At 46.3% G+C, this 115343-nt stretch carries 74 protein-coding genes, 1 tRNA gene and 1 pseudogene (1 of these 76 running past the window's edge); 48 read left to right on the top strand and 28 right to left on the bottom strand.

Going from position 1 to position 115343, the window contains the following annotated elements:
- The 4 genes from corA to QUB30_RS05690 all read right to left on the bottom strand — a co-directional run.
- Positions 1 to 612 carry the 5' portion of a magnesium/cobalt transporter CorA gene (gene corA / locus QUB30_RS05705; protein WP_333330368.1) on the bottom strand. 567 nt of this gene lie to the left of the window's left edge, so 612 of the gene's 1179 nt are visible here — the first part of the coding sequence; the start codon lies at positions 610 to 612; the stop codon falls past the left edge of the window.
- A 90-nt stretch (positions 613 to 702) separates the two neighbouring features.
- Positions 703 to 4935: a PAS domain S-box protein gene (locus QUB30_RS05700; protein ID WP_333330364.1), complete on the bottom strand. Its 4233-nt coding sequence runs from the start codon at positions 4933 to 4935 to the stop codon at positions 703 to 705.
- Between the two features lie 416 nt (positions 4936 to 5351).
- Positions 5352 to 7043 carry a chaperonin GroEL gene (gene groL / locus QUB30_RS05695; RefSeq protein WP_333330361.1) on the bottom strand — a complete coding sequence of 564 codons (1692 nt, stop codon included), beginning with the start codon at positions 7041 to 7043 and terminating at the stop codon, positions 5352 to 5354.
- A 53-nt stretch (positions 7044 to 7096) separates the two neighbouring features.
- Positions 7097 to 7285: a hypothetical protein gene (locus QUB30_RS05690; RefSeq protein WP_333330359.1), complete on the bottom strand. Its 189-nt coding sequence runs from the start codon at positions 7283 to 7285 to the stop codon at positions 7097 to 7099.
- A 336-nt stretch (positions 7286 to 7621) separates the two neighbouring features.
- On the opposite strand from QUB30_RS05690, the gene QUB30_RS05685 reads away from it, so the two are divergent.
- The 5 genes from QUB30_RS05685 (at position 7622) to QUB30_RS05665 (ending at position 10870) form a co-directional block, all read left to right on the top strand.
- Complete coding sequence (locus QUB30_RS05685; protein WP_333330356.1) at positions 7622 to 9370, top strand: ABC transporter ATP-binding protein; 1749 nt, start codon at positions 7622 to 7624, stop codon at positions 9368 to 9370.
- Between the two features lie 272 nt (positions 9371 to 9642).
- Positions 9643 to 10053, top strand: a complete 411-nt coding sequence (locus QUB30_RS05680) for an MAPEG family protein (protein ID WP_333330353.1) — start codon at positions 9643 to 9645, stop codon at positions 10051 to 10053.
- 93 nt (positions 10054 to 10146) lie between these two features.
- Complete coding sequence (locus tag QUB30_RS05675) at positions 10147 to 10329, top strand: hypothetical protein (RefSeq protein ID WP_333330350.1); 183 nt, start codon at positions 10147 to 10149, stop codon at positions 10327 to 10329.
- Positions 10298 to 10660: a hypothetical protein gene (locus QUB30_RS05670; protein WP_333330347.1), complete on the top strand. Its 363-nt coding sequence runs from the start codon at positions 10298 to 10300 to the stop codon at positions 10658 to 10660. Before QUB30_RS05675 ends, QUB30_RS05670 begins: the two co-directional genes overlap by 32 nt.
- A 51-nt stretch (positions 10661 to 10711) precedes the next feature.
- On the top strand, positions 10712 to 10870 hold the full coding sequence (locus QUB30_RS05665; protein WP_333330344.1) for a hypothetical protein: 159 nt from the start codon (positions 10712 to 10714) through the stop codon (positions 10868 to 10870).
- Between the two features lie 138 nt (positions 10871 to 11008).
- On the opposite strand, the gene murD is transcribed toward QUB30_RS05665, so the two are convergent.
- Positions 11009 to 12355 carry a UDP-N-acetylmuramoyl-L-alanine--D-glutamate ligase gene (gene murD, locus QUB30_RS05660; RefSeq protein ID WP_333330341.1) on the bottom strand — a complete coding sequence of 449 codons (1347 nt, stop codon included), beginning with the start codon at positions 12353 to 12355 and terminating at the stop codon, positions 11009 to 11011.
- A gap of 565 nt (positions 12356 to 12920) precedes the next feature.
- Positions 12921 to 15176 carry a glycine--tRNA ligase subunit beta gene (gene glyS, locus QUB30_RS05655; protein WP_333330338.1) on the bottom strand — a complete coding sequence of 752 codons (2256 nt, stop codon included), beginning with the start codon at positions 15174 to 15176 and terminating at the stop codon, positions 12921 to 12923.
- A 136-nt stretch (positions 15177 to 15312) separates the two neighbouring features.
- Between glyS and QUB30_RS05650 the strand changes: the two genes are divergently transcribed.
- Positions 15313 to 16458: a HetZ-related protein 2 gene (locus QUB30_RS05650; protein ID WP_333330334.1), complete on the top strand. Its 1146-nt coding sequence runs from the start codon at positions 15313 to 15315 to the stop codon at positions 16456 to 16458.
- A 421-nt stretch (positions 16459 to 16879) separates the two neighbouring features.
- Entirely contained in the window at positions 16880 to 17968 is a 1089-nt protein-coding gene (locus QUB30_RS05645) for a hypothetical protein (RefSeq protein ID WP_333330331.1), read from the top strand.
- A gap of 389 nt (positions 17969 to 18357) precedes the next feature.
- Here QUB30_RS05645 and QUB30_RS05640 read toward each other — a convergent pair whose 3' ends face one another.
- The 4 genes from QUB30_RS05640 to trpB all read right to left on the bottom strand — a co-directional run bounded on the left by QUB30_RS05640 (position 18358) and on the right by trpB (position 20949).
- The gene (locus QUB30_RS05640; protein ID WP_333330328.1) at positions 18358 to 18990 is read right to left on the bottom strand and encodes a ribonuclease D; all 633 of its coding nucleotides are present in this window, start codon (positions 18988 to 18990) and stop codon (positions 18358 to 18360) included.
- Positions 18991 to 18992: 2 nt separating this feature from the next.
- Entirely contained in the window at positions 18993 to 19133 is a 141-nt protein-coding gene (locus QUB30_RS05635) for a hypothetical protein (RefSeq protein WP_333330325.1), read from the bottom strand.
- A 1-nt stretch (position 19134) separates the two neighbouring features.
- A complete protein-coding gene (locus QUB30_RS05630) occupies positions 19135 to 19641 on the bottom strand; it encodes a CAP domain-containing protein (protein ID WP_333330322.1) in 507 nt (168 codons plus the stop codon).
- A 69-nt stretch (positions 19642 to 19710) separates the two neighbouring features.
- A complete protein-coding gene (gene trpB / locus QUB30_RS05625; protein WP_333134538.1) occupies positions 19711 to 20949 on the bottom strand; it encodes a tryptophan synthase subunit beta in 1239 nt (412 codons plus the stop codon).
- 240 nt (positions 20950 to 21189) lie between these two features.
- Between trpB and QUB30_RS05620 the strand changes: the two genes are divergently transcribed.
- The 3 genes from QUB30_RS05620 (at position 21190) to QUB30_RS05610 (ending at position 24753) form a co-directional block, all read left to right on the top strand.
- Positions 21190 to 21558 carry a translation initiation factor gene (locus QUB30_RS05620; protein ID WP_190737631.1) on the top strand — a complete coding sequence of 123 codons (369 nt, stop codon included), beginning with the start codon at positions 21190 to 21192 and terminating at the stop codon, positions 21556 to 21558.
- A gap of 152 nt (positions 21559 to 21710) precedes the next feature.
- Positions 21711 to 22304 (top strand): recombination mediator RecR, encoded by a 594-nt coding sequence (gene recR / locus QUB30_RS05615; RefSeq protein WP_333036394.1) that lies wholly within the window; start codon positions 21711 to 21713, stop codon positions 22302 to 22304.
- Between the two features lie 346 nt (positions 22305 to 22650).
- Positions 22651 to 24753 (top strand): prolyl oligopeptidase family serine peptidase, encoded by a 2103-nt coding sequence (locus QUB30_RS05610; protein WP_333330319.1) that lies wholly within the window; start codon positions 22651 to 22653, stop codon positions 24751 to 24753.
- Positions 24754 to 25197: 444 nt separating this feature from the next.
- On the opposite strand, the gene QUB30_RS05605 is transcribed toward QUB30_RS05610, so the two are convergent.
- Both QUB30_RS05605 and QUB30_RS05600 read right to left on the bottom strand, forming a co-directional pair.
- Positions 25198 to 25884 carry a PEP-CTERM sorting domain-containing protein gene (locus QUB30_RS05605; RefSeq protein WP_333330316.1) on the bottom strand — a complete coding sequence of 229 codons (687 nt, stop codon included), beginning with the start codon at positions 25882 to 25884 and terminating at the stop codon, positions 25198 to 25200.
- Positions 25885 to 26507: 623 nt separating this feature from the next.
- Positions 26508 to 27107 carry a sulfite oxidase-like oxidoreductase gene (locus tag QUB30_RS05600; RefSeq protein ID WP_333330312.1) on the bottom strand — a complete coding sequence of 200 codons (600 nt, stop codon included), beginning with the start codon at positions 27105 to 27107 and terminating at the stop codon, positions 26508 to 26510.
- A gap of 312 nt (positions 27108 to 27419) precedes the next feature.
- Between QUB30_RS05600 and QUB30_RS05595 the strand changes: the two genes are divergently transcribed.
- Positions 27420 to 27653: a hypothetical protein gene (locus QUB30_RS05595; protein WP_333330309.1), complete on the top strand. Its 234-nt coding sequence runs from the start codon at positions 27420 to 27422 to the stop codon at positions 27651 to 27653.
- Between the two features lie 339 nt (positions 27654 to 27992).
- On the opposite strand, the gene QUB30_RS05590 is transcribed toward QUB30_RS05595, so the two are convergent.
- Both QUB30_RS05590 and QUB30_RS05585 read right to left on the bottom strand, forming a co-directional pair.
- Positions 27993 to 28688, bottom strand: a complete 696-nt coding sequence (locus QUB30_RS05590) for a TrkA family potassium uptake protein (protein ID WP_333330306.1) — start codon at positions 28686 to 28688, stop codon at positions 27993 to 27995.
- Between the two features lie 140 nt (positions 28689 to 28828).
- Positions 28829 to 30163: a TrkH family potassium uptake protein gene (locus QUB30_RS05585; RefSeq protein WP_333330303.1), complete on the bottom strand. Its 1335-nt coding sequence runs from the start codon at positions 30161 to 30163 to the stop codon at positions 28829 to 28831.
- Between the two features lie 260 nt (positions 30164 to 30423).
- Between QUB30_RS05585 and QUB30_RS05580 the strand changes: the two genes are divergently transcribed.
- The 3 genes from QUB30_RS05580 to QUB30_RS05570 all read left to right on the top strand — a co-directional run bounded on the left by QUB30_RS05580 (position 30424) and on the right by QUB30_RS05570 (position 42571).
- Entirely contained in the window at positions 30424 to 31377 is a 954-nt protein-coding gene (locus QUB30_RS05580; protein WP_333330300.1) for a methyltransferase domain-containing protein, read from the top strand.
- A gap of 99 nt (positions 31378 to 31476) precedes the next feature.
- Positions 31477 to 32472, top strand: a complete 996-nt coding sequence (locus QUB30_RS05575; protein WP_445300466.1) for a homogentisate phytyltransferase — start codon at positions 31477 to 31479, stop codon at positions 32470 to 32472.
- Between the two features lie 85 nt (positions 32473 to 32557).
- Complete coding sequence (locus QUB30_RS05570) at positions 32558 to 42571, top strand: tetratricopeptide repeat protein (RefSeq protein ID WP_333330294.1); 10014 nt, start codon at positions 32558 to 32560, stop codon at positions 42569 to 42571.
- A 55-nt stretch (positions 42572 to 42626) separates the two neighbouring features.
- Here QUB30_RS05570 and QUB30_RS05565 read toward each other — a convergent pair whose 3' ends face one another.
- Positions 42627 to 45857 (bottom strand): glycosyltransferase, encoded by a 3231-nt coding sequence (locus tag QUB30_RS05565; RefSeq protein WP_333330291.1) that lies wholly within the window; start codon positions 45855 to 45857, stop codon positions 42627 to 42629.
- 190 nt (positions 45858 to 46047) lie between these two features.
- Here QUB30_RS05565 and cobA point away from each other — a divergent pair, with 190 nt between their 5' ends.
- From cobA to QUB30_RS05535, 6 genes and pseudogenes are all read left to right on the top strand, one after another.
- A complete protein-coding gene (cobA, locus tag QUB30_RS05560) occupies positions 46048 to 47640 on the top strand; it encodes a uroporphyrinogen-III C-methyltransferase (RefSeq protein WP_333330288.1) in 1593 nt (530 codons plus the stop codon).
- Positions 47641 to 47823: 183 nt separating this feature from the next.
- Positions 47824 to 48297: a hypothetical protein gene (locus QUB30_RS05555; protein WP_333330285.1), complete on the top strand. Its 474-nt coding sequence runs from the start codon at positions 47824 to 47826 to the stop codon at positions 48295 to 48297.
- Positions 48298 to 48313: 16 nt separating this feature from the next.
- Positions 48314 to 48670 carry a type II toxin-antitoxin system death-on-curing family toxin gene (locus QUB30_RS05550; RefSeq protein ID WP_333330282.1) on the top strand — a complete coding sequence of 119 codons (357 nt, stop codon included), beginning with the start codon at positions 48314 to 48316 and terminating at the stop codon, positions 48668 to 48670.
- Positions 48671 to 48902: 232 nt separating this feature from the next.
- A complete protein-coding gene (locus QUB30_RS05545; protein ID WP_333330279.1) occupies positions 48903 to 50081 on the top strand; it encodes a tetratricopeptide repeat-containing serine protease family protein in 1179 nt (392 codons plus the stop codon).
- Positions 50082 to 50168: 87 nt separating this feature from the next.
- Positions 50169 to 50743, top strand: a pseudogene (locus QUB30_RS05540) (Uma2 family endonuclease).
- Positions 50744 to 51034: 291 nt separating this feature from the next.
- Complete coding sequence (locus tag QUB30_RS05535; RefSeq protein WP_333330276.1) at positions 51035 to 51367, top strand: hypothetical protein; 333 nt, start codon at positions 51035 to 51037, stop codon at positions 51365 to 51367.
- Positions 51368 to 51684: 317 nt separating this feature from the next.
- On the opposite strand, the gene QUB30_RS05530 is transcribed toward QUB30_RS05535, so the two are convergent.
- A complete protein-coding gene (locus tag QUB30_RS05530) occupies positions 51685 to 54711 on the bottom strand; it encodes a PAS domain S-box protein (RefSeq protein ID WP_333330272.1) in 3027 nt (1008 codons plus the stop codon).
- A 422-nt stretch (positions 54712 to 55133) separates the two neighbouring features.
- Here QUB30_RS05530 and QUB30_RS05525 point away from each other — a divergent pair, with 422 nt between their 5' ends.
- Positions 55134 to 56558, top strand: coding sequence for a diguanylate cyclase domain-containing protein (locus tag QUB30_RS05525; RefSeq protein WP_333330268.1), 1425 nt, complete (start codon positions 55134 to 55136; stop codon positions 56556 to 56558).
- Between the two features lie 379 nt (positions 56559 to 56937).
- On the opposite strand, the gene QUB30_RS05520 is transcribed toward QUB30_RS05525, so the two are convergent.
- Positions 56938 to 57177: a winged helix-turn-helix domain-containing protein gene (locus tag QUB30_RS05520; protein WP_333330265.1), complete on the bottom strand. Its 240-nt coding sequence runs from the start codon at positions 57175 to 57177 to the stop codon at positions 56938 to 56940.
- Positions 57171 to 62315, bottom strand: a complete 5145-nt coding sequence (locus QUB30_RS05515) for a CHAT domain-containing protein (RefSeq protein ID WP_333330261.1) — start codon at positions 62313 to 62315, stop codon at positions 57171 to 57173. The genes QUB30_RS05520 and QUB30_RS05515 overlap by 7 nt, the downstream gene beginning before the upstream one ends.
- Before the next feature lie 205 nt (positions 62316 to 62520).
- On the opposite strand from QUB30_RS05515, the gene coaE reads away from it, so the two are divergent.
- Complete coding sequence (coaE, locus tag QUB30_RS05510; RefSeq protein WP_333330258.1) at positions 62521 to 63258, top strand: dephospho-CoA kinase; 738 nt, start codon at positions 62521 to 62523, stop codon at positions 63256 to 63258.
- Positions 63259 to 63969: 711 nt separating this feature from the next.
- A complete protein-coding gene (gene patX / locus QUB30_RS05505; protein ID WP_333330255.1) occupies positions 63970 to 64173 on the top strand; it encodes a heterocyst-inhibiting protein PatX in 204 nt (67 codons plus the stop codon).
- 312 nt (positions 64174 to 64485) lie between these two features.
- Here the strand turns inward: patX and QUB30_RS05500 are convergent, their stop codons facing one another.
- Positions 64486 to 65892 (bottom strand): TldD/PmbA family protein, encoded by a 1407-nt coding sequence (locus QUB30_RS05500; RefSeq protein ID WP_333330252.1) that lies wholly within the window; start codon positions 65890 to 65892, stop codon positions 64486 to 64488.
- A 268-nt stretch (positions 65893 to 66160) separates the two neighbouring features.
- Between QUB30_RS05500 and QUB30_RS05495 the strand changes: the two genes are divergently transcribed.
- On the top strand, positions 66161 to 67777 hold the full coding sequence (locus QUB30_RS05495) for a HAMP domain-containing sensor histidine kinase (protein WP_333330249.1): 1617 nt from the start codon (positions 66161 to 66163) through the stop codon (positions 67775 to 67777).
- 342 nt (positions 67778 to 68119) lie between these two features.
- Here the strand turns inward: QUB30_RS05495 and QUB30_RS05490 are convergent, their stop codons facing one another.
- Together QUB30_RS05490 and QUB30_RS05485 are read right to left on the bottom strand one after the other, a co-directional pair.
- Positions 68120 to 69649 (bottom strand): UDP-N-acetylmuramoyl-L-alanyl-D-glutamate--2,6-diaminopimelate ligase, encoded by a 1530-nt coding sequence (locus QUB30_RS05490; RefSeq protein ID WP_333330246.1) that lies wholly within the window; start codon positions 69647 to 69649, stop codon positions 68120 to 68122.
- 163 nt (positions 69650 to 69812) lie between these two features.
- Positions 69813 to 70118, bottom strand: coding sequence for a glutaredoxin family protein (locus QUB30_RS05485; protein ID WP_333330531.1), 306 nt, complete (start codon positions 70116 to 70118; stop codon positions 69813 to 69815).
- Positions 70119 to 70469: 351 nt separating this feature from the next.
- Between QUB30_RS05485 and QUB30_RS05480 the strand changes: the two genes are divergently transcribed.
- From QUB30_RS05480 to QUB30_RS05470, 3 genes are all read left to right on the top strand, one after another.
- Entirely contained in the window at positions 70470 to 71747 is a 1278-nt protein-coding gene (locus QUB30_RS05480) for an ATP-dependent DNA ligase (protein ID WP_333330243.1), read from the top strand.
- Between the two features lie 88 nt (positions 71748 to 71835).
- A complete protein-coding gene (locus tag QUB30_RS05475; RefSeq protein ID WP_333330240.1) occupies positions 71836 to 72411 on the top strand; it encodes a Uma2 family endonuclease in 576 nt (191 codons plus the stop codon).
- Between the two features lie 140 nt (positions 72412 to 72551).
- The gene (locus tag QUB30_RS05470) at positions 72552 to 73793 is read left to right on the top strand and encodes an exonuclease SbcCD subunit D (protein ID WP_333330237.1); all 1242 of its coding nucleotides are present in this window, start codon (positions 72552 to 72554) and stop codon (positions 73791 to 73793) included.
- Between the two features lie 222 nt (positions 73794 to 74015).
- On the opposite strand, the gene fmt is transcribed toward QUB30_RS05470, so the two are convergent.
- Complete coding sequence (fmt, locus tag QUB30_RS05465; RefSeq protein ID WP_333330234.1) at positions 74016 to 75014, bottom strand: methionyl-tRNA formyltransferase; 999 nt, start codon at positions 75012 to 75014, stop codon at positions 74016 to 74018.
- 405 nt (positions 75015 to 75419) lie between these two features.
- Between fmt and QUB30_RS05460 the strand changes: the two genes are divergently transcribed.
- From QUB30_RS05460 to QUB30_RS05370, 19 genes are all read left to right on the top strand, one after another.
- Positions 75420 to 76370, top strand: coding sequence for an RsmB/NOP family class I SAM-dependent RNA methyltransferase (locus QUB30_RS05460; RefSeq protein WP_333330231.1), 951 nt, complete (start codon positions 75420 to 75422; stop codon positions 76368 to 76370).
- A gap of 64 nt (positions 76371 to 76434) precedes the next feature.
- Positions 76435 to 77763 (top strand): ABC transporter substrate-binding protein, encoded by a 1329-nt coding sequence (locus tag QUB30_RS05455; protein WP_333330228.1) that lies wholly within the window; start codon positions 76435 to 76437, stop codon positions 77761 to 77763.
- A 558-nt stretch (positions 77764 to 78321) separates the two neighbouring features.
- Positions 78322 to 80838, top strand: a complete 2517-nt coding sequence (locus QUB30_RS05450) for an MASE1 domain-containing protein (protein WP_333330225.1) — start codon at positions 78322 to 78324, stop codon at positions 80836 to 80838.
- Positions 80839 to 81140: 302 nt separating this feature from the next.
- A complete protein-coding gene (locus tag QUB30_RS05445; RefSeq protein WP_333330223.1) occupies positions 81141 to 84854 on the top strand; it encodes a response regulator in 3714 nt (1237 codons plus the stop codon).
- Entirely contained in the window at positions 84847 to 85221 is a 375-nt protein-coding gene (locus QUB30_RS05440) for a response regulator (RefSeq protein ID WP_333330220.1), read from the top strand. Before QUB30_RS05445 ends, QUB30_RS05440 begins: the two co-directional genes overlap by 8 nt.
- Positions 85218 to 86276, top strand: a complete 1059-nt coding sequence (locus QUB30_RS05435; protein WP_333330217.1) for an adenylate/guanylate cyclase domain-containing protein — start codon at positions 85218 to 85220, stop codon at positions 86274 to 86276. The genes QUB30_RS05440 and QUB30_RS05435 overlap by 4 nt, the downstream gene beginning before the upstream one ends.
- 98 nt (positions 86277 to 86374) lie before the next feature.
- On the top strand, positions 86375 to 86893 hold the full coding sequence (locus tag QUB30_RS05430) for a Ycf51 family protein (RefSeq protein WP_333184398.1): 519 nt from the start codon (positions 86375 to 86377) through the stop codon (positions 86891 to 86893).
- Positions 86894 to 87039: 146 nt separating this feature from the next.
- Positions 87040 to 88377, top strand: coding sequence for an ATP-binding protein (locus tag QUB30_RS05425; protein WP_333330214.1), 1338 nt, complete (start codon positions 87040 to 87042; stop codon positions 88375 to 88377).
- Positions 88374 to 89750: a tetratricopeptide repeat protein gene (locus QUB30_RS05420; protein WP_333330212.1), complete on the top strand. Its 1377-nt coding sequence runs from the start codon at positions 88374 to 88376 to the stop codon at positions 89748 to 89750. Before QUB30_RS05425 ends, QUB30_RS05420 begins: the two co-directional genes overlap by 4 nt.
- A 146-nt stretch (positions 89751 to 89896) precedes the next feature.
- On the top strand, positions 89897 to 90298 hold the full coding sequence (locus QUB30_RS05415) for a type II toxin-antitoxin system Phd/YefM family antitoxin (protein ID WP_333330208.1): 402 nt from the start codon (positions 89897 to 89899) through the stop codon (positions 90296 to 90298).
- Positions 90285 to 90626, top strand: coding sequence for a type II toxin-antitoxin system PemK/MazF family toxin (locus QUB30_RS05410; protein WP_333330205.1), 342 nt, complete (start codon positions 90285 to 90287; stop codon positions 90624 to 90626). Before QUB30_RS05415 ends, QUB30_RS05410 begins: the two co-directional genes overlap by 14 nt.
- Before the next feature lie 374 nt (positions 90627 to 91000).
- A complete protein-coding gene (locus QUB30_RS05405; RefSeq protein WP_333330203.1) occupies positions 91001 to 92203 on the top strand; it encodes a tetratricopeptide repeat protein in 1203 nt (400 codons plus the stop codon).
- A 79-nt stretch (positions 92204 to 92282) separates the two neighbouring features.
- The gene (locus tag QUB30_RS05400) at positions 92283 to 93806 is read left to right on the top strand and encodes a carboxypeptidase M32 (RefSeq protein ID WP_333330200.1); all 1524 of its coding nucleotides are present in this window, start codon (positions 92283 to 92285) and stop codon (positions 93804 to 93806) included.
- A gap of 129 nt (positions 93807 to 93935) precedes the next feature.
- Positions 93936 to 96356 (top strand): sucrose synthase, encoded by a 2421-nt coding sequence (locus QUB30_RS05395; RefSeq protein WP_333330197.1) that lies wholly within the window; start codon positions 93936 to 93938, stop codon positions 96354 to 96356.
- A 524-nt stretch (positions 96357 to 96880) separates the two neighbouring features.
- Positions 96881 to 97591, top strand: coding sequence for a peptidoglycan-binding protein (locus QUB30_RS05390; protein WP_333330195.1), 711 nt, complete (start codon positions 96881 to 96883; stop codon positions 97589 to 97591).
- Between the two features lie 365 nt (positions 97592 to 97956).
- Positions 97957 to 98038 (top strand) — tRNA-Leu (locus QUB30_RS05385).
- A gap of 358 nt (positions 98039 to 98396) precedes the next feature.
- Complete coding sequence (locus QUB30_RS05380) at positions 98397 to 100466, top strand: class I SAM-dependent DNA methyltransferase (RefSeq protein WP_333330192.1); 2070 nt, start codon at positions 98397 to 98399, stop codon at positions 100464 to 100466.
- Positions 100463 to 101806: a restriction endonuclease subunit S gene (locus QUB30_RS05375; protein ID WP_333330189.1), complete on the top strand. Its 1344-nt coding sequence runs from the start codon at positions 100463 to 100465 to the stop codon at positions 101804 to 101806. The genes QUB30_RS05380 and QUB30_RS05375 overlap by 4 nt, the downstream gene beginning before the upstream one ends.
- Before the next feature lie 52 nt (positions 101807 to 101858).
- On the top strand, positions 101859 to 104825 hold the full coding sequence (locus QUB30_RS05370) for a type I restriction endonuclease (protein WP_333330186.1): 2967 nt from the start codon (positions 101859 to 101861) through the stop codon (positions 104823 to 104825).
- Here QUB30_RS05370 and QUB30_RS05365 read toward each other — a convergent pair.
- From QUB30_RS05365 to hetZ, 5 genes are all read right to left on the bottom strand, one after another.
- Positions 104822 to 105073, bottom strand: coding sequence for a TniB family NTP-binding protein (locus QUB30_RS05365; RefSeq protein ID WP_333330528.1), 252 nt, complete (start codon positions 105071 to 105073; stop codon positions 104822 to 104824). The genes QUB30_RS05370 and QUB30_RS05365 overlap by 4 nt on opposite strands.
- Before the next feature lie 114 nt (positions 105074 to 105187).
- A complete protein-coding gene (locus tag QUB30_RS05360; RefSeq protein WP_333330183.1) occupies positions 105188 to 105538 on the bottom strand; it encodes a hypothetical protein in 351 nt (116 codons plus the stop codon).
- Between the two features lie 458 nt (positions 105539 to 105996).
- Entirely contained in the window at positions 105997 to 108363 is a 2367-nt protein-coding gene (locus QUB30_RS05355) for a transglutaminaseTgpA domain-containing protein (protein ID WP_333330180.1), read from the bottom strand.
- Between the two features lie 259 nt (positions 108364 to 108622).
- On the bottom strand, positions 108623 to 109693 hold the full coding sequence (locus tag QUB30_RS05350; RefSeq protein ID WP_333330177.1) for a hypothetical protein: 1071 nt from the start codon (positions 109691 to 109693) through the stop codon (positions 108623 to 108625).
- Complete coding sequence (gene hetZ, locus QUB30_RS05345) at positions 109686 to 110867, bottom strand: heterocyst differentiation protein HetZ (RefSeq protein WP_333330173.1); 1182 nt, start codon at positions 110865 to 110867, stop codon at positions 109686 to 109688. Before hetZ ends, QUB30_RS05350 begins: the two co-directional genes overlap by 8 nt.
- 151 nt (positions 110868 to 111018) lie before the next feature.
- Here hetZ and QUB30_RS05340 point away from each other — a divergent pair, with 151 nt between their 5' ends.
- Positions 111019 to 111483 (top strand): hypothetical protein, encoded by a 465-nt coding sequence (locus QUB30_RS05340; protein ID WP_333330170.1) that lies wholly within the window; start codon positions 111019 to 111021, stop codon positions 111481 to 111483.
- Between the two features lie 195 nt (positions 111484 to 111678).
- On the opposite strand, the gene sds is transcribed toward QUB30_RS05340, so the two are convergent.
- Positions 111679 to 112650, bottom strand: a complete 972-nt coding sequence (gene sds, locus QUB30_RS05335; RefSeq protein WP_333330167.1) for a solanesyl diphosphate synthase — start codon at positions 112648 to 112650, stop codon at positions 111679 to 111681.
- Between the two features lie 1807 nt (positions 112651 to 114457).
- Between sds and QUB30_RS05330 the strand changes: the two genes are divergently transcribed.
- Positions 114458 to 115343: transposase (locus QUB30_RS05330; protein ID WP_333330164.1), on the top strand; the 886-nt coding region annotated here is incomplete at its 3' end.

Raw genomic sequence — 115343 nt, 5'->3', positions numbered from 1 at the left:
GAATCCATCTATAATCGCATCTAAGAGAGTATAAGCCAGATAATCTGAGCCGTGTTTGCGAATAATTCCTTGTCCTTTACGAATCCGCTCGCGAACGGGATCGAAACAATCATAGTCCGGTTCTTCCTGAACAGTTAACAGGTAATGTTTACCCAAAAGCAAACTAACTTGTTCTTTGTGAAAAATATCTGAATTCGGCTTAATCATCACCATCCAGGCAATGATTAAAATATGATTTTCGTAATGTACAACTTTAGGGCGCTGGGGTACATTAACCACATCCTCTTGAGCCACAAGATGCAAATCAAACACTTCGCCCATTTGAAGCCAAGTTTCTTGATTTCCCAATCCCAACACATCAACCCAAGAAACAGATGCTGTATCTAAATACGCAGCAGCTTCTTGAGGATTTTCCAAGTTTGTGCGCTTAGCTGCTGTGTCGCAATAGTCAATTAATACAATCTCGGGAGGTGGCGCATCGGCTGGTAAGTCCAGAGTTCCCGGCGGAGACCCCGGAACGTCATAAAAATAGTCAACGTAGGAATCATCATCATCATCATCTTTAATTGCTTTTGCAACGGCGCTAGAAGTATGTATGCTTTTGGATACCATGCTAATATTCCTGACTTTTAGAACCTTTAATTAGATTATCATTTTTCTCGTGCGACTACCAATTACTACTTACCAACTACTAATTACCAATTACCACTGCCGAATTGGAATCTCGATCGCGAATTCACTTCCCTCTCCCGGCGCGGAAATGCACCGCAGCGTGCCCCCGTGTCTTTCTACCACAATCTGATAGGAGATAGACAGTCCCAAACCTGTACCTTTGCCTACTGGTTTAGTAGTAAAAAACGGGTCAAATACCCGAGATTTAACAGACTCTGCCATTCCCGACCCGTTATCGGAAATGGCGATCGCAACCCGATTGTTATCCAAAACCTCCGTGCGAATCCGAATCCCCGGCAATCCGTCGCAACTTAAAGGTAAACCAGGAAAATCTTGCCCCGGGGTATCCGTTGCACTCGCCAATTCCAACTTCCTATACCTGACATCCGCTAAAGCATCAATAGCATTATTTAAAATATTCATAAACACTTGATTTAACTGTCCCGCGTAGCACTGTATCGGTGGCAAATTCCCATATTCTTTAACTATTTCAATATTACGATTTCTGCCATTTTCTTTAAGTCTGTGTTGCAAAATTAACAGAGCGCTATCTATTCCTTCGTGGATATTAACACGCTTAATATCTGATTCTTCGAGGCGGGAAAAGTTGCGCAAAGACAGAACTATTTGGCGAATTCGCTCGGCTCCGGTTTGAATTGAATTCAGTAGGTGCGGGAAATCCTCTTTCATAAATTCGAGTTCTATTTCTTCAGCAAACTCCGCGATAGAAGAAACAGGTTCCGGGTAATATTCTTGATACAAAGTGCACAGTTGCAGCAAATTTTTGGCATACTCGCTAGCGTAAATGATATTACCGTATATAAAACTGACTGGATTATTAATTTCGTGAGCAATTCCCGCTACTAGCTGTCCCAAACCCGACATTTTTTCCGCTTGAATTAGTTGAGCTTGAGTCCTTCCTAGTTGTTTCAATGTTTGCTCTAGCTGGTGATTTTTATGTTTTAACTGAGATTCAGCCTGTTTGCGCTTCGTAATATTGCGGGCGATAGCGATCGCTTGATTCGAGTTAAAAGGCAGCAATCTCGCTTCATAAGTTTCTTCTCCAGTCGGCATAGGTAGCGAATACTCTAGATTAACTGGAGTTCTGTTTTCGGAAACCTCAAGTATTGCCCGCTCGAATTGGCTGGCCGCGGTTGCCGGCAATATATCGATCATTCGTTGGCCCAGAAAATACTCGGGACTCAGGTGCAAATCCGATGAGTTTCCTGACAAGTAATCCAAAATAATGCCGTCAGCATCGATTCGGAAATACAAATCCGGCAATGCCAGAAAAACAGCTTCCAACTCAGAAGTTTTTTGGCGCAATGCTTCTTGGGCGCAGTAGCGATCGCTAATATCAACAATCACCCCATCCAAACAGCAAACGTTCCCATCTGCGTCGAACACAGGAGAACCTTTATCCCACACCCATTTAACCGTCCCGTCTGCTGCTAGCAAGCGGTATTCCAAGTTATAAGACTGTTTGTTTTCTATTGCTTGCCGAATAGTGGCTTCTACTTTTACCAAATCTTCCGGGTAAATAATGCTAGCAAAAGTCCTACCTCCCCTGTTCAAAGGAGAAATAAAATCTCCAGCAGGGTAGCCCGTTAGTAAGTAAACCGCATTGCTAATAAAACTTGTCGAAAAATCGCATTGCCAGCGATAAACCACTCCCGGAATATTCGCTACCAAAGACCTAAATCTGGTTTCGCTCCGGCGCAAAGCTGCTTCAGATTCATGGCGTTCTGTAATATCGCGAGCGAAAGCTAGCACTGCAAATATATTGCCTTCAGCGTCGCGCAAGGGAAGTTTTTGGGTGTCAAAAATATGTACTGAACCGTCTGCAACAGTAGCCAGATCGCAGGGATTGTGGATGATTTCGCCTGCCAGTACAGCACAGTCGTCTGTGCGAAATCCTCGGAAATTTTTGGCTAAATTTCCAAACACTAGCTCTTCTGAAAAGCCTAATTCTAAATCAGATTTGCTAATGATTTCTTCGAGTGTTTTACCAAGTGCTTGAGCGAAACTATTGTTTCCCAAAATATAGCGAAAGTTTTTGTCTTTGGCAAAAATCCAGTCGCTGGTTTTGTCTATAACTGTGCGCAGCAGTTGTTCGGAACGTTCGGTTTTTTCCAAAGCTACCTGCAGTTCTAGTTCCAGGCACTTGCGAGCAGTAATGTTTTCAAAAGCAACACCGACGCAGTTGTTGGGTAATGGAAAAGCTTTAATAGAAAAAGCGCGAGTTATTCTGCCGCCTTCATCGCAGTCAATATCTTCAATTTCTACGGCTTTCTGACTGCGAATTACCGAAACAAATGCCTGCGGAATGTTTTTCGATCGCAGGTGGGGAAAAATCTCGTCGATTGTCATGCCCAAAACGTCGGCCATTTCTAATCCGGTAAACAGGGTAGCAGCGGGATTAGAGGCGATCGCCCTGAGAGTGCTGTCATCGTCTATATTTTCTAAATGGTAGACGTACAAACCAATTTGCATATTCTCGACAATTTGGTCGTAGAGGCGCACGCTTTCGTCCACCTGCCTGCGTTCGGTGATATCTTCCGTAATACCTAAAACGTACTGAGGACGGCCTGCAGCGTCGAGAATTGGCACTTTGCGGGTGTGCAGTATTCTCATACCTTTGTGGCGAGTTTGAATCGGCTCTTCGGCTATGTCTTTAACAGTAGACTGGTTGCGGTCGCCGGTCAGTATTTCCCTGTCTTGAGCGGTGAAAACATCAGCTTGTTCTTTGGGGTAAATATCGTAGTCATTTTTGCCGATCGCCTCTTGAGAGGTAACACCTGCGATCGTTTCTCCCGCTTTATTCCACAGCACAAATTTCAGGGAGGAAGCATCTTTAGCAAAAACACCCACCGGCAGATTTTCTACTACGGAATTGAGGAACCCTCTAGCTGATTTTAATTCGGCTTCTGCACGCTTGCGTTCGATGCCTAAAGCGATGACATCGGCAACCGATGCTAAAGTTTCTTGAAAGGGTGGTGTCAGCGGCTGGCTGCTGATAATTACCATCACTCCCACCAGCCGTTCTTCGACAATTAAAGGGTAGCCGGCGAAGGTGAGAATTTGCTTGGGAATTGGGCAATTTGCCGGCTTTTGACGGCTGTTGATAATTGCTAATTCGGAACTGTGTGCCGCTGTTGCTTGGGATTCTTCCTGTAGGAGTTCAAAATTATTCAGTTCAAATCCGCAGTCGAATTCCGGTTTTTTCTGTTTGGCGATCGAGTTAACTTTACTTTCAATAAAGCTAGCCCGATCTGCTGTGCGGCTGTAGATTCCCGAGACGGCTTGCAATTCCCAAACATTCTGTTGAGAGTTAAAAATCCAAATTTCAGCAGAGGCGACATCGAGATTTTGCACCATTGCCTCGCAGCAGGGAAGCAGGATATCTTGAGGGTGTTTGGTGAGAGCAATACCAACATCGGCTACCATTGCTGTGAGGCGAGAAGCTTGGGCTTTTTCCGCTTCCAACCGTTTGCGATCGGTGATGTCTTCCACCAAAGAAAGCACGGTAAAAGTGTCGCCGCTGCGAATAATCGAGTTGAACCAGCGACACCAAATTACCTGTCCGCTTTTAGTATAGTTGCGGTTAATTGAAGTATTGCCTCTGCCTGTGGCTAGTTCGAGTTCGATCGCGCTTACAGCCTCTCTATCTTCTTCGCAAACCAAATCTAAATCGCCGAACTGCTTGCCCATCATATCATCGGATGTCCAGCCCAAGATTTCTTCAGCGCGTTTCGACCACTGAACGATGCGAAAATCTTCATCCCAGCCCACCATTGCCAGGGGACTGTTAGCTGCATTCAACCACAGTAAATGGTTCGATCTGCGCAACTCTTGAGTTTTCTGCTGCTGCCAGCGGTAGTGCCTGGTGATATCTCTACCAACGCCGAAAACCCGCATCTGGTTGCTAGAGGCATCCACCGCTGGCGTGTAAGCCGTTTCGTAAATTTTTATCCCGCCGTCTGCCGCTGTCACCTCGTGAATTGCCAGCCTTTTTTTCCCTGTGATAAATACTTGTTGCAGGCAGGAATCAATCTGCGAGATTATCTTTTTTAGAGGAGCATTATTGGGATATAATTTTAATAATTCTTGATGAGTTTTGTTGACTATTTCAGCAGGTTCCAATCCCATCCAAGCAGCAGCGACAGGATTGATCGATAGGTACTTTTGCTGTCGATCGCACTCTAGGAAAGCATCAACAGAGTTAGAGAAAAAAGACTGTAACGAGTTGATAACTTCCTGCATGGGTATTTTTCGATCGCTTGCAAGTTAATCTCTAAAATTTTCCTAAAGTTAGTTTAACTCACTCAAATATTTTTGCGCACTTTACTGCGGCGATTCCCGGTGCAATTTTTGGTGGAATTTTCGGTGCAATTCCCTATAATACAAAAATTTTAAGGAAATAGTATTTTTCGGAATATAACTTAATTAGAGCAGATGCTCTTTTTTTAAACAAGACGTAGCGGATAGAAAAGGCAAAAGCGAGATGGGGAGAGGGGAAGAGACGCTCAGAAACCCGGTTTCTGCGAAAAATTTTAGTCGCTCGATAGGGTAAGGTGCGCAGTGCGCACCCTACAGAAGCTACAGACTGCTTTTTTGCCTCAACAGCCAGCAGTCAGCCGGCAGTTTTTAGGTGAAAACTGCTGACTCATGACTGAAGACTACATCATGCCCATGCCGCCCATGCCGCCCATGCCGCCCATGCCGCCCATGCCGCCCATGCCGCCCATGCCGCCCATGCCGCCCATGTCGCCCATGTCGCCGCCGGCTTTTTTCTTCTCGGGTTTTTCGACAATCACAGCTTCAGTAGTCAACACCATACCCGCAATGGAACCGGCATTTTGCAAAGCCGATCGCACCACCTTAGCCGGGTCAATAATCCCGGCGGCAATCATATCTTCGTACACGTCGGTGAGAGCGTTGTAGCCAACGTTGAACTCGCTCGCCCGCACTCGCTCGATCACGATCGAACCTTCAACGCCGGCATTATCAGCGATTTGACGCAAAGGTGCTTCCAAAGCTTTCTTCACCAAGTCAGCGCCTACTTGTTCTTCGGTGTCTAAAGTATTTGCGATCGCATCTATTTTTGTAATCAAGTGAATTAGCGTCGTGCCGCCTCCGGCAACGATACCTTCTTCCACAGCAGCTTTAGTAGCGTTCAGAGCGTCTTCAATACGCAGTTTACGGTCTTTGAGCTCGGTTTCGGTAGCTGCGCCAACTTTAATTACAGCGATGCCACCGGCGAGTTTGGCGATGCGTTCGGTCAATTTTTCCTTGTCGTACTCGGAATCCGTCGCTTCTAGCTGCTTGCGGATTTGCTCGATCCGTTTTTGCACGTCAGCTTTGTGTTCGTCGCCAGCAACAATGATGGTGTTTTCTTTGTCGATCGTAATTTTGCGGGCGGTACCGAGCATTTCTAGAGTTGCGGTATCGATGCTGAGTCCGACTTCTTCGGAAATCAGTTGACCGCCGGTGAGAACGGCGATATCTTGAAGCATAGCTTTGCGCCGCTCGCCAAAACCAGGAGCTTTGGTAGCTGCAATATTCAACACGCCGCGGGCTTTGTTGACTACCAAAGTTGCCAAAGCTTCGCCTTCAATGTCTTCGGCAATAATTACCAGAGGTTGACCGGTGCGGGCGATTTTTTCGAGAACCGGAATTAGTTCTTGAATGACGTTAATTTTTTTGTCGGTAATCAGGATGCGAGCGTTTTCGTACTCAACTTCCATGCGATCGCCGTTAGTGACGAAATACGGAGAAAGATATCCGCGATCGTACTGCATCCCTTCGACAACTTCCAATTCTGTCGTCAGAGATTTCGACTCTTCAACAGTAATTACGCCGTCTTTCGTGACTTTTTCCATCGCTTGGGAAATCATGCTGCCGACTTCTTCGTCGTTACCGGCGGAGACAGTGGCGACTTGAGCAATGGCGCTTCCTTCGACGGGTTTCGCCAATTTCTCGATTTCCAGCACCAAGTGGGCGATCGTTTTTTCAATACCCCGGCGCAGCGCGACGGGATTCGCACCAGCCGCTACATTCTTCAAACCTTCGCGAATCAGGGATTGAGCTATAACTGTTGCGGTTGTTGTGCCGTCGCCTGCGATATCTTTAGTTTTGGAGGCTACTTCTTGAATTAAGCGAGCGCCGGCATTTTCCAGGGGGTCTTCGAGTTCGATCTCCCTAGCAACAGTGATACCGTCGTTAACTATTTGGGGAGCACCGTATTTCTTTTCCAATAGGACGTTCCGACCTTTCGGGCCCAAGGTGATGCGGACAGCATCGGCGAGTTGATTGACGCCGCGTTCTAGTGCCCGCCGAGATTTGTCGCTAAATGCAACTATTTTGGTCATGTTTGTCTCCAATCGCTTACATTAGCAAATTTAGCACTCTCTGAGGCAGAGTGCTAAGCCGATCGATTTTTGATTGTAGCGCGCCCGAACGGTGCGGGGGGTTGCGGGGGCGGATTGGAGATTTGGGCAAGCTCGTTCCGGGTGGCTAAGGACAGGGCAATGCCGTGTCCCTGTCCTGTCCTCAGAGATATCGTGTATCCACAGATATCCTGTGCCCACAGATATAATGTGGTTTGTGACATCTCGATCGAATTTTGGTTCGGCCCCAAACCCAACTTTTATGGCGCGTCATCCCAAAGCAGAATTTTTATTAAAAATTTCTTAACTTGTGTTTTCGGTCATCTACCTTTCGATAGAGATTCTATTCTTTTTTTTCGCCCTTCTACCTTCTATAGCAACCACGCCCGACGACGATGATGACGTTCTTAATTGCTGAAACATGAGCTGAAGATTGCGCCTTCCCTCGGACTTCTTCATTCTTCCTTGTACCTTGTTCCTTTCATCCATTACATCCGTTACAAAATCCGTTTCCGAACCTTCTTCCTTTTCTCAGTCAATCTCAAATTACTCGCTAACACATGGCTCGTTATTCTCGACTGCAAAAACTCGGCTCTTATATGCGCCCGCACTGGAAACCAACCTTCTGGGGCGTTTTTTCGCTATTAGTTGTCAATGCTGTGGGCGTTTACATTCCCCTGCTGATTCGCAATGCAGTTGACACTCTGCAAATTGCGACTAAATTTGACGAAGTTTTCAACTTCGTGCTGCTGATTCTGCTACTCGCCTCAATTATGTGGGTGATTCGGATGGCGTCGCGGATTTTGCTGTTTGGCGTGGGGCGTCAAGTCGAATTTGACCTCAAACAGCAAATATTTAATCATTTATTAACATTAGAACCGTCTTATTTTGCTGCCAATACGGTAGGAGATTTAATTAACCGCGCTACTTCCGATTTGGACAATATTCGGCGCTTGGTGGGGTTTGCAGTGCTGAGTTTGGCGAATACGGCATTTGCCTATGCTTTGACTTTGCCGGTGATGCTGGGGATTAATCCAAAGCTGACGCTGTTGGCGATCGCAGTTTATCCTTTAATGCTAGTTTTGGTGCAGTTATTTAGCGACAAACTTCGCATCCAACAGTTAGCCGTGCAAGAGGAACTGTCAGCGATGAGCGATTTAATTCAGGAAGATATGAGCGGGATTTCCGTAATTAAAATCTACGCTCAAGAAGAAAACGAACGCCGAGCTTTTCGCAATTCCAACGCACAGTTGCTATCAGCAAACTTGCTCTTAGCAAAAACTAGAAACTTTATTTTTCCACTGCTGGGCGGTTTGGCAAGCATCAGTTTGTTGGTGCTGCTTTCAGCAGGTGGCGGGGCAATTGCTAAGGGTGAAATTAGCATTGGCGATTTTGTGGCGTTGCTGATTTATGTCGAGCGTTTGGTGTTTCCGACGGCGCTGTTGGGTTTCACAATTACTGCTTACCAGCGGGGAGAAGTGAGTGTCGATCGCATCGAATCAATTCTGACTGTGGAACCGCAAATTAAGGATGCTGCTGGTGCAGTTGAACTGCCAACTCCAGTCAAAGGCGAAATTGCGGCTCGCCATCTAAATTTTACTTATCCGGGTGCTAAGACACCCGCCCTTAAAAATGTTAATTTTACCATAAAACCGGGCGAAACTGTCGCAATTGTCGGGGCGATCGGCTCAGGAAAATCAACTTTAGCTAATGCGCTGCCACGCTTGCTAGATATCGATCCGGGTCAGTTATTTGTAGACGGACAGGATATTACTGAGGTGAAATTGACCCAATTGCGCGGGGCGATCGCCTACGTTCCCCAAGAAAGCTTTCTTTTCGGCACTAGCATCAAAAATAACATCCGCTACGGCAATCCTTTAGCGGAACAGCCGGAGATTGAAGCGGCGGCAAAACAAGCCCAAATTCACCCAGAAATCCTCAACTTTCCGCAGCAGTACAAAACTGTTGTCGGCGAGCGCGGAATTACTTTATCTGGCGGACAGCGGCAGCGGACGGCACTTGCTCGCGCTTTGTTAGTTGATGCTCCAGTGCTGATTTTAGATGACGCTCTTTCCAGCGTTGACAATCAAACTGCTACCGATATTTTGCAAAACTTGGCAACGGGAACCGATCGCAAAACGGTAATTTTTATCTCGCATCAAATGTCGGCAGCGGCTAGTGCCGATCGCATTTTTGTGATGGATAAGGGAGAAATAGTTCAGAGCGGAACTCATGCAGAATTGGTAGGTCAAACAGGGCTTTATCAGTATTTGTGGAACCAGCAAAAATTAGAGGAATTGCTGCATTAATTGGGCATGGGACATGGGGCATGGGGCATGGGGCATGAGGCATTAATTAATCCGCGTATCCGGGTCAAAAGCTCTTAGAGTACCTTCCTGATGCCTTTTGCCTTATAATTAAGGAATGAGAATTAAATAACTTACACTCTTGAAAGTGGGGTGGGCGTCCCGCCCGCCCTTTTTGGACGGGCGGGACGCCCATCCCACCATAACAATTAAAATTGTAAGTTATTTAATTCGCGATCCTAACATATCTACTCCACTCGAATCATACCCCAATCATGCTCGCAGAAACAAACGCCGCACTTTGGCCAAGCCTAGTTACCGCCTCAGCATTATTGCTTTATTTTATTGTCACGATCAACGTCGGCAGAGCTAGATTTAAATACAAAGTTTCTCCCCCGCAGGTGACAGGAAATCCAGACTTTGAGCGAGTGTTGCGAGTTCAGCAAAATACTGTAGAGCAAATGATTCTATTTTTGCCCTCGCTGTGGCTGTTCTCCCAATTTATCAGCCCAATTTGGGCCTCTGCAATCGGTGCAGTTTGGATAATTGGACGCATTTTGTTTGCTTGGGGATATTATCAAGCAGCCGAAAAAAGAGGCCTGGGTTTTGGCATTAGTACCTTAGCTACTTTAGCTCTGCTTGGCGGTTCCTTCACTGGCATCATCATGTCGCTGCTGAAGGTTTAAACATCGCTTTCACCGACATCATTGTTTTCTAGCACAGTTCTAGCACAGGTATTTTACCTGTGCTTAATGTAATTAATTTTAGGAGTAGTAAATATGTCAGAAACAAACAAACCTGTATTTCAAGTTAGCCAGCAGCTTTTTCAACAACTTGTCGAGTGGCAAGAAAAAATCGAACAAGAAGATGAATTAGCAAGTGACTCAGAAGACGAGAAAGCAACTGAGGTTAAAAATCCCACAGAAAGTCATGAAGAGCATTCTCAACAAGATAATTCTTAGTTTGTCGCTAGCAATATCTTTTGGATTCCCGGCGGCTGCGTCTGCCCAAGTGCTGAGATCCAGCGAAATTCAGCAAGTCAATAGCGGCTTGTTTCGTTCTAATTCTCAAGATTTTTTTCTACAGGGAAATCGCCAACTGGAACAGGAAATTAAAATTTTGTTGCAGCAGCTTTTAACTTCGGAAGGGGAGATTCTGGAGATTGATGAAAAATTGCGCTCTGAGCTTTGTCACCCAGAGTTTCAAATATCGTCTCGCAATTCTGATACAATAAATGCGGCTATGGTTGCCAGTGTCAATCCCAAAGTAAAAGAGATTTGCAAGTATTATTAAAATGAAAGGGAGGTTAATATTCAAACTATAGTATTAATGGATCGAGAAGCAATGGCAAAGTTAAAACTAGCGATGCTGGAAGCGGAAACGGCGGCTCAATTGGCAGCAATCATTATTGATTATACTCATGAGGAAATAATGATTGTTTTTGAGGCGCTCGAAGGGGAACAACAGGAGAGAATTAAGACTGTTTGGAAGACTGTTAGTTAAAGTAGATTGGCCGAAACTAGAGGTTTTAAGTTTTAACCGCAGATGTAAGCCGATAGACGCAGATGAACGCAGATTGAATTTTGTTAGTGTTCGCTGTGTATAACAATCTTACTTTGTACACAGCGAACAATGACATATTTAAACTAGCGATTCGAGGCATAATTGGCGGAAATGATCGCCCCGTTGCTCGAAATTTTGGTATTGATCGAAGCTAGCACAGGCTGGAGAAAGCAGCACTACTTTAGCATGATTTTGTTGGGCTAATTCTGCGGCTCTCGGAATTGCTCTTTCCATTGTTTCGACTATTTCCCAAGCGTTGTAATTTGCTTGTTTGAGCCGATCGCCAAAAAGACTCGCTGCATCTCCAATTAACAGTACCGCAGCAGCTTTCGCCTTGATTGTATCAATCCATGCGCGATCGTCCCCTTCTTTGGCGTCGCCGCCGGCAATTAAAATCGCCGGTGCGCTGACAGAAGCCAACCCGACTTGGGCGGCGTCATAATTAGTAGCTTTGCTGTCATTGATGAAATCTATGCCTTCCCAAGTGCAGATGTGTTCGAGGCGGTGCGAAACTCCGGGGAATTTAGCGATCGCCCGGGCGATCGCACTTTTATCTATCCCCGCTAAATTAGCCGCCGCCACCGCCATTAACAAATTCTGCAAATTGTGTTCTCCCACCATCCGCAAAGACTCAGCAGGTAAAATTTTCTCGCTTTGAGCTATTACCCAACCGTTTTCGATGTAAGCTCCAAAAGTGCGATCGCCCAACAGTTCTTTTTCACCTTTGACACTCGTCCAACACGCATCCGGCCAAACGTCAACTCCTTGCTGGCGCAAACAAGGATCGTCGCCGTTAATTACTTGCAATTCAGACTTTTTCAGCAAATGCGCTTTAATGTTGTAGTAATTTTCCAAAGTTTTGTGGCGGCTGAGGTGATCCGGCGTCAAAGTCGTCAAAACTCCGATTCGCGGCGCTACAAACGGCGAGGATTCTATCTGATAGCTGCTGATTTCTGCGATTACCCAATCCGGCTGTCTTTCAGCTAAAGCTAATTCACACGCAGCATAGCCAATATTGCCGCAAGCGGGAGCGTAAAGTCCGGCCTCTGCAAAAATAGCAGCAATTAAAGCAGTAGTGGTAGTTTTGCCATTAGTGCCGGTAATTCCCACCCAAGGAGATTTGAGGTAACGCCACGCGAGAGCCATTTCTCCGATTGTTTCAATGCCTAAATCTCTGGCGCGCACTAAGGCTGGACTGTCCCAGGGAACGCCCGGACTTACTACTATTAATTCTATAGATTCGACTGGTTCAAAAGATTTACCTAACTCAACTTTTATTCCTTCGCTAGTGAGTTCCTGTTGCTGTTCGAGCAAGTTTGGGGAAGATGAGCGATCGCTCAGCGTTACTTCCCATCCTTCGCGTTTTAGCAGTCTTGCGGCGGCAATTCCTGATTTTCCTAGTCCAATGATATGAGCTATCGGCATAAGTTGTGTGTGTGATGGAGCGAACTTCCCGGGTTTTATAAGTTTATATCTTAACCTTGCATGGGTTTTTGGCTATTGGCCATTTTGCTTATTTTTTAATAGAGCGATCGCACGCGATATTTGTAGGGAAACCGCACTGCCGTGTCCTAATTCGTAACGAAAGGCACTGCCGTGTCCTCTTTTGTGATTTCGAGCGACCTTTTTTTGAGTTTTTCAAGGAGTGTGTCTTTCAAGTTCTTCAATTTTTTCTTCTAACCGGACAATCTCTCTGGATAAACACCGAAGCTGATATGACGATCCGGCCGCAGCAACCGCCAGCATTACAAATAAGTATATCTCCTTGCTCAGAGGGTTTTCTTTAGATAGTAGATAGTATATGGCAACACTGAGTGGCGCTAGCGAGAAACTGGCGTTTGACCTTTGCGCCCATTTACGAATCTGTTGTTTCTCATTCATTGTTCATATCTTCCCTTGGAAAGAGCGAGGCAGAGCCTCTGGATATGGGTTCCCAGGCAGAGCCTGGAAACCAGTTAAATTCTTCAATCTAAAATCTAAAATCCAAAATCTAAAATCGATTGACGATCGCCCCAAAGTCAGCCAACACCCGCGCGTGATTCCGCAGCAAACCCAGTAAATTTAACCGATTTTGCTTAATTTCCGGGTCAGAATCCATCACCAACACGCTTTCTGGCCCGTCGAAAAAGTTGCTGACAGTCGGAGCAATTTCAGTCAAACTATCTACTAACTGCTGGTAATTGCGAGTTTGTTTGGATAGCAGCGTTTGCGGCACTAACTGCACGACTGCATCATAGAAAGCTTGTTCAGACGACTTTTGAAATAGTTCTGGTTTCACCGCCGTTTTCGGTTCCAATTCTACTTTATCCAAATCACCTTGAGCCGCCAAACGAGTTGAACGATTGACTGTTTCGTAAATTAGATCCAAAGTCTGGTTATTGCGGATTTGTTGCAGAAAAAGTGCTCTTTCCAGCGCGTCCAATAAATCTCTCAATGCTCGTTCAGTATATTCTGGGTCGTTTTCTCCCAAAACGGCATTTACCAAATCGTAATCTACATTTTTTTCTTCTTGCAACAAAGTCCGAATTCTTTGCAAGAAAAACTCGTATAACTGAGCCAGCAACTCCGCCGGCGTTTCCGGGCGCGTTGCGGTAAATTCGGCAACAACTTCTGCAAGCAACTGGTGCAAGTTGACTGGCAACTGAGCCGCCCAAATAATGTTAGTTATTGCATTGGCTGCGCGGCGCAAAGCGAAGGGATCGGATGAACCAGTCGGCAACATTCCCAAGCCGAAGATGCTCACTAAAGTATCTAATTTGTCTGCTATTGCGACAACTTGGCCTGTGAGAGTTTGGGGCAAATTGTCGCCCGCACCTTTGGGCAAATAATGTTCAAAAATCGCTGTGGCTACTTCTTCCGGTTCGCCACTTGCTAAGGCGTATTTCTGCCCCATGATTCCTTGCATTTCGGGAAGTTCGTAAACCATTTGGGTTACGAGGTCGGCTTTACAAAGTAAGGCTGCTCTTGCTATATAAGCTTGTTGTTCGTCTGTGATTTGCAGTTGATGTGTGATTAGGCTGGCAATTTTGCACAGACGATCGACTTTTGCGCGTACTGTCCCCAAATCTTCCTGGAAAGTAACGGTTGCCAACTTGGGCAAATAATCCTCTAGAGGCTTTACCAAGTCTGCTTTGTAGAAAAACTGACCGTCTGCCAATCTCGCCCGCACTACTCGCTCGTTACCTGCGGCAATAATCGCCGCTTTAGCCGGGTCGCCGTTGGAAATTGTAATGAAATAGGGCAGCAGTTCGGGAAAATCCGGGCTTTTGAGAATCGGAAAATACCGCTGGTTTGTGACAATAATTGTAGTAATTACTTCCGGCGGCAATATCAAAAATTCGTCGTCAAATTTCCCGACAACTGCGTTCGGCCATTCTACTAAGTCGGTGACTTCTTCTAACAACTCTTCGGTAATGGCGGCGTAACCGCCTTGTTTTGTTGCTGCGGCTTCTACTTGTGCTTTAATTTGATTTTTGCGCTGAGTTCGATCGACCTCCACGCAAGCAGCCCGCAGACACTCGACATAATCCTCGGCTTGGGGAATCGAGACCCCCCCCGTCCCCCCCTTGCCAAGGGGGGGTGTAGGAAGCGATGTCCCCTCCTTGCCAAGGGGGGGTGTAGGAAGCGATGTCCCCTCCTTGCCAAGGGGGGGTGTAGGGGGGGTGTATAACACCCGGTGTCCTTGGGAAATTCGATCGCTCTTGACCGTATCCGAACCGCTCACCAATGTAATTGGCAGTACAGTATCATCTAACAGTGCCACGAGCGATCGAATCGGGCGTGGAAACTTCAAATCTCCGTCGGCCCACCGCATAAATCTTTTGCCTTCTAACTTATTAATCCACTGCGGCACAAGTTCTGTCAAAATATCCGCACTCATCCGCCCCGGAATCTTTTTGAGCACAAAAACAAAATCGCCTTTATCGGTAGCGCGAACTTCCAAAGCCTCAATTTCTACGCCCTGCTTTTTCGCAAAACCTTCGGCTGCTTTCGTCGGTTTGCCATCTTTAAAAGCCGAACTCGCGGGCGGCCCTTTTACCTCTTCTTCTCTATCTAATTGCTGAACTGGCAGTCCTTTCACGAGAACGGCCAAACGCCTCGGAGTAGCGTATACATTAATTGAGTCATTTGTCAAGGATTCTTCTGCCAGCGTTGCAGGTACAAGTCGCTGCCACTGCTGGGCGCTGCTTGCGACAAAAGATGCGGGCAATTCTTCTGTACCGAGTTCTAATAAAAAGTTAGGCATATCGCACCGTAATGGAATTTTGTTTAGGGTAATTTAAGGTAATTTATCCGATCGCGCGATCGTATATCTGAAAAATACTCAAAAATCCAGGATACCACGTAAAATCGGGGGTGAAAGACAATATTCTCGACAGCCCATGACCTTGGCGGAAAGACTAGGACAAGATTGGAAGTCTCGACTCGAACAAGATTGCCCGCAGGAGAGTTCTAGCACTCGCGAGAGTGTTGTCCGCTGGCTGTTGGGAGACAAGCCCGAAAGATTTGACACTCTTAGCCCAACTCAATTGTCTGTTGCCTCTGGGGCGATCGACTTTTTATATCGAATTTTGCTTTCTCGCTATCTGGGAGTACCGCCAGAAAAAGCTTACCGCAACTTAATCGGGCGGCTCGGCGGCTTGGTTGTGCTCCGGCAAAAAATCCAAGCGTGGGTTTCCCTGAGTCGCGACAGACAGCGGAGTGCGGTGGAGGTACTGCAAGAAGTGATTCAGGAAATGCTCAATTCCGATCGCTACCTGCAGCAGCAAGTCGCCTGGATTGCCGAATGCACCTCAGACAGACGCCTGCGAAATGCTTTGCTGCTAGCGAGCACAGAAGAATACTGCTTGCGGCCGATCCGCAACCAGCCGCTGCTGGTGTACCGTTTTGTCAACTACCTGCGACGTGCCCAGCGGGGCGGGTTGACGCAGGTGCCTGCAGGAGACTGGGTGCGGCTGGTGTCGGAACAGGTTCTACCAGAGGATACAGACGAACCGCTCAGCCTGCTAGACGAACAGGCAATGTCCGAGTATCGAGAAAATCAAGCTTGGGAAGAGCAGCAAACTCAGCGGCAGATTGTCCAACAAGAATTTGAGAATTACTTGGCCGCTGAAGTTGATCCGCTGGCCTCCCGGTGGCTGCGGCTTTACCTGCAAGGCCGTTCCCAAGAGGCAATTGCCGAGGAGTTGAAGGTTCCGATCAAGCAAATTTACCGCTTGCGAGAAAAAGTCAGTTACCACGCGATTCGGGTTTTTGCGGTCAAACAAGCACCGGAATTAGTCGCCAACTGGCTGGAAACTTCGCTCAAAGAACACAGTTTGGGCTTGACTCCCGCTCAGTGGCAGCAATATTTACAAGACCTCACACCGGTGCAGCGGCAGTTGCTAGAATCGTTGAAAGCAGGGAAAAGTGTAGAGACGATCGCATCTGAATTAAAACTGAAAACCAATCAAGTCATCGGCGAGTGGAGCAAACTCTATTTAGCAGCTCAATCGCTCCGCAATTCCTTCTCGTCCGTCGAAGGTTAACGGCAAGGGAATTAATGACGATCGCTGCTGCGTAGGATAAGATACTATCAGCGCGATCGACTTTTGAGGATTTTTTAACCAATCCTAAATTAAGCGGTTGCCCGTAAATCATCGGTTGGGGTGCATCTGTAATACTTGCGCATTAAAGACATAATTCTGTCGTTGCCAGCCACGGGAATCAATCTCGCGCGATCGATGATAGTTGGTCAAGAGTGCGCCAGTCATCATCTAGTTGTCAATCTTTTGGTAAAATTTGAGGCTGCAATACAGAACGGAGAAAATACTGGGACTAAGGATTTTTATTTAATAAAAGCTTCCGGTTGTTAGAGCAATTCCTCCGTCAGGGAAGTTGCAGCATTGAACTTTCTCGCATCAGGTTGGTGCGTCGCGCTCGATCGCGCTTCCGACTACAGAGCAGCTAATGATACATACATCTTCAACAGACTCCGCAGCTACAATGGACTCCGATCGAATATTTCAACTAATCGACACAGTTGTCCCCTTTGAAGCTTGCCTTTACTATCAAGTTTTGCCTCTATCTCTAGAAGGTAATCTGTTTAAATTGGGCGTAGTCGATGCCCAAGATGACTCCGCCTTGGACTACGTGCAGCGGATTTTAGCTTACATGAATTGCTCAGTCACAACTGAGCCAATTGCATCGGAAACTCAGCGCTCGATGCTCTCAGCTTACTTGCTTCACGGGAGCCAGCTCAAAGCACCCAGCCAGAGTGAAACCGCAGCAGCCCCAACACCCAAAAATCCCGCACCAGTAACTTCAGGCCCCAAAGCAGAAACGCTGCTGTCTGGGCCCGAACCCTCCATTCCCGCTCGCGAGCGGTTTAAACCAGTCCCCGCAGCAATGACACCTGCCGGCGCTGAGGTTTTCCCGACGCCTGCAGAGCTGTCGGTTTTGGATGTAGATGCCTTGCACTTATCAAGCCCTGTCCAAGTTTTGGCAACTTTGCCAGCGCCCCAACTGCTGCAAGAATTGCTCGGTAGAGTGCTACTAGAGGGTATCGGCCGCCTGTTTTTTGAGCGGCACCAGTCCCGAGGCCGCATTCTTTGGAGTCAAGACGGCGTTTTGAAATCGATGATCGAAGGTATCGAACCCGTCCTGTTCCAAGAGGTCATCGACGAGTTGAAGCGGCTGACAGATATGCCTGTTTGCCCGGTGGAACAGCCCCAACAAGTCGAAGTTGAACGCATATATCAAGAAACTCATTTGCTGTTGCGCTTGCGGGTAATGGCGGTGGGCGGCAAGGAAGAAGCCACGCTGCAAGTGTTGCGCGGGGCAGCTTTGAGGTTTTACCAGCAGCAGCAGTTGTCTAATTTGAGTCGGGACGCGCTGCGGCTGGCCGAAGAATTGCAGCGAAAAGTGAATCTAATGCGCGATCGAACTCGGCTTTCTCCTTTGCCTTTAGACGGATTGCCCGCTTTGGAACAGGTGATTAGAAATCTTGACGGCCAAATTGAAGCTTTGATGCACGAACACCATCCCCAGCAGCGTTAATTAGCCATAGATGACTGTTTTGGCGATCGGACTCGCTGACCTCAAAGCCTGTTTCTTCCTATATTTCTCCTTTATTTATTAGTCTGCGCAGACGAAAGTTTGTGCAGTAGGGATTTCATATCCAATCTGTTAGCATCGGAATTATTCAGATATTTCTTCTCTTCCTCTGCGTGGATCGGGGTCAATCCCTTGTCCGGGGCGGTTAATACATTCTCTTTTTTGAACCGCAGATGAGAGGGCAGATAAACACAGATTAACGCAGATTAATTAGCTCAATTCCGGTTGCACCGTCTGCGGTTGATTGTTGACTGGATTTTACCCCCGACGATGAAGCGCGGAATTGATTTCAATTGTCTAGTTCGAGCGAGAGGTTTCTAACTGCACGAGTCTCAACTGTGATCGAAAACATCCTTGTACTGCAATAAATCCAAACTCACAAAAACTGGCAAACACTGAAAACATTGCTGTGCAATTTCCCAGCGTTCTTCTCGCTGCAACATAGCAGTCAACTTTTGTTTAGCGCTCAGCAAATAGCGGACATCGTTAGCAGCGTAGCTGAGTTGCTCGTCTGAAAGATGCTCAGAATTTCCCCAGTCAGAACTTTGAGAAGTTTTGTTGAGTTCTACTTTTTCCAATTCTTGGATTAAATCTTTAAGTCCGTGTTTGTTGGTGTAAGTTCTCGCAAGTTTGCTCGCTATTTTTGTGCAGAAAACAGGTGCAATGTCAATACTTAAATTGTAACGCATTGTTGCCAGATCGAAGCGCGCAAAGTGAAATACTTTCTCAATATTTTCGGCTTCCATTAACTTCTTTAAATTCGGTGCTGCTGTCTGGCTTTTGGCAATCCGCACCACTGCAACTTTACCTTCGGGATTGCACAACTGCACCAAACACAAGCGATCGCGCCAAGGTAGCAAACCCATTGTTTCCGTATCAACCGCGATCGCCGGCGCAGTCAAATAATAAGATAAGAGAGAATCGGGAATATCACCATCGCACACTTGAAAATCTGCAAATTCCATTATTAGTAATTTTTGACTGTTGACTGTTGACTGTTAACTGTTGACTGCCTTCTTCCCTCTTCCCTCTTCCTGACATCCGTTACATCCGTTACATCCGTTACATCCGTTACAGAATCCGTTGCCGAACTTCCTTCTTCCTTCACCTTACCGACTGCGAACAAAAAGCTGAGTAAAATAATACTCGCCTTTGGCATTTTTGGCAACCCCAATACCTGTCACATTAAACTGACCTTCCATATTTTTGCGGTGGCCGTCACTTTTAATCCAACCCTCAACAGCATTGCGTACCGGGTCGCTGTAACCGAAATTGTAAGCAAGATTTTCAGCTACACTTTTATAAGGAATAGTAATTGCTTTCGCCCGCCCTTCAAATCCATCGTGGCTAAAACTTACTTTACCCTTAGCCATATCTTCGCTGTGAATTCTTGCTAACTGACTAATTCGCGGATCGATAGTCAGCGGTGGCAACTTTTTAGATGCTCGGTATTTATTGATCTGTTGGTTAACCGCTTTTTCTAAGTCAGTAATAGCACTCGAAGCAACATTAGTATTCATGGGAGTTTGTGGCAGCGATCGCGTAGGAATAGAGGTGTCACACTTAGGCAGGATTGTCAACAATCCCAAGCACATCAAAATCAAACCTTTGGACATGAAATCAAACGAGAAATAAAGTTAATTGTTACCAATTCCTACAGAGCGATCGCCCCACATTCCGCTAACCTAGATATTCAGAACCTTCGCCACAGTGTTCACGTCTTTATCGCCGCGTCCCGAACAGTTCAGCACAATGCGCGGATTGCCTGTTAGCTGCGGGCACAGAGTCTCTAAATAGGCGATCGCGTGAGAAGTTTCCAAAGCCGGAATAATCCCCTCCAACTGCGAAAGCCGCTGAAATGCTCCCAGCGCTTCTGCATCAGTTACGCTATAATATTCAGCCCTGCCCGCATCCTTCAAATAACTATGTTCCGGCCCCACACCCGGATAATCCAAACCCGCACTAATCGAATGTGGCTCAATCACTTGACCTTCATTATCTTGCAGCAAATAACTCATTGCCCCGTGTAGAACTCCCACACTTCCCTTAGTCAAAGTAGCAGCGTGTTTATCAGTTTCCACGCCTTCGCCCGCCGCTTCAATACCAATCAATCTGACAGTTTCTTCCCCGACAAACTCATGGAAAAGACCCATTGCATTAGAACCGCCGCCGACGCAAGCTAATAAAATATCCGGCAAACCGCCCCACTTTTCCTGACACTGAGCGCGCGTTTCTTCACCGATTACCGCATGGAAATCGCGTACCATCATCGGGTAAGGATGCGGGCCCGCTACGGAACCGAGAATGTAATGAGTTGTTTCGACATTTGTCACCCAGTCGCGAATCGCTTCGGAAGTCGCATCTTTCAGCGTTCCCGTACCCGCCGCCACCGGCCGCACTTCGGCTCCCATCAAGCGCATTCTAAACACATTTAAAGCCTGTCTTTCCATGTCGTGAACGCCCATGTAGACAACGCATTCTATACCGAAACGAGCGCAAACTGTAGCAGTAGCAACGCCATGTTGACCGGCACCAGTTTCAGCAATTACCCGCTTTTTGCCCATACGTTTTGCCAGCAATGCTTGAGCTAAAGCGTTGTTGATTTTGTGAGCACCGGTGTGGTTTAAATCTTCGCGTTTGAGGTAAATTTGCGGGCCAGTTCCGTCTGCTTTAGCGTAGTGTTCGGTGAGGCGTTCCGCGAAATACAAAGGGCTGGGGCGGCCGACATAATCTTTGAGCAATTGTTGGAGTTGCTGTTGAAATTCCGGTTCGCTGCGGTATTTGTGGAAAGCGGCTTCTAGTTCAAATAAAGCGGGCATCAGGGTTTCGGGGACGTATTTGCCGCCGAATTTGCCGAATCTGCCGAGGGAGTCTGGGCGTTGGGCGCTGGTTTCGGTGGTGAGATGCAGGGGGGTGACTGTCATTTGATTTTAGATTTTAGATTTTAGATTTTTTAGATTCGCGGGTAAGCTAGAGGCTTGGTATCGATCGTACCAAATCGGTTGTGGACTTGAGGCGATCGCACAAATTTCATTATAATTCCTTGAACGCTTGACGGGCTAATACAATAAGTAGAAGATAGAGCGCGTTCCGAGCGATCGCAACCATACCCCAATCCGCTAAAACTAGAAATACCAGTAAAAAAAGTTCAAGCATCTTAACCTATGGCAGCATCCAAACGCAAAGATTCTGACAGCAAAACAACCGAGGGGAAACGAATAGTTTACTCTGAATTTGGCAACGTTGACAACTCGGCAGCCCTCCAACGGGGAGTTGCCGAAGTTCCCCCCAATCAACAAAACCTCAAAATCGAAGCATCCCGAAAAGGACGCGGTGGCAAAACAGTTACAGTCATCAGCGGGTTTCAGGAAAAACCCGAAACATTAGCAACTTTAGCCAAGCAGCTAAAAGCCCAATGCGGTACTGGCGGCACAGTCAAAGATAATGAAATCGAAATTCAAGGCGAACACAAGCAAAAGCTGCTAGAAATTATCACAAAATTAGGCTACAAAGCTAAAATTAGTGGAGGGTAAATTAGTCAATAGCCATCAGTGTATGGGCGGGACGAGTTTATGATATACTTAGTTTAAAACATAGATGGTTGGTAAAAGCCGCCCCTACTTCGCGCCAATTCTACCATCGCGAATCAACCAGAAATGATATTACCAATTACCGCCAATTTTTAATGTACACTCGACCTTTAGCTCGTTTAATCGAACAATTGCAGCGCTTGCCAGGAGTCGGTCCAAAAACAGCCCAGCGGCTCGCTTTACATATTTTGAAGCGACCGGAAGAAGAAGTGCAAGCCCTAGCTAAATCTTTGATTGATGCCAAACAGCAAGTAGGTTTCTGTCAAGTATGCTTTCACTTATCTGCTGACCCTGTTTGCGAAATTTGCCGCAATACCAACCGCGACACTCATACCATTTGTGTAGTGTCAGAATCCCGCGACGTAATCGCTTTAGAAAAAACGCGGGAATACATGGGTAAATATCACGTTGTTGGGGGCGTTATCTCGCCGATGGATGGAATTGGCCCAGAACAATTGAACATTCAACCCTTAGTCCGGCGCGTCAGCCAGCAAAAGGTTAAGGAAGTAATTATTGCTATTAGTCCCAGCGTGGAAGGCGAAACTACTACTCTTTATATCGGTCACTTATTAAAACCTTTTACCTTAGTGACGCGCATAGCTTTTGGTTTGCCGATGGGGGGAGATTTGGAATATGCCGATGAAGTTACATTGGCTCGCGCTTTGGAAGGAAGGAGAGAGTTGGATTAGTTGAAAACGGGTGATGGCTGATTTAAAAATAAGAGAAACGAACCGCGAAGACGCCAAGGGCACGTTCGGCGAAGCCGTTCCCGAAGGGTAGGAAGAGAAGAAAGGATGAAGAGTATACAATTGATGCGATGAGAGCTATATTCTAAGCTTCTGCGATTGCTTCGCTGAGGCTCGCAATGACACAATTGTAAGATATGAAACCCGCATCGGCGGGTTTTGTCGGTGTAGCGACAGGTTTCAACCTGTCGGGTATTTGGTATTTGATTTTTGCTCTTGAGTTTCGTTGTTCCCTGTCGTCACTGCCGCGAAAGGGTAAACTGGACAAAGTTACCGAGAGTAAAAAATCATGGCTAAATTCGATCGACCTTTCACCTACCCCACAACCCGCAAAATCGACCAAACAGACGACTACCACGGCGTCAAAGTATCCGACCCCTACAGGTGGCTGGAAAATCCCGACTCTGAGGAAACGCAAGCTTGGGTGGAAGCCCAAAACGCAGTCACTTTTGCCTACCTCAACGAAATTCCGGCGCGGGAAAAAATCAAACAGCGCCTGACTCAACTTTGGGATTACGAGAAATACGGCATACCTTTCAAAGAAGGCGATCGTTATTTCTACTACAAGAATGACGGCCTGCAAAATCAATCCGTACTCTACACGTTAACATCCCTCGATAGCGAACCAAAAGTATTAATTGACCCCAACACTCTCTCAGAAGATGGAACCGTTGCTCTGGGTGGAATAGCTATCAGCGAAGACGGCAAATACATGGCCTACGGTTTGTCAAGTTCCGGTTCGGACTGGCAGGAATGGAAAGTCCGTGACGTGGCAACCGGCGAAGATTTATCAGATCATTTAAAGTGGATTAAATTCTCAGGAGCATCCTGGACTCACGACGGCAAAGGTTTTTTTTATAGTCGCTACGACGAACCTAACGAAAAAAGCAAGCACGAAGAAGTTAACTATTACCAAAAACTGTTTTACCATCAAATCGGCACGCCCCAATCTGAAGACGTATTAATCTACGAGCGACCAGACCAAAAAGAGTGGGGATTTAGCGGCGGCGTCACCGAAGATGGCAAATACTTGATTATCTCAGTTTGGCAAGGAACTGAAACCAAAAACTTGATTTTCTACAAGGATTTAACTGCACCGGAATCAACCGTTGTAGAACTGATTAACGAATTTGAGGCTGAGTACAGTTTCATCGACAATGACGGTTCTCTTTTCTGGTTTCAAACAGACTTGAATGCACCGCTGGGCCGCGTAATTGCGATCGACACCAACAACCCACCTCCCTCATCCCTCGCCTGTGATGAAACCCCTCCGTCGCCCCGGGAGGGGGGGTTCACAGAAATTATCCCCGAAGCAGCAGAAACTCTCGAAGGCATCGGCCTCCTGAACAATCAATTTGTCGCTTCCTACTTGAAAGACGCCTACAGCCAGATTAAAATTTTCAACTTAGATGGCTCTTTCGTGCGAGAAGTTGCCTTGCCCGGAATCGGTTCAGCGGGAGGATTCGGCGGCAAGCGGCACGACACCGAAACTTTTTATGCTTACACCAGTTTCACTGCACCTAACATCATCTATCACTACAATATGGTGACAGATGAAAGTACGATTTATCGGCAGCCCAAGGTCGATTTTAATCCCGACGATTACGAGACAAAACAAGTATTTTACCCCAGCAAAGACGGTACGCAAGTACCCATGTTTATTACCCACAAGAAAGGCTTGCAGTTGGATGGCAATAACCCCACCTACCTGTACGGATACGGTGGTTTTGGCATCTCGCTAACCCCGAGTTTTTCTGTTAGCAGGATAGTGTGGTTAGAGATGGGCGGAGTTTATGCGATCGCCTGTTTGCGGGGAGGCGGCGAGTACGGCGAATCATGGCACGAAGCAGGCAAAAAGTTGAACAAGCAAAACGTGTTTGATGACTTTATAGCTGGCGCTGAATGGTTGATCGAAAACAAGTATACCAAACCGGCCAAATTGGCGATCGCAGGTGGCAGCAACGGCGGTTTATTAGTGGGAGCTTGCATGACTCAGCGGCCGGAATTGTTCGGTGCAGCACTGCCGGCCGTCGGCGTCATGGATATGTTGCGCTTCCACAAATTTACCATTGGTTGGGCTTGGACTTCTGAATACGGTTCGCCGGAAAATCCCGAAGAATTTTCCACAATTCACGGCTATTCTCCCCTGCACAACCTCAAACCGGGAACGGCTTATCCGGCAACAATGATTACAACTGCCGATCACGACGATCGAGTAGTTCCTGCCCACAGTTTCAAGTTTGCTTCTGCTTTGCAAGAAATGCACGGGGGAGAAAAACCGGTGTTAATTCGGATTGAAACCAAAGCGGGACACGGTGCCGGCAAACCCACTGCGAAAATCATTGAAGAATTGGCAGATGAATGGGCTTTTTTAGTCCGGGAACTCGATTGAGTGATATCTACAGTCGCTGGCTGTTCCCATCGCGCTGTATGTTCGGGGCGTAAGTTCTGATTTTCTAACCCACATTCCGCACCCGCCAAGTGTCACACTAGGAATTTTGGGAGTTTGGGGAAATTGGACTGGCGATCGCCAGTCCAATTTTTCCATTATTTATATAAAAAAATGACTGATGTGGTTTTCAAAATTACCTCAAAACCGATTGTGACAGTGGAGTGTGCCAAAAGTGGGTTAAAATTCCTCAACCCGTACCGGTGAATTTGTACTACTTGCACTCCTCGAACAACTCTTCGGTCAAATTCACCTAGCGACGCCTAATATCAAGGTGTCCTTTGGTTGAAATCAAGCAAAAGGCGAGCCGACTTCTCATCAGCGCGCCTGCAAATCGTATTCTTTTTTCTCAAACGTCATTGAGCCGACTGTTCCGGTTGAAAAAAATTAGGAAGCCGTCTTGCTAGCGCGGCGGCGGCGCGCTGCCACCAAGCCACCCAAACCGAGAGCCAAACCAGTCATCGTCATCGGTTCGGGAACTGCTTCTGCCGTTACGGTGAAGTCTTGGAAGTCCGCGTCGTTGCCGTTACCGCCATCGTCGAAGGAGATGACTGCGCCTCCGTTAAACAGAGAAGCTGTTGCGTCTGTGAATTGTCCGGCAGCTTGGAAGGTGCTTGTAGTTTCTTTGCCGAGTGCGTTCCACAGCGACGAGCCGCCCAACACGGCTAGCTGGGCGCCGGCGTTTAAAGCTGAGGTTGAGTAGACAGTGCCGTTGTCGCCACTGGAGAGTCCCAAAGTGTAAACTTTATTTGCCACGAAGGTGAATGCTGACGATCCAACCGAGACTGTATTGCCTACAGTTCCTTTCCATTCGTTCTCGCCGCCGTTGTCTGAGGATTTAGTTTCCTCAAACAGGATGGCCGCTCTCTCGATCACCGAGTCATTCACAGTGTAGACTCCCAAAGAGGAAGTGTACATACCGTGAGATTCTTTGAAGTTAAAGGTGACACTTGTATCTTGCTGGAATTTGATGCCGGTGGTACCAAAGGAGAATGCCTGAGCTGGAGCTCCGGTGCCAAACAGAGCTGTGGCGGCTGCGGTAGCTGTTAGGGCGGATAAGAGTTTGGTATTCATAAGCTGTTTCCTTTCGTGCGACGATCTTAATAGTTTCATTATCATATATTTTGTTTGTGTTTTTGCCACTTTAGGTAAATTTTGACATATTCTTTATCAAGCCTTTACATATCCTTCACAAATCCTGTCTGGCGAATAAGCCTGCGGGCGATCGCTCCCTCTAAATACACACCAAATAATTATAAAAATTGTGGCTTTAAACCTTGCAGTAGCAAGCATGGGAGCATAAACTCGACCAAAATGAATAGGGTCGAGTTTATGCTAATTTTTTATTTTATTCCAAGTCTAAATCATCAAAACCAAACACTTACGTATAAACACGGTAATGCCCGCGCTAACTGACAGTTAAAGGAGTTTTATATTAACCAGAAACGGGGAATATTTGTTGTTTGGGACTTGTGTAGGGGAGTTAAAGTAGTTTATCTATCTGGTAAATTACGTACAAACTACGATCGTTGGGTTTACGTATTTTGGTGAAATTAGAGGAAACCCCGGCAGTGATAGATCCCAAAGATGCGATCGAGATGCGATTTCCGCAGATTGAAGCGGTCAAACAGCGGATTTCCCCTCCAGAAATACGGTCTATAGAAGCTGTGGGCAAGTCCTAATCCCGATCGACCCCATCAAAACACACCGCTGTAGCGTTCCTCAGCCCAAGGTTCGCCCCGCCGGTGGTAGCCGTTGCGTTCCCAAAAACCGAGTTCTTCGGTTTCTGTAAATTCCAGGCCGTTAATCCATTTAGCGCTTTTCCAAGCGTACAAGTGCGGAACTACCAACCGCATTGGGCCGCCGTGGTCTGGGGATAGGGGTTCGCCGAAGACGGTGTGGGCGAAAAAGTTTTCTTCTCGGAGGAAGTCTGCGATCGCAATGTTAGTGGTGTAGCCCCCGTAGCAGTGTTCCAAGACGTGCATCGCTTTCGGGTCAACTTCTGTGTAGTTCATAAAATCTGTGACTTTGACTCCCGTCCACTGCACGTCGAGTTTTGACCACCGGGTGACGCAGTGAAAATCTGCTGTAAAGTTACTTTGGGGCATGGCCTGGAAGTCCAACCAAGTGAAGGTTTTTGGTTTTGCCAATCCCCAGACTTTAAATTCCCAACTCTCAATGCTGACTGAGGGTGTATCGCCGTAGGTCAGCACGGGAAAGCCGTTGGCAAGGTATTGACCCGGGGGGACGCGATCGCTGTTTTCTGATTCTGGCTTGCGAAAAAATTTACCCAGCATTGATTCACGCTCTACAGTAAGTGACTGCAATGCTCAGTATAGCTTGCATAGATAGGCGCATCGCAATTCATCTCAAGGTAGAAAGCAAAAGCACTTTTGCACAAAGAAGAATCCCCAAATTCTGCCTGGTGCCAACCTACTTCTGCCTTGGGATAGAGGCGAAGCTAAAAATTTAAAAATAATATTGCCCCAAGGTATTAATTACCTAACCTTAAATTTTATCGTAATTTCTGGTGCATTTCCTAATCTTTGATGTATTGTTACAATATGCTCAAATGCCATATGTAAAAAAAATTTGACGGGGTAAAAACCATGATCGCAAGTTGCTTGATTCCGTTGACGCTCTGCTTGATTGCTGCGTGGGTGACTGCGGGGACTGACAACAGAACGCTAGACGGGATTCCGGCTCCCATAGCTGCAATTATTGGAGTGTGTTCGTTAATTTGGTTTCTGGCGGTGTGTCCTTGGCCTGTTGAACTCGCTCTAGTCTTGGCGGTTCTGGTTTTGGGCAAAGCTTACCTGCAAGATATCTTGAAAGTCGGCTGAATTTTCACGGCTAGCGCTCCTATGATTTGCGGGATCGCGATCGTCGGGTGCTGCTACTTTGTTGAAATTTTCCCGATTTGTCTGGCTATGTTCTGAGAGGGACTAGCAAAGGTGCAAGCAACCCCAGCATTGGTGAAATTCAATTTAGATATTTCGGTTAAAAATTAGAACATAAAGATCGACAGAGAAACCCGATTTATCTAAGATAAACCGGGTTTGTGGGGGGATGAAATTTTCACGCATCCGGCAAGACTTGCTTGCGACTTAGGGACTCGGAACTCAAGAAACCGGGTTTCTGAGTCCAGGAGTCGGGCTGTATGTGCGTAAAATGGCGATCTGTTAAATGGGCAAGCGATTGATATCTTGATTAGAACCAACAACTACCATCGCGTCGCCCTTTTTCAAGCGTTCGCTTGGCTGTGGATTAATCTCGAACTTGTCTGCGCGACCGACTGCTAGTAAGTTCAAACCATACTTCCGCCGGAGATCCAATTCGGAGATGGTTTTACCGTCAAACTTTTCAGGAACAAGCACCTCAACGATGCTGTGATCTGGGTCGAGGTCAAACCGTTCTAAAATGCTGGGTTTTGTAAGAAGGCGGGCCACAGAGCAGCCCATTTCTCGTTCGGGAAAAACTACATGATCTGCGCCGACTTTTTTCAACAGTTTTAAGTGAGTTTCCGAAGAAGCTTTGGCTATTACGTGACTTACCCCGCCTTCCTTAAGATTAAGGGTGGTGGTAATGCTTTCTGCTAGGTAATTGCCGATCGCCACAATCACTGTTTCAAATTCAAATATACCGGCTTCCGCAAGAGCGCTAGGCTCTGTAGAATCTAACTGCACAACGTGAGCAGCAATGCGCTCGGTCAAAGCTTGAGTTACTTTTTTTTCATCGGTGTCAACTCCCAAGACTTCGTAACCCAAGCCGTGCAGAGTCGAACACACAGCTTTGCCGAAGCGTCCCAAACCAATAACTGCAAACTGCTTGTTGTCGGCGCGCAAACTGCGAAAAAAATTCAAAGATGACAGGTTCACTCAATATCCAGCGCTGAGCGTCTTGCTGTTTAAATTCTAGCAGAGACAGCGCCGCCTCCTTTTGATTTTTGGGTAAGTAGTAAAAGTTGATTTGGGTTGTCACCCATTGTTTAGATTATCAGCAACGAGGCAGGATTTTTTTATCCCACTAACAAACTTTCCTCAGCATACTTAAAAGACCTGGGTTTTGGGTCGCCGAATGCAGCACTCATCAGCAGCAGTACGCCAACCCTACCTACATACATTGTAGCAATCAAAACCAACTTGCCCATCGCTGAAATCTTGGCTGTAATTCCTGTGGAAAGACCGACCGTCGCAAAAGCTGAAACTGCCTCAAGCAGCGCTGCGATAAATTCTAGTTGGGGATTGGTCATCTCAATTAAAATTGCAGATGTGAACGCGACCAACAGAGAACCGAAGACGACGCTAATGGTTTTCAGAATCATTGCTGGCGGGATTTGACGCTGATAGCACTCCACATCTTCCTGGCCTTCGAGAACTGCTGCGGTACAGCAAAATAATATCCTAAAAGTTGTGATTTTGATGCCACCGCCGGTGCTGCCGGGACCTGCGCCGATAAACATCAGCGCGACGGTCAGAAATAACCCGGCTTCGCTCATTTTGCCAATGTCAATTGTATTGAATCCCGCCGTGCGGGGAGTAACAGATTGAAACCAAGCTGCCATCAATTTTTGAGGGAAATTGAGAGGACCGAAAGTTGCTGGGTTGTTGTATTCCAGCACCAAAAAAGCTAGGGTTCCTAAAATTAAAAGAACAGCAGTTGTACTGGTAACGACTTTGAAATTTAGGGAAAAAACTGTGCAAACAGGGCTTTTGTTGAAGCGAGCGCACAGCCAGAGGTACATTTCCATAATTACTTGATAGCCGATTCCCCCAAATATGATTAAACCGCTGACTGTGAAGTTAATCACAGGCGAATTGATGTACTGGATTAAATTATCTGAATACAGGCTGAAACCAGCATTGTTAAAGGCATTAACGCTGTGAAATACCGCCGACCACACACCGTCTTTAAATCCGTATTGGGGGACGAAAACCGACATCAGCAAAAACACTCCAGTTAATTCAAACAAAAGCGTTGTTGCTAGAATTGACTGCACCAGTTGCACTACGCCGGCTAGCCCGGATTTGTCGAGAGATTGTTGCAGGGCAACTTTGTCTTTCAAGCCAAAGCGGCGACCCAATAACAGCAGCAAGAAAGTCGTGGCTGTCATGTAGCCCAAGCCTCCTATTTGCACCAGTAAAACTAGGCACAGTTGCCCCCAAAAAGAGTAATATTTTCCGACATCCACAACCGACAAGCCCGTGACGCAGACACAGGAAGTAGAGGTAAAGAGTGCTGTTATTGGATCGCTCCAAGTTCCATCAATTGTGGAAAAGGGCATCATCAGTAATAGAGCACCTGTGAGGATGACAGCGAGAAAGCCCAAAGCAATGGTTCGCGAGACAGTCATTCGATTTTAGATTTGAGATTTTAGATTTGAGATTGGAGAGGGAACCCACAAATCGAGTTGAGATTTGAGGTTTGAGAGGGAACCCACAAATCGAGTTGAGATTTGAGGTTTGAGAGGGAACCCACAAATAGATAGTCGGGCTTGAAATAAGGACATCTCCGTCTGGTGAATGCCGGAGACCGATCGAACTCAATCGCCAAATTCTATGACAACAGCGGGAAAATAACGGTAGAATTCCTTTAATAACTTGCGATTCGGCGATGACATCAACACTTTACCAGCAAATTCAGCAACTTTACGACGCTTCTAGCGGTTTGTGGGAGCAGGTGTGGGGCGAACATATGCACCACGGTTACTACGGCCCGGATGGCAATTTGAAAAAAGAGCGCCGACAGGCTCAGATAGATTTGATAGAAGAACTGCTGGCTTGGGCTGGAGTACCGTCAGACAAGACACTGTGTGAATCTTACCGCATTCTCGATGTCGGTTGCGGGATCGGCGGCAGCACGCTGTATTTGACCGAAAAGTTTAGTTCGATCGCTCAAAATAATTTAAAGTTGGATGGCAGGGTCGATCGTGATTTTAGCAGATCGCCCGAACCAAATAAAACGGGCGCTAGCGTTACAGCGACCGGGATTACTCTGAGTCCGGTACAGGCCAACAGAGCGACCGAACGCGCTAGAATTGCTGGGCTAGAAAGCAATGTCAATTTTTTGGTAGCCGATGCTTTGAATATGCCTTTTCCTGACGAGTCATTCGACTTGGTTTGGTCGCTCGAAAGCGGAGAACATATGCCAGACAAAATTAAGTTTTTGCAGGAATGCTGCCGCGTGCTCAAGCCGGGAGGAACTTTGATTTTGGCGACTTGGTGTCACCGCCCGGTGGGAGAAACGGCGGGAGAATTAACTGATGAAGAGAGAAAGCAATTGGCCGAAATTTACCGGGTTTATGCTTTGCCTTACGTGATTTCTTTGCCGGAATATGAGGAAATCGTCCGCAGTTTGCCTTTGACAAGTATTCGCACTGCTGATTGGTCAAAAGCTGTTGCTCCTTTTTGGGATGTGGTGATCGATTCTGCTTTGACTCCGAGCGCGATTTGGGGTTTGCTGACTAGCGGTTGGACGACTGTTCAAGCTGCACTTGCTCTCGGATTGATGAGCCGTGGATATCAGAGCGGGTTGATTCGTTTCGGGCTGATTTGTGCTGTAAAATAACAGGCATATATCAGAGAAGTTTTGAGTCTTGAGTTGATGAGTAAGGTGTGCATTGCACACCTTAGAGAATATTATTTTTTTGGTGCGGGTGTGAGTTTTATGAGCAACGATTCGATTGGCAAGTCTTGGATTGATAAAAATGGCTCGGCTCCGCAAAGCTGGGTGAGGGCATTTTGGGAGTTTTCTCGGCCGCACACAATTGTGGGTACTAGCTTGAGTGTATTGGCTTTGTACGCGATCGCCCAAAGCGCGCGGCTGTTTGTGAATCCTGTATTTTTGCCCCTAGCTTTTGCCTGGTTGGCTTGCATTTGCGGCAATATTTATATTGTGGGATTAAACCAGTTAGAAGATGTTGAAATTGATAAAATAAATAAGCCGTATTTGCCGATCGCCTCGGGAGTGTTTTCTCGGAAAACCGGGGAATTAATTGTAATTGCAACGGGAATTATAGCAATTTTGATTGCTGTTTTGCAAGGCCCGTTTTTGCTGGCTACAGTTGGCGTTAGTTTGGCGATCGGGACTGCTTATTCTCTGCAGCCAATTCGGCTGAAGCGCTTTCCTTTTTGGGCGGCGCTGTGCATTTTTACTGTGCGGGGCGCGATCGTAAATTTAGGGTTATTTCTGCACTTTAATTGGGTGTTGGGTTTGGGTAGGGCGAAAAGCGTTTTTTCGGGCTGGAGTTTGGAGAGTGTGTCTTTTGCGATTCCTGCAGAAGTTTGGGTGCTGACGGTTTTTGTTGTGGTGTTTACATTTGCGATCGCCATTTTTAAAGATATCCCCGACATGGAAGGGGACAAGCAATATAATATTACTACGTTTACGATTGAGCTGGGCAAGCCGGCCGTCTTTAATTTATCTCGCTGGGTGTTGACGGTTTGTTATTTGGGCGCGACTTTGGCGGGAGCGATCGTATTGTCTAATGTTAATTTAGTGTTTCTGGCAGTTTCTCATTTGGCGGCTTTGGGTTTGATGTGGTTTTGGAGTACGAAAGTTGATTTGGACGATAAAATAGAAGTTGCTGCATTTTATCAATTTATTTGGAAGTTGTTTTTCTTAGAATATCTAATTTTTCCCGCAGCTTGTTTGTTGGGGTAGAAGTTCGGCAACGGATTCTGTAACGGATGTAACGGATGTCAGGAAGAAGGAAGTTCGGCAACGGATTCTGTAGCGGATGTAACGGATGTCAGGAAGAAGGAAGTCGGAAGAAGGAAGAAGGAAGAAGGAAGAAGAAAGGGGAAAGAATGAAGGAAGAGTTAACAAGTTAGAACAATTTGGCAATTACCAGTTAGCGAACTCCCAAACAACCAAGACAACTATGGCTTCTCAAAAAAAATTTCGGAAATCTGCCTGCAAACTGGGTGCCGAAGACTCTTTGAAATTAGCTTGGGAACATCACCAAGCGGGCCGTTTGTTAGAAGCTGAGAATTTGTACCGGCAAATAATAGAAGTGCAGCCGGAATCAGCAAACGTGCTGTGTTTGTTGGGAATAGCGGCGAGACAGCAGGGAAAAATTGCAGAGGCGATCGACTTTTACGAACAGGCGATCGCCCAAAACCCCGATTTTGTAGAAGCACATTTAAATAAGGCTAATGTTTTGCTAGATGTAGGCGAGTATCAAAGGGCGATCGCCACTTACGAACAAGTCATCAAAATGCAGCCAAATTCCGCACTAGCTTACAATAATTTGGGCTGGCTCAAACAGCAAGTCGGCGAAATAGACTCGGCAATTTTATATTACCAAACAGCGCTCAAGCTCGATCCCAACCTGCCGGAAACAGCGCACAATTTAGGACATTTATTTAAACAAAAAAATCAGTTAAACGAGGCGACAGCTTATTACGTCCACGCTTTAAAAATTAATCCAAATTTGATATATTCCCTGATGGGATTGGGCACTGTTTTGCACCAGCAGGGGAAATTAGCCGAAGCTTTAAACTGCTACCAGCAAGCTGTAAAACTAGACCCCAAAAATCCCGAATCTCACAACAATGTAGGAGCATTTTACCACGAACAAGGCAATGTAAAAGCCGCAATATCCTACTACAGACAAGCATTAAACTTAAAGCCCGATTTCGTGGAGGCTATTAACAATCTCGGACACGCTTTGGTCGATTTAGGAGAATTTCAAGAAGCTTTTTCTTGTCACAGTCGAGCCTTGGAATTGCAGCCAGACAACGCCACCGCACACCTGGAATTCGCCTTAACTTTGCTCTTGTTCGGAGATTTTCAGCGCGGTTTTGCTGAATATGAGTGGCGGTGGCGCACTCCGCAACTATCGCCCAGGCAATTGAAACAGCCTGTTTGGGATGGTTCAGATTTGCAGGGAAAAACTATTTTACTGCACGTCGAGCAAGGCTTCGGCGATTCGATTCAGTTTATTCGCTACGCCCCAATTCTTCGCAGCCGAGGCGCTAAAGTTATGGTGGCTTGCTATCCAGAACTGCTGCGGTTGTTTGCGACAGTTGCCGGCATTGAATATTTATCAGTTAGTCTTGAGGGTTTGCCAGAATTTGACGTTCACGCACCGCTGATGAGTTTGCCGAGAATTGTGGGGACAACTCTGGAAACAATACCTGCAAATGTTCCTTATTTAGCTTCGCCTGATGAGTGCAAATTTGCGCTTTCTTCTGATGCAAAACTGAAGGTAGGGATTGTTTGGGCGGGGAGCCCGCAGCGCCGGAAAGATCGTCAGCGTTCTTGCAGTTTGAGCGATTTTATTCAATTTTTGGATATTCCGGGAATCGCTTTTTATAGTTTACAAAAAAACTTGTCCCAGAGCGATCGCACTTTGTTGAACCAACACTTAGTGCCGGATTTGAGTCCGCATTTGAGCGACTTTGCTGATACCGCTTCGGCGATATCTCAACTGGATTTAGTCATTAGTGTCGATACGGCTGTGGCGCACTTAGCCGGTGCTTTAGGAAAACCGGTTTGGGTGCTGCTTTCTTTTGCTCCTGACTGGCGCTGGCTGCTGCAGCGCGAAGATAATCCTTGGTATCCAACTGCAAGGCTTTTCCGCCAAAATCAGCCGGAAAGTTGGCAAGAATTGTTTGAAGAAGTAAAGGCGGCTTTGAGTTCTTTTGCGATCGCAAATACTGCTAGTTATTCCGAGGATTCTGCGCACGAGACGCTTGACTTCGTTTCGCTCGCAATGACTGGTAATAATACGGACTCCCTCGATTCTGTGGCTCTCAAAATGACAGAAGCAAGCTTCGGAGACGAGAGCAAACAAAAATTTGTTGCTGCGAGCGAAGCGTTAGCTACAGGCTCCGCAGTCAAGCAATTGCTGGGGGTTGAGACATCTGTGGCGATCGCAACTGGTGGCAAAAATCCGGTTGTTTTAGAGGATTTATTGCGACAAGCAGAACAGTTAATGGAAACAGGCGATAAGGAAGAGGCGATCGCCCTTTACGAACAGATCATATCTCTTGACCCAAATTGCGTTCAAGCGCTGATTAATTTTGGTTTCCTAAAGCAAGAAAATGGCGAGTTAGACGCAGCTATTCCCCATTATCAAGAAGCTTTAGCCCTCGCTCCAAATATTCCTCAAACAGCTTACAACTTGGCAAAAATTTTTGAGGAACAAGGTCAAGTGGAAGAGGCGATCGCGCATTACGAACAAGCTCTTGTCGCTCAACCAGATTTCGTGCCAGCACTGATTAATTTAGCAGTGGCGCTGCAAGAAAAAGGCGAACTTTTAAGGGCGCTCGATCTGTACCGGCGAGCCCTGGAAATTCAGCCGCATAGCTGGGAAGCTTACAACAACCTGGCAACAGTATTGCAAGAACAGGGCAATTTAGAAGATGCGCTGGAGTATTATCACAAAGCTCTAGAATTGCTGCCGGATTTTGTGGAAGCTATCAACAATTTAGGCAGGACGTTTCTGGAAAAAGGCGCGGTAGAAGATGCGATCGCCTGTTACAGACGGGCGATTTATTTAAGTCCCAATCACGCTAGCGCTCACCTGAATTTGTCCTTGGCTTTGCTGTTGGTGGGAGATTTGGAAAATGGTCTCGCAGAATACGAGTGGCGCTGGCAAATTAAAGAATTTCACACTGGTCATTCGTGTTTTTTAACGGGGCCGGAAAATACAGTTTCGGCGAGAGAATACCGGCCGCTGTGGGACGGTTCTGATTTGGTGGGAAAGACTATTTTGCTCCACGCCGAACAAGGTTTAGGCGATTCGCTTCAGTTTATCCGCTACGCTGCGATCGTCAAAAATAAAGGCGGTAGGGTAATTGTTGGCTGTTACCCGCAATTGCACCGTTTGTTTGCAACGGTTGACGGCATTGATTTGCTAATAGTTAAAGGCGAGCCGCTGCCGGAATTTGACGTGCAAGCGCCAATGTTGAGTTTGCCGTATATTATCGGTACAAAGCTGGAAACAATACCGGCAAATACTGCTTATTTATCTCCGCCGGCGGGTGCGGATTTTGGGCTTTTGCCCGATCGCAATTTGAAAGTTGGCATTGTCTGGGCGGGGAATCCAAAACACCGCAAAAACAAGCAGCGTTCGTGCAGTTTAAGCCAGTTTATGCCGCTTTTAGACGTTTCGGGGGTAAGTTTTTACAGCTTGCAGAAAGACGTTCCCGAGGCCGATCGCGCGCTGTTGAATCAAACGCCGATCGTAGATTTGAGCCCGCATTTTGACGATTTGGCCGATACTGCTGCTGCGATCGCCAAACTAGATTTAGTGATTAGTGTCGATACCGCTGTCGCCCATTTGGCGGGCGCTTTGGGCAAACCGGTGTGGATTTTGCTGGCGTTTTCGCCCGATTGGCGGTGGCTGCTGGAGCGCGAAGACAGTCCTTGGTATCCGACGGCGCGGCTGTTCCGGCAGCATCAGCGGGGCGACTGGGAGGATGTTTTCGGTCGGGTGGCTCAAGCTTTGGGCTGCCAGGTTTCCGCAGCATCTGCGCCGTCGGATTTGGCGGATGCAGAGTTTCGGTTGGGTCGAGATTTGCAGCAGCAAAGGCAGTTTCGCGGTGCGATCGAGTGTTACGAGCGGGCGATCGCGATCGATCCAAATTATGCGGCCGCTCACAGCAATTTAGGCGTTGTCAAACAGCACACTGGCAGGCTCCCAGAGGCGATCGCGCACTACCGACAAGCGCTAGCAATTGACCGCAATTTGGCGGAAACTGCGAGCAATTTGGGCAGCGCGCTCGCGGAAGCAGGGGAGACTCAAGAGGCGATCGCAGAATATGAGCGGGCGCTCAATTTGAACCCTAATTGCGCGGAAGCGCTGATTAATTTGGGCCTGTTGCGGGAAGGACAAGGGGATGTGACGGAGGCTGTAAGCTGCTACGAGCAAGCGATTCAAGTTAATCCTAATTGCGCTGCGGCTTATTTGAATTTGGGAATTACTTTGGAGGAACAAGGGGAGGAAGGGGAAGCGATCCCGAATTACGAACGGGCGATCGCGAATTACGAACGGGCGATCGCGATCGATCCAAATTATTTCGATGCCTTGCACAACTTAGCATACGCCTCGATCCGGCAGGGGCGAGTTGCAGATGCGATCGCATACTACGATCGAGCTCTGACGCTGCAACCGGATTTGGCCCAAACCGATCTTGCTTTGGGGAGTTGGCTGTCAAACCAAGATAAGTTAGATGAGGCTCTAGCTTTTTGCCAGCAGGCGATTCAGAAATTGCCAGCCTCAGCAGAGGCTCGCTGCAATCTGGGAATTGTCCTGCACAAACAGGGCAAAATTGAAGAGGCGATCGCCTGCTACCACCAAGCTTTGAGCCTGAAACCAGACTTTCCAGAAGCTTTGAACAATCTCGGCAAAGCTTTTGAGGAAGCGGGAAAAATGGCAGAGGCGATCGATTGTTACCATCGGGCGATCGAACTCAAACCCGGTTATATCAATCCTCTCAACAGTTTGGCAAGTGCTTTTCACGATCGCGGACAATTTGTAGATGCTGTCACCTGCTACAGCCAAGCAGTTAAATTCAATATCGGCAATCCCGAATCTCACCTAAATTTAGCTTTAGCTTTACTGCTGGCGGGAGATTTTCAGCGCGGTTTTTCCGAGTACGAATGGCGGCTACTGGTTAAACAAAAACAGTCCCCGCGCCACAACTTTCACCAACCTATTTGGGATGGCAAAGATTTGCAGGAAAAAACTATTTTGCTTTGCCCGGAACAGGGTTTAGGCGATGCAATTCAGTTTATCCGCTACGCAGATTTAGTCAAGCAAAAAGGCGGTAGGGTAATTGTTTGGTGTTTGCCGCAGTTGCAGCGCTTATTTGCACAAGTTTCGGGAATCGATGCGTTAATAGTTAGTCCAGAGAATGCGCCGGATTTTCAAGTTCGCGCGCAGCTAATGAGTTTGCCTCACATTCTGGGAACAACTTTAGAAAATATACCTGCGAAAGTTCCTTATTTAGCTCCGCCCCCGGGTTTGGAATTTACTCTCAGTCCAACTGCTAATTTGAAAGTAGGGATTGTGTGGTCGGGAAATCCTCAATATTCGCAAAATAAGGTGCGATCGTTACCGCTGAATTTGTTAACTAAACTGTTAGATATTCCCGGAGCAAATTTTTACAGTTTGCAAAAGGAAATAACAGCAGAGGATCGCGCTTTGTTAGAGCAAATGCCCGTAACAGATTTAAGCTCTTATTTGCACGACTTTGCCGATACTGCGGCGGCAATCTCGGCTCTGGATTTAGTGATTTCTGTAGATACTTCTGTGGCGCACTTGGCCGGTGCTTTGGGCAAACCAGTGTGGATTTTGCTGTGTTTTGTGCCGGATTGGCGGTGGATGTTGCAACGCGAAGATAGTCCTTGGTATCCGACGGCGCGGCTGTTTCGCCAGTCTAAAGCGGGGGATTGGGAAGGAGTTTTAGAACAAGCTAGTTTGGCGCTGAGAGAAAGAATTTGCCAGCATGAGGAAGCTCAACTGCCAAGAGAAACTTATCCCAATATTGAATTGTCTCAAAAACATTTCAATCGGGGAAATATTCTCAAAGCGCAAGGTAGATTTGCCGAGGCGATCGCTTGTTTTAAAAAGGCTTTAGTTTTGCAGCCGAATTCGATAGAAGCCGCCACTAATTTGGCAGTGACGCTGCACCAAACAGGCGATTTAGCCGAAGCTGCCACCTATTATCAGCGCGCGGTCGAAATCGACCAGAACTGCGCTCAAGCGCAAAATAACTTGGGTATTTTGCTGCAAGAGCAAGGCAATACAGCCGATGCTGTATCTTGCTTTCAAAAGGCGATCGCCCTAAATCCAATGTACGTCAAAGCTCTCAACAATCTCGGCGCGACACTCCAGCAGCAGGGCGAGTTGCCGAGTGCGATCGCGTGTTTTCATCAAGCACTTTCCATCAATTCCAATTACGTGCCAGCCCTGGTAAATTTGGGCGTGGCGATGCAAGCAAAATGTCAGCTAGCAGAGGCAGAAAGGCTTTACGAGCGCGCAATTGAAGCAGAACCAAACAATCCTGCAGGACACTATCACCTGGGAACTTTATGCTTGGGTGCGGGTAAAATAGAACAGGCAATTTCTAGCTTAGAACGAGCCATATTTTTGAACCAGAATTATCTAGAAGCTATCACTAATTTAGGCAGTGCTGTAGAACAACTAGGAGACATAAATCGAGCAATTTTGTGTTACAATAAAGCAATACAAATCGATGTTAATTGTGTAAAAGCTCACTTCAATTTAGCCTTAGTCCTGCTGTTGACTGGGGACTTGCCGCGCGGTTTAGCAGAATACGAGTGGCGCTGGCAAACAGAACAGGCGAAAAAAATGCAGCGGTTGAATTTCGATCGGCCGGTTTGGGATGGTTCAGAGTTGAACGGGCAAACTATTTTGCTCCGATCCGAACAAGGTTTGGGCGACGCAATTCAATTTGTGCGTTACGCGGCAATCGTGCAGCAAAAAGGCGGCAAAGTAATCATTTCTTGCTATCAAGAACTGAAGCGTTTATTTAAGCAGATTCCTGGCATCCAACAAGTGGCGGTTCGGATGGAGGAATTGCCGGATTTCCAAGTGCAAGCACCGCTGATGAGTTTGCCGCATATTCTGGGAACAAATTTAGAAAGTATACCGGCAAATGTTCCTTATTTAGCTGCGCCGCCGAATTGGCAATTTTCCCTAAATTGCGTGAAGCGCAGCTATCCCGTAGGGAATCGCAATTTCAAAATAGGGATTGTGTGGGCTGGAAGTTCGGAACATTTGAAGGATTTTCAGCGATCGAGCGATTTAAGTTATTTCCTGAAATTGTTAGATATTGCGGGTGTAAGTTTTTACAGTCTTCAGAAAGAAGTGTCTGCGGGCGATCGTACTTTGTTAACTCAAATTCCCGTGATAGATTTGAGCGACAATTTGAACGATTTTGCCGATACTGCGGCGGTGATATCGCAACTAGATTTAGTAATCTGCGTGGATACTGCTGTCGCGCACTTAGCCGGTGCTTTGGGTAAACCCGTATGGATTTTGCTGTGTTTTATGCCGGATTGGCGGTGGATGTTGGAACGCGAAGACAGCCCTTGGTATCCGACGGCGCGGCTGTTTCGGCAGCAAACACCGGGTGATTGGGAGGAAGTATTCGATCGCATAAAAACAGCCTTAAAACACCTAATCTCTACTCGTTACCAGGCTGAGTCGGGGAACGCAGATTCTGATGCTGTGCCTCAACTTTCCTTGTCACCTGCACAGGTAGAATTTTACATAGCAAATACCTTAAAAAAACAAGGTAAAAAAGCAGCCGCAGCCGCTCGCTACGAACAAGTAATCTCAGCCTCACCCACCCATGCAGAAGCCCACAGTTATTTAGGTTATTTTAAACAGGAAAACGGCCAAATAACCGAGGCAATTTCGCACTACAAACAAGCGCTTGAAACCAATCCCAACCTGAGTGAAACAAACTTATATTTAGGTTGCGCCCTGGAAGAACAAGGAAAAGTTATCGAGGCGATCGACTGGTATACTAAAGCAATTCAACTATCTCCAGAATCTCCCAATTGGCGCTTGAGGCTAGCGTTAGCTTTGCTTTTGACTGGCAATTTCCAGCGTGGTTTTGCCGAGTACGAATCGCGCTGGCAAACTCAAGAATTGGAACCCAGATATTTCGCCCAACCGCTTTGGGACGGCTCAGGTTTGCAGGGAAAAACGATTTTATTGCACCCAGAACAAGGTTTGGGCGATACGATACAATTTATCCGCTACGCACCTTTAGTCAAGCAAAAAGGCGGCAAAGTTGTTGTGGCTTGTCATGTCTTGCTGAAGCGTTTATTTGAAGGAATTGCAGGAGTCGATCGAGTAATAGCGCGGTCGAGCGATTTGGTAGATTTTCAAGTGCAAGCGCCGCTGTTAAGTTTGCCGCGAATTTTGGGAACAACTTTGGAAAATATACCGGCAAAGATTCCTTATTTAGCCCCGCCACAGGATTTTAAATTTTCTCTAGAACCAAACAATCAACTAAAAGTAGGTATTGTGTGGGCGGGTGGCGCGCTGCACCGCAAGGATCATCAGCGATCGTGTAAATTGAGCCATTTTGTCAAATTTTTAGATGTTGCTGGAACGACTTTTTACAGCCTTCAGAAAGATTTGTCTGGGGGCGATATCACTTTGTTTAATCGACATAAAATTGAAGATTTGAGCGAACATTGCGTCGATTTTGCCGACACAGCAGCAATTATTTCGCAACTCGATTTAGTAATTTGCGTAGATACTTCTGTGGCGCACTTGGCCGGTGCTTTGGGCAAACCAGTCTGGATTTTGCTGTCTTTCGTGCCCGATTGGCGCTGGATGCTGGAACGCGAAGATAGCCCTTGGTATCCCACTGTGCGGTTGTTTAGGCAGCAAACAGCGGGTGATTGGGATGGAGTTTGCGATCGTATAAAAGCAGCCTTAGAACAGCTAATTTCCCCTCCTCTCCCTCGTTACCAGGCTCTGCCTGGTAACGCATATTCAGAGGCTCCGCCTCGGCTTCAACCCCCAGATACTCCGCCTCAAATCCAACGCCCAGAAACTCCCCCACAGATTACCGGAATCGGCATCAGTTGGCCAGTCAGCATCACCAGCGGCTGGGGAATTTACGGCATGAATTTAACACTGCAACTGCTGCGAAATCCCGCCTGGGAGGTTGCACTTTTAGTACCGCCATCTATCACCTCAGAATCTATCAATCCGCTGCATAAATCCCTGTTATTACCTGTAGTAGAAAAGCAGAAAAATTTTCAGGAATTAGTAACCGCAAATTCAGACAAACAGATTACTTGCAACTTTCCCGTACTTTACGCTTTGGGGAATAATTTAGCATCCTCTGGAGTGGAGAATCAAATTACCAGCGCTTCTCAAGTAGGAGTCATCTTTTTTGAAGACACGCGAATCACAGCAGAAGCACTAGAAAAAGCAAAAAAATATAGCGCGATTGTTGCAGGTTCCAACTGGAATGCGGATGTTTTGAGAAGCTGCGGCTTGACTAATGTGGCGATGGTAAATCAAGGAATTGACCCCGCAATTTTTCATCCTGCACCCAAATCTAATCTATTTGGCGATCGCTTCGTCATTTTCTCTGGCGGCAAACTGGAATATCGCAAAGGTCAAGATATTGTAATTGCCGCTTTCAAACGATTTCGCGCCAAACATCCAGAGGCTTTGTTACTAACAACATGGCACAACTTCTGGCCTCAGTATATGTTGGGAATCGAACAAACCGGAAACGTTGCCGGACTTCCCAATATCAACCGCGACGGAAGTTTAGGAATTTCCCAATGGTTGGTGGCTAACGGTTTGCAGACTGACTCTTTTATCGACATCGGCTTAATTCCCAATCACCTCGCCGGACAAATTTTGCGAGAAGCTGACTGCGCTGTTTTCACCAACCGCTGCGAAGGCGGCACTAATTTAGTCGCAATGGAAAGTATGGCCTGCGGAATTCCGACTATTTTATCAGCAAATACTGGTCATTTAGACTTGATTTACAGCAACATTTGCTATCCTTTATCGAGTCAAGGAAAAGTAAAACCTACGGCTCATTTTCCCGGTGTAGAAGGTTGGGGAGAGTCTGAGGTTGCAGAAGTTATCGATGCTTTGGAACAAGTTTATACTAATCGCGAAGAATCAAAACGTCGCGGTTTAGCTGCGGCTAACTTTATGCTAGATTGGACTTGGGAAAAACAAGTTAAGCGTTTTTTGGATGTGATTGCCGATATGTATATAACACTAAAGTCCTGACTACAAACTTTCGGAAAATTGTTCGTAGTAAAGACTTTAGTCCTTATAAAAAAGATTAATTGGCGATTGATTGCAATAGTTTGTTAGCACTGTTTACACTTTCAATATCGTATAGTTCTGGATTGTAAGAAACAATTTGTGCTACCAATTTATGATGGTAACTTTGAGCAGTTTCATTCCTAGAACCATGAACGCGACGATAATTAAGAACTATTTCTCTCGTTCCCAAAAAAGGAATGCTATGTTTGTGACAATTAACCCAAAATTCCCAATCCTCATAACCTTCTTTCATCTCTGCTTTGTAACCGTTGACCAAATTCCAAACTGATTTGTGATACAATGAAGACGTGCAAATCATATTAGATTGTTTGATATTTTTTGGTGAATATAAATCATAACTGGGTATTGTGTGATTTTCATTGCCGCCAAAAAGTTGATAAGAACCAAATGCTACGCAAGGTACTTTGGATTTTAGACATATTTCTAAAAGACAAATCAAGGCATTTGGAGCTAAGATATCATCGGCATCTAAGGGCATTATGTATTGGCCGTTTGCTGCCGCTATGCCAGTATTTCTAGCCATTGATATCCCTTGATTAGCTTGTTCTATTAGCCTAATTTGATGCTGGGGATTTGCTGCTATCAAATTTTTGGCTGCTGTGCTAGTAGTATCTAAGCTGCCATCATTGACAATGATTATTTCCCAATTTTTGTAAGTTTGATTGATAACGCTAGTTACTGCTTGCGACAAAAAATGAGCTTGATTGTAACAGGGAATAATCACAGATATCAAAGGTTGACTTTCAATCTGTGGCGAAGCCCCAATTTGCGGGACGCTTTCAGGATGGTTTGAATGTGAGTTTTCGCTAGAATTTCGAGCCGCTTGTAAGCCGTAAAAATAAATCTTTGGATGAACAATCGCTAATAGATTTAAATCGGTATTTTGATACTCATTTACTAACCGGGGATATTTCGATAAGTATTCTTGTTTGACAAAAATTAAGATATTCTGAGCGTACCAAGGCTCTACTTTTTCATTGTTCCAGATTTTTTTTCTCAAGCAATCAATGACTGCAAAACCATTTTGCTGAAAGTAATAAGCCCAATATTGTGGCCACTGTTCGTTAACGTGTTCGACACCGCCTTGAAATGGTATTGCTGCTGAAAACAAAATTACTGGTGCTAGTTTAGTTAGAGAATTAACAAAGTTTTCCGCACAGGTACTGGGTAAATGTTCCGCAACTTCCAGAGAAATTGCCAAATCAAACTTTCTTTCTACTTGCAGCGGTTGCTTTAAGTCGTAAGACTTGAACTGATTTAAAGGAATTTCTAAAAGAGTGCGATCGACATAATCGCCATTTATTCCCAAACAATCAGCAATTCCCAACTTGTGAAACGCAGCTAACCAACTGCCCGTACCGCAGCCCACATCCACCACACTTTTAGGTAAAATGGGTTGCAGCAAGTCTAACAGCAGGGGAATAATTTCTATAGCAGAACTGCGAGTTCCTTCTCCGATTAATTGGTAAAAATCTCTTGTATAAGATGACTGTTGCTTTTGATTGATTTGGCTGCCTCTTTGAGAATTAATTGCCTCTAAACTGCTAATTTTGTAACCGTGCAAATGTGCTGGCAACTGCCAGGAAATATTGGGATCGGGTTGATGTTTTACTGGCTCGACATTGCCCCGCCAAGCAGCCCCCATAATTTGCATTGTTTGATATACTACTGTTTGCCATCCCCTTTGCTTCAAGTAATCTAAACCTTTACCAACATCTGGAGCGGTTAAATCGTGAAATAAAATTATTGCATCTTCCTCAGCCAATTTTTCACACGCAATGGCATCATTTAACGGCCCATCACCTCCGTGTTCTCCGTCAATAAAAATTAACGACCATTTGCGGTTGAATTGAGCAGAAAATTCTTCTACTCTTTGAGGGCTGTAGCCCGGTATTAGCTCGACGGTCGTTTGAACTCCCGACGCATTTAAAGCACCTTGAATTGAATCGATTACGCTTTGTCTGATATCTTCTCTTTCTAACAGCGGATCGACGACATCTAACTCAACTCCTGCGAGGGCTAAGTGACAGGCCGACCACCCTAGCCAGCAGCCTATTTCTAAGGCTTTTTTACCTTTGAATTGCAGGGCTGTATTGTAAAGAATATGTGCTTCGTCGCGGCTGAGAAATCCGACTGAATTAGCACGGCGATCGACATACCAATTGTGCTGAATTTCCCGTCGCAGGTAAGGCCACTGACAAGTCTGAGGATCGGCGACAATCATGTTGGGAAAGTGCGCATCCGGAAGGATTATTTTCAATCCGGGCGAGACGTAATCTCCGGCGGGCAATAAAGTATTGTTTGTGATTTCCGATAACGGCGGTAAGGTCATTTTTTCTGGTGTAAAATTAGGATAGTTTGGCTTGTTTTTCGGTTGGTAGCGGAGACTAATTTCTATTTGATTTCCGTCAGTTGTTGCTAATTTTACCAAGTCGTGTTTGTGGCCAGTGATGTGCAGAATGCCGATCGCCTCCTGTGGCAAATACGGCTCCACAAAACAGGCTTGCTGCTTGTCCCAAACGGGCAAACCAAAGTTGCAACTCCAGTTGTACCGAGCGGGCAGCATCTCTGTGTTGTCAAACATTTCAGTGCCGTAAACTAACCGATTTAAAGCTATTTGGTCGCTCATTAAAGAAACGTGTCGCTGCAATCCCTGTTCCAGGTATTCTGCCCAAGTTTCCCAATGGGGGGCGTCTTTTTGCAGCGCGAAAACACCTGCATTTATGGTTGGATAGCTGTGCAAATTTTGGGCGACTTCTTCGCCAAAAGCTGCTTGATAATCCTGGTAAACAAACTGCCAGTACCAAGGCAGTTTGCCGTAAGCTAAATAATAACCCCGGTCGAGTTCTGGAACAACTGCTAAACCGCGTTTAGCCGCGCCTTTAACTAACAGTTCAACGGCTTGCCAATCTTGCACCCAAGCATCGGCATCTATCCAAAGGTAGATGTCAAAATTGGGAAAATATCGACGGAGAAACGGACGCGCTAAAAGTCCTTTGAGATAGTGAGGGGCTTCATTTTTGCCCGGAAAGTCAAAGTTCCAATCGGGCTTTTGAATGATATTAACTTGTGTTTTTAACCACTGCAACTGTTCCGGAGTGCAGCCGAGATCGAAAAAGCCGATCGCCACATTTTCGCCCTCGGGTTTTTCCCGCACCGATAAAATAGTGCCTCGCACCAATTCAAAGTAATTTGCATCGGCGGCCGTGATGATGATAATCTGCATAAATAGTAACGGGTGCATCTCGTTGGGTGGGGACGGGTTTATTTAACCTGTTTGCACCGTTGAGGGGAAGGGGTGAACCCGCCCCTACAGGCTGCTTGAAAAGTCTGATTAAATTATAGGGTAGGGTAGGGTGCGCCGAAGCACCGCAATATTCATAAAACTATACTATTGAGACGATCGAGGAGGAATTGTGAAAAACCACAAAGGGAAAGTTTATCTAGTCGGTGCTGGGCCCGGAGATTGTAACTTGATGACAGTACGATCGCACAAACTGCTATCCCAAGCCGAAGTCCTAATCTACGACGCTCTCATCGACATCCCGCAACTCGAATTAATCCCAGCAACTTGTCGGAAAATCGAAGTCGGGAAACGCGGCGGCCAACCTTCCACCCAGCAGCAAGAAATTAACCGTTTGCTGGTAGAACATTGCAAACTAGGAAAACAAGTAATCCGCTTAAAAAGCGGCGATCCGTTTATTTTTGGTCGTTCGAGTTCCGAAATTCAAGCATTAATCACAGCGGAATGCGAGTTTGAAGTAATACCCGGAATTTCATCCGCCTTAGCCGCTCCTTTACTAGCAGGAATTCCCCTCACCGATCCGGTAATGAGTCGCTGTTTTGCAGTGATGAGCGCCCATGAACCGGATGCTCTGGAATGGGAAGCATTAGTGCAGATAGAAACTTTGGTAATATTGATGGGAGGGCGCAATTTAAACGAGATAATTTGGCAATTGCAAAAGCACGGACGATCGCCCGAAACTCCGATCGCCATTATCCGAGATTGCGGCCGCCCCGAACAGCAAATATGGCTGGGCACTCTCTCAAATATTGTACAGCAAACAGCAGGTCAATCTCTATCGCCTTGCGTGATAATAATTGGGGAAGTAGTCAGATTGCGCGAATATTTAATCCAGCCAAAAAGCACAAATATGATCGATACACCAGTCACCACTAATAACAGCCAATTGCCGCTAGCAGGAAAAACCATTTTAGTTACGCGATCGGCTTCTCAGTCGGCTGAATTTAGCGATCGACTCCAGCAACAAGGAGCCCGCGTTATCGAAATGCCCGCCTTGGTAATTGGGCCCCCTTCGAGTTGGGAACCCTTAGACAGTGCGATCGCACAATTGTCAAGCTTTCACTGGTTAATTCTCACTTCCCACAACGCTGTAGACTGCTTTTTCCAACGATTACAAGCAAAAGGCAAAGACGCCCGCAGCTTGTTTGGTATTAAAATCGCAGTTGTCGGGAAAAAAACAGCAGAAAGTTTGCGATCGCACTCTCTACAACCAGACTTTATTCCACCCAATTTTGTCGCCGATTCCCTCGTCGAGAATTTCCCCTGGCAGGGCGGGCACGGGGGCACCGCCCCTACAAACTGCAAAATCCTATTTCCCAGAGTAGAAAGCGGCGGCAGAGAAGTTTTAGTTAAAGAATTCACCGCCAAAGGAGCGCAAGTAATAGAAGTGCCAGCTTACCAATCTTGCTGTCCCGAAACAATCGATCCGATCGCCCTATCCGCACTCCAAAATCAAGCCGTAAATATTATAACTTTTGCCAGTTCCAAAACTGTGCATAACTTTTGCAATCTCATAGAAAAAAGTCCCGACTTGTCCCTGTCTAACGATTGGTTACAAAGCGTTTGCATCGCATCCATCGGGCCGGAAACTTCCAAAAGCTGTCAGAATTTATTGGGTAAGTTAGATGTGGAAGCCAAAGAATACACGTTAGACGGATTGACTGAGGCGATCGTTGAATGGGTTGCAGAATATCAAAATTTGTAAGTGCGATCGAACAGCCGTTAATTATCTAAACTGTAGGTGGTAAAAGGGTTATAATACCAATTTAAAAAAATCCGGGTAAGGACACGGCAGTGCCGTGTCCCTACAGATGCTCGCGTACAATCTCTCACTTGCAAAACTTTTATGAATTAGGATAAAATAGTTGTAAGATAACTAGGAGGAAATATGACCGCCAAAGACCAACTTCTTCAAGAACTAGACCAAGTACCAGAACCTATGTTGAAAGAAGTGCTGGTGTTTGTACTAGCCCTGAATGCAAAACAGCCTGTAAAAGCAGAAAAAAGTGATGTTTGGAACGCTTACCTAGCATCTAAAAAAGAACTAGAGGACGTTGACCCTGTACCAGAACCTATGTTGAAAGAAGTGCTGGAGTTTGTACTATACCTGAAGACAAAACAGCCTGTAAAAGCAGAAAAAAGTGATGTTTGGAACGCTTACCTAGTCTCTAAAAAAGAACGAGAGGAGGTTTACCGTGTACCAAAACCTAGGTTGAAAGAAGTGCTGGAGTTTATACTAGCCCTGAAGCCAATACAGCCTGTAAAAGCAGAAAAAAGTGATCTAGAAGCCAAAGCATGGCAGGCATATCTAGATTCAGAACGCGAAAGAAAGGAGGTTTACCGTCGCCTTGCCAACTCCTAATTTTGTCAGAAAAAGTATGGTTTTAAGGATCCACGCCAGACAGATAGAGAGATTGGGTGGCACTCCCGGCGTTAGAGATGAAGGCTTGTTGGAGTCCGCTTTGGCTCAACCGCAAGCAACTTTTGGCGGTCAATTTTTGCATCCAACGATTAGCGAACAAGCTGCAGCCTATCTCTATCACATAGCGATGAATCATCCCTTTATTGACGGCAATAAACGAACGGCATTTGCAGTGACAGATACCTTTTTGCGTTTGAATGGTTGCGCTCTGAATTTGACGGACGATCGAGCATATGATTTAGTTATGCGAGTCGCGCGGGGAACGATGACTAAGGAAGAATTAAGCAGGGAGTTCGAGTCATGTATTGTTTAGTTTTAATAAGTAAGTTGGGCAGCCTGCAGGGAGATTAATTAAGCTACGCAGTGCGCACCTTACAGTGAAATAGGGAATCGCGGAACAAAAAAGCGAGTAAAATTATCACTAAAGAACAAAGCCGATCGCCTTTGCGTCAAATCAGTAATAAAACTAAACAGAAAAAAGCACAAACCGCCGATCGCCCTTTCTTCCCCAAATCCCGCTACCCAACTACTAATTAGCAATAGCCATGAATATAAATTTTTCTCGTTACGACACCTTAAGCACCCTGCTAGCAGGAACTACCGCAGCATTAACCATAGTCATCAGCCAACCCGCGATCGCCAAAACCCCCCAAGAAGTCGCCAGCATTGCCGGGCCGCTGACAGTACAAATTAACAGTTCCCTAGGAGACGGTTCTGGCGTAATTATTGCCAAAACAGGCAAAACATACACAGTTTTAACAGTCAATCACGTCGTAGAAAAAGCAGACGTGAAATACACCGTTCGCACGTCTAAAGGCAAAAACTATCAAGCAACCTCCGTCACCCGTTTGCAAACCGCCGAAACTGACCCGGATTTAGCCGTAGTCAAATTTGAAAGTCCCGAAGAATATCCAGTCGCGACGATCGCCGATTCCGATCGAGCCGTCATCGGCACTCAAATCTTCGTTTACGGGTATCCCGCTACGGGCGGACTTTTCGGCGCTGAACGAGAACCTGAACTCTCTCCCGGACTCGTTACCAGCCGCCCCGGCAACCGCCCGGAAGGTTACACTTTGCGGTATCAGGCCGTAACTTGGAGCGGCATGAGTGGCGGCCCAGTTTTTGACTCCGAAGGCCGAGTCATCGGTTTACACGGACAAGGGGAATTCGGTTTCGCGCAAACCAGTTCCGGCGAAGTCGCCCCGATTAAAACCGGATTTAACGCAGCAGTTCCGATCAATACATTTATCGCGAAGCTAGTGGCGGCGGGAATCAACAAATCTGAGTTGAAAGTAGACAATACTCCCGCAACTCAAGGCCCCGTATCCACCGCCAATCCGCAAGACGCCCAAGCTTATTATTTTCGAGGACTTTCGCGGTTAGATCAAGACAATCCTTCGGGGGCGATCGATGATTTCACCCAAGCACTCAAATTAAAGCCCAACTACACTCCTGAATTGCATTTCAACATCGGCAATGCCCGCACTCTTCTCGCCAGCATCGAGACAACCCGCGCGCCCAGCGCTATTGAAGCATACACGCTGGCGATCGAAGCCAATCCCGGCTTTGCCGACGCCTACTACAACCGAGCTTTAGCTTACCTGGACAACAAAAACCAACCGAAAGCAATTGCCGACTTTCAAAAAGCAGCAGAACTTTACAAACAAGGCGGAAGAACCAGCGCCTATCAAGACGCGCTCAACAGAATCAAACAATTGCAGTAGAATTACAAGTTAACAATTAAGAATTAAAAATGAATAATCCCATTTTTAATTCTTAATCAACTTTATACAAACAGCAGGTAAATAACAATGACTGCTATCACCTTAAACCTCAATTCCATTATCAAACTAACTTCCGAGCAGTTTTATCAACTGTGCGAAGAAAACCCGGAATTGAAACTTGAACGCAACGCCAACGGAGAATTAATTGTCATGCCGCCAACCGGAGGAGAAACAGGAAAAAGCAACTCAAAAGCGAATGCTCAAATCTGGACGTGGAACGATCGAACTGAACTCGGAGAAGTGTTTGATTCCTCCACAGGGTTTACTCTGCCCAATAAAGCCGATCTCCTGATGTCTCCTGGGTAGAAAAATCCCGCTGGTCAGCTTTGACACCCGAACAAAAAGACAAATTTATCCCCTTGTGTCCTGATTTTGTAATCGAGTTTCTTTCTCCGAGTGACAGATTGACAAAGACTCAGGAAAAAATCCAAGAATATATGCAAAATGGCAGCCGTTTGGGTTGGTTGATTAACCGCAAAAAACGAGAAGTAGAAATTTATCGTCCCGGTCAAGAAGTGGAAGTTTTACAATGTCCTCTCACCCTTTCTGGGGAAAATGTTTTGCCGGGATTTGTTCTCAATTTGCAAAAAATTTGGAATTAGCAAAATTCACTTTTGACTTATTATATCATCTTCAATAAAATAACCGTTACCCTTTCCTAGTGAGGAATGCAAGTCAGAGCGAGTTTGCTCAGGACTTTGGGTACTCACTACTAACCATTTTTATTATTATCGTTCCAGCGGACATAATATTAGCTTAAAAATTAATAAAATTATAAGTACCCATAAAATTAACAGGCTAGAATTAGGGTTCCAACAATTCCAGCTACAAATGTCACATTAGAATAATTAAAAACACTTTTTGACCTGCAACTTGTCACAGACGACCAATTTTTGAGAGAATGGCAAGACCAATTGCCAGAAATCACCGACTTTCAAAAACGACAGCTAGATCAGATTAAAGCGGGTTACTTCACCTTGCTAGAGTATCCGCCAATGCTGGAAAAAACCATCAGTTTGTCCCTCGCCTATCCGCTGTTATTTGTCGGCGACTTTTTTCTGCATCCTTTCTACATTAAACCCAAAAAATCCGTCGAAATTTCCGAAGAAGATGAAGGCGCTATCATCAAAGGCAGCATCAACACTTTAGTTTTAAAAGAGCTGTTTTGGCTGATGGTAAGAGAATCGAAACTCTTTTCGTTTTCGAGCGAATCTGGCTTGGCGTAACCCTTAGCTTATATGCTGGCAAATCCCAACCCGGACAAACCTAGTTACAGCATACTTACTACAGTTTGTGACAGTTTTTATTCAAAAATTACCACATATTGGGTGTGTTAAAATAATACATAGGGTAATTTTTTTTCCATCTATAAAAGAGATAATTAACCCGCATTTGGTATTATTGATGAACAGTTGAAACCCTTATTTAAGCGTGGGTTGATGGCGGCTGCGGAGCCTTTAAGGTACCCGCAGCAAACCCAGCGGGTAAAGAGATTGGGAATTATGGGAGAGGTTTATTGGAGATATAGCCACAAACTCGATAACTAAACTGGATTCGGGAGCAGAGGTCGAATTAACTCCACAATTTGCTCATACTTAAAGTTATTGACAGAATCAATTAGCGCACTGGAAAGGGTTGATTGAGATGCGGGAATTAGTTTAATTAGCTCGTTCATGACTTCAGGATCGACATAGTAGGCAGCTTGATACATTTGTTCTAACCACTGAGAGGACATCACGGCTAGATCTTCTGGAGATAAAGAATCAACAAATAGTTGTTGGGAATCTTTTCCTACAACTGTGTAGATGTACTCTACTCCCAAGTGTTGAGCGAGTTTGTCAAAGACGAGCCTTTCCTGAAATGGCTTGCTCATAAAGTCGTCACAACCAGCCATAAGAGCTTTCTCTCGATCTTCTTCAAAAGCACTGGCAGTTAAAGCAATAATGACAGTCTCTTGTCCCTGAGGGTGTTCTCTAATGCGTTTGGTAGCTGTGTAGCCATCCACGATCGGCATTCGTAGATCCATCCAAATCAGGTGTGGTAACCAACTTTCCCACAGGGATAGTGCTTCAACTCCCTGTGTTGCTTCCCGCACCTCAAAACCGACTGAGGTAAGGAGTTTGACCAATAAGCGGCGATTTTCCTCTACATCTTCAACAACAAGGATGCGGTAAGTTGGTTGTCCTGAAGCTATACCAATCACTCTTTGTTTAGGCAATTCTGAGGCAAGGCAGACTGCTTGAGGTAACTTTACCCCAATTTCAAAGTAAAAAATGCTGCCCTGATTCAATGTGCTTTGAACCCGAATCTGACTGCCCATGAGTTGGACAAATCTTTGGCTGATAGCTAGACCTAGACCAGTACCTTGATTCAATTTATTCCCAGCTTCAGCTTGCACGAACGCCTTAAATAAGCTGTCAACTTCTGTTGGAGCAATTCCCACTCCAGTATCCTCAATTTCAAAACATAGGCGACAGGACGTTTGGTCGCTCTGTTCCGCTCTTACTCGTAAAGTGACGCTTCCTTGATTAGTAAACTTAATCGCATTACCGAGCAGATTGACTAAGACTTGATAGAGTTTTTTCTCATCGCTATGCACGCATTGGGGAAGATTGGACTCTCGCTCGACAATTAGTTTCAATCCTTTAGATAGCGCTTTAATTTGCAACATTTCTTCAATAGAAATTAGCAAAAATTTTAGGTCAAAATCAGAAAGAGAGAGTGTCATCTTTCCGCTCTCAATTTTGGATAAATCTAAAATGTCGTTAATCAATTCCAATAAATGTGTCCCGCTACGATTGACGATCGCCAGATCTTTTTGGAGTTCGGGAGTCAGAACAGGATCGTAACTCATCAATTGCGTAAATCCCAAAATAGCATTGAGAGGAGTACGGAGTTCGTGGCTCATATTGGACAGGAACATACTTTTGGCTCGGTTTGCTGTTTCTGCGGCTTCTTTAGCTTGCTGAAGTTCCAACTCGGCTTGTTTGCGATCGCTAATGTCAACTAAATATCCCAAGATTTCCACTGGTCTACCTGCAGGATCTCGAATTAGTCTGAGTTGACCGAGTATCCAGCGATAAACCCCATCTGAGCGACGAAGACGGTATTCATGGAAATAAAAATCATTGACGAATAGATTGGCTAAGCCATTAATTACTCGTTCTAGATCATCTGGGTGTAAGTTATGCACCCAAAATTCATCATCTTCTAAAAACGCAATGCTTTCATAGCCCAATACATCTTTGACATTTTCGCTGATGAACGTTGCTCCATAATCGCCATAAGGTTTACAGCTAAAAATAACGACGGGGCTGTAGTTCAGGAGAAAGTTGAGGCGATTTGTGGTAGCCTGCAAAGCTTGCTCAGCTTGTTTGAGATCTGTCACATCCTCCTCAACCGCAACATATACGGTTCCATATTCAGGATGCTCAAACCTAGACGTATGAACCCTGCACCAAAAAAGTCTTCCATCTTTTTTCTTATTGTAGACTTCATATTGTGCTTCTCCGTTCTGCTCAATTTGAGTGATAATATCTAGAACGCTTGCGTCTGGTCTAATCTCTGTATCGACATAATTCAAGATACCAACGGGTTGACCTGCGAGTTCGCCATCTGTGTAGCCAAACATAGCGTCTAATTTGGGATTGGTGTAGACTATCGTGAGATCAGAGGCTTTAATTAAACACACTCCACCTGCCATGTTATGCATAATAACACTCTGAAGTTCTAGCGTCTTTCGAGCTTCTTTTCGAGCGGTAATGTCTTGGATTTGAGCAATAAAATGCAGTGGATTTCCCTGTTCATCTTGTACTAGCGAGCCATCAAGAAGAATCCAAATTATATGTCCTTGTTTATGAAAATACCGTTTTTCGATTTGGTAAGTTGAAATTGTTCCTGCTAATAGTTGATGTGCATAACTAAGATCCAGGTCTAAATCGTCGGGATGGGTAATGTATTGGAAAGTTAACGCTAACAACTCTTCTGAGGAGTAGCCAAGAATCTGACATAAGGCAGGATTGACTTTAACCCAGTGCCCATCAAGTGAAACGATCCCCATTCCAATAGACGCATTTTCAAACGCATTGCGAAACTGCTCTTCACTGTTTCGTAAAGCCACCTCAATTTGTTTGCGTTCGTTTTCAGCCCGCTGGCGCTCGTCGATCTCCTTCTCTAAGGCTTGATTTGCCGTAATAAGTTGAGCTGGACTAGGTAAAGCTAAGGCTGATGGAATTAAAAACACTAGCTCAGATGCAGTATATATAGAAATCAGAGCAGTAATAGCTTTAAGTCCTCCAGAAAGCCAATAAGTAGGAAACCAAAGCGTCCAAATTTCCATGATATGAGTTGTACCACAGGCAATTATGAAGGCGCCAAACAGAAAAAATACGTTCTGAAATGGAGTATCTTGGCGCTGTCGCACAAAGTAGATTAGCATGATTGGGATGGAGTAGTAAGCTAAAGCAATTAAACCATCGGATAAAATATGTAATCCTACTAAGTTTGTTTGCCAGAGATAGCAGTGACCGTGAGGAATGAATCCTCCACTTTCAAAAAATTCTGTAATCATATCTAACCTGCATTATTAATGAGTGCTGAAGTGTTTAGCGATTGAGTTCTGCCATTGCCCGCTTCATCGTCGAAGTCTTACCGGGAAAACCACTTTTGAGTAGGGAGATGCCAAATTGCCAACCTAGCAGCACGAGACATCCGATCGCAATGACGAGTAGACTTGCCCTTTAAGAAATGTGCTTGTTCATAAATCGGCTGCTTGGGTTGCAAAAATCTTCTCCTCATGTTACCCGAAACGAAGAAGGGCAACCACGGGGGGATTATTCCTACCTCAACAACTCAGATATTGTAGGGGCTGTGCCAGCGTGCCACTCCTAGAACTCTGCGATCGCAGGACTTCTTGCTGCGTCAAGTGAGTTAATAACCTAATAATTCAAGTATACTCTTGTTCATAGGGTTATATTTCTCTAGCATAAAAGTATGGAAAATAGTAGGAGTGTCCATAGAACTAGCGATCGGGTTAGCGATCCAGCTACAAACAACCGAGGCAATATTTTAATTGTTGACGATCTGCCTGATAACCTGCGTCTTCTGGGCCGTACTTTGAGCGCACACGGTTATAAAGTTCGCAGTGTCACAACAGGCGCAATGGCGATCCGAGCCGCCCAATCGCCATCGACGGAACTAATTTTACTCGACATTAAATTGCCCGATTTGGATGGCTATGAAGTTTGTAAACAATTAAAATCTGGCGAGAAAACCGCAGGCATTCCGATAATTTTTTTGAGTGCTCTCAATGCAACTTTCAATAAGGTTCAGGGGCTGGCTGTTGGTGGCGTAGATTATATTGCTAAGCCGTTTCAAGTTGAAGAAGTATTAGCTCGTGTCGAAACTCACCTAACCATCCGACGGTTGCAACAAAGCCTCCAAGAGCAGAATTTACGTCTCTTGAGAGAAATCGAAGAACGCCAACGTCTCGAAGCGTCCCTCTTTGCCGAAAAAGAACTCGCTCAAGTGACTCTCCAATCAATTGGTGATGCAGTTATTACTACCAATGCTCAAGGTAATGTGCGATTTTTCAATCCAATCGCTGAGCAACTGACAGGCTGGAAGGCTCATGAGGCTAAGGGACTCCCCCTGTCTACAGTATTTGAAATTGTCAATGAAGTAACGCAAAAGCCAGTAGAGAATCCGATCGGCAAGGCTCTGTTGGAGAAGCGAATTGTGGGCTTAGCTAACCATACTAAACTGATTGCGCGCGATGGGAGGGAGTATGCCATTGAGCACTCAGCAGCACCGATTCGAGACTGCCAAGGTCAAATTATCGGGGCAGTCATCGTCTTTCATGATGTTACCGAATCGCGCAATCTTGCTCGTCAACTCTCTTGGGAAGCCAGTCACGATGCTCTGACGGGTTTAATCAACCGTCGAGGATTTGAGCAGCGACTAATTGAGGCGATCGCCTCTGTTCAAGATAGCAATCACCAGCACGCTCTCTGTTATTTAGATTTAGATAAGTTCAAAGTCGTTAACGATACCGCAGGTCATTGTGCTGGCGATGAGCTACTGCGCCAAATTACTACACTTTTACAAAATGGAGTCCGCGCTAATGACACACTGGCTCGCTTGGGAGGTGACGAGTTTGGTCTTTTGCTTAATAAGTGTCCCCTCTCTAAAGCAGCTCAGATTGCGGAAAACCTCAAAAACCTAGTGCATCAGTTTCGGTTTATTTGGGATAGCAAAACCTTTATCATCGGGGTCAGTATTGGAGTTGTTGCCCTTAACCAAGCCAGCCAAGATTTGATGGAGGTTATGGGGGCGGCTGATGCAGCTTGTTATGCTGCCAAAGGCAAAGGTCGCAACTGTGTTCATGTTTATCGTCTAGATGATGGCGAACTCATATAATTAGACAACGTGGTGAGAGGCAGTTGATTTCCAACATCAGCCGTGCGTTAGAAACCAATCGTTTTTGTCTCTACTTCCAAAAGATTGGCTCTATTACCTTTAATATCAAATCCGTTAGCATCGGAATAGTAAATTCGAGTTCACTGTTCGCTGTTGACGGTTGACTGTTCACGGCGTCAACAGTCAACCGTCAACATCATAAGGAGTGTAACCGGAAATGATATAACCCATTATTAGAGCATTATGAAATTTTGTTAAAAATGCTAGACAAAAACGGAGAAAGCGTGGATTCCAATGAGTTGATTCTCGCCACCTAGCGTTAGGGCTGGATAATCAAGAGCGATTGTTGTGGGGGAATCGAAACTTTTTGATTGAATTATCATAATTTATCGGGGCTAAAACTTTTTAGTAAAGACTTGTATACGAGCAATATTTCTGGCGCTAGCAGTCGAGTTTTTTTTATTTTTTCTTGTTCCATTTTATCCCGTTTTCGATGTTGAGGTCGCGGTCTCTGGTGTGAGTAATCGCACTTTTTTAGGTATTCCCATCCTATGAGTTTTGCGACTTGTTCTCTCCCGGTTTTTTGGGCGATCGCACCCTCTTCCTTCAGAATTACCACGGCGAACCGATCATGGTAAAAGCGGCCCAATAATAAGGATGCGACAAATTTCGATCGCCCCGGGCGGTCAACTCGGAGGGTAAAGGCAGAGCTTGATTTTTGCCCGATCGCACCAAATAACCGTCTTGCAACCGCACTTCTCCCCGCAGCATCGCCAACTGCGCTTGCCGCAAAGCCTCAGCCTTAATCGGCGCTGTACGCAACTCCTGGTAAAACTCAGTCATCAGCCCCAAAGTACCGACATCGCTGACATACCACAAACTCGCCAAAGCCGATTTTACCCCCGCGTGTACCGCCAGCCCCGCAAACCCCAACTCAGCTTGTTCGTCTCCCACCGCCGTAGTACACGCACTCAAAACCAACAACTCCACCTGCGGGTTAGATAACTTCAACTGATCCAACTGATTCAACCGCAACTTAGTATCCCAAAACTGAATGTAAGAATTTTCGGCCCCCCCAGGCTGAAAATCGCCGTGAGTAGCTAAATGAATAATTTTGTATTGCGGTTGATTGCGCTTCTGCTTCAAATTTGCCAAAGTAAAAGCTTCATTGAGAAAAGACGAACCGGGCCAAATCTTGCCCACAATGGTCGATATTTCCAGCGGCACCGCAGGCAAAGGATTTTGATCGTATTTGGCGGGAAAATTCGACGCACCCATCGCTAAAACTTCAGAACCCTTAACATCGGCATAACGAGTATCAGTTAAACTCAAACTCGGAATCAGCCCCAAACTGTACTTTTCTACCAAAAACTGCTTGCCGTCGTAAAGAGCAGCCAAAGGCAAAGTTCGCAAACCGGCATCCATCGAAAACACCAAAGTGTCAATCTTATTAGCCTCCAATTCCGGTTGCAGCGGTGCAATTAACCACTGGTAAAGTTCCTCGGCTGGTTGCTTGTAGTCAGCAGCATTCAATCTCCTGGGAGTTCTGATAGCATTAGTGAATTCTTTAGCAACTTGGAGGACTGTCTCGCGGCTTGCAGGCACGCTTTTAAAAACATTTTTGCCGTCTGGCAATAACAACACAAGTTCTAAATGTTTTTCTTTCGCCCACACGTAAAGGATGGCGGGTTTAACCCCTGTCAACTGATTGACGCTGTTGAGAGTATCTCGAATACTTTTTTGCGTAACTGACTTTTCAGTGACAGTGCCCCCAAAGTAACGTTCAAATTCCCGGCCCTGAGTTCTATCCCTTTGCTGCACTGCGTCGATCGGATTTATTTGCCCGATCGAACTCGATCGAGAAATCTCAGGAACCCTCACATTCCCGATACTTTCTGCACTCGCCACGCTCGCCGACTTCTGTCCGGTTGCCTGCAAGCTGCCGTTTTCTGTGGCAGCAGGTGCACCCTGATTGTCTGTTAACACCGATTGCGACAGCAATACCGAGCCGGTCGCAGTCTCGTTCGACCCCGCCTCAACAGACGCAGCAGCAGGTTCTGGCGAGACATTTGTGTTACTGCTCTTGGGCGCAGACGCTGCGGGAGGGAGACTCACCTGAGTCACAATTTGTTGAGAATTGTCTGTAGTTTTTAGTGCCACGCTGCTAGTTGGTGCCGGACTCGACACGATCGCCAGCGGCCCGATAGTAGTTGAGGAGGTGGCAGCATTCGACTTCGAGTTTCCCGTCCCAACAGTCGCCACCGTGCAAGTTCCCGACGGGCAAGTGCTTTGAGATAGCGTCAGCGAACCCGATCGAGCCAGCCCGTCTGTAGAAATGCTGACCTCGGCGCGATCGGCAGCCGTTCCCGTTCCCGCAGCCCGAAACGCTCCCCCAGCATCGATTTCCACGTCGCCGCCCGTATTGCCGCGAGCTTTGATCGAAACAACTTCAACATCTTTGTGCCCGGTAATTTTGCTCGAACCGGCAGTTCCCGATTGCGAACTCGAGTTGATCACCCCTGTAACGATCCGGCCCGGCGCTGCAATCGAGATATCTCCCCCGCTTTTAGCACCAAAAGCATCGATGTTGCCCGTTTCTACCGCACCGGCGCTGTCGATGTTGATATCGCCTGCTGCGGAAGCCGATCGAGATGAAAGCGTACCAGCAGTCAAGTTGCCTTGAGTGCTAGTGATGTTAATCCCCGCAGTCGAGGTAACGTCTCCGACGGCTACAGTACCGCCCATCAGAGAGATCGTGGCGTTATCAGTTCCGACGATCGCACCCGTTCCGACGATCGCGCCGCTGCCATTGGGCGATCTAATCGTCGTCGGATCTTGAAATGTCACCGTCACTGGCGTTGAATTTGGGGTTGAATTTGGCGTTCCAGAAGCAATAGAGATCGCACCGCTACCGTCAGCGCGCCCGATCGCGATCGAAGCAAACCCATTCCGAAAAGTGTTCAATTCAGCAGCACTCAAGTTCAGAGCTTCGGTATCGCCAGAACCTTTAATTACAATATTTTGACTGGGATCTGCCTGTTGCAGCACCAGATTGCCGTTGCTGGCGATCGAATTGTTGCCACCCGTCAAGTCAATATGGTTGCCGGTTAAAGTAATATTTCCCGGTGTTTTCGAGCCGCCAGCTTCGATCGCCCCCGCAGTGACTCCCTTGGGCCCCGTCAGCGTCACATTCCCCGCGCGATCGCCCCTCGTGTCGATCGCCCCCGCAGTCACCGTGCCCTGTGCGGTAACGCTAACATCTCCGGCCTCCGAGCGTGGCAATTTGGCAGAATTGACAGAAGTGTTGATGGTGAGGGCAGTTCCAGTACGTAGCTGACCGGTTGTGACATTGCCCGCAGTGCTGGCGATACGAATTTCCTGATTGTTGGTAGTGATATTTCCGGTTCTGATATTGCCGTCAGCTTTGAGAGTAATTGAGGCATTGTCGGCCCCTGTCAAGGAATTTGTGGTAGTGATTGTTCCCAAACCCGCCGGCGATTGAATAATTAGCGGGTCATAAAATGTAAAATCGTTGGCAATCAGAATCGAACCGATACCGTTGCTGCGACCGATCGTAATTCCAGCAAATCCATTTTGCAAACTTCCGAGGTCGCTTGCCGTCAGATTCAAATAAATATTAGTGCCGACATCTCCTGAACCGCCGATCGCAATATTTTGACCGGAACTCCAAGGTTGCAGTACCAAAAAGCCGGTGCCGCTGACTGAATTTTTGGCACCAGTCAAATTAATTTCATTACCAGTCAAAGTAATGTTTCCCGAACCCCCTGCGACGAAGCTCACTCCCAGAACATTCTGAGCTGTCAAAGTTACATTTCCCGTCGCTTCCGGGCCGCTGGCATCAAGTTTTTGGGCCGTTACGTTCAGGCCTTCAAGCAAAATATTTCCGCTGCTGCCGGTGCTGGGATTCGATGAAGAAATATTGTTGGCAACGGTCGATCCCTGACTAATCAAACTAATATTTCCGCCGTTGCTCGACAAATTGCCCGCAGTAATTTTATTGCCAGAAATGGCGATCGCACCGCCAGCCGTGCTAATTGTATCTCCAGAATTCATCGAAAAAACACCCGCGCCGCTGCGATCGGCATCTGCTTTCAATGTCACCGAACCAGTAGTTGCTTGAAAGCTCAACTGGTTGTCCGCCAAATCAGCAATTGTAATATCGTTGAGCGCTTCGAGAACCACATTTGATGTCGCCGACATACTTTCCAAAGCTCTAGCCGAAATTGTCAGCGAAGGCTCAGAATTGTTTTGCTGTGGTGATGGCGTTCCTGTTGACAAAATATTATTGTTGGCAATTATTGCCGCATCGCCGGTACCTTCTAGGGAATCTGTAATTAAAATATTCTCTGGATCTAACAGCAAAGTCCCCAAACCGTTTGTCCCGGAAGTATCGACAGTACCGTTAAAAATCAATCTTTGCTTGCCCGAAACTTCCACAAACCCGCCAACACCTGCGGTTTCCGTTGCAGAAACGCCATTTGCGCTGATGCTGCCTAAAAATGCTGTCGTGTTGTCCGCCCAGACAAAAACTCTGCCGCCGTTGCCTGATTCAGTTGCGTTGGCGGCGATCGAACTTTTGCCATCCACGTAAGTCATCCTGGCATTCGGCACGCTTCCCTCGCCTCGGTAATCTCCCCCGATCCGCACCGTTCCGCCACCGTCGGGCCCCGAAGCCTCAATCTTCGCTCCAAACAGCCCTACCTTGTCGCCCAACACGTTGACGCTTCCTCCCGCGCCCCCCCTGGCAGACACGTCCGCATCACCCGCTACCAGCGCAGTTCCAGCACCTGCAGGCCCTGTTTGCCCGCCTGTGAGCACGACTTCACCTCGATCGTTCGTAGTTATACCCGTAGCGTTAGCCACGCCCGGGCCCGAAAGCAGCCGAGGTAAACTCTGGGGAGAGAAGGGAAGAGCTTCCGAACCCGAGACTCCCGCAGCCGGAGAAACTTCTAAACTCAGCAAAAGTCCGTTTTGACTGAACCGCACCAGATTTTCGCCCGGGACAGCCGCCACAGTAATTTGACCGCCCGGGGCTGAAAGTTTGCCGGTACTGATGACCGTACCGCCGAGCAAAGTCAAATTTTGCCCGGTTCCGACAGCCAAGTTACCGGCATTGACAATACTCCCCGGCTGCGATCCAAAAATAAAAGCATTCGGCGTTCCGACTAGGGCTGCGTAGTCGTTCGCCCCTGTACTGTTGAACCAGCGGTCGTCAAAACCGATACCGCTAGCGGTGGTAGCCAAAAAAGACCCGGACACATCGAGTCGGGCATTTGCTCCGAAGATGATGCCTGCGGGATTCATCAGCAACAAGTTAGAATTGCCGCCGCTAACTTGAATTAGACCGTTAATTAAGGAAGCGTCCCCGCCGACAACGCGGCCGAGGATATTTTTAACGGTTGGGTTGGAGATGAAATTGGCAGTTTCGCCAGAATTCAGATTGAACCGAGTAAAACTGTGGAACAAATTTGCTCCGTCTTTGGAGGGAGTGCCGCCTTGAATGTCGTAGCGAGGGGGCGACCCTGTACCTGGGGCGGTGACAGCGGTTCCGGTGCCGTCTGGGGCTGGAGTAATAGATTGTGCTGCTGCAATTTGAGATTGGGGGTAAATTGCCACGAATACCCATCCGCTGCCGTTTTCTTTTAAGAACAGCAGGTTGGGGGAAAAATCTAATATCCAAAATCCGGCAATGGGAATTGCTGCCAGAATCGACCGCACAGCACGTTGAGCATTCATAAGTTTGCCTCGGTCTAGACCTTGATTCGAGTTTAAAATTGAGATTTTAGGTAAAAAAGAGTCGATCGCACCCCAATGCTGACACTTCCTAACGCTAGTTCTCGATCGCAAATCTTAAATTTTAAGTCTAAATTTGATTGTGTCACCAACATAGCAAAGACAGACAGTAAGTGTCGAAACCCAGGAAATTTAAACAGCGAAAATTATGAGCGATCGAATTGTGCGTCTGATCGGTTTAACTGGGGGCATCGCCACCGGTAAAACCGCTATATCTAACTATCTGAGAGATGCCTGTGGATTTCCGATTTTAGATGCCGATATTTACGCCCGCGAAGCTGTGAACCCCGGTTCGCCAATACTGTACTCTATTGTAGAACGATACGGCGCGGGTATTTTGCTCCCCGACGGCAATTTAAATCGGCCCGAGTTGGGAAATATTATTTTTTGTAACGCAGCCGAGCGGGAGTGGTTGGAACAACAGATTCACCCTTATGTCCGCCGCCGATTAGTTGAGGAAACTCAAAGCTGCATTGCTGCATTGACTCCGGTATCCCAGGGCACAAATGACTTAAGTACAAAAACTCAAGAAACCGGGTTTGTTCACCGCGATCAAAAGCTAGAACGAAGTATTGTTGAAAAAAACTCCGGTTTCTGCGCCCCGACTGACACGTTGACTTTGGTTTTGGTAGTGCCGCTGCTGTTTGAAGCTAACATGACTGACTTGTGTACCGAAATTTGGGTGGTGTACTGTTCGCCGGGAGTGCAGTTAGAACGGCTAATGCACCGAGACGGCTTGAGTTACGATCGAGCTAATGCCCGCATTAACGCCCAGTTGCCGGTAGCTCAAAAGTGTCAACAAGCTGATGTTATTTTGGACAACTCGTCAACCCTCGATTCGCTGTTCGTGCAGATAGATGCGCAAGTCAGTCGATTTAAGATTTGAGATTTGAGATTGACTCCACGATTTTGTGAACGGGTTTTTTTTCCCGAACCGCTTTCGACTCGTCCTTCGGAGCGGCGCGCTAGCCATCTTGACAAAAAGCAAGAGCAGAAAAAAAATAAAAAAGGTTCACAATTCATTTAAAAATACCATAGCAACCATTTATGAAGTTAATATGAAGGATGAGACATTGCTTGCTTTAAGGAATCTCATGCACCCAAATATTTATATGGAGGGTGCTGATGACGCGCCTCTGTAATCTGCTATTTTGTCTTTAATTCGAGGGTGGCTTCCTAATATCAATAAATTATGAAATTAATCTGAAGAGTAGTAAATATTTATAATTTGCGGTTTTTGTTGCCTGGTTTGCAGAGTGTTTCAAGAGGCTTCCAGGGTTTATATCATTTGAGATTTGAGATTTTAAAATTGGGAATGATTTATAACTACCAGGGTTGGGAATACGAGCTTAGAGTGGCATTCTTTTTTTGTAAATGGTATTGAATTTTGCTGGTTTGCCGCAAGTAGCAGACAGCTCGAACTTACGAGCGAACAAGCGAGCTAGATGAGGGCTTTCACCTACTTTTAACCAAAACTCAAAAAAAGTGTAGGTGCCGTCAATTACTAATTGATGGTTTCGCCGCAATTAATTTTTTTATCCTGATAGCAGAGTACAGACTGCGTATCAAGAAGGGGAAAATACAAACACCAAAATTGATGATGCGCGTTTACTCTTCCATCCTGATGTCAAGCCTGTTACTGAGCGGCACCGCAGTTAACGCTCAAAGCTTAGAAACTCGATCGACCTTTTTTGCTCAACACAACTCTGATCCCGAAATTTTAACCGCTCTAGCCGAAACTCAGACCTTTTACGCAGATAACGAGAAAGATACGCCGCCAGAACGAGGAAGCGGGAGATAAAGGCGAAAAAAGCGATAATTGTCTGTTGGGAATTAGGTAATTACGGGGAGAATCGAAAATTGGGAGAAGAGGAGAAAAATTGAAGATTTCCATCCATTAATTCAGGACTTAGGTACTGCCTACCAAAAACCCGATTTTTTAGCCGTATTTGACGACTCAAGACCTAATTTTTGGCTGTTCCGGTTTTTTGGCCAAGCATACTCAAGATATCAGATGCCACACATGGGCGCGAACTGTTACACTCAAAAAAATCAAGGTAAAGCGCGAGTAGGAATTTTGCGCTTTACGTTGATTTTTTCAACTTTTGAAACTTTAATCTTCTTCCGCAGCTTCGCCACCAACCACGACATCGCGAATCCGCAAACTCGGGCCGCCGCAGCCGACTGGCAAACCGCTTTGTCCTGCCTTGCCGCAGCCGCCGGATTCATCCCAGTAGAAATCGTCGCCGATCGCCTCAATATCGGCTAAAGTGCTGAAAACATTACCCGAAAGAGTCACATCCCGCACCGGATTGTCTAGTTTTCCGTCGCGGATCATCCAAGCTTCGCCGGCACTGAAAGTAAACATTTCGCCGTTAGTCATGCCGCCTTGCCAATTGCGCGCATAAACTCCTTCTTTGATGTCCGAAAATAAGTCAGCAACTGGCGTGTCACCCCGTTCGATCCAAGTATTCGTCATGCGGACGATCGGCGGATAATGATAATTCAAACAGCGAGCATTGCCAGTAGGCGTTTCTCCCAATTTGCCCGCAGTTTCCCGCGAGTGCAGCCGCCCGACTAAAGCGCCGTCTTTAATTAACTGAGTAGTAGTCGCGGGAGTGCCTTCGTCGTCGTAGAAATAGCTGCCACGGTGTCCCTCTGGCGCTGCACCGTCGAAAATTTGCAAGTTTTTGGGGCCGAACTGGCGGCCGAGGGTCATAATTTCCAAAATGTCGGGATTTTCGTAGGCCATGTCGGCTTCGGAAAGGTGTCCGAAGGCTTCGTGGACGAATAATCCGGTCAAAATCGGGTCGATGACGACGGTGTAGGTGTTGCCTTGGACGGGGGGTAAGGCTAGGGAATCTACGGCTCTCTGGGCGGCGCTGCGAACTTGAACATCGAGATCGGTTAAATCTTCGTAAGCTTTCCGGGAACCGGTGGTTTCGCGGCCGGTTTGTACGGTTTCCCCGCTGCGGGCTGTGGCGGCAAACCGCATTTCCATGTCTGCCCAACCTTGTTCGAGCATCGTGCCTTCGGAGGTGGCGAGGATCATCCGCTGGGTGCTGTCGCCGTAGCGCACGGAGATTGTGGCGATGCGGGGGTCAATGCTGCGGAGGATGGCCGCGTAGCGATCGCACAATTGCTTTTTGTCAATTAGGGGAACCAGACGGGGGTCTGTTCCTGTCAGCGGCAGCAAGCAAATGTCTTGTACTGGGGTGACAGGTGCCAGAATCGTTTCTTCTTCGCCGATCAGTTTGGCTGCGGCGATGGCTTCTTCGATTCTTTCGGCGAGGGTGGAAAGTCGGTTAAAACTGGCAAAGCCCCAGCCGCCTTTGTGACAAGCTCGGACTTGGCCGCCAATTGAGACTCCTTCGCTGAGGGTTTCTATTTTTTCGCCCCGCAGCAGGATGTCGGTGCCTTCGGCTTCTTCGAGTCGAATTGCCAGATAATCCACTTGGTTGCGGTAGCGTGCCATTAAGTCTGACAGCAGATTTTTCGAGTCGGCGATCGAGGTGGGCATAAGGAAAGCACGGTGTTTAACTTACTTCATTTTGCACTTTTGTTAGGGCGATCGTACAAAATATCGCCCCAAGCGCGGAGATTGCGACTTATTGGTACGGTTCTGCCAATATCGTTAGTTGGCAAATGTGGATATCCTGTGAGTTAGGAGGAAGGCGCAAGAAATTATGCGGGATTTTTCGATCGTGCTGGTGCTTGACTCCTAACTCCTGAACTTTCCTATACATAAATACTTCACCCTTCATGCCTCCGAAGGTGGGTTTATAACTGTGAATACTTACTTTTTACCGACAATAAGCGAAATTTTAGCCTCCGAAGGCCAAGAAAATGACCTGAGTCTCTTTGATGCTAAGTTGGCGGGAGAAAACAACCGCCATCGGTGTCCTGCCAGCCGTGGGGCTGCTCGGCTGAAAGCTGAACAGGAATGGTACGGGGCGATCGCAGCTTTGAATCAAATGCTCGACCGGCAAAAAGCAGGACAAAAAACAGATGCCGATCGAGCAAATTGTCGATCTACAATCCTCAATTCCTGTCAGGGATTGGTGTTGTCGGGCCCGTCTTCGGTTTTGACTGACCCCGCTTTGGCCAACGGCTTTGCCAATTGGATTTTTACCAGTATTCCTGACAACGATGCAGCTTTGTGGTCTTTTCGGGCCAGACAAACTTTAGCTTTAATGCCGGCGGCTGATGAGCAAGCATCAGCGCCTGCGGCGGCCCCGGCTTTGGCTTTGGCGATCGGCGATCCTTTGGCGAACGAGCAGTTTTGTTTGGTTTTAACTGCTAGTTTTAGTCTGGTGATGGTTTTGGGTGAAAATTCTGCGGGAATTCCGGCTTTTCTATTTTCTTTCGACCCGCAAGTAGTGGCGAAAGCTTGGGAGGTTTTGCGGCGCAGGGTGACTGAAAGCGACTGTTTGCTTGTCAATTCTGACGGCAGCTTCAATTTACCAGTTAGCCAATTAACTAATAATTCTACTAAATTAGACGCGCTGTTCGAGCAGTTTTCGCCTGTTGCTCCAAATTATCAAACAGTGATGCAGTTCAGCCGCTTGCTGTTGCATAATTTGCCGGTTGGGAAAGAGGAAGCAGGCAGGGTAAAGGATGAAAGAATTGATGATGGTTTGAACCCGAGGCGTCAAAAGTTATCGGCTACAGATATCAACTGCAAATCTTCAATTCCTCTGGCTACTAAAGAGGTGGAATTGCTACAGGCGATCGCCCACGAAGTCCGCACTCCTTTGGCTACCATTCGCACGCTGACTCGATTGTTGCTGAAACGTCCCAAACTCGAGCCAGTGGTGGTCAAGCGTTTGGAAATGATTGATGCTGAGTGTACCGCTCAGATCGATCGCTTCGGTTTAATTTTCCGCGCCGTGGAATTGGAAATGTCGCAAGCCAAAAATTCGGGCGTGCAGCTAACAGCAATGTCCCTCGGTGAAGTGCTGCAAAATAGCATTCCCCGCTGGCAAAAACAGGCGGCTGTGCGAAACCACACTTTGGAAGTTATTGTTCCGAAAAAGTTGCCGGCGGTAGTCAGCGATCCGACGATGTTGGATCAGGTTTTAACTAATTTGATTGAGAATTTTACTCGAACTTTGCCATCGGGGAGTCGCATTCAGGTGGAGGTGACATTGGCGGGCGATCAGTTAAAGTTGCAGTTGGAATCGGAACACCTACCTGAAGGTAATGGCGCATCGACTTTTGCAGCTAAGGCGAATGCTCCTTTGCGATCGATCGGGCCTTTGTTGATGGTGCAACCGGAGACGGGAAGTTTGAGTTTAAATTTGAGCGTGACTAAGAATTTATTTCGGGCTGCTGGCGGGAAGTTGGTAATTCGGCAGCGCCCTGAAAAGGGTGAGGTGATGACGGTATTTTTGCCGCTGCAATAGTCCTTAGCCAATTAAAATTTCAATGACAAACTCCGTTCCTTTTTCCAGTGCAGAAATACAACAGTCAATGAGTTTGACTTGTTTAGTCTCAGGATTAATCAGATATAATCTATTGCCAATCAGATTCTATCGTCCTATCAATACTTAAAAATCGAACAAATTTTGCAGCCGCGAACAGCTAACCGTTAACAGTTAAGGAATGAGAATTAAATAACTTACACAAGTTTGTGGGGTGGGCTCTTATAGCCCGCCCTTTTTTGGACGGGCGGGACGCCCATCCCACCATAACAATTAAAATTGTAAGTTATTTAATTCGCGCTCCTAACCGAATTCATTTAACCGTTAACAGTTAACCGAATTCATTCTGGCTTTTAAGGCATCTCGCGCTTGTTCTCGATCGTCAAAATGGACTTTTTCGGTGCCCAAAATCTGATAATCTTCGTGTCCCTTGCCTGCAATCAGCACGCCATCACCCGGTTTAGCGTCCATAATAGCAGTGCGAATTGCTGCGGCTCGATCGCACATCACGACCGGCTTTACTGCGGCGGGAATTCCTGCTAAAACATCCTCTAAAATGCGATCGGGATTTTCCGTGCGCGGATTGTCGGAAGTAACAACAGCTAAATCGGCTAATTCTGCAACGATTTTACCCATGATGGGCCGCTTAGTGCGATCGCGATCGCCGCCGCAGCCAAACACGCAAATCATCTGACCCGGAATAAACGGCCGCGACGCCTTCAACAAGTTCTCCAAACTGTCGGGAGTGTGCGCGTAATCGACAATAACGCTAATATCTTGGTCGGGACTAATTTGCACCCGTTCCATCCGTCCCGGTACTCCCGAAAACTGAGATAATTTCTCCACAATTGCGGACAAATCTAAACCCAATTCTAAAACAGCACCGACAGCAGCCAACATATTTGATAAATTGAACTGACCGACTAAAGGCAAAACAAAAGCCGTTTCGCCCTTCGGAGTGTGCAGCATTCCCTTAACTCCATTGGGCTGATACTGCAAATCTGAAGCATACAAATCTGCCGTTTTGTCGCTAGTGCTATAACTCCAAACTTTTTCCGATTTGAGGGTTTCAACTATCCGCTGCCCGTAGGGGTCGTCAATATTAATTACAGCGCGATTTTTGAGGTAATCCGAACCAAACAAAAGCGATTTAGCCTCAAAATAATCCTCCATATCGCGGTGATAATCGAGATGGTCTTGAGTCAAGTTGGTAAACACAGCAACTTCAAAACTACAGCCCAAAACTCGCTGCTGCGCTAAAGCGTGGGAACTGACTTCCATGACCCCGTGTTTGCATCCGGCTGCTACAGCTTCTGCTAATTGCTTTTGCAGTTCAAGCGCAAAAGGTGTGGTGTAAAGTGCAGTTTGTTGGAAGCCCGGCCAGCGAGTGTAAAGCGTGCCAAAAATCGCCGTCGGCAACTGCATTTCATTGAGCAAAAATTCGATTAAATGAGTTGTTGTAGTTTTGCCGTTAGTCCCGGTAACGCCGACAAGTTTTAATTTGCTAGCTGGATTGCCGTAAAATGCGGTTGCTATTTGACCGCAAACTTGAGCCATATCGGCTGCTGCGATGACGCAGGGAACCTCTTCTAGCCCCCCCTTGCTAAGGGGGGATTGGGGGGGTGTTTTCGCGGCTGCTTTGGTGGAAATTATGGCGGCAAGTGCACCAGATTCGATCGCACTTTGCCAAAAATCTCCCCCATCTACCCGAGTTCCCGGCATTCCCAAAAATAAATCTCCCGCCTGACAAGCGTGGGAATTAGTGGATAAACCCTTGACTTCCGCATCGAGGGCGGGATGTTGGGCGTCCAAGGAAATGCTGGGAACTGCTGCTAATAATTCTCTCAATTTCATCTGAAAAATTCCTCGCTTGGATGTCTTGAATATTACTTGCGCAACACATTTTTTGAGTCGCTATCTACAGGCTTTTGCTGTGCGCACCCTACAGGTTTACAGTAAAGTGCGCACCGCGCACCCCGAGGCCAGGATTAAGACCTGAGTTTTTGCGTAAATCGTATTATTGTGACGGATCGATTTGCAAATATTTCTGTAACATTTGCTCCAATTGCGCGACACTACAGCGGGGAGAAGGACGGGGTAACAGTTGTTCAGGGGAGAATGCAGCCTCGCCAACAGAATTTTTGGGCTGGGGCTGCACTTTAAACAAAACTGGAACTTCGTACTGATAAGCTTGAAACCAGTCATCGCGTTCGGTAATATCTCTGACTTCGAGTTGAAAATTCAGGCTTTCAATCTGTTCGAGTTTTTCTTGCAACCCTTCGCACAAGTGGCATCCGGGTTTGCTGTACAAAATCAATCGCATCATAACAGTAAGATTAAACTCGATCTTAAATTCTCAAACGTCAGATCGCACGTTGGCGAACCCAACGCGAGTAAGACGCAACTCACGGCTTTATTGGTCGCAATGCGCGATCGAAGTTATCTTAGCATTGGCTGCGAACCAATTACCGCGCTTGACAATCAAAACACTACAACCCCATCCCTCTCTTTCTTCTCTTCCTCTGTGCCCTCTGCGCCTCTGCGGTGAAAAAATAAATTTAGTTGACAAATGAAACAGTTAAATTTATTCACACCACCTAATTGTCAAATTAACCTTGACTAATAAATCAATCGTTAGTATAGTATATAAATAGCCCTACAGAAAGGAGGCAGTATGGACTGCACCGAATACGCAGAAGCCAAGCGAAAAGCAGCTAAAAAAATTAGCGCAGACATTCGAGAACGCTGGAACAATCGCATCGTGACGCGAGGATTGCACTTGATGGGAGAAGCGGGGGCAGTGCAGTATTTGGCTGATTACGGGCGCGGCATTGGTACGGCAAAAGTTATTGGTTTTGCACTCTGCGCGGAGTCGGAAGGATACCCGGAAATGGCGATCGGCTTTTGGCAAAGAGCGTTTGAATTGGAAACCGGAGAAAAGCCGATCGCCCTCAATACTCCAAACAATTCTACCGCCGATATCGCTCCTGCTAAACAATCAACTTCCGCTGCCAAAATAGAGACTCTTTACAATCCGATTGTTCCCGAATTACCACCGCACTTACAGCCGGGAAGAATTGTAACGATGCAGCCGGTTGACGCGCCGAGCGATCGTTCTTATTACATTGAAAATGCCGATTATTGGGGACAGCCAAAGCGCGACGGCAATCGGGTAGTTGTCATCGCGACGCCAGATAAAGTATACTACCAATCGCGATCGACTAACCTGCGACAGCAAGCATCGATCGAGATCGATCGCACATTAATCGACACAGCAGCTAAAATTGGCACCTTTGTTTTAGACGGCGAACTGTATTACAAAAGCTGTACCGGCAGCGAACACCGCACGGGGGCGCAAGCTGCTACAGTTAATATTGAAAGCGGTTTTCCCACAATCCAGCCCAGCGCAATTTATGCCATTTTTAAAAGTTTGTTTTTCAAAGCCAATGACCTAACTACCGTGGCAGAATCCGAACGAATTGCAGCGGGAGTTGAAGTTGGCGAAATGCTGGCGAATTTATCCCCAGCATTTGAAATTGTACCGACATTTCGCACCACTGCGGAAAAACTCGTCCTGGCAAATCAGCAGGAATCTGAAAATAGAGAAGGCGAAGTTTGGGTGTTGCACAACTGTCACTATGTCGGCGGCAAAGATGTTAAGAAATATCCGATAGTGAGGACTAAATACTGTCAAGAACACGATTTGTTTATTGTGGGTTTAACGGCGACCAAAGTGGCGGGGAGGCCGTTTAGCGCCGTCAAAGTAGCGCAAGAAATTGATGGCAAATTAGTCCCAGTAGGAACCGTGGGAACCGGGTTTAGCGGGGAGGAAATGCAGGAAATTGCCCGACTCTACGAGGCTAACCCCAAAAGTGTCAAAATTAAAGTGCGATCGCAGGGTTTGACGGAAAGTGGCAAATTATGGCACGCACGATTTCTGGAGTTTTGTTAAATTTGTAGGGAAACGGCAGTCCCGTTTCCCAGCCGGCTATGCGATTATTAACCAATAGTGTCAAATAAAAATATCGGAGGAAACCTCAATGTTTGTTAGCAAAAATAATTTCTACATTTCTCCAGAAGAGTACCTAGAAGGCGAACGAGTAAGCCCGATCAAACACGAATACAGACGCGGACACGTTTATGCAATGACAGGGGCAAAAAAACCTCACATTATTATTGGTAGTAATTTAGTTCGGCTGCTGGGAAATCATCTTCTGAATACGCCATGCTTAGTTCTGTCATCAGATATCAAAGTCCGACTGGAAGAGGCAAATTGCTATTACTATCCTGATGTAGCGGTGACTTGCGACGAAAGGGATACCTCAACTACTGAAGATTTCATTTTATATCCATCTTTAGTAGTTGAGGTATTGTCGCCATCAACAGCAGCTTTTGACAGGGGCAATAAATTTGTCGATTACCAAACTGCATCGAGTTTAGAAGAATACGTGTTAATCACTCAATCCGAAATCAAAATTGAATGTTTTAGACTCAATGCTGAGGGAAATTGGGTTTCTCAGACTTACCGACAAGGAGATAGAGTAGAATTGGTTAGTGCGAATTTTAGTGGTGCAATTAGCGAAATTTATCAAAAAGTCCCTGGTATCATGTTGTGATGTATGAAACAACCTTTTCCGCCACGGCAGATTTAAATTGCATATTCAGGGCAGGCTAGAAGCCCACCCCACAAGAATTTGATGAATTATTGACACACAATTTCAATGCAAAATAGCTTAACTAACAAATAAAAAAAACAATGATTAAAATCTTACACCTTTCAGACATTCACATGGGCAGCGGCTTTTCTCACGGCCGCATTAATCCAGAAACTGGTTTAAATACGCGCTTGGAAGACTTCGCGGCGACGCTGAGCAAATGTATGGATAGAGCAATTTCTGAACCCGTAGATTTAGTCATATTCGGCGGCGATGCTTTTCCAGATTCGACGCCTCCACCGTTTGTTAAAGAGGCTTTTGCTCGCCAATTCAGCCGCTTGGTGGACGCGCAAATTCCGACGGTTTTGCTAGTAGGAAATCACGACCAACATTCTCAGGGACAAGGCGGCGCGAGTTTGGGAATTTACCGGACTTTGGGGATACCTAAGTTTATTGTAGGCGATCGCCTGGACACTCACCTGATTCAAACCCGCAGCGGGCCCGTACAGGTGGTAACATTGCCTTGGTTGACTCGATCGACCTTAATGACACGTTCCGAGACTGAAAGCCTGTCTATGGGCGATGTTAACCAATTATTAACCGAAAAACTGACGATCGCAATGGAAGGCGAAATCCGCCGCCTCAACCCCGACATACCAACCGTACTTTTAGCGCATTTAATGGCAGATAAAGCGAGTTTGGGTGCCGAGCGTTTTTTAGCAGTTGGAAAAGGTTTTAACATTCCCGTTTCCATGCTAACTCGCCCTTGTTTTGATTACGTTGCTCTCGGCCACGTTCACAAACACCAAAATCTCAATGCTTCCAACAATCCGCCCGTAATTTATCCCGGAAGTATCGAACGAGTTGATTTTAGCGAAGAGAAAGAAGATAAAGGTTTTGTGCTAGTTAATTTGGAACGGGGAAAAGCTGAGTGGGAATTTTGCACTTTGCCAGTGCGGGTGTTTCAGACTATTAAAGTGAATGTTTCCGAATCGGAAAACCCGCAATCTGAGCTGGTGAAAGCTATTGGGAAGAAGGAAATCCAAGACGCGGTGGTGAGATTGATTTACCAATTGCGATCGGAACAATTAGATATCATTGATAATGCAGAATTGCACGCACTTCTCGGCGCAGCGCACAGCTACACAATCCAGCCGGAATTAGTCAGTCAGCTAGCGAGGCCGCGGTTGCCCGAATTGAATGCTAATAATAGTATAGAACCCTTAGAAGCTTTGAAAACTTATTTAGCAAGTCGCGAAGATTTGAAAGATGTTGCGGAGAGTATGTTAGAGGCGGCACAGGGTTTGTTGGGCGGTGCGGAGGAAGTTTTGGTCGAATTTTAGGTCAAGAATCGCGCTTCTAATTATATCGTTTCCGGTGGCATCGGAATGATACTGAGGACACGGCAGTGCCGTGTCCCTACCCCGATTAATTGTAGGGACACGGCACTGCCGTGTCCTGAGTGTGGGTAATATTAATTCCGATGCTACCGGAGTTGATATTACAGGATAATTTTGCTTTCAAATATTGTATGGCGGGCATCTTGCCGTCCCTAAATATACTATTTAACTCCCAAAAACTTCCCCTACAACCAACCGAGTTCCGTTGGCAAAATCCACCCCAGACTGCACCTTTTTCCCCGCCAACTGCACCTCCCGCAACAATAATAAACCATCGCCGGTTTGGACGATCGCACCTAAGCCCTTCACAACCTTGACAACTGCCCCATTTTCCCCCGATAACTCCGATAAAACAGGCCATTCGCGTTCCAAAACTCTCAAATCGGGCGGTAATTGCAGCCAATATTCCGGCCCCACGGGCACAGTAGCCATCACCTTCAGAGAATTGCCGCGAAAACTGGTTGTGCAATCCGGGAAAAAGCCCCTAACTTGATTGTGAAGCGCGATCGCACTTTTCGACCAATCCAGCACATAATCCGCACTCTTAATCATCGGCGCGTAAGTCGCCTCAGCCTCATTTTGAACAACAGCTTTAACTTCCCCATCCCTCAATTTCACCAAAGTTTCTATCAACAAATCCGCCCCAAGTTCCGCCAACCTGTCACCCAAAGAATCAGCATTATCCAAAAGCGTAATCCCCGCAAAAGCCTTCAACAGCATCGCCCCAGTATCCATGCCAGCATCCATCAGCATAGTAGTAATTCCCGTCGCCTTTTCCCCGTCAACAAGACAGCGCTGAATCGGCGCGGCACCGCGATACTTCGGCAAAATTGAACCGTGAACGTTAACGCAAGCCAAATTAGGAATATCCAGTATTTCTTGAGAAAGAATCTGGCCGTAAGCTACCACCACAAAAACATCGGCCGCCGCTTCCCGCAATTTGGCAATTGTTTCAGAATCTTTCTTGATTCGCTGCGGCTGCAAAACCGGAAGATGGTGATTTAAACCCGCCATTTTTACAGGTGAAGGCATCAATTGATTCCCTCTTCCCCGACGTTTATCCGGCTGAGTCACCACAGCCACTACCTCGAATTCGGGATGGCTTAGCAGACTGGATAAAGTAGGAACAGCAAATTCGGGAGTGCCAAAAAAGACAATTTTCATAGATTTTTAGTTATGAGTAAATAGTTATCAGTTATCAGTCATCACTTATAGCCTGTCGGCGTGAATTAACTATGAGTCCTCTCGATACTGTTTTGAACTGTCAAAACCAGAAATCTAAACCTCAAGCGGGTTTCTAGCTGCCCGTGCGTCCAAGACTCCAATAATGGTAGTTTCCTCCTAGATTATACACTTCGACAATAGTTCCGAGTTGTGCGATCGGCAAAAAGGCGATCTATTGATACTCCGGTGCAGCCCGACTCAAACCCTCACCAGCAATGGGTGTGATAGATGTAACAACATTTGCATCCCTTCTTCCCAAGTTAAATCTAACTGTTCTACACTAGGAATTATCATCTGATTTACCTGGTTAACTGCTAATCTCAATCTTATCAACTCTACCAGAACATGGAAAAACCGTCTAATCTTCTGCTTAAACTCAGCCGCAGCTTATTTGCAGACACCGCCGAACAAGAAAATTTTATTCACGCCGTCACAAATCCCCAACCTTTTAATCCTGCCATCTTGTGGTTGCAACCAAAACCTACAGAAAACCCATTTATTCTCGAACATCCAGTTAGTTGGCAACCGGAATTTGTAGATAGACTAGCCTTAGAATCCAAGCCCGGAAAACATTCTTTGCATCAAGCAGGACATTATTACTGTCTCGACTTTTCCTCAATCTTCGCCGCCTCCACCTTATTAACAATACCGCAACCAATCAAACTAATCTTAGATATCTGCGCCGCCCCCGGAGGCAAAAGCGTATTTGCCTGGAAAACATTAAACCCAGAATTCCTGTTGTGCAACGAAGTCATAGGCAAACGCATGGGAATGCTGATCTCTAATTTAAGACGCTGCCAAATTCTACCATCCGCCGCCGCTAACGTCGATTCAAAAATACTTGCCGAAAAAATACCACAAACTGCTAATTTAGTAATAGTAGATGCTCCTTGTACTGGTCAATCACTCTTAGCAAAAGGAGACAAAGCACCCGGCTGCTTTCATCATGTCACTATCAACAGCAATGCCAACCGCCAAAAAAGAATCTTAGCCAATTCTGCTAAAATAGTAGCGCCCCAAGGTTATCTGGCATACATGACCTGCACTTATTCAACCGCAGAAAACGAACAAGTCAGCGAATGGCTGTTAAGCAAATTTCCCGAATTTGGGCCAGTCACTGTTCCGCATTTAGAAAAATATCGATCGCACCTGACACAAATTCCTTGCTATCGGATGTGGCCGCAAGATAAACTAGGAGCCGGAGCTTTCACAGTTTTGTTTCAAAAGACCTCAGCAGGACAGACAAATCAGTTACCCGCAGATTTTCTAGAATTAGCCCGTTTTTCCAACCTCTAACGATCCGCGTCCATCCGCGTTCATCTGCGGTTAAAAAAACTTCTTCCCTGAATACAACTAAAAAATGATTTTATCCAAATTAGCCAAAGCCATCAAAATGCAACTAAAACTAGCTGCTTGCATTTTACTTATTTTAAATTTGCTAATATTAAGCGGCTGTAAAAACCCAGAAAAAAACAGCGAAAAAATCAAGATTACACTGTGGCACGGCATCAATCCCCCGCCCAATCGCGACGTTTTTAAAACCCTCACGGACAAATTCAATAAAACACATCCCGCGATCCAATTAGAACCAATTTACATCGGTCAGCCAGACCAACAACTGCCAAAAATTCTCACATCAATAGTAGGAAATGCGCCGCCAGATTTGCTCTTTAATGTTCCCACACTTGCCGGAAAACTAGCAGAACTCAACGCAATTCAACCCTTAGAAAAATGGCTAGACAAATCGCCCCGCAAAGCCGAAATCTACCCGGCACTCTTCGAGTCAATGGAACTGGGCGGACATACTTGGTCAGTTCCCCTAGCCACAAACAACGCCGCCATATTCTACCGTCCCAGCTTATTTAAAGCAGCAGGAATCAAAGAAGTTCCGCAGAATTGGGCGCAATTAAAGCAAGCAGCCCGATCGCTCACGCGAGACACCAACGGAGACGGCCGCACAGACCAACACGGCATAGTGCTCTCCCTAGGCAAAGGAGAATGGACAGTATTTACCTGGCTGCCATTCATGTTCAGCGCCGGCGGCGAACTCAAAGCCGCAACACCTCAAACTCCCGTACCCCAAATAGACAATCCCGGTTCTCGCGCCGCCTTGGAATTGTGGAGCGACTTGTTAAAAGAAGGTTCAGCAATACTGTCAGCGCCAGAACGCGGTTACGAACTCGACAACTTCATCGCCGGCAAAGTCGCCATGCAAATCACCGGGCCGTGGACGCTAGCACAATTGCAGCAAAGCCCGATCGACTACGCAGTGATGCCGATACCCGCCCTCAAACGCCCCGCAGCCGTCGTTGGGGGTGAAAACCTATTTTTAATGAAAACCTCCCCAGAACGAGAGCGAGCAGCCCTAGAATTCTTAGAATACGTTCTAGGTGAAGAATTCCAAACAGCATGGGCATTGGGAACAGGTTACTTGCCAATTAACTTAAAATCGAGACAGAGCAAAGCTTATCAAAGCTTTGTGGAAAAAAACCCTGTTTTGCGAGTATTTTTAGAGCAAATGAACTCAGCCAGAGCGCGACCCATTATTTCAGGTTACTCCCGCCTGTCAGAAAACCTCGGCCGCGCCATAGAAGCAACCCTTCTCGGCCGCAACCCCCAAGACGCCCTTAAAGAAGCTCAAGAGCGTTTGACACTAACCTTAGATACTGCAACAGCAAAAGGGAAATAGAGAAGGGAAAATATTTTTTTGTGCTGTAACTTCTCCGCTTTCACTGTATTCGATCGCAATACTTGAAGCCTCAATTAATTGGTCGAAAATCTAGTGAAAATAACTCCAGCCTGCACTTCTAATCAGAAACCCGGTTGCTTGCCCCGGAGTTACCTGAACGCAGAGATTTTACGTCGTTGTTATCGGTTTCTTAGGTATTATTGAGCATGGTGAAAAATGTTAGGGTGAATAGAGTTGCGATCGCCCCACATGAAAAAACACCGGCAGTCGCTCGGTAATAAATCTTTAACAAAAACCAAAAATCTACAGACCGAATCTTCAGCCATCACAGATATATTGGCAAAAAACGGATGCTCCCGAAATTCACGCACAGATGCGATCGCACAGCAAAAAAAACCGAACCCTCAACAGCGCCACAAAAAGTTAGCTCAAAAGGTTCTCCCCCTACCTACCACCCATGACCTACCATCACCTAATAGAAACATTTTCTCTACCCTGTGCCTGTCCCGTGCCACCTACTGAGACCCCAACCACCGTCCACCTTTTCCCGAAACGACAATGCAGACAAAGTTCCTTAACGCAATCAAAGGACATTCCTGGCGGTACTTCCTCGCAGTAGGCGCGATCGCCCTGGTCTACTATTTGGCGTCGCAATTCGCAATTTCCACGCTCACCCTGAGTTCAGAAATTTACCCGATGTGGCCAGCAGCAGGAATTGCCCAAGTCGCCCTGCTGCTGTTCGGGCGGCAACTGTGGCCGGGAATCGCGATCGGAGGCTTCCTGTTCAGCATGAGCGTACCGTCGGCCAACATCGGCACGGCATTGATCTCGGCAAGCGCCAGAAGCCTGCAAGCGTGGACGGGAACTTATCTGCTACAGGGCATTAATTTTAGCGCCAGGCTCGATCGGCTCAAAGACGTTTTAGGAATAGTCGGACTAGCAGCCTTGGGATCTACCTTGATCAACTCCAGTATCGGCAGTATCGTCGTGTGCCTGACCGGTTTATCTAGCTGGAGCGATTTTGGCACGATTTGGGGGACTTGGTGGGTGGGAGACGCTATGGGAATTTTGCTCGTCGCCCCGCTGCTGCTGACGTGGCAACAATTGCCCAAAGCCCCCACACGTCCCAAACAGATTGCCGAACGAGCGATTTGGCTGCTGCTGCTGCTAGCAGTCGGCTGGCTAGTCTTCTGCTCCCGCACCCGCGCCGCCTACGCCCGCTATCCCCTCGAATACTTACCATTTCCCCTAGTAGTTTGGGCTGCCTTTCGATTCGGCCAGCGCTACACGGCCCTCTCCAACTTCATCCTCTGCGGCTTCGCCATTTGGGGCATAGCCCGAGGCAGCGGCCCCTTTCTCAAACACGCCAGCAGCATCCCCCAAGCACTGTTATCCCTGCAAGCCTTCATCGCCGTCATCGCCGTCACCGGCTTAGTCTTAGCAGCCACCGTCGCCGAACGCCACCAAGCAGAAGCCTCCCTGCGCGCCAGCGAAGCCAGCCTCGCCAACGCCCAGCGCATCGCCCAACTAGGCAACTGGGACTTAGACCGCAACACCCAGCAATTGCGGTGGTCAGAGGAAATTTATCGCATCCTGGGAGAGCGGCCCGGCATTTTTGAACCCACCCTCGAAGCCTTCTTGGAATACGTACACCCCGAAGACCGAGAATTAGTCAAAACCTCGATCGAAGCCGCTTTATTTGAGCAACAGCCTTACAGCATCGACTACAGGCTCGTACTCCCCGACGGCAGCCACCGCTCAGTCTACGAACAAGCCGCCGTCAACTCCCTGTACATCACCAGCACCGTCCAAGACATCACAGACAGAAAGCGGGCCGAAGCCGCCCTGCGTTCTTCAGAAGAAAGATTTTCCAAGGCCTTTCACGCTTCCCCAGTCGGCATCAGCATCTGCACCCTCACAGACGGATGCTTCCTCGATGCCAACGAAAGCTTTTTGCGCTCATTAGGCTGGCTGCGGCACGAATTTATCGGCCGCACCGCCAACGACTTAGGGATATTTGTAAATTCAGAAGAGGGGCGGCGGCTAGCCCTGATTTTGCAAGCACAAAATTCGATCGGCAACCAAGAAATCAAAATTCGCACTAAAACCGGCGAAGTGCGCGACTGGCTGCTGTCAGTCGAACTCATCGACCTCGGCAGCACTCAGTGCGTTTTAATCATGACCACCGACATCACCGAACGCTTGCGTTCCGAAGAATTCCGCCGGGCCGCATTAGCCGCCGAAGCTGCAAATAGATCGAAAAGCATTTTTCTCGCCAACATGAGTCACGAACTCAGAACTCCCCTCAACGCCATCATCGGCTACAGCGAGATCCTGCAAGAAGACGCCCGAGACCTCGGTGCCGAAGAGTTCATCGACGACCTCCAGAGAATTAACACGGCCGGCAAGCACCTACTAGACGTGATTAAAGATATTCTCGACTTGACCAAAATTGAAGCAGGCCACATCGAATTCCACCTCGAAACCTTCACCATTTTAAATCTGGTTGAGGAAGTAGTCGCCACGATCGCGCCGATGGCAGACAAAAATAGCAATATCCTAGAAATACAATGCCCCGAGGATATTGGCTCGATGCAGACCGACTTGACTAAACTCCGGCAGTCTCTGCTCAACCTCCTCAGCAATGCCTCCAAGTTTACTTGCTCCGGCGCGATTACCTTCGCCGTTACCCGGTGCGTCGAAACCCCTGCCGAGGCTGCCAACAAAGGCAAAAAACTTGGATCGTCGTATAGAGGAGGCGGCCAAGCTGAAAATAGCTTGTCTCTCTTATCTTCGGCTCAAGATTGGATCGTTTTTACAGTCAAAGATACCGGCATTGGCATGAGTCCCGAACAGTTAGCCAGAATCTTCGATCCTTTCACGCAAGCCGATTCTTCAACTACTAAAAAATACGGCGGCACTGGCTTGGGGCTGACGATTACTAAGAAATTCTGCGAAATGATGGGCGGAGACATTACCGCCTTCAGCGAGTTGGATAAAGGTTCTACTTTTACAATTAGGCTGCCAGCTATTTTCACCGACTTTTCGGTTGAGAGCGAAATGTCTGATAAATAATAATTTATTGACATTTCTTTTCCAGCGTTGCCAATTTTATTAACCTCCGCAATTTGCTGAGTATTTCGCTATCAGGTAGGGAGATTTTGAACATATAGCCAAATCAATAAAGCCGTTAGGATATAAATATAATTAGCGCACTTTTAAAGATTTTGGATAGCAGAGATACTCGATAGGCTTTTCGATAAAACCTAGGATTTGCTCGATCCCGTACTTTTTGACTAACTGTATAGGGGCGTATATATAATACTATTAATTAAAAAGATATACTGTAGAAAGTTGCCTACAAAGCGCCAGAAATTATGCATCCCCACCTCCAGCGCCAACTCGAACAGCTCGGTTTAGCCAGCGAGTCTCCCCCTCCCACTGCCGAGCAGTGGCAGCTATTCTTAGAGCAGGTAAGTTGTAGCTACGACGGAACTCGGAGCCAGCAGGAACCGCTGCTGCAAGCTTGTTTGATCTCCCAGTCGGTGGCGCAGCAGGATTTTGCCTCCTCGCCCGAGTCCCCTCAAGACTCTCCAACAGCTTCAGAATTCGATCGACTGCGGGGAAGTGTCAACAGTTTGGGGGCGGGATTGTGTATCCTTGACGCGAAAGGGTTTGTAATTTCGGTGAATCCAGAGGCCGAACGCTTGCTGGGGTGGCGAGAGTCGGAACTTGCAGGTGTTTCCCTGCTAGAGCGCATCGGGAAGCAAAAGAAAGGCAAGAAATTCGCACTTTTGACAGACGATCCGAAACAGTCGCCCAGCAACAATGAAGATGCGGCGATCGCACCTACATTAGGTTTACAAGAGGCGATCGCCTCCGGTCAACCTTGCAGCAATTGGGACGACGAGTTTTTGTGTCGCGACGGCAAGATTTTACCCGTTTCCTATTTTTTCCATCCCGCAGTTGAGGGCGGCGAAATATCAGTCTTGGTGTTTTTTGACATGAGAGAACACCAAGAACCGCTCTCGATGCTGCAAGCAGTTCTAGAATCTACAGATGCTGGAATTCTCGCGGTTGACAGCAACGGCAATGTATGCAATTACAATCAGAAATTTGTCGAGATGTGGGGTTTGTCCGCCAGCCCGGGAAAGTTGAGCCGATCGACCTTTGGCACACTCAAAAAACCGATCGACACAGGATTCCCCTTCGTCAGGGAACAATTAAAAGACCCCCAAAGATTTCTCCAAAACGCGATCGCAGTGTCGGCAGATCCAGATACTCAAATCCGCGAATTATTAGAATTTAAAGATGGAAAAATTATCGAATTAAATTCGTTACCCTCAAAAGTCGGAGCGCAGACAGTCGGCAGAGTCTGGAGCTTTCGAGACGTTACCGATGGCAAAAAAGTAGCACAATCTTTGGAATATCGAGTAAAATTCGCTCAGTTAATTGCCAGTTTGTCAACCAGTTTGATCGGCCAGCCCTTATCAGAAATAGACACAAGCATCGATCGAACTCTCGAAGCGATCGCCACCTTCACCGGCTTTAACCGCAGTTACATCTACCTGTTATCAGAAGACAAAACCCGCGCCGACAAAACCTACGAGTGGTGCGCCGGCAGCATTCCGGCAATCAAAGACAGCACCGACAAACAAATAGACATCGCACAAATCCCTTGGATCGCAGAAAAACTCGATCGCGCCGAATGCCTCTATATTCCAGAAATCGGCGAACTCGCGCCCCCAGCGATCGCCGAAATTGCCTATTTGATCCGTCAAAATCCAGTCCAATTCCAGACAGAATCCCCATCCCAAACAGCCAATCAAACAGCAATCGCCTCAATACCTTCAATTGGCGCTTCCCTAAATAATTTAGAATCAAAAAAACAGCTCAAAAATATCCAATCGCTGATAATTATTCCCCTAATTTGTAATAAAAACCTAGTAGGATTTCTCGGATTCGATGGCTTAAAGCAAACAGCAGGTCGAGCAACCGAAATATCGACACAGCTAAAAATGATAGGAGAAATGCTCGCCCATGCCCTAGAGCGCAAGCGAGCAGAAGCAGCCTTGAGACAAGCCGAAACAAAATACCGCAGCATCTTTGAAAACGCAGTCGAAGGCATATTCCAGACCACCCCAGACGGGCGCTACCTCAGCGCCAATCGCGCACTAGCCCGCATTTACGGCTACGAATCCTCTACCCAAATGCTCGCGGAACTGGCAAACCTCAACCGCCAAATTTATGTAGACCCCAAGCGACGCGCCGAGTTCGCAGCCCAATTGGCCGCGCGCCGCCAAGTCTCAAAATTTGAGTCCCAAATATACCGCCGAGACGGCAGCACGATCTGGATTTCCGAAAACGCCCGCAGCGTCTGCGACGAAACCGGCAGCGTTTTGTACTACGAAGGCACAGTCCAAGACATCACCGATCGCAAACAAGCAGAATCCGCCATGAAGTCGGCCCTAGAAGCAGCAGAATCAGCCAATCGGGCAAAAAGCACATTTCTCGCCAACATGAGCCACGAACTGCGAACACCTCTGAATGCCATCATCGGCTACAGCGAAATGCTCAAAGAAGAAGCCGAAGAATTGGGCAGTTGCGAATCCGTCCCCGACCTCGAAAAAATCTGCAGCGCGGGCAAACACCTGCTGTACCTGATCGACGACATCCTAGATATCTCTAAAATTGAAGCAGGCCGAATGGATCTCTACTTAGAAACCTTCGACATCCATGCCTTAATTGACAGTGCTGTCGCCACGGCCAGACCGCTGGTCGAGAAAAACGGTAATACCCTAGAAGTGTACTGTCCAGACAACCTCGACACCATGCACGCGGACATGACCAAAGTTCGGCAAGTGCTGCTGAACCTGCTCAGCAACGCTGCCAAGTTCACCCAAAACGGGAGAATTGCGATCGGAGTGGAAAGAATTAAAAATGAACCATTAAGAATGAAAAATCAAGAAGAATCTTCCCAAATTTTAATTTCCAACTCCGAATTTTTAAGTTTCCGCGTCGCCGACACTGGTATCGGCATGACAAAAGAGCAATTGCAGCGAGTTTTCCAACCTTTCACCCAAGCTGACGCCTCGACTACCCGCAAGTACGGCGGCACTGGTTTGGGACTGGCTATCAGCCAGCGCTTCTGTCATATGATGGGTGGCAGCATTGAGGCCAGCAGCACCTTGGGCGATGGCAGCACTTTCACCGTACTCTTGCCCAGTGCCATCAAACACCCCGAAATCCCCAACAAAGTCCGCGACAGCACTAGCCCTCCGGTCGCCCCCGCTGTCGGCACGGTGCTGGTAGTTGACGACGACCCGATCTCGCGGGATTTGATCCAGCGCGCCCTCGCTCGCCAAGGACTGCACATAGAAGTCGCCGGCGGTGGCGAGCAAGCTCTCCGGCTCGCTAAGCAACTGCGGCCAGACGCCATTACCCTCGACGTGATCATGCCCGGAATGGACGGCTGGGCGGTACTCTCAGCGCTGAAGGCAGATCCAGATCTTGCCGAAATTCCCGTAATCCTGCTATCCTTTGTTGGCAACAAAAGCCTCGGCTTTGCATTGGGTGCCTCGGACTACCTCACCAAACCAGTGGACGGCAAACGGCTGGCTGCCTTGTTGAAGAAGTACCGACGCGACCAAGACGGCGTTGCAAGTAACAATTTGACCTGTCAGATTCTAATTGTGGAAGACGACGTTGCCACGCGGGAAATACTGCGACGCATACTAGAAAGACAAGGCTGGGCCGTAACGGAAGCTGACAGCGGGCGCGCTGCTCTCTCTCAGCTAGAAATTGCCCGACCGCATCTGATCCTGCTGGATTTGATGCTGCCAGAAATGGATGGTTTTGAGTTGATCGGCGAACTTCGCAAATCGTACTCTGGAGATCCAATACCGATTGTTGTGCTCACGGGGAAAGACCTAACACCGGCCGAAAGCCAGCAGCTAAACGGTTGTGTCGATCGGGTGCTACAAAAGGGAGTCTACAGTTGCGATACTTTGTTGCGCGATGTTCGCTCTATAGTGAATGACAGGTTCGATCGCAGGTACGACTCGAAAGGCAAGGAGAACACCAATGGCTAAAATCCTGTTGGTCGAAGATAACGAAATGAATAGGGATATGCTTTCCAGGCGTCTGGCCCGCAAGGGACACGAGGTCTTTATTGCTGTTGACGGTGCTGAGGGGGTGTCGATGGCGCTCGCCAAAGTACCGGATTTGATTCTGATGGATATGAGTCTGCCGGTTCTCGACGGGTGGCAAGCAACGCAGCAAATTAAGGCGGCTCCTGAAACTAGCAGGATTCCGGTGATTGCGCTGACGGCTCACGCCATGGCGGGCGATCGTGAAAAGTGTCTGGCCGCCGGCTGCAACGACTACGACACCAAACCGGTCGAGTTTCCCCGACTTTTGAGTAAAATTGAAACGCTTCTGAAAGAGGCTATGACATGAAAGGTGACGAGGGCAGCGTGCTGGTTGTTGACGACAATGAGGTAAACCGCGATTTGCTGGCCCGCCGACTTCAGCGTCAAGGCCACGCGGTGACTGTTGCTGAAGATGGTCTCCAAGCTCTGGAACTGTTGCGAAGAGATCCTTTTGATTTGGTTCTTCTAGACATTATGATGCCGCAAATGAACGGCTATCAGGTGCTGGAAAATCTGAAGGCGGACGAGAAGTTGCGCTACATCCCGGTGATTATGATTTCGGCGGTGGACGATATCGACAGTATCGTGCGGTGTATAGAGTTGGGGGCGGAGGATTATCTTTCAAAACCGTTCAATCCGGTATTGCTCAAGGCTCGGATTAGCGCTTGTTTGGAAAAGAAGCGGCTGCGGGATAAGGAACAGGCGTATTTACATGAGTTGGCCCAGGAAAAGGAAAAGTCCGAGCGTTTGCTGTTAAATATTTTACCGAAGGCGATCGCGCAGCGCCTCAAACACGGGGAAATTACGATCGCAGACAGTTTCGCTGAGGTAACAGTGATGTTTGCCGATTTGGTCGGTTTTACCAAGCTTTCGGCTCATTTATCGCCGGCTCAGTTGGTGGAGTTGCTCAACGAGATTTTTTCGGCTTTTGACGAGTTGGCCGAGCGCTACGGACTTGAGAAAATTAAGACGATCGGCGATGCTTATATGGTGGTTGGCGGTTTGCCGACGCCCAGCGACGATCACGCCGAGTCGATCGCCGAAATGGCGCTGGAAATTCAAGCAGCAATGACTAAGATACGTACCAAGGGAGGTCAGCCGCTCAGCATTCGCATCGGCATCCACACAGGCCCGGTAGAAGCTGGGGTAATCGGTACTAAAAAATTTACTTACGATTTGTGGGGAGATACGGTAAATACAGCTTCCCGGATGGAATCTCAAGGCGTCCCCGGCAGCATTCAGGTGACAGTTGCTACCTACGAGCGCCTGCGGGGTAAGTACGTTTTTGAGGAGCGCGGTGTGATTCCAGTGAAGGGGAAAGGCGATATGATGACTTATCTGCTTGTGGCCCGAAACGCTTAATTAATCATTGGGCATTGGGCATTGGGCATTGGGCATTGGGCATCGGGTATCGGTAAGTAATATCAACAGTCAACAGTCAACAGTCAACAAATCATCAAATGAACGTAAATTCTAACCTTTTAATGTACGCCCAATGGGCGGGAATTCTAACAGTAGCCTTGGCTATTCTAACTGTTATAGCATTTATCTTCAAATGGGGTTTTCGCTTCCGATTGGTAGGAGTGACAAGCTTTATGGGCGTGATTGCTGCGAGTATATTCGGTCTCGGTTTGGGACTGTTTTCCCGCACAGAAATTCCCGGTGCAGTTCGTTATTCTTTAGTTTACGATACTGGCGGCGCTCAAACAGTAGTTACTGTGCCACCTACGATCACCGAATCGGAATTAGAAGCAACGATGCGGCAAGCGGCTGCGGATTTGTACTCTCCAGGGCGCTCTGGGCGGGGCAGAGACTACATGACCATCCGGGTTCGTACAGTTGTACATCCTGAACCTGGGCTGTCGCAGCCGCTGTTTTTGGGCGAAGTGAGGCGATCGCTCGCGACTCGTGATGACGACAAAATGGCGATCGAAATCTTCCCCGAAAAAGTCGCAATTTTGAAAAAATACCAAGCCTAAAAGTAGTGATTGTTGGGTGCGCCATGTGCACCCAGCCTTTTGCATAGATTCGATCGCTCTTCTTATAATTATCTGGGTTTATCCGTGTTCATCTGCCTTAAATCTGCGGTTGAGCCTATAAAAAACCAAAATACTAAAAAAAATTAATGACTCAAAATACAGAAAAACTACTAAAAGACCTCTACAACGCCTTTAACCCATCTTCTCCTTTACCAGCAGGCGACCCGCAATATGTTGACTGTGGGGAAGTGCGAGGAGATGACAATATTACCCTAGACTTGGGCCTCAACATTGAGCGTTCAGAACCGATGACTTGCCAGTTGTATGCAGGACATCGCGGTGCTGGAAAATCAACGGAATTGCTGCGGCTACAGCAACACTTGAACAACAAAGGTTATTTTGTAGTTTATTTCGCCGCTGACGCGGAAGATATCAATCCCGAAGATACTGAATATACAGATATTTTGCTAGCTTGCACCAGACACTTATTAGAAGCAATTAAAGAGGCTGACTCCAAGCCTTTGATCAATTGGATGAAAGACCGCTGGGACGATTTAAAAGATTTAGGGCTAACAGAAATATCTTTTGAAAAATTGAGCTTAGAGGCGCAAATTAGTCAGTTTGCCAAGTTGACGGCGAATGTGAGAACTCAACCGAGTCTGCGCCACAAAATCCGAGAAAAAGTTGAACCCCAAACACAAACGCTGATTGATGCGCTAAATGAGTTTATTGGCGATGCTAAAAAAAAGTTGCCCAATAAATATTCGCAACTGGTAGCGATTGCCGATAATTTAGACCGGATTGTGCCATTTTCTGCGACAGACGCAGGAGGACGCAGCAATCTAGACCAAATTTTCTTAGACCGCAGCCAACAACTCCAAGCTTTAGATTGTCACGTGGTTTACACTGTACCGATTTCGATGGTGCATTCTAACCGCGCTAATGATTTAAGCGATAAGTACAATACTCCGCAAGTGCTGCCAATGATTCTGGTACAGAATCTAGATGGTAGCCCTCACCAACCGGGACTTGCTAAAATTAAAGAGTTGATTAAGAAGCGGGTGGAAAAAATAGATCCAAATCTATCTTTAGAAACAGGATTGTTTGATACAAAAGAAACCCTAGAACGGCTGTGCTTGATGAGTGGAGGTCACGTTAGGGATTTGATGAAGATGATGCGAGAAGCTGTGAATCAAACACAGAATTTGCCAATTACTGCCAAAGCGACCCAAAGAGCAATCACGAAAGAGCGGAATGTCTACCGCAAAACTCCCGGACAAGATGAATGGTCAATTTTAGCAAAAGTCTCTATTTCTCACCGGATACTTAATGAAGAAAAGCACCGCAATTTGCTATTTAACCGCTGTATTTTGGAATACCGATATTTTGATGATGAAGGAGAAATGCAACCTTGGTATGATGTTCACCCGCTAATTAAAGGCATTCAGGAATTTAGGGAAGCAGTCGCTCTACTTCAGCCATGAAACCAGAAGCAATTGATTGGGACAAAGATTTGCCACCGGCAGAACCGGAGGAAGAATATCTAACTCTGGTACGCACTCTCAAGCGGACAGATGGCTTTAACTTGTTGTTTGTGGAGTGTTCGCCGGCGGAGGGAGAACGCTGGATTGCTAGAGCTAAAACAGATATTCCGCAGCAAAATATTGAGGTTTTGCTGCTGAAGGAATCGGTTTATGATTTTTACAATCTAATTGAAGAGTTGCCAAATCGCGATCGCATCAATGTCCTATTCGTCCAAGGTTTAGAATATTCACTTTATGAATACGAACAAAAGAAAAAGGATATCGGCTGGGAAAGTAAGGATATTTACTCTTACAGTTGGCGGGGAGTGCCGCCTGTTTTAATTAATTTAAACCAGCAGCGAGAACGATTTCGAGATAATTTTAAAATCTGTTTTGTCTTTCTGTTGCCTAAGTTTGCTATTGATTATTTTATTCAGCGGGCACCTGATTTCTTTGATTGGCGGTCGAGTTTATTTAAGTTGTCTATGGAGAAAACCTCGCTGCAACTAGAATCCATATTAGCTTGTCTGGAAAGATGGAATTTAGAAGAATATCTAGCTTTGACTTCCGAAGAAAGGAAACGGGAATTAGTGAGGATTCAAGCTTTAATTGATGAGGATGAGCAAACACCCGAACAAAAAGCTGATTTGTTTTTTGAACAAGCTTTATTGTATCGCTCGGCTGAAGAATATGCAAAGGCGATAGCCTCCTACGACAAAGCCTTAGAAATCAAACCAGATAAAGACGAAGCCTGGTACAATCGGGGCATTGCACTGGGTAATTTAGGAAGATGGGAAGAAGCGATAGCCTCCTACGACAAAGCCTTAGAAATCAAACCAGATAAAGACGAAGCCTGGTACAATCGGGGCAATACACTGGGTAATTTAGGAAGATGGGAAGAAGCGATAGCCTCCTACGACAAAGCCTTAGAAATTAAACCAGATCAACACGAAGCCTGGTACAATCGGGGCATTGCACTGGGTAATTTAGGAAGAGGGGAAGAAGCGATAGCCTCTTACGACAAAGCCTTAGAATTCAAACCAGATGATGACGCAGCCTGGAACAATCGGGGCATTGCACTGGGTAAGTTAGGCAGGTGGGAAGAAGCGATCGCCTCCTACGACAAAGCCTTAGAAATCAAACCCGATTTCGACAACGCATTTTATAATAAAGCTTGCTGCTATGCGTTACAGAGTCAGATTGACCAAGCAATTCAGAATTTGCAGCAAGCCATCAATCTGAACCCTGACGAATACCGAGAAATGGCAAAAACTGACTCGGATTTTGACAGCATTCGATCGCATACTCGGTTTCAATCCTTGATTCAAGAATAGGGATTTGCCCTTGGGCGGGGCGGGTTTATGAGATTGTCGGTTTGAGGCAATTATTGTTGGTAAAACCCGCCCCTACAGCATCAAAAACACTTTTAAACGAAGCTAAGGGACACGATATAATAGGATAGTTAATAGCGAGGTAAAAGATGACTCAACTAAATGTCAATCTAACCAATGACAAATTTCCCGAACTCATCGCCCGCGTTGAGGATACTGGGGAACGAATTGTCATAGAACAGGAAGGAAGAGCGATCGCTGCTATCATTACTTATGCCGATCTGAAGCGACTAGAAGCACTAGAAGCCGCCCTAATTCACAAAGCAAAACTCGAAGAATATGAATGGCTAAAAGCTGCGATCGCAAATCCAGCCTTTGATTCTCTGAGAGACTCAGCGGAAGATATCTACACTTTAGCTGATGGCTTGCCCTTCCACGACCGTGAATGGATTAAAACAGTAGCAATCGAGCCGGATTTTGGTTCTATCCTAGACCCCGAAGAAGACATTTATACCATAGCTGACGGTAAACCATTCCATGACCAAGGGTAAGATTTTCCTAGTACCGTTCCCCTATGATGATTTATCGGCTAACAAACTGCGTCCAGCAGCTTGTTTGACTAACCCTTTGGGAGCGCGACGCCATGTTATTCTTGCTTATATTACAAGTCGCTTGCCCACAAATCTACTGGAAACAGATATCGTATTAGAAGCATCTCATCCGGACTTTCAGGCTTCGGGGCTGCGGGTGCCATCTACTATCAGGCTGCATCAACTGGTAACTGTTTCTACAGTGGTTGTTCAGCGTGAGTTAGGTGAATTGTCATCAGATACACAGGCTCAAATTGCTGAAAAGCTCTACAATTTGCTAAGTCAGTGATCGCCGATAGGTGAAACTTATATCAGGACTTACGCAACTTTTAAATTTTTACACTACCCGTAGTAATAAGGGCCGCAATGCACTACAAATAGGGTGGATATGTAAGCCCTGTTATATCTTGGATGAGGTTTGTCACACCTGAGTACGATCGCCCTTTCCTCTTTTCTACGCAGTCATATAAAAAAATAGTATTAATCTATACCTACAAATCCAAGCTCTAGAATTATAATGAAAAAAATTGAAAAAGCTCCCAAATTCCTGTAAAATTGCCATAAATAACCCAATAGGATCGATCCAAAGCACTCAAACGCGAAAAAGATCGCATATAAAAAAGAAAAGAATCAATTAGATAGAAAATAAAGAGGTGAAACCCCTTGCAAAAATTAGCCAGCATAGAAAAGCCGCTCGACTCAGGGGAAAAATCCATAGCAGTCAACACCCAAAAGGCTCAAACATTATACGATCGCGGCAACGCCCTAGAAGCAATGGGACGATTCCAAGCTGCGATCGAATCTTGGGAACAAGCGATCGAACTTGAACCAAAATTTTATGAAGCCTGGTACAACCAAGGCGTAGCCCTCAAAAAAATGGGCCAGCTAGAAGAAGCGATCGCAGCCTACAACAACTCCCTAAAAATCAAACCCAACAATCCCGAAGCGTGGTATAATCGGGCCAACGTTTTGCGGAAGCTCAACAGACTCTCAGAAGCGATCGCATCCTACGAAAAGGCGATCGCACTCAACCCCAGCTACCCCGAAGCTTGGACGAACCGCGGCAATACCCTCGTCAACTTAGAAAAATTTTCAGAAGCGATCGACTCCTACGACAAAGCCATAGCCATCAAACCAGACTACTGCGAAGCTTGGTACAACAAAGCATTTGCCCTGAGAAAATCCGACCAAAATACAGCCGCGATCGCCTCCTTCGACAAAGCGATCGAACTCAAACCAAACTTGCATCAAGCCTGGTACAACCGCGGCTTAGCCCTAGCCGATGAAAAACTCTACCCGGAAGCCATCGCCTCCTACGACAAAACCCTGCAACTGCGGCCGAATTCCGCCGAAGCCTGGAACAAACGCGGCACGGCGATCGCCCAAATGGGACATTTTGAAGAAGCGATCGCATCTTGGGACAAAGCCCTCGCACTCAACCCAAACGACAGCGAAACTTTTTACAACCGTGGCTTAGCCTTCGCCAACTTACAACGCTTTGAAAAAGCAATAGCCTCTTGGGACAAAACCCTAGAGTTGCAGCCAGACAACACCGAAGCCTGGTACAACCGCGCCGTCGCCCTCAAAAAAATTCAACGATTTACCGACGCGATCGCCTCCTACGATAAAATCATCGCACTCAAACCCGACGACCCCAACCTGTACTATCAAAAAGCTTGCGTGTACGCCCTGGAAAAACAAGCAGGCGAGCTCACAAACAGCCCCGAACTTGTAGCCACCAGCATCCGGCTGGCGATCGAAAACTTATCCAAGGCGATCGAACTTAATCCCCAGAAATACCGGAAATTGTGCAAAAATGACTCTAAATTGCTTACAATACGGGAAGAAGTGCGGTTTTTAGCTTGATTTCAGGGTAGCTATGATTGATGGATACGGATGCCGCACTGCAACCTTTGTAGGCAAAACAGCACCATAAACCCCAATCATGCAAACCCTAGACAAAACTCAAGCAAAATTCGCTCAACTGGCAGCCCACCTCAGAGAAGTTAACGACATCGAATCAGCCTCGTCGCTGCTGCATTGGGATCAATCAACTTATATGCCCCCCAAAGGTGCAAGTGCCAGAGGCCGCCAGTTGGCTACTCTCAAACAAATATCCCACGAAAAATTTACAGATCCAAAAATAGGTGAACTCCTAGAAGACTTGCGTTTCTACGAACAAACCCTCCCCTACGACTCCACCGCAGCCAGCCTGATCCGCATAGCGCGCAGAGACTACGATCGCGCCGCCAGAGTCCCCGCAACCTTCATGTCAGCACTCTGCCGGCACCAAGCCGACTGCTACGAAGCTTGGGCCGCTGCCAGAGCAGCCAACAACTTCGCAGCCGTCGAGCCGTATCTCGAAAAAACCCTAGAATTAAGCAGGCAATACGCTGACTTTTTCCCCGGCTACGAACACATCGCCGATCCGTTGATCGATCGTAGCGACTACGGCATGAAAGTATCGCTGCTGCGCCCGCTTTTCGCCCAACTGCGTCAAGAATTAGTGCCGATAGTTGAAGCTATCACCTCCCAACCACCGGCCGACGACTCCTGCTTGCACCAAAATTTCCCAGAATCCCAGCAACTAGAATTCACTCGCAAAGTCGTAGAACGCATGGGGTACGACTTCCAGCGGGGACGGCAAGACACCACCCTGCACCCGTTCATGACCAACTTCTCCATAGACGACGTGCGAATTACCACCCGCGTCTATGAAGACCACTTGGATCAAGCACTCTTCAGCAGCATCCACGAAGCCGGACACGCCCTCTATGAACTCGGAAATTCCCTGGAATTTGAAGGCACGCTTCTGGCAGGTGGCATTTCCTCCGGGGTTCACGAAAGTCAATCGCGACTTTGGGAAAATCTGGTCGGGCGCAGCCGCGGTTTTTGGGAATGTTTCTACCCGCAACTCCAAGGCATATTTTTGCGACAGTTGGGACACGTATCCACTGACGCATTTTACCGGGCAATTAACAAAGTCTCGCGATCGCTCATCCGCACCGATGCCGACGAAGTAACCTACAACCTCCACGTCGCCATCCGCTTTGACCTAGAATTGGCAATGGTAGAGGGAAAACTAGCAGTGCGAGACCTCCCCGAAGCCTGGAACGAACGCTATAAAACCGACCTCGGCGTTGTCCCCGCTACCGACAGCGAAGGCGCGATGCAAGATGTTCACTGGTATGTTGGTACGATCGGCGGAATGTTCCAAGGTTACACCCTGGGCAACTTGATGAGCGCCCAATTCTACGAAACAGCAGTAAAAATCAATCCTGAAATTCCCGTAGAAATAGAACAGGGCAATTTTACCGTACTCCACGACTGGCTAAAACAAAACATCTACCAGCACGGCCGTAAATACACTGCTGTTGAATTGATCGATCGGGTTACAGGTTCACCTTTAACTATCGATCCATTTATCCGTTACATTCGCCACAAATACGGGGAGTTTTATGTCATTTGAGGGATAGCAACTTCACTTTGCAGACTTTAACATTACAAAAAAAGTAGCCGCTTAAAACAAAGGGCGATACTGTTTGAGTATCGCCTAATTCCACAGCGGAAATCCCAAGTCTTAAATAAGGGAGTATGTATGTCTGAACTCTTTCAGACTGTTATCGCCAGCGACGAAAAAACCGAGTTGCGTCAGTTTGTCAGCGATTTACGCGCTTTGGGTAACACATATTTACTGCGAAACGACATAGTTAACGCTTTTGCCGCCTACTGCACCAAATACGAAAAGCCCGAACAGTTCCATCAATCTTCTCTTTTAAGCAAACTCATTTACTACGTTCAGGAAATTCTTCTCGAAGAAGGCAGCCTTTGCGTCTTGCTGCGGCCAAAAATTGCTAAAATGGAAATAGTGCGAGTTGCAGACGACTTGACTGTTGAGCAGATGACAGTGCAAGAATTGCTCGATGTGCGCGATCGCTTAGTCAACCACTTTCACCCCCAAGAAGGCGACATTCTCGAACTAGATTTCGGCCCTTTTTACGATTATTCCCCCACAATTCGCGACCCCAAAAACATCGGCAAAGGAGTGCAATTCCTCAACCGATACCTTTCCAGCAAACTGTTTCAAGACCCCAGACAATCGCAGGAAACTCTATTTAATTTCTTGGGCATTCACCGCTACAACGGCGTACAATTACTAATTAACGATCGCATAAAATCCCAAGAACAACTTTCCGAACAAATCAAAAAAGCCCTCACCTTTGTCAGCGAACTTTCTGAAGAAGAACCCTACGAGAGATTTCGATTAGTTCTGCAAATGATGGGTTTCGAGGCAGGTTGGGGAAATACAGCCGCCCGCGTGCATGAAACCCTAGGACTTCTTGACCAATTAATTGATGCCCCCGACCCGCAAACCCTAGAACAATTTATTTCTCGCCTCCCGATGATTTTCAACATCGTCCTAGTTTCTCCTCACGGCTGGTTCGGGCAAGAAGGAGTTTTGGGGCGACCGGATACGGGAGGTCAGGTAGTTTATGTCCTCGATCAAGCGAAGAGTTTAGAGAAACAACTGCAAGAAGACATTCATCTTGCCGGTCTCGATAGTTTAGGAGTCAAACCTAAAGTAATTATTCTCACCCGGTTAATTCCTAACAGCGACGGCACGCGCTGCAACCAACGTTTTGAAAAAGTTCACGCCACAGAAAATGCTTGGATTTTGCGGGTTCCCTTCCGGGAGTTCAATCCCAAACTGACTCAAAATTGGATTTCTAGATTTGAGATTTGGCCTTATTTGGAAACTTACGCGATCGATGCCGAAAAAGAACTGCTGGCTGAGTTTCAGGGCAAACCAGATTTAATTGTAGGCAACTATTCCGACGGCAACTTGGTAGCCTTTTTGCTGTCTCGCAAACTCAAAACTACTCAGTGCAATATTGCCCATGCGCTGGAAAAATCTAAATATTTGTTCAGCAATCTTTATTGGCAAGAATCCGAGGAAAAATACCATTTTGCGCTGCAATTTACGGCCGATATAATTGCCATGAATGCAGCTAATTGTATTGTCACCAGCACCTATCAAGAGATTGTCGGCCAACCCGATAGTGTCGGTCAGTACGAATCTTACCATTGTTTTACGATGCCGGATTTGTACCACGTTGTGAACGGGATTGAACTGTTCAGCCCTAAATTCAACGTCGTGCCGCCGGGAGTTAACGAAAGTGTGTACTTTCCCTACACGCGGATTGAAGACCGCGTGCAAGGCGATCGCGATCGGCTCAACGAACTGCTATTTACTTTAGAAGACCCGGAACAAGTCTTTGGAAAACTAGACGACCCGCAAAAGCGCCCTTTATTTTCGATCGCCCGGCTCGATCGCATTAAAAACCTGACAGGCTTAGCAGAATTGTTCGGAAAAAGCCAGGAGTTGCAAGAAAAATGCAACTTAATTCTAGTAGCTGGCAAGCTGCGGGTCGAAGAAACCGACGACTACGAAGAAGCAGAAGAAATTAAAAAGCTCTACGCAATTATCGACCAATACAACCTTCACGGTAAAATTCGCTGGCTGGGAGTGAGGCTTTCCAAAAGCCTGTCCGGCGAAATCTACCGGGTAATCGCCGACACCCAAGGTATATTTGTTCAGCCAGCATTATTTGAAGCTTTCGGGTTGACAATTCTCGAAGCAATGATTACCGGGATTCCCACTTTCGGGACGCAGTTTGGCGGCCCGCTGGAAATTATTCAAGATGGCGTAAATGGTTTTTATATCAACCCGACAAACCACCCGGAAACCGCCCAAAAAATTGTAGAATTTTTATCGAAGTGCGAACACAATCCCAACTATTGGTATGAAATTTCAACCCGAGGGATTGACCGAGTTTACAGCACGTATACCTGGAAAATTCATACTACCAGGCTGCTGACGCTGGCGCGGACTTACGGTTTCTGGAACTACTCGTCCAAGGAAAACCGCGAAGATATGCTCCGCTACATAGAAGCGCTGTTTTATCTGATTTACAAGCCGAGAGCCAAGGCTTTATTGGCAGAACACGCGAACCGATAAGTGGCGACTTTTGCTTCTTACGGGCTGGTTGAAGGAAAAAACTTCGCCTCTGTCTCATGGATCGACTTTTTACACAACCCGCCCGTAAAGATTTGTGAATGACAGCAGGTTTTCTACAAGAAGACAGAGGCTAAGAAACGCGGTTTCTACTAAAATATTTGCTTTAGTAACAAAACATCTCGGAATCAACCGGGTTGATGAGCAATAGTGCGAACCGGCCCCTACTTCTAACACGTAACTTCCAACTAGCAACTTCTGAGTGCTGGTGTCCCCATTGCCGAAATTCTAGAGGCCGGGGCAGATATAGCAACCGCGCCAGACGCTTATAACGTTCTTAATGGCCCAAACCAATGCGGTCTATTACCCCTTCCCTCGGACTTTTTGTTACCCACTCGCGAATTGGAAGAGCCTTCTTCCTTCTTGATGCTGCTATATTTCTCAGAAAGCAGTCCGGGTAATACAATTAGATTTAGAAACTTGAAAACAGCGAAACCTTGTCAAACCTTACTAACAGGATGAAATTTATGCGTGTGACTACTGTTACGATTTTCAGCTTGATCGCTCTGCTAGTTCCCGCCTTGACCAGAAAGGCAACTGCTGCTTTCGACTCCCAACCCTTGGTGCAGGAACAGTACCGCAGAGACTTTGCAGCTCCCGCCGATCCGGGTGCGTCGGCATCGCCCGAAGCAAATTCGCAACAAGATATGTTTAACAAGCCTTTTTACGCCGGCGAGCAGCCGCCAGCGAGAAAGGAGAAAACTATCTCGGCGGGAGCTGACGGGCCAGAAGTGGCAGCCATACAGCAGCGCTTGCAGGTGCACAGTTTCAAGGTGGGGACGATCGACGGTACCTATGGCTCTCGCACTACATCGGCGGTTCGTGCCTTTCAGCAGTCTAAGGGTTTGAAGTCAGACGGCATTGTGGACAAAGAAACTTGGACAGCTTTAGCAGCAGATCCGGCATCAGCTTCTGAAACTGTGCAGAGCAATGCTCCTATTGTGAGCAATGCTGCTGTTCCCGGCAATCCTCCAACTGTTCTCAATAAAGGTGCTGTCGGTTCCAAGGTGAAGACGCTACAGGTTCGTTTGGAAATACAGGGTTACGATCCGGGCCCGATCGACGGCATTTTTGGCGCTCGCACTGCTACGGCTGTGAAGAACTTTCAGGAGTATAAGGGTTTAATGGCTAACGGCATGGTGGACGAAACAACCTGGAAGGCGCTAGGCCAAAAGTAAGTGACAAGTGAAAATTACGGAAAATTGCTGTGGCGATAACTCATGATTGAACCCGGTGTCCAAAAATGACCGGGTTTCTCGATGTTGGGCGATCGAGCAATTTGGTCATCAGCCTGGGAATTTATCCGTGGGTCGCTTCCTTCAATCTAAAATCTAAAATCTAAAATCTAAAATCTAAAATCGATTGACTGATGTAGAAGTTGGCGGTTGAGTGTTGACTGTTGACTGTTGACTGAAAGCAGGCTTGGTAAAAACCCCCGGATTTATCAGTGGGGCGCTTCCTTCAATCTAAAATCTAAAATCTAAAATCTAAAATCCCTTGACCGATCGCTCTGTTGTGTGCTATAGTAGTTGAATGTCAAAATGCGGATATGGCGGAATTGGCAGACGCGCCAGATTTAGGTTCTGGTTCCGAGAGGAGTGAAGGTTCAAGTCCTTTTATCCGCATAGCAAATTGTATTCCCAAAGCAAAAACTGTACAGTAACAAATTATTTGTCATTGTACAGGCGGTCATGACGCTACAACGGCTGAGGGAGAAGGAACAGGGGTTTACGAACTCGGTTTCGCTGCGGCGGTTTATGCTGTCGTGGGATTCATTCATAGCGATCGCTCCAAATGATAGAGTTTGATGGGGAGAAGGCGATCGCTCCCTAAAAAGCTGATGAGCTTGTTATTCCGGTATGGTTGGATACGATGCACCAACGGTAACATCAAAAGCTCAAGAAAACTTGACTATTTAGGAATATACAAAAAACTGTTTAATTGACATCACCGCAGAACGGAATTACTTAACTTTTAACTCCCATGAACCACGCGACACACAACACTATTGTTAACTTTATTTGGAAGATTGCTGATGAGGTCCTGCGGGATGTCTATGTGCGGGGTAAGTACCGCGATGTTATTTTACCTATGACGGTTTTGCGGCGTTTAGATTGTTTGTTAGAACCAACTAAAGATCAGGTACTTGAGCTTTATCAAAGACTGGAAGCGGGGAATTTTGGAGATAAAGCAGTAGCTCAACAATTACCGAGACTATCGGGTTATGTTTTTTATAATAAGTCTCAATTTACTTTAAAAAGCTTGCTAAATTTTCCTAGCCAGATTCGGGAAAATTTCGATAACTATTTAGATGGATTTAGCGATAACGTACAGGAGATTATTGCTAAATTTAGGTTTCGCAATCAACTTGAAACTTTAGAGGAAAGTAATCGGCTTTATTCATTAATTAATAAATTTACCGACAAGGAAATTAACCTTAGTTCTGAACCAGTAAAAAATTCAGCCGGAGAAATTATCCATGAAGGGTTGAGTAACCTTGGTATAGGTTCTGTATTTGAAGAGTTGATCCGCAAGTTTAACGAGGAGAATAACGAGGAAGCGGGGGAACACTTTACACCACGCGATATTATTCAATTAATGGTTAATTTGATATTTTTACCCATTGAAGAACAGATACAAAGCGGCACTTATTTAGTTTATGATGACGCTTGCGGCTCTGGGGGAATGTTAACAGAATCAGAAGCCTTTATTCAGGAGTTGGCAGAAAAAACAGGTAAAAAAGTCAAAATTGAATTATACGGTCAGGAAGTCAACCCGGAAACCTATGCTATTTGTAAATCGGATATGTTAATTAAGGGTCGAGATCCTGAAAAAATTCGGTTTGCTTCCACGATTTCTAATGACTATTTTTCGGATATGCAGTTTGACTTTATGCTGGCTAATCCTCCTTATGGTAAGTCATGGAGTGTGGATCAGGATGCTATTTTTGATGGTAAAAAAAAGGAAGTTAAAGACCCGCGATTTGCAGTCGAACATCCGGGCTTACCATCTGGAGAAAAACTCAATCTTTTACCCCGAAGTAGTGACGGTCAGTTATTATTTTTGGTGAATATGCTTTCTAAAATGAAGCAATCAACAGCTTTAGGGAGTCGCATTGCAATTGTTCATAATGGTTCGGCTTTATTTACGGGAGAGGCGGGAAGCGGGGAAAGTAATATTAGACGCTGGATTATTGAAAATGATTGGTTAGAATGTATTATTGGTTTGCCTTTGAATATGTTTTATAACACGCCTATTGCTACTTATATTTGGGTATTGTCTAACCGTAAGCCGGAACACCGGAAAGGTAAAGTACAGTTAATAGATGGGACTAAGTGGTATGGCAAATTACGGAAGAATTTAGGGAAGAAAAATTGCGAGTTAACGCAAACAGATATTAACCGGATTACTAAAACGTTTTTGGCGTTTGAAAATACAGAAGAATCTAAGCTTTTTGATAATGAGGATTTGGGTTATCACAAGATAACCGTTGATCGTCCTTTGCGGTTAACATTTCAGGTGACACCTGAACGGGTAAAGCAGTTTCAGGAGAAAGCACAACCGAAACTTTATCCAATTTTAGGCACTTTGAAAGATTTATTTGGCAGTGAAACCCACAAGGATTTTAACCACGTTAAGCAGGTTTTGGAAAAAGCCTTAAAGGTGGATGAAATTAAGTTAACCAAATCTGATTTTAAGTTGATTTATGATAGTTTTACCGAGAAAGATGAAACCGCAGAGCCTGTAATTAAGAAAAAGACAAAGGAATGTGTAATTTATGAGCCTGATTCTGAGTTACGGGATACAGAAAATGTGTCGCTAAAGGAAAGTATTGAAGAATATTTTGAGCGTGAGGTTTTGCCCCATATACCGGATGCTTGGATAAATTATGAAAAAACAGTCAGGGGTTATGAAATTTCATTTACTAAGTATTTTTATAAGTTTAAACCATTGCGGAGTTTAGAAGAAATAGCGGCGGATATTTTCGCTTTGGAATCAGAAACAGAAGGTGTACTACGTCAAATTGTTGAAGGTGAGGAGGTGGGAAGATGAAGCGTTATCCAGTTTATAAGGATTCAGGCATTGATTGGTTAGGGGAAATCCCTGAACATTGGCAACAAAGTAGTATTCGTGGGGTGACTAAATCAGTAGCGCAAAGAAACCGCTCTGATTTACCTTTACTAGCTGTTTACCGTGATTATGGTGTTATCTATAGAGACTCTAGAGATGATAATCACAATAGAGTTCCTGAAGACTTAAGTAACTACAAAGTAGTAAAACCTGGGAATTTGGTACTTAATAAAATGAAGACATGGCAAGGTTCTCTTGGTGTGTCTGAATTTGAAGGAATTGTTAGCCCTGCTTACATTATTTGTGAAGTTTCCACCCATGTACATTCACGTTTTATTCATTACCTTCTAAGATGTTATAGGTATATTTTTATCTATAATAAGATTTCTTATGGTGTGCGTGTCGAGCAATGGGATATGCACTATGAAGATTTTAAGCAAATTCCTATTTTTTTACCTTCTGTTGAAGAACAAAAAGCGATCGCACACTTCATAGACCGCAAACTCGAAGAAATAGACCACTTCATCCGCAACAAGCAACGGCTAATTGAATTACTCAACGAACAGAAAACCGCCATAATTAACCGTGCTGTTACCAAAGGGATTAACCCTAATGCACCCATGAAGCATTCTGGTATTGAGTGGTTGGGGGAAATTCCGGCACACTGGGAGGTTATCAAAATTTCACGCATTGCAAAAGTTGTGAATGGAACAACTCCTGATAAAAATCGCCTAAAATACTGGAAATCAGGTTCTATACCTTGGATTTCTAGTGGAAAGGTTAATGACTATATAATTACACAACCCACAGAGAAAATAACTGAAGCTGCATTAAAAGAATGTTCTCTCCGTATTATGCCAGCAGGATCGGTTGTTATAGGCTTGGTTGGACAGGGTAAAACTCGTGGGAAAAGTGCAAGGCTTGCAATAGATACTTGTATTAACCAGAACTTAGCTTGCATAATTCCAAAACTTAATTTAGATAGTGTGTTTTTACATTTTGTTTTGATTGCTCTCTATAATCCAATTAGAGAATTAGCTAGAGGTGGAAATCAGGAAGCCCTAAATTGTCAAATCATAGGAGAAATTCGGATACCTTTTCCTCCAATTTCAGAACAACAGGTAATTGCTGCCTATATCGATATGAAAAGTGCTGAGATAAATATTTCAATTAATCAAATCCAAAAAAGCATTGAACTTATCCAAGAATACCGCACTACCCTAATTTCCGATGCTGTCACCGGAAAAATAGACGTAAGGGGGTTTGACAATGCCAACGATACAGCAAATTCCCCCAAACCTCCCGAACTTGCGACAATGTAGCCAATATTTATAGCACAACCTACAATTGTATTAACCCAGTCTCCAGAATCCTATGACCTCAACTGATACCTCAGAAAAAGGTTTAGAAGCCTTAATCGAAAAAAGCCTAATTGAAACATCCCATTATGTCAAAGGTCAACCCAACGACTACGATCGCATCTATTGTATAGATAAAACTCAACTCCTGCAATTCCTCCGCCAAACTCAACCCAAAGAAATCGCCCAACTCGAAACCAAATATCAAACCAAATTTGAACAAAAACTTCTGCAACGCATCTCCGACCAAATTAAAACTAAAGGCATTATTGATATCCTGCGAAACGGCATTAAAGCCGATGAAGTTAGCCTAACTCTCTACTATAAAAAACCTGACTCCCAACTCAACCCCCAAGCTATCCAACGCTACAACGCTAATATTTTTTCTGTAACTCGCCAACTTCAATACAGCGACAATAGAAAACGCCTTTCCCTAGATATGGCAATTTTCATCAATGGCTTACCCGTCATCACCTTTGAACTCAAAAACAACCTAACTAAACAGAATGTTAAAGATGCCATGCGGCAATACCAAAAAGACCGCGATCCCAAAGAACCTTTATTCAGCTTTGCCCGTTGTTTAGTGCATTTTGCCGTTGATGACGAACTAATTTTTATGACTTCCGAACTCAAGGGAGAAAAAACAGTTTTTCTTCCCTTTAATAAAGGTCAAAAATCCGAACAAAACCTACTTTTCCCCGATAGTGCTGGCAACCCCATCAACCCCAACGGACTCAAAACAGATTACCTCTGGAAACAAATTCTAACTAAGTCTAGCCTGAGTAATATTATTGAAAAATACGCCCATATTGTTAAAGAAAAAGCAGAAGGAAAACAAGAGAAAAAGAAACTAATATTTCCCCGTTACCACCAACTCGACACAGTACGGCAACTCCTAACCGATGTTAAAACCGATGGTATAGGCAAACGTTATCTCATTCAACATTCCGCAGGTTCCGGTAAAAGTAACTCGATTAGTTGGCTAAGCCATCAACTCGTAGAACTCACCGACACCAGCGAAACTCACACAATTTTTGATTCTATTATTGTAGTTACAGATCGCATCGTCCTAGATAAACAAATCCGTGATACTATCAAACAATTCGCCCAAGTTAAAGGTGTAGTAGAAGCTATCACCGCAGGTAGCAAACAATTACAACAAGCCTTAGAAAACGGCAAAAAAATTATTATTACAACCGTCTTCAAATTTACCTATATTGTTAAAGAAATCCAGTCATTAGCCAATAAACGCTTTGCCATTATTATTGACGAAGCCCACTCCAGCCAAAGCGGAAGTACCGCCGCTAAAATGAGCGCATCTTTGAATAAAGAAACAGGGGAAGAAGAAGAAACCACCGAAGATAGAATCCTGCGGATTATTGAAGAACAAAAACTTTGCAATAATGCCAGTTACTTTGCCTTTACCGCCACACCGAAAAATAAAACCCTAGAAACTTTCGGTATTCAAAATCCCGCCGACGGTAAATTTTATCCTTTCCATAACTATTCTATGAAACAAGCCATTGAGGAAGAATTTATCCTTGATGTCTTACAAAATTATACCACTTATAACAGCTATCATAAGCTTCAGAAAAAAATTGAAGATAATCCCCAATTCGATACTAAACGAGCTAAGAAAAAGCTAAAAAAATATGTAGAAGGACATCCCCACGCCATCCGCCAAAAGGCAGAAATTATGATCGATCACTTTATGGATGAAGTGATTAGTCAACGGAAGATTAACGGACAAGCTAAAGCAATGGTTGTCACCAACGGCATTGAAAGCGCCATTCGCTACAAACTCGCCTTTGATATTTACCTACGAGAAATCGCCTGTCCTTATAAAACTATTGTTGCCTTTTCTGGCAGTAAAGAAGTTGATGGAAAATCCGAAACAGAATCTTCAATGAATAGCTTTCCCAGTAAAGATATAGCCGATGAGTTTAAAAAAGATGAATATCGCTTTTTAATCGTTGCTGATAAATATCAAACCGGATTCGATCAGCCCCTATTACACACTATGTATGTCGATAAAACCATAGCAGATATCAAAGCAGTTCAAACATTATCCCGCCTCAACCGTGCCTATAAACCCGATAAAAAAGATACGTTTATTCTTGATTTTGTTAACTCAGCCGATACCATTAAAGCCGCCTTTGACCCTTTCTATAAAACCACTATTCTCAGCGAAGAAACCGATCTAAACCGCCTCAACGATTTACAAGACGCACTCGACGCATATCAAGTTTATTCCCCGGATCAAGTTAATGAATTTATGGATTTATTTATTAATGGTGTAGAACGCGATCGACTAGACCCGATTCTGGATGAATGCCAACAAACTTTTAAAGATGACTTAGACGAAAACGACCAAGCTGATTTTAAGAAAAAAGCTAAATCCTTTGTGCGTAATTATGAGTTTCTAGTGCAAATTCGCCCGTTTCGTAACCCTGACTGGGAAAGCTTAAAAACCTTTCTCAAATTGCTTGTTAACAAACTTCCTAGCCTCAATGATGCTGACTTATCCAAAGGAATTTTAGAAAGTATTGATATGGATAGTTACAGAATAGAACGACAAACTACTCTAGCTATTCAACTTGAAGGTAGCGTAGAAATTGCGCCCCCACCTCCCGATACAAGCGGCAGCAAATACGCTCCTAATATTGATGTACTCAGTAATATTATTCAAGATTTTAACGCTCGCTTTGGGAATATTCAGTGGACAGAACAAGACCAAGTGCGGCGGTTCTTATTTGAAGACTTACCCGAAGAAATTAGTAAAGACGAAGAGTATCAAAACGCCAAACAATACTCAGACCGTCAAAATGCCAAAATTACCTTTGATAAAAAGTTAGTCGATAAGTTTCAAGAATTCATCTTCGACCACACAGATGTCTATCGCAAGTTTACCGAAGATCCCGACTTCAAAGCATGGCTGAGTGACACACTATTTAACATGGACTATGACAAAAAGGCCGCTTAGGGCTCGCGAATTTTGGCGATCGTTCCCTTAACCACCTGATACTTCAAATGCTCAAAAATCACCCCAAACAATTCCTTCGCGCCACACTCTTGCGGAATTTGGATGTAAGCCACAGGAACCGTTGGCGGCTGTCCCGGCTGCTGCTTAGGTTTGTGTCGCAACCTGTAAGCATCACACCCCATAGTTTTACCCGTCCTCGACTCACCGACAACCCGCCCCGACTGCCGAGACTGGCGCTTTCCTTCCAGCCAACCCTCTACAAAGAAGCTGAAGTCACTTGACTCCAGCCTTGTTTAACAGAAAATGCGGATTATGCACCCTGAATAATACACTGCTTTTAAAGCTACCTAACAGCTTAATTCTTACTCCTCAACAACTAAAGCAGGATTCTCACAAAAGTCAAACTTCGCCGGCGGCGACATAGTCCCATCTACATATCCTATTTTTATCCACTGGCTGCAAGCTTCGTGATTAGTATGTTCACCCCAAACTATTTCTCCTTCAGTCTGGGGAGCAATATTACTTTCGAGAGAAAAGTAACCCCAAGTTTCGCCATCTTCAGATACCAATACCTGGCTAATTGCTACATCAGTCTTGTTCTCAACTGTAAATGTGAATTCCTCAGCTTTAGTTGGGTTAGCGAAAATAGAGACTAAGCTCAAAGCTGCACCTGCGGTTGCAACTGCGAGTTTTAACAATTTCGGAGTGATCATAGTATATTATGTCTTTGCTATTGTTTTTGGATAATTTGTCCTACTTCTAGGATAACACAAGAACTCCCTGATGCAATAGTTTAATTGTTATATAAAAAAATATTTTTTTTACCGTTCGTATAACTAATATAGGAAATAATTTTAATTCTTTTATATGTTGGTTAAGTAATAATTTAAATCAGTAAATTTTATTGGGCATTTGTGATAAATATACGTGGCAGATTCTCGATTATGGCAAAGTAGTTTTCTGCCACTTTACTATATCTTTAAAGGACAAAAAACACCGAGAACACCACCCATCCATCCACGATCGCACCCCTGCATCCCTTTAAACTGCCACTCGATCCGGTGACAAGGCGACTCAGCCCCCGACAACTTACCAAACCGATGACTTGACCGAAAACGGTTATAAACCTTTTCATCCAGCTTAATCACCGCATCTAAGCGATCGGTATCGCCTAAAACCAGCGCTTTTTGAGTTTCTTCAAGTGCGATCGCCTCAAATTTTCCACCAACCCCCGCAACTGGTTCAAATTACCCGCTTCGCCGCCATACTTCCACCGCACGTAAGCTTGCGAAACCTCATCAATCACCTCAGCTTCATCAGTTGCATGATTACCGCGCATAGCCTCAGCATACTCCAAAGGCGTTTGAGCTTTCTGCTTGCCAAAACCCCTACTCGCCAAATCCTTCAGCATTTCCTGATAAACCCCCTCCACCGGCGGCAACTTCGCCAGCCAGCGGCGGTAGCGCCACTTGCGCCACACTTGCCAAATTAACCAGCCAATAAAGCCAAAGGCGATCGCAGCAATTAAGCCAGTAAATAACCCCACCCAACCCCTAGAAAACTGTCCTAGAAACCAGCCCACAATCAAAGTTATCCAGCCAATTAGAAAACCTATAACTGAATCCAGCCCGCTTCTGAGAGGAGTCGGTAGCCAACCCGCGATCCACTTCCAAAACGATTCCAGCGCACTAAAAGTCTGGTTGTCTTCCACCGAAGCCGGAATCAGCGGATAACCGGGAATCGGATTAAAAGCAAACCAGCCGTTATTGGGAAAATATACCTCCGTCATCAAGAAAGCATCGGTATTTTTCACAACATAGTAACCAGTAAACGGGTTAAATTCCCCCGTATCGAAACCCCCCGCCAGTCGCGCCGGAATCCCGATCGACCTCAGCATAATTGTCAGTACCGTCGAAAAGTGGTCTGGATACCCCCCAGTAACTTTTTTGCCATCCTGGGTGTTTTTGTAACCAAACAGAAAACCCTCCACTAAATCTTCACTTTCCTCTAAGTAAGGCAAAGCTTTTTCAATTTTATAATTAGGGTTTTGCTTCAAATATTGAGCTAAGTACAAAGCTTTTTCGTAAGGAGAATCGATCGGTCTGTCCGACTGAGATACTCTAGTTCTTGCTGCCAAAATTTCTTCAGTTTTTTCTCGCACCTTCTGGGCAATTTTCGGCGGCACATCCAAATAGAAGTTGCGAATATTTTTCGGGTAATTAGTACCAGTTTTCCCTAACAAAGCTCGATCGCGAAAAGGCACATTAGAAATAACTGTATAAGTCACACCCTCTCCCAATTCCGCAGGCGATCGCAAACCCCCCTCCGCATCAATCGCCACCTCTGGACTCGGAAAATAAAGTTCCCTCGGCTTGTTTAAAGCCGGAATCAAATTCGGCAATGGAGCAACAATAGTATAACTTTGAATCACCTCTTGAGTCCGAGGCGCATTGGGAAAAGGATTCAGATAAAATTGATAAGACCACCTAGGTCTATTCAGCTTTTGAGCTTGTTCGTTGCGAGAAATTTCCCAACCCTGACCGGTGTATTTGTCGAAGCCCAATACTCGCCAAAAACCCGCAGCCTGCGATCGCACCCGCATCACCACTTGGGGTTTCATTTCCCCCCGCAAATTTTGATTGATGCGCTGGTTGAAACCGTAATAAAAAGTAGAGTCTACCTCTCCTGGCCCAGAGTCTGGGTTTCTCCCCCTTCCTCCGCCAGTCCCTTTTTCATTTCCCCCTCTAACATACCCCGGATTCAGAATGCTGCGCGAGTCAAACTCCCCCTGATATTCAATAGGAGCACTCACCGGAAAAGTCCGCAACTGATAGCCAGGGAGGCGTGGCAAAAACGCAAAAATAGTCAGCCCCAACCCGACAGTTATCAGCAGCAACAAACCAAAATACTTGGGAGACAATGTAGCCGCAAATAACGACCAGTTATTGTTTTTTTCTTTACCTTCTACCTTCTGTTTTCTATCTTCTACCTTTGAGAGTCCCAAGCGCGATCGATAATCCAAAACCAAAGTCGGAAGCGCTAAAGCCAAAAACACCAACAACAGCGGTCCAAAAGTCAAGGTTTGGCTGAGAGTCGCTGCTACCCCTAACAAAATTAGCCCGATTACCATCGAATAGCCCAAATCCTTGCGGCGGGGCAAATCGAAACTGTGCAGCACTTGAAGTTGGATTAACAGTTGCGCCAAAACTAACCGCGTATCATTCAATTCTCCCACCAAGCGGCTAAAAAAAGCGAACAGCGCCACCAGCATTCCAATAGCTATGCAGAACTTAGCAGCTACATTGCGATCGCGGCGGCGGTACCAACTCCAAGTTGCTCCCACAATACTAACAGGCACAGCCCACAGGTTCAGCGCTTCTTCAGCAGCAACGTCAGTAGCTACAATTCCCACAATTACCAACAACTGAACTAGGATTCGCAGCAGTAAAGAATCCTCAATCACCGGCGGAGGCATGGCCTCAATCTGCTCCCACAGCTTACCCAAAACAGGTATATTTCGCAGGTTATCAGTTGTCATGTGCACCCATCCAACAATTTTAGATTGTAGATTGTAGATTTTAGATTGAATCCACAGATAAATCTGGGTTTTAACTAATATCTAAATCTTATTTCTCTGTCATTAGATTTTAGATTGACTCCACAGATGAATCTGCGGGCTTGAACTAATATCTAATTTTTTTGGCTTTCCACGACAGAAGTCGAGGGATTGCATCTGTTTGTGTGTGAGGTCAAACCAGAGAGTAAAAACCTAAATTTTTTACTCTAAATAGACCTTTCTAGTTGCTATCTTGTCCTGCCCCAATTGGACGAATAGCAAACATTAGAGGTCTGGTATCGAAGTTTTGGAATCGAACTTCTAGAGCATAAGTCTTGTCAGGTTGCGGGTCAAACAACTCCACGCTTAAATGCCCGGAATTCGGACGCTGTGCAGTTGCTTCGGCATCTCCTCCCTTGAGTTCCAAACTTCCTGCCCCCGGAAATTCGCACTCAACTCTTAAACACGGCATTGGCTGTTCTCTGTTGCAGTTCGACAGGTATTGAGCCTCTATAGTCAGCGAACCCAAAGCCGTCAGCCACTCCCGCGAAACCGGCGGCTGATTCACAGGACAATCTAAAGTTAGAGACTCAATGATTTCCTTGGCGGCCAACAGCGACAGCACCATTTGTTGATCGGTACTGGCTGCTTCGTAATTCGGGAAATCTTCTAAATCTAGAAGTCCCCGCAAAGAACCTCGGAGCACTAAACCAGCTAACTCGTTGAGTTCCTGAGACTGGCCCGGAAATAAGCCATCTACAGCGCGAACTAACTTCGAGCCTTGCCGCAGCGACGACATTACCAGTTCCTGACAAGGTTCTAGCAGTTGAGCAAAAACCCCTTGGGCGATCGGAATTGGCAGGCGGCCCCACCTGATATTTTGTAGTTGGGGAGTCCAGAGGTGCAGGGGGGGAACCCATTGCGGGGCTACATCGTCTGGGTAATCGTGGTCGTAGCTTTTGAATTCTGTTTCCCAGGGGAACAGCGGCGGGTTGGATTCAATTTCGGCTCTAAGCCTTTGTTTTAACAAGGTCTGAAAACGGTCTTGCACGGTCGGTATTTCTCCAATTGTCAGCGGTTGTGCGGGTGCATTGCTGTGCGCCCCCACTTGATAGTCCAGCGGGTCTGGTTCGTCCCATTCCCAGTATTCCACCCCGGAATTCTCTTCTGTGTCGCCCCACTCTTGTGAGCGAGGGGACGGATTGAGGTTTTCCTCATCTTGGCTAGAGGCATTCGCGATTGGCGCCTGCAATATCCAGTCTAAAAAATGGCGCTCGAAAGCCTCTGCATCCCTGTTCGTTTCGTTATTCATCACTAGATGCCCCTTCTCCGGAATCTGAACGATTTCGCAATTCCCACGCAAGTTCCAGCAATTTAAACCACCGCTTCTGTACCTGGGCTACCGTGCTGCCGAGGGTTTGGGCGATCGCTGACTCTGACAGACCTTGTTGCTTCAACTTTAGCAAACGCTGTCCCTCTGGGCCAATTTGCTCGCCAAAATCCTGCCACTGAGAAGGCAGCAAACCCAGATTTCGATCTAAGTCTGCTTCCAGCCACTGGTGAACGAGTTCCCAGCGGTGCGACATGGCGAACCTGAGCAAATGGTACTTGAAGCGCTGCTGCAAATAGTCTCTTTGGCGGGGAGTTATGCCCAAGAGCGACTCTATTTCATTAGTCGGTAAGTCTTGCAAGCGCAGCACGAAGTAATCGGCGCAGTCTTGTTGGTTGCGCTCTTTCAAGTAAGCGACTAATTCGTCAATCACGTTTTGCCGCAGAGATTCTGACTCGTCGCCTAGCGGGCGAATTGCCGCCGAACCCTGTCCGGCCATCGCTTCCCGCACCGAGTGCACCGAGGTATCATTCCAAGTTTGGTCGGAATCTGTAGACCCCCCGTCGGCGGCTTGTTCCATGTCTACGGAGGTTTCTTTGGGCTGCTGCTGAGAAAAGGTTTGGGCCCGTAAAATAATTAGTTGCTGGCTGCGGTTCCGAGGCAAAGGAATGCGCCGCTTGCCAAAGCGCTCTACAAAAGCCATGTACTCTGCTAGTTCTAAGCGAGTGCGGGGACTGTATGTAGGTGGCAGTTGGGTTTCGCGCCGGAATGCCTTTAAAGCTTCGAGATAAAATCCTTGCAAAAAATCTTTGATCAGTTCTACTCGCGCCTGATAGCTAGACTGCACCTGGGGAGGAGTGATGTAGCGATAGACGATCGCGCTGAGGGTACTGTGCAATTCTACTCGCCCGGGCCCGGAACCTAAATTGTGATAGTGGAGGCATTGTTGCAAGCGGTGCTGGGCGAGACTTAGGGCCGAACCTTCTATGTCTCCAGAGGCTTGAATCCGCTGGCTTTCGGTGCATATCCTGTTGACTTCTGCTGCGAGTCGTCCTGCTACATCCCGGCAGTTCTGCTCAGACGCGCGAGTGGACTTTTTGAGTTCGTCTAACAGCAGTTGAAAGATGGTTTCCACGCTCTGGCAGATTTCCCGCATGATAGTTTACAGCTAACAATGAAACTAGCACACCCTGCGACTTTAAATTTGGGATTTTACATTTTATAGTGGGCAGTGCTGGGTATCACATACTTGGACGCCCACCTGTTACCCTGAAATTCTTAAACTCAAATCTCAAATTAACTGACTGATGGATTTAGACCAACAGATTCAAGCACTGATCGAAAAAGCTCCGCCCGACGGTTCGACGCCACAAATCTTAAAGGCGATCGCTCCTGCCCTGGTGTTAATTGCCCAACAGCTACAGCACCTGGAATACTCGATCCTGCAAGCGGTAGACCAAAGTTGGGCGATCGTGGTTTTGAGCAATCTCAAGCAACCGGGACGGGAGAAGAGGGTGATTTATGCTTGGAGCAGTCTTAAAGATGCGTCGCAGGCGGCGACGGCTGGGGGCGATCGCCTCAGACCGGTGACTTTGCCTGTTACTCACATTTTATTTCAGATGATAGCTCTTGAAGGTCTAGACAGCATTGTTTTTTTTGAAAGTCCAGGCAATCAGGAAGTGGGGACGGAAATCCCTCGCGAGCAAATACAGAGCTTAATTAACGTTTACTTGCAACAGTATCGATCTGCTCCACCGCCGGATATTGCCTAAACAACTCAATTTTCTATTAATTGGTAATAGGGCATTAGGTATTGGGCATTACCCATTACCAATTCCCCATTACCAATAAAGTCAGTCCTGGACGCACCGACTCAAACTGTAGGGTGAGCACTGCGAACCTTAGCACTACAGATAGTGTAAAAAATGATTTCTTGCGTAAGTCCTAAAAGTGTAACTTTTTCACCTCTAATAAAGTCTACTCAAAACGTATTCAGCCAAATCAATCAAAGCTTGACGGGACTCTGAATGGGGCAGCGCCGCTAAGTATTCGACGGCTTTCTGTGCGTGATTTGTGGCTAGTTCTCGCGATCGCTCTATGCCTTTAGAATCTTCTACCAGTGCCAGGGCCTGCTCTATATCTCCTTCTTGAGCAAACTCCCTATCGACGAGAACTTCCAAGAAAGGCTTTTCTTCTAGGGCAAATAATGCTGGTGCTGTCAGATTACCGCTTCTGAGATCCGAGCCTGCTGGTTTACCCAAAGTTTCCGTGGAAGCGGTGAAATCTAATATATCATCTACTATTTGGAATGCCAAACCAATGTTGCGACCGTAGTTGTACAAATCGTCTGCTATTTCCACTGAAACCTCGCTCAAACAGCCCGCTGCTTTGGAACTGTTGGCAATTAAAGACGCTGTTTTGTAATAACTTTTTTCTAGGTACGCTTCGATCGACAAGCTGGTGTCAAATCCATTTAGTCCCTGTTGAATTTCCCCCTCAGCTAAATCCATAATCACTTCTGAAAGCAGTTTGACTACTGGCAGGTTGTCCAGATTTGCCAAATGCCAGGAAGATTGAGCAAACAGAAAATCTCCTGCCAATACTGCCACTCGGTTGTTAAACCGACTGTGAACCGTCGGCACTCCCCGCCGCAGATCCGACTCGTCAACCACGTCGTCGTGCACTAGACTAGCTGTGTGGATCATTTCCGTGATTTCAGCGAGGCGGCGGTGTTTTTCCGTGATTTCCCCATCGGGCATAGTCGCCTTGGCCATCAACAGAACGATTGCGGGTCTCACTCGTTTTCCCTTTGTGCCGAATAAGTATTCTGCAGCCGCGTACAAGATGGGATGACGGGCACCCACTAACTGTTTTAAGTTTTCTGTCAACAGTCGCAGGTCTTCTTCAACCGAGGAAAATAGGAGAGTGCTAGAGATCATGGATACGCCGACTCAAGCCGTAAAGTAACAAAATTTTACATATCATATCTTTATTTTAAGGTAATTCTCTGCAATAGAAAAGAAAAATTTAGGCGATCGCCAGTTATTTGTCATCTGCAGGCCGATGGGAGTGACCCGACTCCAAGAGACGAGTAGCCCGCGGCCAGAGGGGTTGCCCCTATTGTATCGAATTGTTAAGTACACTGCCAAAAAATCTCTAAATCCCAGAAACCCTGTGTTATTATAGCTATTAAGGATTTAAACAATTCTATACATTAAGTACAGCCAGACTGGCAGGTAACTTTTAGGTGCCTGTAAAAGTTTCGTAGAGCCAGCCTTGTTAGTCGATCGCAGCGAAAATTTCTGGGACAGATTTTTAGTTCCTCGCGGCTAAAAGTTTTCAGAAGTTAAGAGTAGCGCATCTTATGTGCACGGTAGCTCAAAGCAGCTAAAGTGGATAGTTTTAGGCTGTTTAAGCATCTGTAAAGCAGTAAATCATTGTTGATGACCGGGAACGCCTAAATGTTCCCGCAGGCTTGATATGGAAAAGCAGCCTTCAGAACCAAGGCATGGTCTTGCGTGCTGACTTAATGTAGTAGGTCTTGAACTTGTCCTCCTCCTCCTAGTCCTTGACTTTTGGTTCTAATTATGATTTATCGCGATATTCCTCTAATTATTCCCATTCTGGCCGCCGGCTATGTAATGACTATTTATGTACTGCTGATGTTGGCCGAACGCAGCGCTAAAATAACTCGATTAGGCGAGTAGTGCACTGCTCGGCAGCCGAATTCGGCAGCAGCGCTCTCGCTTCACCGCAGAGAATTCCGAATACTCAATAATAACCCTGCCTTGAATGCTTGCGCACAAAGGCAGGGTTATTATTTACAATTGCCGGCACCGTGATTTTCTGGGGTACAAGTTACTGCAACACTTTGGACAGTTTCAAGGCTTAAGCATAGGGACGCTTATTTCCCTACGCAAAATTTTGCGACCAGGAACGACAAATATACGAATAAACCGGGTTTCTTCGGTCTGCGTGCGTAAGCGAACTAAGTTTTGAGGTCGTAGTCTGAAACCTTGATTTACCAGAAAGCTTATAGTGTGCCTCGGCAAGGGAAGCCCTCTTACCGATCGCCCTGAAACCATTATTCTACGGTTGGCAATCAAAAACTGTCCGAAGTGTTGCTGTAGGGAAATTCACCGAGTTCTGCTTTTTTCTACGCGGCTTGGGGGGTCGTTTTAAACGCGGAATCTCAAGACATTCAACCGGCAAATAAGTTAGCCAAATTGGCTTTAAACTTAGTATTGATGTTCAATGCCAAAAGCCTGTGAGGCAGCAGGATATTATATGTAGTAGCAGCTTGTATCGCTCACAGCAAATATCGTGTCATGGAAACCCTACCAATGTTCCTATAAAGCTATCAAAGCGCGCTCAAAAAGAAAGATTTTGAACTTGTCGGTTATGGTGACAAAGCCAAATATCAATATTCCTATTTTTTATGGCAAGAGCTTACAGACCTCTAACATGAAATTGCCGCGTCTAGCAACCTGCTCGCTTAACTCAAAAATCAATAAACTTGCAGTGCAATCACATATTTGATCTAGCGGTGCTTAACTGCCTGACTCAGACCGATATTCCCTGCACTTTCTCGATACCTTGCCCAGCAGAGCATCTGCTGCTACAGATAGAGCAGCTAAAGTACTGGAGTTTAGACTAACAAGGGAAAGAAAAGGGAGCCTGTGATTGCCACAGGCTCCCTAAAGGCAGAAAATTGAGAATTAGCAAAAAACCTCAAATCTGCCTGCCATGAATTGTGAAGCCTTGAGAGAATTTCGTCAACAAGCCTATAAAATGCTAGGTCAAGCCAAAGATGCCACCTTTGAGCTGATGGATGCAGTGATGACCACGCCAAAAGCCAATTGTTTAACAGAGATGGCGCTCAACCCATTGTTCCGAAGACAATGGTCAAGCGTGTCCGAAGCCTTACAGGACTGTCAGCCAGACCGAGAACAATTAATGAAACTGTATCTTCAGCAGATGTCAGGAGTAGAGCGACCGATCTTAGCAGTAGATCGCACAGCGTGGGCGAGACCTGATGCACCAACCTTGAGGGAGCGTACCTATGAACATCAAGCCACTGCAATTCATGGCAATAAACCGATAGCAATCGGCTTGGGCTACAGCACAATTGCCTGGATACCCGAAGCGCAAGGGAGTTGGGCCTTACCCTTAAGACACGAACGAATCACCAGTTGGGATACACCCATCAGTCAAGCGGCATGGCAGTTAGAACAAGTGATAGCAGGGTTGCCACAACGACCATTAGTATTATTTGACCGGGAATATGGCTGTGCCAGTTTAGTTTTGCAGACTGCCCATCTCAAAGCCGACAAGTTAATCCGGCTGCGTTCTAATCGCTGTTTATACTCTGCCCCACCAGCTTATTCTGGCCGAGGGCGCCCCCGTAGTCACGGGAAGAAATTTCAGCTCAATGACCCCCAAACTTGGTGGGCTGCTGAGGAGATGGTAGAATTAGATGACCCAAAGCTAGGACAATTACAAATCAGAAGGTGGGATAACTTACACTTTCGTTCTAGTGCTGAACATCCGATGACATTGATATTGGTAGAGCGAAAGGCTCTCGGTAGTAATTGTCGTCAGGTTAAACCTTTATGGTTAGCATGGATAGGTG

Origin of the sequence: Microcoleus sp. BROC3 (genome assembly GCF_036702515.1) — a bacterium.
Taxonomy (GTDB): Bacteria; Cyanobacteriota; Cyanobacteriia; order Cyanobacteriales; family Microcoleaceae; genus Microcoleus.
This window is presented reverse-complemented; position numbering and strand designations above follow the sequence as displayed.

Coding starts and splice junctions, on each gene's coding strand:
- hetZ (WP_333330173.1), bottom strand. CDS start 110,867: ATGCGGGAAATCTGCCAGAGCGTGGAAACCATCTTTCAACTGCTGTTA.
- QUB30_RS05420 (WP_333330212.1), top strand. CDS start 88,374: ATGAAACCAGAAGCAATTGATTGGGACAAAGATTTGCCACCGGCAGAA.
- QUB30_RS05675 (WP_333330350.1), top strand. CDS start 10,147: ATGTCAGAAACAAACAAACCTGTATTTCAAGTTAGCCAGCAGCTTTTT.
- QUB30_RS05580 (WP_333330300.1), top strand. CDS start 30,424: ATGACATCAACACTTTACCAGCAAATTCAGCAACTTTACGACGCTTCT.
- QUB30_RS05350 (WP_333330177.1), bottom strand. CDS start 109,693: ATGAATAACGAAACGAACAGGGATGCAGAGGCTTTCGAGCGCCATTTT.
- QUB30_RS05565 (WP_333330291.1), bottom strand. CDS start 45,857: ATGCAGATTATCATCATCACGGCCGCCGATGCAAATTACTTTGAATTG.
- murD (WP_333330341.1), bottom strand. CDS start 12,355: ATGCCGATAGCTCATATCATTGGACTAGGAAAATCAGGAATTGCCGCC.
- groL (WP_333330361.1), bottom strand. CDS start 7,043: ATGACCAAAATAGTTGCATTTAGCGACAAATCTCGGCGGGCACTAGAA.
- coaE (WP_333330258.1), top strand. CDS start 62,521: ATGAGCGATCGAATTGTGCGTCTGATCGGTTTAACTGGGGGCATCGCC.
- QUB30_RS05410 (WP_333330205.1), top strand. CDS start 90,285: ATGACCAAGGGTAAGATTTTCCTAGTACCGTTCCCCTATGATGATTTA.
- QUB30_RS05375 (WP_333330189.1), top strand. CDS start 100,463: ATGAAGCGTTATCCAGTTTATAAGGATTCAGGCATTGATTGGTTAGGG.
- QUB30_RS05380 (WP_333330192.1), top strand. CDS start 98,397: ATGAACCACGCGACACACAACACTATTGTTAACTTTATTTGGAAGATT.
- QUB30_RS05585 (WP_333330303.1), bottom strand. CDS start 30,163: ATGACTGTCTCGCGAACCATTGCTTTGGGCTTTCTCGCTGTCATCCTC.
- QUB30_RS05450 (WP_333330225.1), top strand. CDS start 78,322: ATGCAGACAAAGTTCCTTAACGCAATCAAAGGACATTCCTGGCGGTAC.
- QUB30_RS05475 (WP_333330240.1), top strand. CDS start 71,836: ATGTTTGTTAGCAAAAATAATTTCTACATTTCTCCAGAAGAGTACCTA.
- QUB30_RS05440 (WP_333330220.1), top strand. CDS start 84,847: ATGGCTAAAATCCTGTTGGTCGAAGATAACGAAATGAATAGGGATATG.
- QUB30_RS05605 (WP_333330316.1), bottom strand. CDS start 25,884: ATGAATACCAAACTCTTATCCGCCCTAACAGCTACCGCAGCCGCCACA.
- QUB30_RS05620 (WP_190737631.1), top strand. CDS start 21,190: ATGGCAGCATCCAAACGCAAAGATTCTGACAGCAAAACAACCGAGGGG.
- QUB30_RS05435 (WP_333330217.1), top strand. CDS start 85,218: ATGAAAGGTGACGAGGGCAGCGTGCTGGTTGTTGACGACAATGAGGTA.
- QUB30_RS05340 (WP_333330170.1), top strand. CDS start 111,019: ATGGATTTAGACCAACAGATTCAAGCACTGATCGAAAAAGCTCCGCCC.
- QUB30_RS05530 (WP_333330272.1), bottom strand. CDS start 54,711: ATGATTACAGAATTTTTTGAAAGTGGAGGATTCATTCCTCACGGTCAC.
- patX (WP_333330255.1), top strand. CDS start 63,970: ATGATGCGCGTTTACTCTTCCATCCTGATGTCAAGCCTGTTACTGAGC.
- QUB30_RS05595 (WP_333330309.1), top strand. CDS start 27,420: ATGATCGCAAGTTGCTTGATTCCGTTGACGCTCTGCTTGATTGCTGCG.
- QUB30_RS05640 (WP_333330328.1), bottom strand. CDS start 18,990: ATGGAATTTGCAGATTTTCAAGTGTGCGATGGTGATATTCCCGATTCT.
- QUB30_RS05700 (WP_333330364.1), bottom strand. CDS start 4,935: ATGCAGGAAGTTATCAACTCGTTACAGTCTTTTTTCTCTAACTCTGTT.
- QUB30_RS05555 (WP_333330285.1), top strand. CDS start 47,824: ATGACCGCCAAAGACCAACTTCTTCAAGAACTAGACCAAGTACCAGAA.
- QUB30_RS05685 (WP_333330356.1), top strand. CDS start 7,622: ATGGCTCGTTATTCTCGACTGCAAAAACTCGGCTCTTATATGCGCCCG.
- QUB30_RS05570 (WP_333330294.1), top strand. CDS start 32,558: ATGTCAGGAAGAAGGAAGTCGGAAGAAGGAAGAAGGAAGAAGGAAGAA.
- QUB30_RS05550 (WP_333330282.1), top strand. CDS start 48,314: ATGGTTTTAAGGATCCACGCCAGACAGATAGAGAGATTGGGTGGCACT.
- QUB30_RS05690 (WP_333330359.1), bottom strand. CDS start 7,285: ATGTCACAAACCACATTATATCTGTGGGCACAGGATATCTGTGGATAC.
- QUB30_RS05415 (WP_333330208.1), top strand. CDS start 89,897: ATGACTCAACTAAATGTCAATCTAACCAATGACAAATTTCCCGAACTC.
- QUB30_RS05390 (WP_333330195.1), top strand. CDS start 96,881: ATGCGTGTGACTACTGTTACGATTTTCAGCTTGATCGCTCTGCTAGTT.
- recR (WP_333036394.1), top strand. CDS start 21,711: ATGTACACTCGACCTTTAGCTCGTTTAATCGAACAATTGCAGCGCTTG.
- QUB30_RS05445 (WP_333330223.1), top strand. CDS start 81,141: ATGCATCCCCACCTCCAGCGCCAACTCGAACAGCTCGGTTTAGCCAGC.
- QUB30_RS05575 (WP_445300466.1), top strand. CDS start 31,477: ATGAGCAACGATTCGATTGGCAAGTCTTGGATTGATAAAAATGGCTCG.
- QUB30_RS05665 (WP_333330344.1), top strand. CDS start 10,712: ATGGCAAAGTTAAAACTAGCGATGCTGGAAGCGGAAACGGCGGCTCAA.
- QUB30_RS05525 (WP_333330268.1), top strand. CDS start 55,134: ATGGAAAATAGTAGGAGTGTCCATAGAACTAGCGATCGGGTTAGCGAT.
- QUB30_RS05645 (WP_333330331.1), top strand. CDS start 16,880: ATGATACATACATCTTCAACAGACTCCGCAGCTACAATGGACTCCGAT.
- QUB30_RS05600 (WP_333330312.1), bottom strand. CDS start 27,107: ATGCTGGGTAAATTTTTTCGCAAGCCAGAATCAGAAAACAGCGATCGC.
- fmt (WP_333330234.1), bottom strand. CDS start 75,014: ATGAAAATTGTCTTTTTTGGCACTCCCGAATTTGCTGTTCCTACTTTA.
- trpB (WP_333134538.1), bottom strand. CDS start 20,949: ATGACAGTCACCCCCCTGCATCTCACCACCGAAACCAGCGCCCAACGC.
- QUB30_RS05610 (WP_333330319.1), top strand. CDS start 22,651: ATGGCTAAATTCGATCGACCTTTCACCTACCCCACAACCCGCAAAATC.
- QUB30_RS05370 (WP_333330186.1), top strand. CDS start 101,859: ATGACCTCAACTGATACCTCAGAAAAAGGTTTAGAAGCCTTAATCGAA.
- QUB30_RS05650 (WP_333330334.1), top strand. CDS start 15,313: ATGACCTTGGCGGAAAGACTAGGACAAGATTGGAAGTCTCGACTCGAA.
- QUB30_RS05480 (WP_333330243.1), top strand. CDS start 70,470: ATGGACTGCACCGAATACGCAGAAGCCAAGCGAAAAGCAGCTAAAAAA.
- QUB30_RS05670 (WP_333330347.1), top strand. CDS start 10,298: ATGAAGAGCATTCTCAACAAGATAATTCTTAGTTTGTCGCTAGCAATA.
- QUB30_RS05630 (WP_333330322.1), bottom strand. CDS start 19,641: ATGTCCAAAGGTTTGATTTTGATGTGCTTGGGATTGTTGACAATCCTG.
- QUB30_RS05470 (WP_333330237.1), top strand. CDS start 72,552: ATGATTAAAATCTTACACCTTTCAGACATTCACATGGGCAGCGGCTTT.
- QUB30_RS05425 (WP_333330214.1), top strand. CDS start 87,040: ATGACTCAAAATACAGAAAAACTACTAAAAGACCTCTACAACGCCTTT.
- QUB30_RS05430 (WP_333184398.1), top strand. CDS start 86,375: ATGAACGTAAATTCTAACCTTTTAATGTACGCCCAATGGGCGGGAATT.
- QUB30_RS05395 (WP_333330197.1), top strand. CDS start 93,936: ATGTCTGAACTCTTTCAGACTGTTATCGCCAGCGACGAAAAAACCGAG.
- QUB30_RS05455 (WP_333330228.1), top strand. CDS start 76,435: ATGATTTTATCCAAATTAGCCAAAGCCATCAAAATGCAACTAAAACTA.
- QUB30_RS05680 (WP_333330353.1), top strand. CDS start 9,643: ATGCTCGCAGAAACAAACGCCGCACTTTGGCCAAGCCTAGTTACCGCC.
- QUB30_RS05485 (WP_333330531.1), bottom strand. CDS start 70,118: ATGCGATTGATTTTGTACAGCAAACCCGGATGCCACTTGTGCGAAGGG.
- QUB30_RS05490 (WP_333330246.1), bottom strand. CDS start 69,649: ATGAAATTGAGAGAATTATTAGCAGCAGTTCCCAGCATTTCCTTGGAC.
- QUB30_RS05515 (WP_333330261.1), bottom strand. CDS start 62,315: ATGAATGCTCAACGTGCTGTGCGGTCGATTCTGGCAGCAATTCCCATT.
- QUB30_RS05360 (WP_333330183.1), bottom strand. CDS start 105,538: ATGATCACTCCGAAATTGTTAAAACTCGCAGTTGCAACCGCAGGTGCA.
- QUB30_RS05355 (WP_333330180.1), bottom strand. CDS start 108,363: ATGACAACTGATAACCTGCGAAATATACCTGTTTTGGGTAAGCTGTGG.
- glyS (WP_333330338.1), bottom strand. CDS start 15,176: ATGCCTAACTTTTTATTAGAACTCGGTACAGAAGAATTGCCCGCATCT.
- QUB30_RS05460 (WP_333330231.1), top strand. CDS start 75,420: ATGGAAAAACCGTCTAATCTTCTGCTTAAACTCAGCCGCAGCTTATTT.
- QUB30_RS05400 (WP_333330200.1), top strand. CDS start 92,283: ATGCAAACCCTAGACAAAACTCAAGCAAAATTCGCTCAACTGGCAGCC.
- QUB30_RS05545 (WP_333330279.1), top strand. CDS start 48,903: ATGAATATAAATTTTTCTCGTTACGACACCTTAAGCACCCTGCTAGCA.
- QUB30_RS05500 (WP_333330252.1), bottom strand. CDS start 65,892: ATGCCCACCTCGATCGCCGACTCGAAAAATCTGCTGTCAGACTTAATG.
- sds (WP_333330167.1), bottom strand. CDS start 112,650: ATGATCTCTAGCACTCTCCTATTTTCCTCGGTTGAAGAAGACCTGCGA.